Raw genomic sequence first — 104967 nt, forward strand, 5'->3', positions numbered from 1 at the left:
CGCCCCCTCCCACCGGAGGGGGCGCGCCGCTGACGTCGTTCTCAGGGCCCGCGTTCCACGGCTACCGGGAGCCCTGGAAACCGTCGCCCTCCACGATCAGGCCGGCGACCAGGGCGCCCGACATCCCCGCGTGCGCCAGACCGCCGCCGGGGTGCGACCAGCCGCCCGCCAGGTAGAGCCCCGGCAGCCGGGTGCGGTTGGCCGCGTGCAGCCGGGCCCCCGCCGCGCCCGCCAGCGCGGGCGGCGGCACCGAACCCCCGGGCGCTCCCGTCTGCGCCTCCGTCTCGGCGGGGGTGCGCACCTCGGTGTCGAGGACCCGCTCGCGCAGGCCCGGGACGGCCTTTCCGGCGGCTGCGACCACCGTCGCGGTGTACCGCTCGCGCAGGGCGGGGTCGTTCCAGTCCACCGGGCCGTGCGGGGCGACCGTGGCCACCAGCGTCACCGCCTCGTGGTCCTCGTCCGGCCGCGTCGTCGGGTCGTCCGGCCGCAGCACGGTGACCGTGGGCACCTCGGCGAGCCGCCCCGCGAAGAGCGCCGCCTGCTCCGCCGCACCGTCCGGGGCGTGCACCACCGTCCGGTGCGGGACCCCGGCGTCCCGGCCGCCGCGCAGCGAGAGCATCACCGTGAACCGGCCCGGCAGCGGCCCCGCCCCGGGACGCGGCTGCACCGGTACGTCCCCCTCGGCCGGCGCCCCCGGCACCAGGCCGGGGCGGGGCCGTACCCCCAGCACCACGTGGTCGGCCCCGGCCGGGGTACCGTCCGCCAGCTCCACCCCGGCCGCCCGGCCGTCCTTCTCCACGACCCGGACCACCTCCGCGCCGAACACGAACTCCACCCGCCGTGCCAGGCACCGCTCGTACAGCGCGTCGGCCAGCGCCCGCATCCCGCCCGCCACGTACCAGGTGCCGAAGGTCTCCTCCATGTACGGCAGCAGCGCGGCGCCCGCCGGGGCCTCGCGCGGGTCGAGGCCGTACGCCAGGGCGTATCCGTCGAGCAGAGCGGCCAGCCGGGGATCGTCCAGCTCCCACGCGCCGACCTCGGCCAGCGTGGAGGCCTGCCGCGCGCCGCGCAGCAGCCGGCGGGTCCGCACGGCCGGGTACGGGTCACGGCCGAGCACCTGCCAGTCGGGCCGCAGCGGCTCCTCCAGCAACGGCCGCCGCGACCGGTCCCAGGCATCCCGGGCCCGGTCGAGGAACGCTCCCCAACGGGCCCCCGCACCCCCGCCGAGCGCCCCGTCCAGGGCGGCGACCACCCCGGCCCGGGAGGCGTTGGGCAGCGAGACCCGGGTGCCGTCCGCGAAGACGTGGTGGCTCGCCGGATCGACCTGGCTCAGCGTCACCCGCTGCTCCAGGGACTCCTTGCCGGTCTTGACGAAGAGGTCGCGCTGCACGGCCGGCAGATGCAGCAGCGCCGGACCGGTGTCGAAGACGAAGCCGTCCCGCTCGTGCCGCCCGAGGGAGCCGCCGTACGTCTCCGAGCGCTCGTACACCGTCACCCGGTGGCCTGCCACCGCGAGCCGGGCAGCCGCCGCCATGGCGCCCGTCCCGGCGCCGATCACCGCAATTCGTGCCATGCCGGTGACTTTATCGAGCCCACCCGGAAGGGCTTCCACCCCCTGCGGGCCGGACGGGCGTCGCCTCGGGTTGTCGGCCTCGGGCCGTCAGCCGTAGGGCCAGTGCCGGCCGGCCCCGGCCATCGCCCGCTCCTGGCGCCGCTGCGCCCGGCGGCGGAGGAAGCGGCGGATGCGGGAGGCGAGCAGGCAGAGCGCCAGCAGCCCCAGCGCCAGCAGCACCGCCGCGACGGAGGCCGCCGCGACCGGATGGAAGATCGCGAAGGTGACGATCCCCGCCACGCCCAGGTCCTCCGCCGTGCTGACCACGACGTTGGAGAACGGCTCGGGGGAGGAGTTGACCGCCATGCGCGTACCGGCCTTGACCAGGTGACTCACGAGCGCCGTCGAACCGCCGACGGCACCCGCCGCCAGCTCGGGCAGCGAACCGGAGTCACCCGCGAGCAGCGCGGCGACGACCGCCCCGGACGCGGGCCTGACCACCGTGTGCACCGCGTCCCAGGCGGTGTCCAGATACGGGATCTTGTCCGCCACCGCCTCCAGCAGGAAGAGCAGCCCTGCCACCACGAGGACGTCGGTGCGCTGGAGGGACGCGGGGACCTCGTCGGTGAGGCCGGTCGCGCCGAAGACGCCGAGGAGCAGGACCACCGCGTAGGCGTTGATCCCGCTCGCCCAGCCGCTGGTGAAGACCAAGGGAAGTACGGACACGGAGGCGATCGTAGTCAGCCGGCGACGGCGGCGGGTGAGCTCTCGCACACAGGTCTGAGTACGTGTACCTAGTGCCGCGGATGAGTAGGTACACGGATGGGCCGCCACCTGCCCGGACGGAAGAGTGGGGGCACGGAAGGGGCACGGCGCCCGGACCGCCGGCACGGGGCGGCGGACGGTCCGTATCTCCGACGCAACGGGGGCGCACGACGGAGGAGCCGGAGGCCACGGGGGACCGGGGCCACGGGGGACGGCTCGTCCGGCCTCACACGGGACGCCGGTCCGGTGGGTTCGAGGGGGATCGAACTCCACCGGAGCGGCGTCCTTTTCCGTCGCGGCCGTTCCACCGGCACCGGAATCCTTTCCGCCGCGGCGGTTCCACCGGCCCGGCGGCTCCGCCGTACCGGTCGCCGTACCGGTGCCGCGGGCTGCTCGGCGCCGCGGGCCGTCAGCGCCCGCTGACCCGGCCGTGCAGCAGCAGCGACAGCGCCGAGTGGACCTCGTCGAGCGAGCGCTCGGGCTGGAACGCCTGCCAGTCCAGCGCCGCCACCAGCACCATCCCGACCAGCGCGGCGGCGGTCAGCGGGATGTCGATCTCCGAGCTCAGCTCGCCGTTCTCCACCCCCGCCCGCAGCTCGTCCTCCACCACGGCGACCGCCTCCTGGCGCACCACCAGGAGGGTCGACTGCCAGGCCCGGTTGGTGCGCCAGAGCTCGGCCACGTACAGCTGGGTGAAGGCCGGATAACGGTCGATGAAGGCCAGCCCGGCCCGGATCATCGCGTCCAGCGCGGCCACCCGGGTCCCGCCGCTCGCGGCGGTCTCCTCGGCCGCCGACCGCAGCGCCGTCGTCAGCAGCCCGACGCCGTGCCGCAGCAGCTCCTCGAAGAGCTCGGTCTTGCTCTTGAAGTTGTAGTACACCGTGCCCTTGGCCACACCGGCCCGCTCGGCGATCTCGTCCACCGTGGTCGCCGAGAACCCCTTCTCGGCGATGAGGGTCACGGCCGCCTCGTAGAGCTTCTGCCGGGTCGCCTGGCGGCGCGTGGTGCCACTGCTTTCCATGAGGTCGATTCTCACAGGTCCGCCGGTGCTCCGAACCCGTTCGCCCCGGGCCCGCTCACAGACTCAGCTCCGGGTGGAGCCGCTCCAGCGTCCACACCTGCCGCCGCCGGGCGGCGACGGCGGTCAGCGCGAGGGCCCCCGCCGTGAAGGCCGCCAGGACCGCGCAGCCCTGCCGGACGGGCCCGGACCCACCGCCGGTGATCAGCCGGCGCAGTGCCTCGACGACCCAGCTCATCGGCAGCCAGGGGTGGACCGCCTCGAAGAAGCCGGGGCTGGTCCGCACGGGGTAGGTACCGCCGGCCGAGGTCAGCTGGAGCATCAGCAGCGCCAGCACCAGAATCCGTCCCGCCGCCCCGAAGCGGGCGTTCAGCCACTGCACGATCGCCGCGAAGCAGCAGGTCACCAGCGCGAGGAAGCCGACCGTGGCCACCGGGTGCGCCATCTCCAGGCCCAGCCCCCAGTGGAGTACGGACATCAGCGCGGCGACCTGGACCAGACCGGTCGCGGCCACCGGCAGCCAGCCCGCGAACGCGGTCCGGCGGGCGGAGGCACCGGCCGCGAGGGCGCGCCGGTTCAGCGGCTGCATCAGCATGTACGCCACCATCGCGCCGACCCAGAGGGAGAGCGGGATGAAGTACGGGGCGAAGCCGGTGCCGTAGTTCGGAGCCGCGTGCAGCGACGAGGAGGCGAGGCGGACCGGGTCGGCCATCACCCCGGTCCGGGCGTCGCGGTCGTCCGCGTCGTAGTCCGGGATCTCGCCGACGCCGTCGTTCAGCCCGTCCGCCAGGGCGGCGGACCCGTCGCTCAGCCGGTGCAGCCCGCTGTCCAGGCCCAGCGCGCCGGTCTTCAGCGTCCCGACACCGGTGTCCAGCGCGGTGGCCCCGGACTTCGCCGCGGACAGCCCGGCGTGCAGGGTCCCGGCTCCCTCGGCGACCTGCTGCGCGCCCGCGTCGAGGGCGTCGACCTTCGCCACCGCCGACTCCAGGTCGTCGCCGAGCGTCGGCGCGTGCTCCGCGAGATCCTCCGCCCGCCGCTCCAGGACCGTCAGCCGGGTGCGCAGCGCGGCGAGATCGCCGTCCTCGTCCTTCACCAGGGCGCTGACGTCGTCGGCGACCGCGGCGACCCCGGCCGCCGCGGCCACCGCCTTCGCCAGCGGCTCGCAGACGGCCGGGTCGGGCAGCGGCGGGTCCTCGCACCGCTGGGCGTGGACGGTGGTGAGGTCGTCGGCGGCGGTGTGCGCGGCGGTGGCCGCGACGGGTGCCGCCTTCACCAGTTCACCGAGGTTCTCCCGCACGGTCCGCGAGGCGTCGGCGATCAGCCGGGCGGTGTCGCCGATGGACGTGCCGTCGTCCCTGAGGAACGGCCTCAGGCCGTCCGCGATCCGGTCGACCCGGTCGGCGAGGAGCCGGGTGCCGTCCGCCACCTGCCGGGAGCCGGTCCGCAGATCGTCGGAGCCCCGGTCGAGCGCGGTGAGGCCGGCGGAGAGCCGTTCGCTGCCGGACTTGCTCTCCTCGAGTCCCTCGGCGAGGTCCTTCGACCCCTGCTCGGCCGTCGCGATGCCGCCGCGCAGGTCGTCCGCCCCGGCGGCGGCCTTCGCCGTCGCGTCGTGGATGTCCGAGAAACCGATGAAGATCCGGTCGAGGAAGCCGCGCGAGGCCTCGGCCGAAGCCGCCGCGCGGATTTCGGAGAACACCGTCCTGGAGATCTGGCCGACGATGTAGTTGTTGGCGTCGTTGGTGCGCACCCGGAGCACGCCGGTTTCGGGGGAGTCGCCCGCGCTCGAGGCGATCCGCCGGCTGAGGTCTGCGGGCAGGGTGAGCGAGAGGTAGTACGTACCGTTCTCGACGCCCCGCCGGGCCTCGGCGGCGTCCACCCGGTGCCACTCGAAGGTCTTGGAGTCCAGCAGCTTCCCGGTGAGCTCGTCACCCACGGCGAGCCGGTCCCCGGCCGCCTTGCCGTGAGGGTCCGCCGCGCCGCCACCGGCCGGGACCGCCGCCCCCTCGTCCTCGTCGACCAGGGCGACGGGTATCCGGTCCAGATGCCCGTACGGGTCCCAGAAGGACCAGAGGTAGAGGGCCCCGTACAGCAGGGGCAGCAGCAGGAGGGCGGCGAGCGCGGCGCGCGGCAGCTTCCCCCTGCCGAAGCGCTTCAGCTCAAGCCCGGCCAGTCCCGTCGCACGCATCGACGGCCTCCTTCCCGCCGGCGGTGCCTGGACCGGTGCCCGGCCCGGTGCGTACGACCGGTACGCCCTCGGGGGCCTCGGCACACACCGCGAGCACGGTCGTGCCCCGGGCGGCGACGGTACGCAGCAGCTCCCAGGCCGCGGCCCGGTCCGCCCCGCCGAGCCCGAGGTCGGCGTCGTCGACCGCGAGCAGCCGGGGCTCGTCCAGCAGGGCCAGGGCCACGGAGAGCCGCAGGGCGTCCAGCCGCCCCAGGTCCCGGGCCTGGGTCCGCCCGGCCTTCGGCAGGGCGGGGAGGTCGAGCCCGGCGGCCTCCACCGCCCCGGCGATCCGCTCGCCCACCGCCGCGCGCTCCCGGCGGGGCCGGAGAAGCGCCCGGACGGGGCCGGTGTACCGGCTTCGGAGCAGGGCGCGCTCCCGCAGGTGCTCGGCGACGGTCAGGGCCCCTTCGAGCTCGCTGACGCCGGAGACCGGCCCGAGCGCGGTGACGCGGCGGACCGCCGCGAGCCTGCCCGGGAGCGGGTAGCCGCCGGTGCTCGCCCGGCCCTCCGTCGTCCGCATCCGGCCGGTGAGCGCCAGCAGCAGCGAGGTGCGGCCCGAGCCCGAAGGACCGGCCAGGGCGGTGAGCGTGCCGGGTGCGGCGTCGAACTCCACCCCCCGGAACGCCCACCCGCGCGGACCGCGCAACCCGAGGCCCCGCACCTCCACGGCCGCGCCGTGCGGCGGGCCCGCCGGTTCTTCGTCCACCATCGCTCCCCCTCTTCGCGCTCTCCGCGCTCTTCGCACCGCCCGGCGTTCCGCACCGCCCGGCACGCCTGCGTCCCCATTTTTGAACTGACTGGTCAGTGCAAAAACGTAGCCGGAACGCGCGCTGGAAGCAAAAGGCCAGGTCAACGGGGGCTTGAACCGGATTGTCAGTGGTACCCGCCACCATGGACACATACGGCCACCGAGCCGTCACAGACGACAGGAGGATCGTCATGGCCAGCTCGTCCGCAGCTGCCGCCCCGGGGCGCCGCGCAGGCAGCCCTGCCCCCTCACCCACCGGTCCGCCCGACGACGTCCACCCCGTTCAGCGCCGCGCCGGGGCCCCGCCTGCCGCCCTCGATCTCCTCGCCAAGGCCCACGCCGGCCTGACCGAGGCCGCCGTCCTCGACGTCCCCAACGAGCGGTACGCCACCGCGCATCTCGCCGCCCTGCGCGCCGCCGCCGCCGTACTCGCCGCCCGGGGCCGTCCCGAGACTTCCAAGCGCCACCGCGAGCGCATCCGCAGCGCGTGGGAGGTGCTGCCGGAGATAGCGCCGGAGCTCACCGAGTGGAGCGCCCTCTTCGCCTCCGGGGCCGGGCGCCGGGCTCGCGCCGAGGCCGGTCTCCCCGGCGCGGCGAGCCGCCGGGACGCCGACGACCTGCTGCGCGACGTGGCGATGTTCCTGCGCCTGGTGGAGCGGCTGCTCAGGCTCCACCCCGCCCTCCCCCAGCCGAGGAGGGGCCGCCCCGGCGCGGGGTGACGGCACTCCCGGCGGGAGGCCGCGGGGGCGGCGGAGCGGGAGGGGGAGGTGGGAAGCGGGAGGCAATAGGGTAGGAGCGCACCCGCACCACCTGCACCGTTCACGCTCCGCCGCCCGCAGCGGCATTGTGCCGAGGAGTCATCTGCCGTGTCGGACCAGCCGCGCCCCCGCGCCTCCCTCCGTACCGCCGTGGTCTGGGAGGTCCTCAAAGGTGCCCTCGACCGTCAGGTGAAGGCGACCGGCAGCGACCGCCTGGAAGTTCTGGACACCGGAGGCGGCACCGGCAACTTCGCCGTGCCCGCCGCCCGGCTGGGCCACCACGTCACCGTCGTCGACCCCAGCCCCGACGCCCTCTTCGCGCTGGAGCGCCGGGCCGACGAGGCGGGCGTCGCCGACCGGGTCCGGGGGGTCCAGGGCGACATCCTCGGGCTGTTCGACGTGGTGGAGCGCGGCACTTTCGACGCGGTGCTCTGCCACGGCGTCCTGGAGTACGTGGACGACCCGGCCGAAGGCGTGCGGAACGCGGTCGGGGCGCTCCGCCCGTCCGGCGCGCTCAGCCTGCTCACCGCGGGCTCGGGCGGCGCCGTGCTGGCCCGCGCCCTCGCCGGTCACTTCGTGGAGGCCCGCCGGGCGCTCACCGACCCCTCGGGCCGCTGGGGGGACGCCGACCCGGTGCCCCACAGGTTCACCGCCGACCAGCTCTCCGGCCTGATCCGCGGCGCGGGGCTCGACGTCGCCTCGGTGCACGGTGTGCGGGTCTTCGCCGACCTCGTCCCCGGCGTGCTGGTGGACACCGAACCGGGCGCGATGGAGGCCCTGCTGAAGCTGGAGGCGGCTGCCGCCGAGCTGCCGGCCTTCCACTCGGTCGCCACCCAGCTGCACGTCCTGGGCGAGCGCCGGGCCTGACGGCGACCCGCCGGGAACACCGGGGTGACGGGGGAGCGGCCGAAAGGCGCCGGGACGGCGCGCGCACTCGGTGCATCCCCTCCCGCTCCGGGCCCCCGATCCGGGCCCGGGCCCCGTATGATCGGGTGACAGGATCCGGCATGACGGATCGGCCGCCGGGGAATCAACGCCTCAAGGGCCGAACCGACATGGCGGTACGGACTGGCTGCTGGCTGGTGGGCGCGGGTTTCCCGGGGGCGAATCCCTGCCTATCCTGGAAGGGCCGCTTACCGGTCGCCCCCGCGGCCGACGACGAGGAGGACTCCGTGCCGCTCTCGGAGCACGAGCAGCGCATGCTCGAGCAGATGGAGCGAGCGCTGTACGCCGAAGATCCCAAGTTCGCGACAGCGCTTGAGGGAAGCGGGCTGCGTACGTACACCCGGCGACGGGTCTACCAGGCGGTCGCTGGATTTCTGGTGGGTATCGCGCTCCTCATGGCCGGAATGGTCGCCCAGCAGATCTGGATCAGTGTGGTCGGGTTCCTCGTCATGCTCGGCTGTGCCGTTCTCGCGGTCACCGGCTGGCGCAGGGCACCCAAGCCCGGAGAACAGCCGCAGCGCGGCGCCCCGGCCGCCGGGCGTGGGCCCAGGCAGCGCCGGTCCGTGATGAACCGCATCGAGCAACGGTGGCAGCGCCGCCGCGACGAACAGGGCCAGTGAGTCTTCCCCCGCCCGGTGGGCCGGGCGGGGTCGGTACGACGTAGGGCCAGTACGACACAAGGACGTACGGCGTACGAACGTAGGCCGAAGAACGTACGACGGAGGGGCGGGACGCGCACGACGCGTCCCGCCCCTCCGTCCTGTGTATCCGGCGTACCCCGAGACCCGGCCCGGCCACCCCCGGGACCGCGGCCCATGGCCGGGCCCGGGCCCGAAGGACCCGGGCCATGACGCCCAGGTCCCAGGGGCTTGGGCCTCAGCCCCGGGACCGGGACGGGCGGAGGGAGCGGCCGGCCGCCGCCATCCGCTCCGCGAACCGTCCCGCCAGCGCCGTCCGGCGTTCCGAGAGCGCCCACACCACCCGGACGGCCGAGCGGGGAGCGAGCGCGGCCCTGAGCCGGACGTACCGGCCCGCCCGCCCGGCCAGCCCCGCCCGTACCAGCGCCGCGTCCTCGGCCGGCCGGGCAGGCTGCTGCGCCCGGGGCGCGTACAGCACCTGCTCCACCGCGCCCGCCACCCGGTGCAGGGCCGCCGCGGGCTCACCCTCCAGCCCGCCCAGTCGCACGATGCGGTCGGCGGCCCGGCGCGGGGTCAGCGCCTCGTCCGGGACGATCCCGTGGTCCCAGGCCGTGTCCGTGACCTCCTGCCAGACCGCCAGCGTTCTCGCCGCCGCGTCGGCGGGCGTCCGCCCGCCCGACCCGTACAGCCGCCGACGCCGCTGCCGGGTCCGCCACAGCAGCGGCGAGAGCGGGAGCAGCACGACCAGCACCACACCGAGCGCCACCAGGACCACCGTGCCGAGCGGGAACCCCGGTCCGGCCGTGTTCGTGGCGACCGGGGCCGCAGAGGGGCCGCAGGCACCCTCCTTGCGCATCAGCGCCGAGCAGCTCTCCGAGGCGGACGGGGCGGCCGAGGGCTGCGCCGAGGCCGAGGCGGTCGGCGCGGCCGACGCGTCGGTGGACCCGGTGGGCGCCTGGGGCACCGTGTACGAGGGCACCGAGCCCCGCGTGGGGGTCGGCTCGAAGCGCGTCCACCCCACGCCCTGGAAGTACAGCTCCGGCCAGGCGTGGGCGTCCCGCAGCCCCACCGAGACCGACCCGTCCGCCTGCGTGGTCCCCGGCGTGAAGCCCACCGCGACCCGCGCCGGGATGCCCAGCGTCCGGGCCATCGCCGCCATGGCGAAGGAGAAGTGCACGCAGAAGCCGCGCCGGTTCTGGAGGAACCGCCCGATCGCCGCCGTTCCCGTGCCCGAGTTCACCGAGGTGTCGTAGGTGAAGCCGCCGTTCTGCGCGAACCAGTCCTGCAGCGCCACGGCCTGCTCGTAGTGGTTGGCCGAGCCCTGCGTGACCTGCGCGGCGGTCTCTGCCACCACGTCCGGCAGGGACGCCGGCACCTCGGTGTACTCCAGGGTCAGGTCCGCCGGGGGCAGCCCGGCCGACGCGAGCTGCGCCGCCGTCGGCTCCACCACCAGGCTGCTGACCCGGTACCGCGCTCCGCGCGTCGTCTGGCCGCCGTCGCCGATGAGGGTGCGTCCCTCGGGCTCGTACCGCCAGCGGCCGTCCACACGGACCTCGGTCGCCGGATACGGCATCGGCAGATAGTCCTGGCGGTAGTCGTCGGACGCGGTGATCTGTGAGGTGACCTCGGTGGCGACGACGTCCTGCCCGAGACCCGTCGGCTGCGGCAGCCGGTCCGGTACGTCCCGCAGCGCTCGCTTGGACGGCAGCCACTCGGCCCCGGTGAACCGGTCGAGGGAGAGGATGCGCAGATAGGAGCCCTGTGCGGCACCGTCCTCGGAGCGGTACCTCAGCACCTCCCGGTTCTCCGCCTGGTTGAGGTCGTCCTGGAGGGAGACCAGCGGGTTGACCGCCGAGATCGTGCCCCCGCCGCCTCCCCGCCCGTTGCCCGTGCCCAGGCCGTCCAGCAGACCGCCGCCGAGCGCCGGCAGTGCGAGCGGGACCACCAGCGCGACGCCCAGCGCCAGCGCCCCGATCCGGCGCCCGGTCCGCACCGGGGACTTCACCCGGGCCCCGGACGCCGGCCCACCGCGCGCCGGACCGGCGAAGAGCCGCCCCCACTGGGCGGTACGGTCGCGGCCCTCGGCCAGCAGGAGCAGCAGATAGCCCGAGGCCGCCAGCACGAACCACAGCCGGCTCGCCCCACCGTCGGAGAGCCCCGCCGCCACCGAGTACAGCGCCAGCAGCGGGAGACCGGCCGGTGCGGCGGCACGCAGGGTCACCGCCAGCACGTCGACCAGCAGCCCGATCAGCAGGACCCCGCCGACCAGCAGCAGCTTGATGCCGTCCGTCATCGGCGCGGGGGGCGCGTACCGGCCGACGTCGTCCGCCCCCGCCGTCACCAGGTCGGCCAGCCACTGGACGGCCGCCGGACCGGGCAGCACCCCGAGCAGCGCCCGGCCGCCGGCGAACGCGGCCGTCAGCAGCACCAGCGTGACCAGCGCCTGCACGCCGACGGCGACCGCGCGCGCCGGAACGAACCGCCGTGCCAGCGCCCCCGCCGCGCTCTGCACGGCGAGCAGCAGCGCGGCCTCGAAGATCCACGTCCAGGGGTCGACCAGGGGCAGCAGCGCCCCCGCCGCCAGCAGCGTCGCCGCGTAGGCGCAAAGGGCGAGCCGGACGGGACCGCTCATGACCATCCTCCGGAGAAGCCTGTCGCAGCGCCGCCACCGGCGGGCTGGGTGTCACCGGGCTGCCCGGCCCGCTGCCACACCTGGGCGAGGTCCGCCCCGGGCGGCACCGGAACCGCGGTCCAGCCCGCTTCGCGCAGCAGCCGCAGCCGCTCCGCGAACGGGGTCGCCGGCGCCGGACCCGCGCCCGGCGCCCACTCCTCGCCGTCGAGTACGAACGCGACGGCCGCACCGCTGCGCCGCCGCATGGCCGCCGCGACCGCCACCTGCTCCTCGTCGAGGTCGCCCAGGAAAGCGAGCAGCAGGCCTTCGTGGCCGCCGCGCAGCACCTCGTGCGCGCCGTCCAGGCCGCCCGCGTCGGAGTGCTCGACGACCGCGAGGGTGTCCAGCATCAGCCCGGCGGCCTCGGCGGACGCGTGCTCGGAGCCGGAGGAGCCGGAGGAGCTGAAGGATCCGGCGGGACCGGACGATCCGAAGGCGCCGGAGGATCCGAAGGAACCGGAGGACCCCGCCGAACCGGAGAATCCGCTGCCGCCGCCGGGCATCGCACCGCCCTCGTCCGTCAGCAGCCGCACCGCGAAGCCCCGCTCCACCAGGTGCGCCAGCGCGGAGGCCGCCGCGGCCACCGCCCACTCGAACGCCGACTCCGGCCCGGAGCCCCGGAAGGCCTTCCGCCGGGTGTCCAGCACCACCGAGGCCCGCGCCCGCTGGGGCTGCTCCTCCCGGCGCACCATCAGTTCGCCGTAGCGGGCGGTGGAGCGCCAGTGGACCCGGCGCAGGTCGTCGCCGTGCCGGTAACCGCGCGGCAGCACGTCGTCCTCGCCCGCCTGGGCGAGCGAGCGCTGACGCCCGTCGCCGTAGCCGGAGGCCGCCCCGGTGAGCCGGAGCGGGGGGAGGGCCTGGGTGCGGGGGACCACCACCAGGGTGTCGTGGGCGCTGAAGGAGCGGGTCAGCTCGCACATCCCGAACGGGTCGGCGAGCCGCAGCTGCAACGGCCCCAGCGGGTACCGGCCCCGCAGGTCGGAGCGGACCCGGTAGGAGACCTCCCGCCGCCCGCCCGCCTCGACCCGGTCCAGCACGAAGCGGGGCCTCGGGCCGAGCACGTACGGAACACGGTCCTGCAGCATCAGCAGCCCGGAGGGAAGCCGGGAGGCGTTGTCCACCCGCAGGTGCACCCGCGCCTCCGAGCCCGCCGGCACCCGCGAGGGCGACAGCCACCGGGTGCCGACGACCCGGTAGCGGGTGCGGTGGAGCGCGGCGACACAGACGAGCGGCAGCACGGCGAGCAGCAGACCGACCCGGAGCAGGTCGGCCTGGCCCAGGACGTAGGCGCAGATCGCGGCGGCGATCCCCGCGGCCAGGAAGGAGCGCCCCCGGGTGGTCAGCCCGCCCAGGGCCGCCCGCAGGGTGCCTCTGCCGCCGTCCGCGTCGTCGGTGGCCACCCCGCCACGGGGGCCCGGCCCCCGGTGCGCGTCCGCCATCACGGCCGCCGGGCGCCGGGCGCGTACGCCGGACCGCTCTGCGGGTACGGGGGTACGCGCCGGCCGGCGGACCGGTCGTCCGGCGAGGTGGGTACGGGCGTGCGCTGCAGGATCTCCGCCACCACCTGCTCCGCCGTGCGACGGTTCAGCTGGGCCTGGGCGGTGGGCAGCAGCCGGTGGGCGAGCACCGGCACCGCGAGCGCCTGGACGTCGTCGGGCAGCGCGTAGTCCCGGCCGCCCAGGGCCGCCGAGGCCTTCGCCGCGCGCAGCAGGTGCAGGCTGGCCCGGGGGGAGGCGCCGAGCCGCAGGTCGGGGTGGCTGCGGGTCGCCTGGACCAGCTCGACGGTGTACCGCCGTACGGACTCGGCCACGTGCACCGAGCGGACCGCGTCGATCAGCTTCACGATGTCGTGGGCGTGGGCCACCGGCCGGAGGTCGTCCAGCGGAGGGACCCCGCCGTGCACGTCGAGCATCCGCAACTCGGCGTCCAGGCTGGGGTAGCCCATGGACACCCGGGCCATGAACCGGTCGCGCTGGGCCTCCGGCAGCGGGTAGGTGCCCTCCATCTCGACCGGGTTCTGGGTCGCGACGACCATGAAGGGGTCGGGCAGCGCGTAGGTCTGGCCGTCGGTCGTGACCTGCCGCTCCTCCATCGATTCGAGGAGGGCGGACTGCGTCTTGGGCGACGCGCGGTTGATCTCGTCGCCGATGACGATCTGGGCGAAGATGGCGCCCGGCTTGAACTCGAAGTCCTTGCGCTGCTGGTCGAAGACGGACACCCCGGTGATGTCCGAGGGCAGCAGGTCCGGGGTGAACTGGATGCGGCGCACCGAGCAGTCGATGGACCGGGCCAGCGCCTTGGCCAGCATGGTCTTGCCGACTCCGGGCACGTCCTCGATCAGCAGATGACCCTCGGCGAGCAGCACGGTCAGCGCGATCCGCACGACCTCGGGCTTGCCCTCGATCACGCGCTCCACCGACCCGCGCACCCGCTCCGTCGTGGCGGTCAGATCAGTGAGGTTCGTTCGCTCGTCATAGGTGGTCACCCGGTCCTCCTCGGCCCTTCACGCACGGGCCCGCGCCGCCGAACGGCCTGGCCCACCCCGATTGCGGACGCCCCTCCGGAAGCCCCGGAGTGCGTCACCCACCGCATTCTTGTTGCCGTTACCGCTTCGTGTCACTCGCCTCCGGACAACCCGGGCCGATATGTCGGGTGTTGTCGATATTCGGATGCGGGTACGAGCCGGAAAGGGGCGCGGAGGGTCCGGTGAAGGGGGCTGGTGGAAGGGGTTCCGGGGCGGCGGCCCCACGAGAAACGCGGCGACCCCGCGGCGCGGTGCGCGGGGTCGCCGGGGTGCGGGGTCGCCGGGGGCGAAGGCGTGTCAGGCGGCCGGGGAGATCTCGCGCAGCAGACCGGTCTTGACGTCGAAGACGAAGCCCCGGACGTCGTCCGTGTGCAGCAGGAACGGCGAGGTGCGGACCCGCTGGATCGACTGGCGCACGTCCTGGTCGACGTCGGAGAAGGACTCCACCGCCCACACCGGCCGCTGGCCGACCTCCAGCTCCAGCTCGTGGCGGAAGCCCTCGGTCAGCGATTCGAGACCGCAGGTGGTGTGGTGGATCAGTATGACGCTGCGGGTGCCGAGCGCCCGCTGGCTGATGGTGAGCGACCGGATCACGTCGTCGGTGACCACGCCGCCCGCGTTGCGGATGGTGTGGCAGTCGCCGAGCTCCAGGCCCAGCGCGGCGTGCAGGTCGATGCGGGCGTCCATGCAGGCGACCACGGCCACCTTCTGGACGGGTCGGGCGTCCATGCCCGGGTCCGTGAACGCGCTCGCGTACGTGGCGTTCGCCGCCACCAGGCGGTCCGTGACGGAGTCGCCCGGGGTGGTGGGGGCGGTGGAGGGGGACTGCGCAGAAGTCGACATGGCTACGACGTTAGCCGCCCCACCTGCTCGGAGCGGCTCGGGGAAAAGGACAAAGAACGTCAACGAGGCTTGTTGTGAGCTAACCCACAGGACTCGCCCGGGCTCAGCCGTCCGGGTGAGGACCGGGGGCCACCGGAGCGGGGCGACGCGCTGAGAGGTTCGTTGATCCGGAATCGATCGAATGGCAGGGTGGACTAAAGTGACGCGAAGTTACCGACCCGGCCGCAAGGCCGGTCACGTTCCGCGGTCCCGCGCGTTTGTGCCGCACGTTCCGGTCCCTTCCGCAACGCCTGCGGCTCCGGTGGCTCCCGTGGTCCCCGGTGGTCCCAGCGGTTTCGGCGGTCTCGGTATTTCCGGCAATGCCCCGCGGAAGTCCGTACAACTCCATACATTTCTCCACCTCCGTCATTCTCCGCATTTCCGATGTCCCCGTGATGCGCGACGAACGTGCGGCCCGGCCCTCTCCCGCTCATGGCAGGCCGGCGCCTCTTCCCCGGCGCCGGCAGGCCTCCCCTTCTGAGCGGGCGGGGACCAGGCCGCACGTGCCGCCTCACGGACCTGAGCCTGAGAGGGCGCATTGAGCCAGACCCGACACGTCCCGGTGATGCTCCAGCGATGCCTGGACCTGTTGGCCCCGGCTCTGGAACGGGCGGGCGCCACCCCACCGGTGGTCGTCGACTGCACCCTCGGCCTCGGCGGACACAGCGAGGCCCTGCTCACCGCCTTCCCCGAGGTGCGGCTCGTCGCCCTCGACCGGGACAAGGAAGCCCTCCGGCTCTCCGGCGAGCGCCTCGCCCCGTACGGCGACCGCGCCACCCTGGTGCACGCGGTCTACGACGAACTGCCCGAGGTACTGGACCGGCTCGGCATCCCCAAGGTCCAGGGCGTCCTCTTCGACCTCGGCGTCTCCTCCATGCAGCTGGACGAGGCCGACCGGGGATTCGCGTACGCCCAGGACGCGCCGCTCGACATGCGCATGGACCAGACGACCGGGATCGGCGCGGCCGAGGTCCTCAACACCTACCCGCCGGGCGAACTGGTCCGCATCCTGCGCGCGTACGGCGAGGAGAAGCAGGCCAAGCGGATCGTCTCGGCCATCGTGCGCGAGCGCGAGAAGGAACCGTTCACCAACAGCGCCCGGCTGGTCGAGCTGATCCGCGACTCCCTTCCGCAGGCCGCCAAGCGCACCGGCGGCAACCCGGCCAAGCGCACCTTCCAGGCGCTGCGCATCGAGGTGAACGGCGAGCTCACCGTCCTGGAGAACGCCATCCCCGCCGCGGTCGCCTCCCTCGCGGTCGGCGGCCGGATCGCCGTGCTCTCCTACCACTCGCTGGAGGACCGGCTGGTCAAGCAGGTGTTCGCGGCGGGTGCGGCGAACACCGCCCCGCCGGGACTGCCCGTCGTCCCCGAGCGCTACCAGCCCCGTCTGGGGCTCCTCACCCGGGGCGCGGAGCTGCCCACCGAGGAAGAGGTCGCCGAGAACCGGCGGGCCGCCCCGGCCCGGCTGCGCGGCGCCGAACGCATCCGCGAGGACGAGCGGTGACCGCGCCCCGGGGGCGTACGCCCGGCGACCGCACCGGGGTGCGGGAGACGACGCGGTGAACCGGCCGGCCGCGCCGCTGAAGGGACGCGCCGCCCGCCTCGCCGGGCTGATGCCGTCGGGGCCGAGCAGCGCGGCCCGTACCCCCTTCATGCTGCTGGTCGTGGTCCTCCTCGGCGGCGGGCTGATCAGTCTGCTGCTGCTGAACTCCGCACTCAACGAGGGCTCGTTCCGCCTCAGCGAGCTGCGCAAGCAGACGACCGACCTCACCGACGAGGAGCAGGCGCTCCAGCGGGACGTGGACGGTTACTCGCAGCCCGACGCGCTGGAGCGGCGGGCCAGGGAGCTGGGCATGGTCCCCGGCGGCAGCCCTGCCTTCCTGAACCCCGACGGCACGGTGCGGGGCGTCCCCGCCGAGGTCACCGCGGACCCCGACCCGAAACCCGCGCCCACCCCGGCCGCGACGGACGCCTCCGCGCCCGACGAGGAACCCCGGGCGGCCGGGCCCGAGGAGCCCGCGAGCCCCGCGGAGAGCACCCCGCCCGCCTCCGTGACCACCCCCGCACCGTCCGCCGCGTCCTCCTCACCGGCCGCCTCCGCGAACCCGGCGGAGCTCACCGCGGCGACCACGACCCCGACGAGCCCCGGCAGGTGACGCAGTGCCGTCCAAGGAACCGCCGCGCCGCCGTGTGCCCGGCCCCGCCCGCTCACGGGGGGCCGCAGGCGGTACGGGACGCCCCCGGCCCGCAGCCCGGCCCGAGGCCCGGCGCCCCTCGTCCGGACGGCCGGGCCGCCCCGCGCCGCGCTCCCTGCGCCTGGGCAACCCGCGCCCCCGGCTGCGCCTGGTCAGCCTCGGGCTGACCCTCGTCATGCTGGTGTTCACGGCCCGGCTCCTCCAGGTCCAGGCCGTCGACGCGCACGCGTACTCGGCGAAGGCCAAGGAGAACCGGTACCTCGAGTACACCGTCGCCGCCGAACGCGGCGAGATCACCGACCGCAACGGGATCGCGCTGGCCACCAGCGTCGACGCGTACGACATCACGGCCGACCCCAAGATGTTCACTCCGGCCGAGAGCAAGATCCCGGACGCCCCCGAGCAGGCGGCGGCCCTCCTCGCCCCCATCCTCGGCAAGGACGCGGACACCCTCACCGCGCAGCTCTCGAAGCCCGGGAGCCGCTACACCGTGCTCGCCCGGCGGCAGACCCCGCAGGTCTGGAAGCAGATCAAGGACCTGAAGTCGGTCCTCGCGGACAAGGCGGCCGAGGACGGCGGGGAGGCGACCGGCGCGCTGGCGGGCGTCTTCCAGGAGCCGACGACCAAGCGCGTCTATCCGAACGGCGACCTCGCCGCCGGGATACTGGGCTTCGTCAACGCCGACGGCAAGGGCGGCGGCGGCCTGGAGTCCCAGCTGAACGAGGAGCTCTCCGGCCAGGACGGGAAGATCCGGTACGCCCAGTCGGGTGGCCGGCGGGTGCCGACCGCCGGTGCCAAGGAGATCCCGGCGGTCGAGGGCACGGACGTCGAGCTCACCATCGACCGGGACATCCAGTGGGCCGCCCAGCGGGCCATCAGCGAACAGGTCGAGAAGTCCAAGGCGGACGGCGGGTACGTCGTCGTGCAGAACACCAGGACCGGCGAGCTGCTGGCCCTGGCCAACGCCCCGGGCTTCGACCCGAACGACCTCTCCACCGTCGGATCGGGCTCGCTGGGCAACGCGGCGCTCCAGGACGTGTACGAGCCCGGCTCCACCGCGAAGGTCATGTCGATGGCCGCCGTGCTGGAGGAGGGCGCCGCGACCCCCCTCACGCACGTCACCGTCCCGAACCGGCTGCACCGCGGGGACCGGCTCTTCAAGGACGACATCGACCACAAGACCTGGTCGCTCACGCTCAACGGCGTCCTCGCGAAGTCCAGCAACATCGGCACCATCCTGGCGACCGGTCAGCTCGGGAAGACCCAGCCCGAGGCGAACAGGGTCCTCTACTCCTACCTCCGCAAGTTCGGCATCGGCAGCCCCACCGGCCTCGGCTATCCCGGTGAGTCGCCGGGCATCCTCGCCAAGCCCCAGGACTGGTCGACCTCCCAGCAGTACACGATCCCCTTCGGGCAGGGCCTCTCGCTCAACGCCGTCCAGGCGGCCTCGGTCTACTCGACGATCGCCAACGGCGGGGTACGGATCGCCCCCACGCTCGTCCGCGGCACCAAGGGTCCCGACGGCCGCTACACGGACGCCGAGAAGCCCGAGGAGACCCGGGTGGTCAGCGGGAAGACAGCCAAGGAGGTCGCCACCATGCTGGAGTCCGTCGTCGGCGACGAGGAGGGCACCGGTACCAAGGCGCGCATCCCCGGATACCGGGTGGCGGGCAAGACCGGTACCGCCAACCGGGTGGACCCGGTCAGTGGTGTGTACGACGGTTACACCGCCTCCTTCGCCGGCTTCGCACCGGCCGACGATCCGCAGATCACCGTCTACTGCGCGATCCAGAACCCCACCAAGGGCGACTACTTCGGCGGCCAGATCTGCGGACCGATCTACAAGAAGGTCATGGAGTTCGCGCTGAAGACCCTCCAGACCCCCCCGAGCGGCAGCAAGTCCCCCGGACTGCCGGTCTTCTTCGGACCGGACGCCTGACCGGAGGGGGAGCGGCACGACCGGGGTGCGCGCCGGGCGGACGGAGACGTTCCGGTCGCGTGCGCCGCGGGGCGGGCCGCAGCGCGCGCCGGACCCGGCCGTGACCTCGTACGTTCCCAGGGGAGCACCAGTGACAACCATCACCCCCGATCCGGGGAACCGGAACGAGAAGTTCCGCAACCCCGGCCCCTCACTTCGCGAGAGGCCGGGTCAGCCCGGTACGCTCACCGCCGTGCCCCACGCTGATCAGTACCGAATCACCCCGAAGGACGCGCCCGTGAACTACCCGGGAGCGCCCCGACCGGAACGGCTCAGGCCGACCTCCCTCGGCGAGCCGGCCGCCCGCCTCGGCCTCGAACTGCCCGCGGCGGTGGAGGTCACCGGCATCACCCACGACTCCCGTGCGGTCCGTCCCGGAGACGTGTACGCGGCTCTGCCGGGCGCCAGGCTGCACGGCGCCGACTTCGCGGCCCAGGCCGCCGGACTGGGCGCCGTCGCGGTCCTCACCGACCCGGCGGGCGCCGACCGGGCCGCCACCACCGGCCTCCCGGTCCTGGTCGCCGGGGACCCGCGCGCCGTCATGGGCGACCTCGCCGCCGAGATCTACGGCCGCCCCGGCACCGGCCTGCTCCAGATCGGCATCACCGGGACCTCCGGCAAGACCACCACCGCCTACCTCGTCGAAGGCGGGCTGCGCGGCGCCGGTCACGCCACCGGGCTCATCGGCACGGTCGAGACCCGCATCGGCGACGAGCGCATCAAGTCCGAGCGCACCACCCCCGAGGCCACCGACCTCCAGGCTCTCTTCGCGGTCATGCGCGAACGCGGCGTCCAGTCGGTCGCCATGGAGGTGTCCAGCCACGCGCTGGTGCTGGGCCGGGTCGACGGCTGCGTCTTCGACGTCGCCGTCTTCAACAACCTCAGCCCGGAGCACATGGAGTTCCACTCCGGCATGGAGGACTACTTCCAGGCCAAGGCGCAGCTCTTCACCCCGGAGCGCAGCAGGCGAGGGGTCGTCAACTACGACGACAGCTACGGCCGCAGGCTCGTCACCGAGGCCGGCGTCCCCGTCACCACCTTCTCCGCCGAGGGCCACCCCGACGCCGACTGGCGTGCCGAGGATGTCGAAGTCGGGCCGCGGGACAGCACCTTCACCGTCGTCGGCCCCGACGGCGCGCGCGTCGCCGCCCGGGCCCCGCTGCCCGGCCCCTTCAACGTGGCCAACAGCCTCGCCGCGATCGTCACGCTGGCCGTCGCCGGGATCGACCCGCAGACCGCCGCCGACGGCGTCGCGGCCGTCCCCGGCGTCCCCGGCCGGCTGGAGCGCGTCGACGCGGGCCAGCCGTACCTCGCCGTCGTCGACTACGCGCACAAGACGGACGCCGTCGAATCGGTGCTCCGCTCCCTGCGCAAGGTCACCCAGGGCCGGGTGCACGTCGTGCTCGGCTGCGGCGGCGACCGCGACACCACCAAGCGCGGCCCGATGGGCGCCGCCGCGGCCCGCCTCGCCGACACCGCCGTACTGACCTCCGACAACCCCCGCTCCGAGGACCCGCTGCGGATCCTCTCGGCGATGCTCGCGGGCGCCGCCGAGGTGCCCGTCCACGAACGCGGCGACGTCCTGGTCGACGCGGACCGGGCCGCGGCCGTCGCGGCGGCCGTCGCCCGCGCACGGCCCGGCGACACCGTCCTCGTCGCCGGCAAGGGCCACGAGCAGGGCCAGGACGTCCACGGGGTGGTACGCCCCTTCGACGACCGCCAGGTCCTCCGCGCGGCCATCGCACGGTCCCTGGGGCGTCCCGACGCCGCACCCACCCAGCAGCACGAAGCCCACCACGAGAACAACAGTCAGGGATGACCAAGTGATCGCCCTTTCCCTCGCCGAGATCGCCGAAATCGTCGGCGGGCAGCCGCACGACATACCGGACACCTCGGTCGTCGTCGACGGCCCGGTCGTCATCGACTCCCGGAAGGTGGAGCGGGGCAGCCTGTTCGCCGCCTTCGTCGGTGAACAGGTCGACGGCCACGACTACGCCACCGGCGCCGTGGCGGCCGGAGCCGTCGCGGTCCTGGCCACCCGCCCCGTCGGGGTGCCCGCGATCGTCGTCGACGACGTGGTGGCGGCGCTCGGCGCCCTCGCCCGCCACGTCGTCGTCGACCGCCTCGGGCTGCCCGTCGTCGCCCTCACCGGCTCCGCGGGCAAGACCTCCACCAAGGACCTCATCGCCCAGCTCATGGAGCGCATGGGGCCGACGATCTATCCGGTGGGCAACCTCAACAACGAGATCGGCCTGCCCGTCACCGCCCTGCGCGCCACCGAGGAGACCCAGCACCTCGTGCTGGAGATGGGTGCCCGCTACATCGGCGACATCCGCTACCTCACCGGACTCGTCCCGCCCCGGATCGGACTCGTCCTCAACGTCGGCACCGCCCACATCGGCGAGTTCGGCGGCCGGGAACAGATCGCCCAGGCCAAGGGCGAGATGGTCGAGTCGCTCCCCGAGGACGGCGTGGCCGTCCTCAACGCCGACGATCCGCTCGTGCGCGCCATGTCCTCCCGTACGAAAGCCCGGGTCCTTCTCTTCGGAGAGGCGCCCGAAGCGGACGTACGGGGAGAGAACGTCCGTCTCACAGCAAACGGACGCCCCGCTTTCAGCCTCCACACACCCACCGGGTGCAGCGAGGTGACCATGCGCCTGTACGGTGAGCACCACGTGTCGAACGCGCTCGCCGCAGCCGCCGTCGCCCATGAGTTGGGCATGCCCGTACACGAGATCGCCGAGGCGCTCTCCGAGGCGGGCACCCTCTCCCGCTGGCGCATGGAGGTCACCGAGCGTCCGGACGGTGTGACGGTCGTCAACGACGCCTACAACGCGAACCCCGAATCCATGAGAGCCGCACTCCGTGCGCTGGCCGCCATGGGCAGGGGCCGGCGGACCTGGGCGGTGCTCGGTCAGATGGCCGAGCTCGGTGACGAGTCGCTCTCCGAGCACGACGCGGTCGGACGGCTTGCCGTCCGGCTCAACGTCAGCAAGCTCGTCGCGGTCGGAGGGCAAGAGGCCTCCTGGCTGCAACTGGGCGCTTACAACGAGGGTTCGTGGGGTGAGGAGTCGGTGCACGTGTCCGACGCACAGGCGGCCGTCGACCTGTTGCGCAGTGAACTGCGCCCGGGAGACGTCGTGCTGGTGAAGGCGTCCCGGTCGGTCGGCCTGGAGCTGGTTGCCCAGGCACTGCTGGAGAACTCGACCGAGGGCGAGGTCACCGGCCGATGAGGCAGATCCTCTTCGCGGGGGCCATAGGGCTCTTCCTGACCCTGGTCGGTACCCCGCTGCTCATCAAACTGCTGGCCCGCAAGGGATACGGCCAGTTCATCCGGGACGACGGCCCGCGCACGCACGGCAGCAAGAAGGGCACGCCCACCATGGGCGGCATCGCCTTCATCCTGGCGACGATCATCGCGTACGTCCTGGCGAAGGTCATCACGGGCGAGGACATGCGGTTCTCCGGTGTCCTCGTGCTCTTCCTGATGGCGGGGATGGGGCTCGTCGGCTTCCTGGACGACTACATCAAGATCGTCAAGCAGCGTTCGCTCGGCCTGCGGGCCAAGGCGAAGATGGCCGGCCAGCTGATCGTCGGCATCGCGTTCGCGGTGCTCTCGCTCCAGTTCGCCGACATCCACGGCAACACCCCGGCCTCCACCCGGCTCTCGTTCGTCGAGGACTTCGGGTGGTCGATCGGACCGGTGCTGTTCGTCGTCTGGGCGCTGTTCATGATTCTCGCCATGTCCAACGGCGTGAACCTGACGGACGGTCTGGACGGCCTGGCCACCGGCGCGTCGGTGATGGTCTTCGGCGCGTACACCTTCATCGGCCTGTGGCAGTTCCAGGAGTCGTGCGCCAACGCGATGGAACTCACCAACCCCAGCGCCTGTTTCGAGGTGCGCGACCCACTCGACCTGGCGGTCGTCGCCTCGGCACTGATGGGTTCCTGCTTCGGCTTCCTCTGGTGGAACACCTCGCCGGCCAAGATCTTCATGGGTGACACCGGTTCGCTCGCGCTCGGCGGCGCCCTCGCGGGTCTCGCCATCTGCTCGCGCACCGAGCTGCTGATCGCCGTCCTCGGCGGCCTCTTCGTGATGATCACCATGTCCGTGGTCATCCAGGTCGGCTCCTTCAAGATGACCGGCAAGCGGGTGTTCCGGATGGCGCCGCTCCAGCACCACTTCGAACTCAAGGGGTGGTCGGAGGTCCTCGTGGTGGTCCGGTTCTGGATCATCCAGGGCATGTGCGTCATCGTCGGTCTCGGACTCTTCTACGCGGGATGGGCAGCCAAGAAGTGAGCACCACCAACCCGGCGGACCGGGCGGACTGGCGGGGGAAGCACGTCACGGTCGCCGGACTCGGGGTCAGCGGGATTCCCGCCGCCCGGGCCCTGCACGGACTCGGAGCACGGGTGACCGTCGTCAACGACGGCGACGACGAGCGCTCCCGCGCCCAGGCCGCCGGCCTGGAGGCGGAGGGGATCACCGTCCGCCTCGGCGACGGCGACACCCTGCCCGAGTCCACCGAACTGATCGTCACCGCCCCGGGCTGGAAGCCCGACAAGCCGCTCTTCCGCCAGGCGGCGGCGGCCGGCGTCCCCGTCTGGGGCGACGTCGAACTCGCCTGGCGGCTGCGGGGGATCAAGGGCGGCGAGCCCGCCCCCTGGCTCGCGGTGACCGGCACCAACGGCAAGACCACGACCGTACGGATGCTCGCCTCCATCCTGGAGGCCGCCGGGCTGCGCACCGCGGCCGTCGGCAACATCGGCGTCTCCCTGCTGGACGCCGTGCTGGGCGAGGAGACGTACGACGTGCTCGCCGTCGAGCTCTCCAGCTACCAGCTGCACTGGGCGCCCTCGGTGCGCGCGCACTCCGCGTCGGTGCTCAACCTGGCCCCGGACCACCTCGACTGGCACGGCTCCATGGAGGCGTACGCCGCCGACAAGGGCCGGATCTACGAGGGCAACACCGTGGCCTGCGTCTACAACGCGGCCGACCCCGCCACCGAGGAACTGGTCCGCGAGGCCGACGTGGAGGAGGGCTGCCGGGCGATCGGCTTCACCCTCGGCACCCCCGGCCCCTCCCAGCTCGGCGTCGTCGACGGCATCCTCGTGGACCGGGCCTTCGTCACCAACCGGCAGAAGCAGGCCCAGGAGCTGGCCGAGGTCGCGGACGTCGACCCGCCCGCCCCGCACAACATCGCCAACGCCCTCGCCGCCGCCGCGCTGGCCCGCGCCTTCGGCGTGAAGCCCGCCGCGGTCCGCGACGGACTGCGCGCCTTCCGCCCGGACCCGCACCGCATCGAGCACGTGGCGGACGTCGACGGCGTCCGTTACGTGGACGACTCCAAGGCGACCAACACCCACGCCACCGAAGCCTCCCTCGCCGCCTACGAGCCGATCGTCTGGATCGCCGGCGGCCTCGCCAAGGGAGCGACCTTCGACGAACTGGTGAGCGGCGCCGCGAAGCGCCTGCGGGGCGTGGTCCTCATCGGCCGCGACCGGGCCCTCATCCGCGAAGCCCTGACGCGACACGCCCCCGAGGTACCCGTGGTCGACCTGGACCGGACCGACACTGGGGCCATGTCCGAGGCGGTCGCCGAGGCCGCACGTCTCGCCCGCCCGGGCGACACCGTGCTGCTGGCCCCGGCCTGCGCCTCGATGGACATGTTCGCCAACTACAACGAGCGGGGCGAGGCGTTCGCGGACGCGGTCCGCGCACGCGCCGACGACAGCGCCTGACAGGCCCGGCCCCCGGGCCGTACCGTCCCCGGAGAGAATGTGACCCGGGGGGACGGGTACGGCCCGGTCCGGGCCGCCGGGCCGTCGCCGCCCCGGGCACGATCAGCGGAGGGGACAGCGACTATGCCGGCCGATGAGGGTCCCGACGCCCGAGGACGGGTCCGCGCGCGGGCGCACGCGACGAGGACCGGCGCCTTCCGTACCCGGCCGTTCGCCCCGGCCGCCCTGCCGGCCCGGTCCGGTCCACCGGACGGGGTACCGACCCACCCCGGACTGGCCCTGCGCGGACGGCTCGCCGCGGGCACCGGACGCGGCCCCGCGCCCTCCCGCCCGCCGGCCCGCTCCGCCCCCGCCCCCGGGGGCCCGCGCGGCGGCGGGGTGCGCCGCGCCTACGAGCAGGCACGGCGGGCCTGGGACCGCCCCCTGACGGCGTACTACGTCATCCTCGGCTCCAGCCTGCTGATCATCGTGCTGGGCCTCGTGATGGTCTACAGCGCCTCCATGATCAAGGCGCTGGAACTCGCCAAGCCGAGCACCTACTTCTTCCGCAAGCAGTTCCTGGCCGCCGTCATCGGAGCCGGCCTGATGCTGCTGGCCGCCCGCATGCCGGTCAAACTCCACCGCGGGCTCGCCTACCCGATGCTGCTCGGCACGGTCTTCCTGATGGCCCTGGTCCAGGTCCCCGGCATAGGGATGTCGGTCAACGGCAACCGGAACTGGCTCTACATCGGCGGACCGTTCCAGCTCCAGCCCAGCGAGTTCGGCAAGCTGGCCCTCGTGCTGTGGGGAGCCGACCTGCTCGCCCGCAAACAGGACAAGCGGCTGCTCACCCAGTGGAAGCACATGCTGGTCCCGATGGTGCCCGTCGCCTTCATGCTGCTCGGCCTGATCATGCTCGGCGGCGACATGGGCACCGCGATCATCCTCACCGCGATCCTCTTCGGCCTGCTCTGGCTCGCCGGTGCGCCCACCCGGCTCTTCGTCGGCGTGCTCGGCTTCGCCGGGGCCATCGCCGTCCTGCTGATCAAGACCAACCCGAACCGCATGTCCCGGCTCGCCTGCGTCGGGGTCAGCGAGCCGGACGCCGCGGGCGGCTGCTGGCAGGCCGCGCACGGAATCTACGCCCTCGCGTCCGGTGGCTGGTTCGGATCGGGACTCGGTGCGAGCGTGGAAAAATGGGGACAACTGCCCGAACCCCACACCGACTTCATCTTCGCCATCACCGGCGAGGAACTGGGTCTGGCGGGGACTCTGTCGGTGCTCGCCCTCTTCGCGGCTCTAGGCTATGCGGGTATCCGCGTGGCCGGACGCACGGAGGACCCCTTCGTGAGGTACGCCGCGGGAGGTGTGACGACCTGGATCACCGCGCAGGCTGTGATCAACATCGGTGCGGTGCTCGGCCTGCTGCCGATCGCCGGAGTCCCGCTCCCGCTGTTCTCCTACGGGGGGTCGGCCCTGCTGCCGACCATGTTCGCGGTCGGGCTGATGATCGCCTTCGCGCGGGAGCAGCCCGGTGCGCAAGCGGCCCTGGCCATGCGGAGGCCCGGGGTGAGATGGAAGACGATGAGACGGCGCGTCAAGAAGCGTCCGTCCGGAGAGCGGTGAATTTCGGTGCATGTCGTACTCGCCGGCGGGGGGACCGCCGGCCACATCGAGCCCGCGCTTGCCCTCGCAGACGCCCTGCGCAGGCAGGACCCGACCGTGGGCATCACCGCCCTCGGCACGGAACGCGGCCTGGAGACCAGGCTCGTACCCGAGCGGGGGTACGACCTGGCGCTCATCCCGGCCGTACCGCTGCCCCGTAAACCCACACCGGAGCTGATCACCGTCCCGGGCCGGCTGCGCGGCACCATCAAGGCCGCCGAGCAGGTCCTGGAACGCACCAAGGCCGACTGCGTGGTCGGCTTCGGCGGTTACGTCGCGCTGCCCGGCTACCTCGCCGCCAAGCGCGCCGGAGTGCCGATCGTCGTCCACGAGGCCAACGCCCGCCCCGGCCTCGCCAACAAGATCGGGTCCCGGTACGCCCACGGCGTCGCCGTCTCCACCCCCGACAGCAAGCTGCGCGGCGCCCGCTACATCGGCATCCCGCTGCGCCGCACCATCGCCACCCTGGACCGGGCCCGGGTCCGCCCGGAGGCGCGCGCCGCCTTCCAGCTCGACCCCAACCTGCCCACCCTGCTGGTCTCCGGCGGTTCGCAGGGCGCCCGCCACCTCAACGAGGTGGTCCAGCGGGTCGCGCCGCTGCTCCAGCGCTCGGGCATCCAGATCCTGCACGTGGTCGGCCCGAAGAACGAATTGCCGCGTATCGACAACATGCCCGGTATGCCGCCCTACATCCCGGTACCGTACGTGGACCGGATGGACCTCGCGTACGCGGCGGCCGACATGATGCTCTGCCGCGCGGGCGCGATGACCGTGGCCGAACTCTCCGCCGTCGGGCTCCCCGCCGCGTACGTCCCGCTGCCGATCGGCAACGGCGAACAGCGGCTCAACGCCCAGCCGGTGGTCAACGCCGGCGGCGGCCTGCTGATCGACGACGCGGCCCTCACTCCCGAGTGGGTGCAGGCCAACGTCCTTCCGGTGCTGTCCGATCCGCACCGACTGTACGAAATGTCGCGTGCCGCCGCCGAGTTCGGCCGCCGCGACGCCGACGACCTGCTCGTCGGCATGGTGTACGAGGCGATTGCCGCACGCCGTCAGGCGTGAGGCGGGGCGGGCCCGGGGCGTGCACCCCGGGCCCGGCGAAGGAGCGAGCGTGGCCGGACCGACGACCGCCCAGCGCGGTTCAGGGCAGCAGGCGGACACTCCGGCGCGCGCGCCGCACGCCGGACCCGGACGGGGCGGGTCCGCCCGCCGCAGGAACCTCGTCCTCGGCGCGGCCGGGGCCGCCCTGCTCGCCGGGGGCCTGGCGTGGGCGCTCTGGGGCTCCTCCTGGCTCCGGCTGGAGGAGGTCGGGGTCGGCGGGACGGACGTCCTCTCCCCGGCCGAGGTGGAAGCGGCGGCGGCGGCTCCGGTCGGCTCGCCGCTGATCGGTGTGGACACCGATTCCCTGGAGCGGCGGTTGCGCCGGAAGCTCCCCCGTATCGACACCGTGGACGTCACGCGTTCCTGGCCGCACGGAATCGATATCGAGGTGACCGAGCGAAAGCCGGTCCTCCTGGTGAAAAAGGGCGCAAAGTTCACCGAAGTGGACTCCGAGGGTGTGCGGTTCGCAAGCGTGGACAAAGCGCCCAAGGGTGTTCCGCTGCTGGAATTGAAACCCGATCGTTCCGCGAGTCTGCGCCGTTTCGGCGGTGACCGTCTGTTGCTGGAGGCGGTCGGGGTCGTCGGCGACCTCCCCGCCGCCGTCGCCCGGGACACCGAGGTCGTGCGGGTGACCTCGTACGATGCGATCTCACTGGAGCTGACGGGGGGCCGCGAAGTGGTCTGGGGCAGTGGTGAACAGGGCGCGGTGAAGGCGAAAGTCCTCACCGCCCTGATGAAAGCGGCACCCAAAGCGGGACACTTCGACGTGAGTGCGCCCACCGCTCCTGCGTCTTCCGACAGTTGACGGGTATTTGGCCTGACCAGCACCCTGGTTGGTCATCGCTACGGGTGATCACATAGGGTGAAAAGAAAAACGGGAGGTTCGGCGTGTTCGTTGAACGTGCGCCACTTGTCGACTTAGTGTCCTGTTCGGAAGAGTCCAAGAAGCAGACACACTGGTAACCCTAAACTTCAGCGTTAGGGTTTGGGTCGGCGTTCGGACCGTCCCCATCGACATCCGTCGTCGCGGCGGGCCACCGCAGAGCGACGACACGTAAATCGAGGCGAGAGGCCTTCGACGTGGCAGCACCGCAGAACTACCTCGCAGTCATCAAGGTCATCGGTGTCGGCGGCGGTGGTGTCAATGCCATCAACCGAATGATCGAGGTCGGTCTCAAGGGCGTCGAGTTCATCGCGATCAACACGGACGCGCAAGCGCTGTTGATGAGCGACGCCGACGTCAAGCTCGACGTCGGCCGCGAACTCACCCGGGGACTCGGCGCCGGGGCCAACCCGGCAGTCGGTCGCAAGGCGGCAGAGGACCACCGTGAAGAGATCGAGGAGGTCCTCAAGGGGGCCGACATGGTCTTCGTCACCGCAGGAGAGGGCGGCGGCACCGGCACCGGCGGCGCACCCGTCGTCGCCAACATCGCCCGCTCGCTGGGTGCCCTGACGATCGGTGTGGTCACCCGCCCGTTCACCTTCGAGGGCCGTCGGCGCGCGAACCAGGCGGAGGACGGCATCGCCGAACTCCGCGAAGAGGTCGACACCCTCATCGTCATCCCCAACGACCGGCTGCTGTCCATCTCGGACCGCCAGGTGAGCGTGCTCGACGCGTTCAAGTCGGCCGACCAGGTACTGCTCTCGGGTGTCCAGGGCATCACCGACCTCATCACCACGCCCGGCCTCATCAACCTCGACTTCGCCGACGTCAAGTCGGTCATGTCCGAGGCCGGTTCGGCGCTCATGGGCATCGGTTCGGCCCGCGGCGACGACCGCGCGGTGGCGGCGGCCGAGATGGCGATCTCCTCGCCCCTCCTGGAGGCGTCCATCGACGGCGCCCGCGGCGTGCTGCTCTCCATCTCCGGCGGCAGCGACCTCGGTCTCTTCGAGATCAACGAGGCCGCCCAGCTGGTGAGCGAGGCGGCGCACCCGGAGGCGAACATCATCTTCGGCGCGGTCATCGACGACGCGCTGGGCGACGAGGTGCGGGTCACCGTGATCGCCGCGGGCTTCGACGGCGGCCAGCCGCCGGCCCGCCGAGAGAACGTGATCGGCGCCGCTTCGGCCAAGCGCGAGGAGCCCGCCCCGCCGGCCCGGCCCGAGCCGGTCCGCCACTCGGCCGGACTCGGTTCCGTACCGCCGCGCGAGGAGGCCCCGGCCCCGGTCGAGGCCACGCCGGTCGCGAACGACATCTCGCTGCCGCCGGTCTCCCCGCCGCACGTTCCGACGGCCCGTCCCTACCAGGACACCCAGGCCGAAGAGCTGGACGTACCGGACTTCCTGAAGTGATAGACCGGCACGACGTGGTCCCCGCGCACCTCGCGGGGACCGCGGAGACAGCAGAACCCGCAGCGGACACGTCCGGCATCGCCGGCGCCCACTTCGCCTTCACCGACCGGTGGGGCGGAGTGAGCGCCGCCCCGTACGAGTCCCTGAACCTCGGCGGCGCGGTCGGAGACGACCCCGCCGCCGTGGTCGCGAACAGGGCCCGTGCGGCCGGCTCCCTGGGGCTCGACCCGGAGCGGGTCGTCTGGATGAACCAGGTGCACGGCCGCGAGGTCGCCGTGGTCGACGGGCCGTGGGGCCCGGGCCGCGAGATCCCCGCGGTGGACGCGCTGGTGACCACCCGTCGGGGGCTGCCGCTGGCGGTGCTCACCGCCGACTGCGTCCCGGTCCTGATGGCCGACCCGGTCGCCGGGGTCGTCGCGGCGGCACACGCCGGCCGCCCCGGGCTCGTCGCCGGAGTCGTCCCCGCAGCCGTGCGGGCGATGCTCGCCCTCGGCGCCGAAGCCTCCCGGATCGTCGCCCGCACCGGACCGGCGGTCTGCGGCGGATGCTACGAAGTCCCGGCCGCCCTGCGGGACGAGGTCGCCGGGACCGTCCCCGCCGCCCGGGCCGAGACCCGGTGGGGAACCCCGGCGGTCGACGTCGTCGCCGGAGTCCACTCCCAGCTCCACGCCCTCGGCGTGCGCGACGCGCGGCGTTCGCCCTTCTGCACGCGGGAGTCGGACGACCACTTCTCGTACCGGCGCGACCGCACCACCGGAAGGCTCGCCGGATACGTCTGGCTGGACGATCACCTCGACCAGGACGACGAGGACAAGGCATGACGGACCGCAGCACGGAACTCGCCGACAACCTGGCGCGGGTGGAGGAACGTATCGCCTCCGCCTGTGCCGCGGCCGGCCGGCCGCGGGACGAGGTCACCCTCATCGTGGTCACCAAGACCTACCCCGCGAGCGACGTGCGGATCCTGCACGGACTCGGTGTGCGTCAGGTGGCCGAGAACCGCGACCAGGACGCCGCCCCGAAGGCCGCGGACTGCTCGGACCTGTCGCTCACTTGGCACTTTGTCGGTCAACTTCAGACCAACAAGGTTCGTTCGGTGACGCGTTATGCCGATGTCGTGCAGTCGATCGACCGGATCAAGCTCGTTTCCGCACTCTCCACGGCTGCGGCCGGAGAGCGGGAGACTGAACTCGGCTGCCTGATCCAGGTCGCCCTCGATGCCGGGAACGGCGAGCGCGGCGACCGGGGCGGCGTCGCGCCCGAGGGTGTGGAAGCGCTGGCCGACGCGGTGGCGGCGGCACCCGGACTCCGGCTCGACGGACTGATGACGGTCGCTCCGCTCGCCGGTCCGTACGCGGGACGGCAACGGGCCGCCTTCGAGCGGCTGATGGAAATCTCATCCCGGCTGCGCGCGGACCATCCGGCTGCGAACATGGTTTCCGCGGGGATGAGTTCGGATCTTGAGGACGCCGTGGCGGCCGGAGCGACACATGTGCGCGTCGGTACTGCGGTACTCGGAGTCCGACCCCGGCTCGGGTAACGTCGCGAAGCAGGTCGGACCACAGCAGAAAATATGGTCATTCCCGCTCATTACGGGGCAGACCACCGTGGATCGCTGGCACTTGGTGACGATTGCCGATCCACCACAGAGCGGAGGACTCGGAGCATGGCCGGCGCGATGCGCAAGATGGCGGTCTACCTCGGCCTCGTGGAGGACGATGGGTACGACGGTCCGGGGTTCGACCCCGACGATGAATTCGAACCCGAGCCGGAGCCCGAGCGGGACCGGCGCAGGCATCAGCCCGCGCATCAGGTGGAGCGGGAGCGCGAACGGGACGAACCGGTACGAGTGGTGCAACCCCCCGCGCCGCGCGAGCCGGTTCAGCTCCCCGCGGACAGCGTGCGACCCGCCCGGATCGCACCCGTGGCATCCATCACACCTGAGCGCCCCAACCTGGAGAAGAACGCACCCGTGATCATGCCCAAGGTCGTCTCCGAGCGGGAGCCGTACCGCATCACCACGCTGCACCCCCGGACCTACAACGAGGCCCGTACCATCGGGGAACACTTCCGCGAGGGCACTCCGGTGATCATGAACCTCACGGAGATGGACGACACGGATGCAAAGCGACTTGTCGACTTTGCCGCGGGACTCGTCTTCGGACTTCATGGCAGCATTGAGCGCGTGACGCAGAAGGTGTTCCTGTTGTCGCCTGCTAACGTCGATGTCACGGCGGAGGACAAGGCCCGCATCGCAGAGGGCGGGTTCTTCAACCAGAGCTGAGAACGCGACACGGGAACAACCCGGCCGAGAGGCCGGAGCTTACGAGAGCCAGGGGAGAGGGAAGCGCGGTCATGGGCGTCGCACTCGATGTGGTCTACATCGCGCTGATGTGTTTCCTCATCGTGCTGATCTTCCGGCTGGTCATGGACTACGTCTTCCAGTTCGCGCGTTCATGGCAGCCGGGCAAGCCGATGGTGGTCGTTCTTGAGGCCACCTACACTGTCACCGATCCACCGCTCAAGCTCCTGCGGCGGTTGATTCCGCCGCTGCGTCTCGGGGGCGTGGCACTCGACCTGTCCTTCTTCGTTCTGATGATCATCGTCTACATCCTGCTCACCCTCTTGGGCAACATTGCGAGCAGCGTGTGAACGATACGGTCTTGCCGACTGCCGACGACTACGTAGAGGTGAAGAAGAGATGCCGCTGACCCCCGAGGACGTGCGGAACAAGCAGTTCACGACCGTCCGCCTCCGAGAAGGCTATGACGAGGACGAGGTCGATGCCTTCCTCGACGAGGTCGAATCCGAGCTGACCCGACTGCTCCGCGAGAACGAGGACCTGCGCGCCAAGCTGGCCGCCGCGACGCGTGCCGCCGCGCAGAACCAGCAGCAGCAGGCCATGCGCAAGCCTCCGGAGCAGCAGCAGGAGAGGCCCGGGGCTCCCGTGCCCGCCGCCATATCGGGTCCGCCGGTCCAGCAGCAGCCCCCGCAGATGGGTCCGCCGCAGCTGCCCGCCGGTCCCAGCGGTCACGGCCCCCAGCAGGGTCAGCAGGGCCCCGGTCCGCAGGGTCAGCACGGCCCCGGCCCGATGCAGGGCGGTCCGATGGGCGGTCCCATGGGTGGCCCCATGGGTCACGCCCCGCAGCAGATGCACCAGCAGATGCAGCCCATGCAGCAGATGCAGCAGCCGATGCAGCAGATGCAGCAGCCCGGTCAGGGACCCGGCGGCGACAGTGCCGCCCGTGTCCTGTCGCTGGCTCAGCAGACCGCCGACCAGGCGATCGCGGAGGCCCGTTCCGAGGCCAACAAGATCGTCGGCGAGGCGCGCAGCCGCGCCGAGGGTCTGGAGCGCGACGCGCGGGCGAAGGCCGACGCGCTGGAGCGGGACGCGCAGGAGAAGCACCGCGTGGCGATGGGCTCGCTGGAGTCGGCCCGCGCGACGCTGGAGCGCAAGGTCGAGGACCTGCGCGGCTTCGAGCGCGAGTACCGCACCCGCCTGAAGTCGTACCTGGAGAGCCAGCTGCGTCAGCTGGAGACCCAGGCCGACGACTCGCTGGCCCCGCCGCGCACTCCCGCCGCCGCGTCGCTGCCGCCGTCGCCCTCGCTGGCTCCGGCCGGTGCCGGTGCGATGGGCCACGGCATGGGCTCCGGCAACCACGGCGGACCGTCGATGGGCGGCAACCCGTCCATGGGCCCCGGGCCGTCGTTCGGTGGGCAGCAGCAGATGTCGCCCGCGATGACGCAGCCGATGGCACCGGTACGGCCGCAGGCGCCGCAGCCGATGCAGCAGGCTCCGTCGCCGATGCGCGGCTTCCTCATCGACGAGGACGACAACTGACCGGCTCGCGCTCGCTGAGCGCGTAGCCGTCGGCAGGCTGAGGGCCGGGCCCCGGGGATCTCCCCGGGGCCCGGCCCTTTTCGCGTACCGGCGGCGGGGCGGCGGCTTCCGGTCGGCATCGCGAAACGGACGGAAGCGCCCCGGAGTTGGGTGAAATCAACTCGGATACGTGCGAATCACCCTGTAGTGGGACAGGAGTTGCCGGAGCTCCCGACCGGCCGTCCGGGAACGCCGAAGGCCCGGCGGAAGATCCGCCGGGCCTTCGGAAGGTACGTGCCGGTCAGTGCTTGCGGAGGCGGAAGCTCAGGCCCAGGCCCTCGTCCTCGAACGGGGTGCCGTACGAGTCGTCCGCGTCGCCCCGGCCGTAGTCCAGGGCGAGCACCTCGTCCGCGATCAGCGAGGCGTGCTCGGTGAGCGCCTCCACCGTGGCGGCCTCGTCGGAGGTCCAGCGCACCGCGATCCGGTCCGCCACGTCCAGGCCGCTGTTCTTGCGGGCCTCCTGGATCAGCCGGATCGCGTCACGGGCGAGGCCCGCGCGGCGCAGCTCCGGGGTGATCTCCAGGTCCAGGGCGACCGTGGCACCGGAGTCGGACGCCACCGACCAGCCCTCGCGCGGGGTCTCCGTGATGATGACCTCGTCCGGCGTCAGCGAGACCGTCTCGCCGTCCACCTCGACCGACGCGGTGCCCTCGCGCAGGGCCTGCGACAGCGCGGCGGCGTCGGTGTTCGCGACCGCCTTGGCCACCGCCTGCACGCCCTTGCCGAAACGCTTGCCCAGCGCACGGAAGTTGGCCTTCGCCGTGGTGTCGACCAGCGAGCCGCCCACCTCGGAGAGGGAGGCCAGCGAGGAGACGTTCAGCTCCTCGGTGATCTGCGCGTGCAGTTCGGCGGAGAGCGTCTCGAAGCCGGCCGCCGCGACCAGCGCGCGGGAGAGCGGCTGACGGGTCTTCACGCCCGACTCGGCGCGGGTGGCCCGGCCGAGCTCCACCAGCCGGCGCACCAGCGCCATCTGGGTGGAGAGCTCGGGGTCGACCGCCGAGGCGTCGGCAACCGGCCAGGAGGAGAGGTGCACCGACTCGGGGGCGTCCGGCGTCACCGGGACCACCAGGTCCTGCCACACCCGCTCGGTGATGAACGGGGTCAGCGGGGCCATCAGGCGGGTCACGGTCTCGACGACCTCGTGCAGCGTGCGCAGCGCGGCCTTGTCGCCCTGCCAGAAGCGGCGGCGCGAGCGGCGGACGTACCAGTTGGACAGGTCGTCGACGAACGAGGAGAGCAGCTTGCCCGCCCGCTGGGTGTCGAAGCCGTCCAGCGCGGTGGTCACCTGGCCCACCAGGGCGTTGAGCTCACTCAGCAGCCAGCGGTCAAGGACCGTGCGGTCCGCCGGTGCCGGGTCGGCCGCCGAGGGCGCCCACCCGGACGTACGGGCGTACAGCGCCTGGAAGGCGACCGTGTTCCAGTACGTCAGGAGCGTCTTGCGCACGACCTCCTGGATGGTGCCGTGGCCGACGCGCCGGGCCGCCCACGGGGAACCGCCCGCGGCCATGAACCAGCGCACCGCGTCGGCGCCGTGCTGGTCCATCAGCGGGATCGGGTCGAGGGTGTTGCCCAGGTGCTTGGACATCTTCCGGCCGTCCTCGGCGAGGATGTGGCCGAGGCAGACCACGTTCTCGTAGGAGGACTGGTCGAAGACGAGGGTGCCGACCGCCATCAGCGTGTAGAACCAGCCACGCGTCTGGTCGATGGCCTCCGAGATGAACTGCGCCGGGTAGCGGCTCTCGAAGACCTCCTTGTTCTGGTACGGGTAGCCCCACTGCGCGAACGGCATCGAACCCGAGTCGTACCAGGCGTCGATGACCTCGGGGACGCGGTACGCCTCCAACTGGCAGTTCGCCTCGGTGCAGGTGAACGTGACCGCGTCGACGAACGGCCGGTGCGGGTCGAGGGCCGACTGGTCGCTGCCGGTGAGCTCGGACAGCTCGGCGCGGGAGCCGACGCAGGTCAGGTGGCCGTCCTCGCAGCGCCAGATGGGCAGCGGGGTGCCCCAGTAGCGGTTGCGGGAGAGCGCCCAGTCGACGTTGTTGTGCAGCCAGTCGCCGAAGCGTCCGTTCTTCACCGAGTCCGGGAACCAGTTGGTCTTCTCGTTCTCGGCGAGGAGCCGGTCCTTGACGGCGGTGGTGCGGATGTACCAGGACGGCTGCGCGTAGTAGAGCAGCGCGGTGTGGCAGCGCCAGCAGTGCGGGTAGCTGTGCTCGTACGGGACGTGGCGGAAGAGCTTGCCGCGGGCGGCCAGGTCCTCGGTCAGGGTCTCGTCGGCCTTCTTGAAGAAGACCCCGCCGACCAGCGGCAGGTTCTCCTCGAACGTGCCGTCCGGGCGCACCGGGTTGACCACCGGCAGACCGTACGCCTTGCAGACCAGGAGGTCGTCGGCGCCGAACGCGGGGGACTGGTGGACCAGACCCGTACCGTCCTCGGTGGTGACGTACTCGGCGTTGACGACGAAGTGCGCCTCGGCGGGGAACTCGACCAGGTCGAAGGGGCGCTCGTAGGTCCAGCGCTCCATCTCCCGGCCGGTGAAGGACTGGCCGGTGAGCTCCCAGCCCTCGCCGAGCGCCTTCCCGACCAGCGGGCGCGCCACGACGAGACGCTCCTCGCCGTCCGTCGCCACGACGTACTCGACCTCGGGGTGGGCGGCGACGGCGGTGTTGGAGACCAGCGTCCACGGGGTCGTCGTCCAGACCAGCAGCGCCGCCTGGCCGGCCAGCGGGCCGGAGGTCAGCGGGAAGCGGACGAAGACCGACGGGTCGACGACCGTCTCGTACCCCTGCGCCAGCTCGTGGTCGGAGAGGCCGGTGCCGCAGCGCGGGCACCACGGGGCGACGCGGTGCGACTGGACCAGCAGGTCCTTGTCGAAGATCTTCTTCAGCGACCACCAGACGGAGTCGACGTACTCCGGGTCCATGGTCCGGTACGCGTCGTCCATGTCGACCCAGTACCCCATGCGGGTCGTCAGGTCGGAGAAGGCGTCGGTGTGGCGGGTCACGGACTCGCGGCACTTGGCGTTGAACTCGGCGATGCCGTACGCCTCGATGTCCTTCTTGCCGCTGAAGCCCAGCTCCTTCTCGACCGCGAGCTCGACCGGCAGGCCGTGGCAGTCCCAGCCTGCCTTCCGGCCGACGTGGTAGCCCTGCATCGTGCGGAAACGCGGAAAGACGTCCTTGAAGACGCGGGCTTCGATGTGGTGGGCGCCGGGCATGCCGTTGGCGGTCGGCGGGCCCTCGTAGAAGACCCACTCGGGGTGGCCCTCGGACTGTTCGAGGCTCTTGGCGAAGACCTTGCCCTCGCGCCAGAAGTCGAGCACGGCGTGCTCCAGCGCGGGCAGGTCGACCTGAGCGGGGACCGGGCGGTACTGCGGCGATGTCATGTTCGGGTTTCCTCCGGCGGACGTCTTCCCACTTCCGTCGGAGGGACGAGAGCGCTGGGCTCCCGCGGTACCACCCTCCTTGGCCCGGGCGCGGGCCCGTGCCCCCTCATTGGGGTGCGATGCCGGGTCTACTTGCCTGCCTGCGGCGTTCTTCCGACGGCTCCGGGGTGATCTTCACGACGCGCTCGCCCCCGGGCTTCCACCGACCCCGGGTCGCTCTGGGCTGCGTACGACGCTACTCGTCCCATCCATGCCTCTCGCTGCGCCCAGTGTACGGGGCCGGGGACGAGGAGTCCGACCGGTTTTGCGCCGGGCGCCCCCGGCCCCGGCGCTGACCCGAATGGCGTGCCGGGCGCCCGCGGAACGCGCGGCTTGGCCGCGCGGCGGAATACCCGGCGGGGAGCTGGGCACAACGGATGCAGGCGGGCCGTGTCCGGGTGCGGGGAGGGGTGGCAGGGCGGCGTGCCCCGTTGCCGCGGGTCATGGGTCGATTTATCGTCCCAGCACGATCCGCGAGCAGGATCACCCTAGGTGAAGGGGCCGCGCCCATGGTGGCGAAGAAGACCGTCGACCGGACGACCGCGTCAGCGGATCCCGAGGACGCGGCGGACGACCGGACGGGCGAGGGGAGCGGCACGGAGCCCGGGGGCGGCCACGGCGCGACGGAGGCGAAGGCGGTCGCGAAGAAGGCCGCCGCGGCGAAGACGGCGACCGGAAAGGCCGCGGCCGGGAAGAAGCCGGCGAAGAAGGCCGCCGCGAAGAAGACCGTCACCGGGAAGACCCCCGCGAAGAAGAGCGCGGCACGCACGAGCACGGCGAAGAAGGCCGTACCAGCGGCCACGGAGGCGGCCGACGCCGCCCGGCAGACAGGAGAGCAGACGGTGGCAGCCAAGAAGACCGCGGCCCGGGCGGCGTCCGGCGGACCGAGCGCGACCGCGGTGCCCCCGGCACGCGTGGCGACCGCACCCGGGGAGCTGGCCGTCCGGCCGGGGGAGGACCCCTGGACGCCGGAGGAGGTCGCCGAGGCGCGCGCCGAACTCACCGGCGAGGCCACCCGGCTCCGCACCGAGCTGGAGGCGTCCGGCGCGGCACTCGCCGGGCTGATGCGCGACTCCGGCGACGGGGCCGGAGACGACGAGGCCGACACCGGTACGAAGAACATCACCCGCGAGCACGAGCTCTCGCTCGCCGCCCACGCCCAGGAGACCCTGGAGCAGACCGAACGCGCCCTGGCCCGCATGGACGCCGGGACCTACGGCCTCTGCGAGGTCTGCGGCAAACCCATCGGCAAGGCCCGCATGCAGGCGTTCCCCCGCGCCACCCTCTGCGTGGAGGACAAGCAGAAGCAGGAGAGACGCGGCTGACCCCCCGGGGCGCTCCGTGTCGTACCCTCGTCCTCAATCGGCACCAAGGCCGTGCTTGGCCGCCCCCGCCGGGCGGCCGGGCGTCCGGTACCGGACACGACCAGGTTGAGGATTCACGTGGCAGAGGCGGAGCGCACCATCGAAACGCCGGACACCCCCGACGCCGGAGGGGCCGGCGAGGCCGGGCCCCTCACGCCCGCCGACGGCACCGCCCCGGGCGCGGCCGACGGCACCACCGCGGCGCCCGAGGAGACCGGGGCGCCGGAGGGCGGCGCCACCGCCGTCGCGGGCAAGGGCAGGCGGCGGCTCGTCGCGCTCTTCACCGTGGCCGTCGTGGCGTACCTCCTCGACCTGATCAGCAAGACGCTCGTGGTCGCGAAGCTGGAGCACCACGACTCCGTCGAGATCATCGGCGACTGGCTGAAGCTGGAGGCGGTCCGCAACCCCGGCGCCGCCTTCTCCATGGGCGAGGCGTTCACGGTGGTCTTCACCGTCATCGCCGCGGCTGTGATCGTCGTCATCATCCGGCTCGCCCGCAAGCTCCGCAGCCTCCCCTGGGCGATCGCCCTCGGCCTGCTCCTCGGAGGGGCGCTCGGCAACCTCACCGACCGCCTCTTCCGCGCGCCGGGCGTCTTCAAGGGCGCGGTGGTGGACTTCATCTCACCGGCGCACTTCGCGGTCTTCAACCTGGCCGACTCCGCGATCGTCTGCGGAGGCATCCTCATCGTGCTCCTCTCCTTCCGGGGACTGGACCCGGACGGCACCGTCCACAAGGACTGAGCACCTCCGCGCGCCTCCCCGGCCGGCGTCCACCGGGGGCGGGATACGGCCGGGGAAGATCGCCGGTCACAGCACCGGTGGCCGCAAGGCATACTCGACCAGGTGAGTACGCACCCCGAGATCCGAACCCTGCCCGTGCCCGACGGCCTGGAGGGCGAGCGCGTCGACGCCGCCATCTCCCGGATGTTCGGGTTCTCCCGCACCAAGGCCGCCGAGCTGGCCGCCGCCGGAAAGGTGCAGGTGGACGGATCGGTCGCCGGGAAGTCCGACCGGGTCCAGGGCGGTGCCTGGATGGAGGTCGAGATGCCGCAGGCGGCCCCCCCGGTCCAGATCGTCGCCGAGCCCGTCGAGGGCATGGAGATCGTCCACGACGACGACGACATCGTCGTCATCGTGAAGCCGGTCGGCGTCGCCGCCCACCCCAGCCCCGGCTGGACCGGCACCACCGTCATCGGTGGCCTCGCCGCGGCCGGGTACCGCATCTCCACCTCGGGGGCCGCCGAGCGCCAGGGCATCGTGCACCGGCTCGACGTGGGCACCTCCGGGCTGATGGTGGTGGCCAAGTCCGAGCGCGCGTACACCCTGCTCAAGGCGCAGTTCCGCGACCGCGTCGTGGAGAAGAAGTACCACGCGCTGGTGCAGGGCCACCCGGACCCGATGAGCGGCACCATCGACGCCCCCATCGGCCGCCACCCGAACCACGACTACAAGTGGGCCGTGATCCAGGAGGGCAAGCCCTCCGTGACGCACTACGACCTCATCGAGGCGTACCGCGCCGCGAGCCTGCTCGACATCAAGCTGGAGACGGGCCGCACGCACCAGATCCGCGTGCACATGTCCGCCCACCGCCACCCCTGCGTCGGCGACCTCACCTACGGCGCGGACCCCACCATGGCCAAGCGCCTCGGCCTGACCCGGCAGTGGCTGCACGCCGTCCGGCTCGGCTTCGAACACCCCTCGGACGGCAGCTGGGTCGAGTTCGCCAGCTCCTACCCGGCCGACCTGCAGAAGGCCCTCGACACGATCGCCGCGGAGAGCGAATGAGCACCGGCACCACCCCGTACACCGCCCGGCGCACGCGCGACGAGACGGACCGCGCGGCCTGCTTCCAGGTCCGCAAGGAGGTCTTCGTCGGCGAGCAGGGAGTGCCCGAGGACCTGGAGTACGACGCGTACGACCGGCCCGAGGCCACCACGGTGCACGTCATCGCGGTCACCGAGGACGGCACGGCGCTCGGTACCGGCCGGCTGCTGCACGGCGAGGCGGCGGCCGGGAAGACCGGCGGCGACCTCACCGTCGGCTCGCTGGGCCGGCTCGCCGTCGCCGCCTCGGCCCGCGGCCTCGGGGTCGGCGCCGCACTGGTCCGCGCGGTGGAGGACGAGGCACGGGCGCTCGGCCTGGCCGCCGTCGACCTGCACGCCCAGACCCACGCCCTCGGCTTCTACGAGCGCCTCGGCTACCAGGTGTACGGCCCCGAGTTCCAGGACGCGGGGATAGCGCACCGCGCCATGCGCCGCACCCTCGCGGAGAAGTAGCCCCGGCCCGCGCCGCGCAGGGGGTGTCACGACTCCTCGCGTACCCGGCGTGACAGGGTGGAGCTCCCGCCCGGCCGCGCCGGGCGGGAGCTCTGCACGCACGCTGCGGAAGGCGCTCCACGTGGACCAGATGGCCCTGCTCCTGCTGCTCCTGCTGGGAGCCGTGATCACGGTGCCGGTGGGGGAGCGGCTGGGGCTGCCGGCCCCGGTGCTGATGACGCTCATCGGGGTGGGGATGGCCTTCCTGCCCTTCGTGCCCAATGTCGACATTCCGCCGGAGATCATCCTCCCCGCGCTGCTGCCGCCGCTGCTCTACGCCTCCGTCCAGCGCACCTCCTGGCGGCAGTTCGCGGCCAACAAACGGCCGATCTTCCTGCTCGCGGTCGCCCTGGTCTTCGTGACGACGGCGGCGGTCGCGGCCGTCGCCGACGCCGTCGTGCCCGGACTGCCCCTCGCCGCCGCGGTGGCGCTCGGCGCGCTCGTCGCGCCGCCCGACCCGGTGGCCGCCACGGCCGTCGCCGGCTCGCTCGGGCTGCCCCGGCGGCTGGTCTCCATCCTGGAGGGCGAGGGCCTCTTCAACGACGTGACCGCCATCGTGCTCTACCACGTGGCCGTCGCGGCGGCGGTGTCCGGCACCTTCTCTCTCCCGGAGGCCTTCGGACTGCTGCTCCTGTCGGCGGCGGTCGCCGTGGCGGTCGGGTTCGCGCTCGGCTGGCTCACCATCAAGCTGATGGGGCTCCTCGGGGACGCCACGCTCCAGGTCGGCCTCACCCTCCTCGTGCCCTTCGTCGCCTACGTCCTGTCCGAGGAGCTGATGGGCTCCGGGGTCCTCGCGGTGCTCACCACCGCGCTCTTCCTCGCCGAGCACACCGCCGACGCGGACGACGTGCTGGGCCGGCTCACCGGGCGCACCTTCTGGGACATCGTCGACACCCTGGTCACCGGGATCGCCTTCGGGCTCATCGGGCTGGAGCTCCACAACGTCTTCGGCACCGCCGACGGGCGGGAGTGGCGGATGGTGGGCTGGGGGCTCGCGATCGTCGCCGTGGTCGTCGGCGTACGGCTGCTCTGGCTGCTGCCCGCGACCTGGCTCGCCAAAAAGCTGCACACCCGGCGCGACGTGAGCGAGGAGATCCCGACCAGCTGGCGGGAGACGGTCGTCATGTGGTGGGCCGGGATGCGCGGGGTGGCCTCCGTCGCGCTGGCCCTCGCCGTGCCGCTGAACACCGACGACGGCGAGCCGTTCCCGGGCCGCGACGAGATCGTCTTCATCGCCTTCGCGGTCATCATGGCGACCCTCGTCTTCCAGGGGCTCACCCTGCCCTGGCTGGTGCGCCGGCTCGGCGTCCGGGCCGACACCGACGCCGAACGGGAGCTGGAGAAGCGCCTCGCGATCCGTGCCGCGAAGGCGGCCCGGGCGCGGCTGAAGGAGATCCAGCAGGTGGAGGAGTTCCCGGAGGAGGTGCTGGAGCGGCTCCAGCGCGCCGCCTACGACATCGGGGCGCGCATCAGCCCCGACATGGTGGACGACGAACGCCGCGACGCGTACGCCCAGCGGGCGAAGCGGTTCAAGGAGGTCAGCCGCATCCAGCGGGAGCTGCTGTCGGCCGCCCGCCACGAGGTGCTCGCCGCCCGCAGCGAGACGGGTTCCGACCCGGAGGTGGTCGACCGGGTGCTGCGCTTCCTGGACGTGCGCAGCCTGCGCTGAGCCGCCGGTGGCCCGGTGCGCCCGGACCGGTCAGCCGCGACCGGTCAGCCCTGGCCGGTCAGCCGCGGCCGGTGTGCGGGGCCGGGTGAGGGGACGGCTGCTTGCCGTCGCGGCGGACGGACGCGGCCGTACGGGAGGTCAGCTCCGGCCACTGGTCGGCCGCCACGAGCGTGGCGGGGGCCGTGGCGACGCGGGGCAGGGCGTACGGATGGTGGTCCCGGAGCCAGGCGATCAGCTGCTCGCGCACCGCGCACCGGACCGTCCAGATGTCGTCGGCGTCCTTCGCCGTGACCACCGCGCGCACCTGGATGGTGGTCGGGGTGGTGTCCGTCACCGCGAGCGACCAGGTCCGGCCGTCCCAGGCCCCGCACTCGCCGAGGATGTCGCGCATCTTGTCCCGCATCGCGGCCATCGGCGCCGCGTGGTCCAGGTGGAAGTAGACCGTGCCGGTCATCTGGACCCCGCCGCGCGACCAGTTCTCGAACGGGCGGCTGGTGAAGTACGACACCGGCATGGTGATCCGGCGCTCGTCCCAGGTGCGGACGGCGAGGAAGGTCAGCGTGATCTCCTCCACCGTGCCCCACTCCCCGTCCACCACCACGGTGTCGCCGAGGCGCACCATGTCGCCGAAGGCGATCTGGAACCCGGCGAAGACGTTGCCGAGGGTGGACTGGGCGGCGACACCGGCGACGATGCCGAGCACACCGGCCGAGGCCAGCATCGAGGTGCCGACGGTCTGCATCGCCGGGAAGGTGAGGAGCATCGCGGCGACCGCGACCGTGGTCACCACGGCGATGACCACCCGCTGGATCAGCGTCACCTGGGTACGCACACGGCGGACCCGGGCGGGATCGCGGGTGGAGGTCGCGTACCGCGCGTAACTGGACTCCACGACGGTCGCCGCCACCCGGACCACCAGCCAGGCCGAGGCGCCGATCAGGACCAGGCTCAGCACCTGGCCGATCGCGTCCCGGTGGTCGCGCACCAGCTCCAGGCGCAGATGGGCGAAGGTCCCGCGCAGCAGGGCCGCGCAGATCACCACCTGGAGGGGTGGCCGGCAGCGGCGCAGCAGCCCCCACAGCGGCGTGTCCGGGTGCCGGACGTCGGCCCGCCGCAGAGCGAAGTCCACCAGCCAGCCGGCCAGCAGGGTGATCGCCACCGAACCGCCGACGATCAGCAGCGGGCGCAGCACGTTCTCCATCCTCGTGTCCTCCGGGGTCGGGGTGGCAGCTGGCACCATGGGCGGCATGAACATCATGCTTTTCCACTCGACCTACGGGCTCCGGCCCGCGGTGCACGCCGCTGCCGACCGGCTCCGAGCAGCCGGCCATGAGGTGCGCGTGCCCGATCTGTTCGAGGGGCACACCTTTGAAACGCAGGCGGAGGCGCAGGCGTACCGGGAGGAGCTGGGCAAGGACGAGCTGCTCAAGCGGGCGGTCCTGGCCGCCGCGCCCTACTCGGAGCAGGGCCTGGTCTACGCGGGCTTCTCGCTGGGCGCGGCCGTCGCGCAGACCCTCGCCCTCGGCGACGAGAAGGCGCGCGGGCTGCTCCTCTTCCACGGCACCTCGGACCTCGCGGAGAACGCGAGCACGGACGAGCTCCCTGTCCAGCTGCACGTCGCCGACCCGGACGCCTCGGAGACGCACGACTGGCTGAACAGCTGGTACCTGGAGATGCGGCGGGCCGGGGCGGACGTGGAGATCTACCGCTACCCCGGCGCCGGACACCTCTTCACCGACGAGGGGCTGCCCGACTACGACGAGAAGGCGGCCGAGCTGGCGTGGAAGGTCGCGCTGGGCTTCCTGGCGACCCTCTGACGTACCGCGCCCCCCGGGCCGCGGAAACGGCCCGGGGGGCGGGGGCGGCCGGCGGGGCGGCTCAGCCGCGGTAGGCGGTCCAGCTGTCGCTCATGCGCTGCACCTGGCCGGGGGTGAACTGGTACATGCAGGAGTCGTACGTGTAGTCCATGAAGTTGTGGATCGGGTCGACCCCGGTCTTGTTGGTGCAGGTGTCCCGTCCGGTCGGGCACTCGTAGGCCTCGGTCTTCTCGGCCGGGGTGTCGGCGACGTAGTCCCCGTTTCCGTTGCAGCCGCCCTGGAAGGTGTGGTAGAGCCCCATCCAGTGGCCGACCTCGTGGGTGGCGGTGTCGCCCTCGTCGTAGTGGGTGGCGGCGCCGCCCGGCAGCGAGGTGTCGAGGATCACCACGCCGTCCATGCTCGGGCTGGAGCTGTAGGAGCTCGGGAAGGTCGCCCAGCCGAGGAGGCCGCCGCCGAGGTTGGCGGTGTAGATGTTGAGGGCGTTGGCCCCGCCCTTGCGCAGGGCGCTCTTCATCGCCCTCTCGGCGCTGGAACCGGAGCCCACGTTGTACCAGGTGGCGTTGTCGGTGTAGTCCGTGCCCGCCAGGGTGAAGCTGAAGCCGGTGGCGGTGTTGCCCGTACCGGCTCCGGAGTACGCGCTGTTGAGCACGCTCATCTGGGCGCTGATGGCGCTCGCCGACAGTTTCCCGGTGGTGCCCGAGTGGATGACGTGGAAGTACACCGGTATCGAGGCGCCGGCCGCCAGCGCGGTGACCCCGGCCGAGCGGCGCTGGGCGAGTCTGGTGCGCAGGTCCGCGTCCATCGTCTGCGCCGCGGCCGTGCTGACGGCGTTGGGCTCGTGTGCCGTGGCGCCCGCTCCCGGGCGGGCCTGGCGGGCGAGGGCGGACGTCGTGTCGTCGGCGCAGGAGGCGGCCCCCGCGGCGGCGGCGCCGGAGGCGTTGACCGGGGAGGCGGACACCGGGGTCAGGGCCAGGGTTCCGGCCAGGGCGGCGGTGGCGAGCAGGCGGCGACGCACGTGGGGGGAGGTCGGGAAGAGAGCGCGCACAGGGACTCCTCAAGGACGCGCGGGCGAGGGATTTCCCCGCCCGCTCCGCCGGGAGATTACGTGTGCATGTCATGCCTGGGGGAGTGTTCTTCCGGCCTGTTCGCCGTGGGGCGGGTGGGTTTTCCGGGCGGGCGGGGGCCTCACCGCGTACGCCCTCGAAGCCTCTTCGTAACCCGGCCGTCGACGCCGCGGGCGGTGTGTCCGCAAAGGGGCCCCCGGCCGTGACCTCCGGGACACATGACCGGGGCGCCGGTCGTGGCCAGAACCCGACGGGCCGTGCCGGGCCCGGGGGCCGGGAGGCGTCCTGGCGGTGGGAAGCGGGACGGGCGGGCGGTCACCGGGAGGTGTCCGCCCGCCCGTCCGGGGGAGCCGCGAGCCGGTGCGTCAGCCCTTGAGCGCCGCGTCGATCGCCGTGGTGAAGTCGGCGACCGTCATGGGCGCGCTGTCGCTGCCCTCGCCGGTGACGTTCTTGCCGTCCATCTTCAGGGTCGGCGTGCCGGTGACCCCGCTGGAGTCGAAGGTCTTGGACATCTTCACGGCCCAGGCGTCGTAGGTGCCGTCGTTGACGTCCTTCTGGAACGCCTTGTTGCCCTTGAGCGCGTCCACCGAGTCCGCGACCTCGATGAGGTAGCTGTCCTTGGCGAACTTGTCCTCGGTCTCGTCGGGGTGGTACTTCGCCGAGTACAGCGCCGTCTTGTACTGGAGGAACGCCTCGGGGCTGACGTTGAGGGCCGCGCCGAGGGCGCTGAGGGCGTTCTTGGAGCCCTCGCCGTTGTCGCTGTTGTCGATGAAGGTGGCACCGACGTACTTGATCTTGTACTTGCCGTCCGCGACGTCCTTGGTGACCGTCGAGCCGACGGTCTGCTCGAACTGGGCGCAGATCGGGCAGCGGGAGTCCTCGTACATCTCCAGCGTCTTCTTCGCGGAGGACTCACCGATCACGACGGTCGTGCCGTTGGTGCCGGTGGTGTTCTTCGGGGCGGTCACCTTGGCGTCGCCCGCCGCCTCCCAGGCGTCCGGCTTGTTCAGCTCGTTGACGCCGTAGGCGACACCGCCGGCTATCGCCAGCACCGCGACGATCGAGACGCCGACGATGATCTGCTTGCGGGCCTTGTCCTTCTTGGCCTGCCGCTCGCGCTCCGCGCGCAGCCGCTCGCGGGCCGCTGCCTTGTTCGCCTGACTGTTGCGGTTGCTCATGATCGTTCTCCGTGGAATGGGATGGGGGGGGGAATGCCGTACCGGGATCAGACCGGCAGCGGCGGCCCTCTCCGGCCCACGGAGTGCGTGAAGAGCGGCCGGGCGGCGACGGGCGGGCGGCGGCCCACCGGCCGCGCGGCCTCGCGCACCGGCCGCCGGGAGGCGCCGGCCACCGCCGCCGCGACCAGCAGCGGGCGGAACGCGAAGGCTGCCGCCGCCCGCAGCAGGGCGGCGAGCGCGGACTCGCCGCGGCGCAGCCAGGCCGCGGCGAGCAGCCCGACCGTCACGTGCGCGGCGAGCAGCAGCCAGGGGACCGTCGGCCCCGGGGACAGCGGCAGCTCCAGGACGGAGGCGGCGGCGGGGCGGCCGACCCGGGCCACCCGCGCCAGCGGCGCGCCCACTCCGTGGCCGCCGCAGAGCACGTCGAACCCGAGGGAGCGCAGCGGACCGGCCACCGGGCCGCCCGCCGCGCCGTAGCAGAGCTGCTGCCCGGTGGTGAAGACGGTGTCGGCGGCGAGCTCCAGCGGGACCAGCAGCCCCGCTATCGCCCCGAAGCCGCGCTCCCGCCCCGCCAGCGCCCAGGCGGCGGCGAACACCAGGCCCGCCGTCAGCGCCAGCGCGGTCACCGGCAGGGCTTCTTGGGAGAGCAGGACGTGGGACGCCGAGGACAGCGTGACGACGAGCGCGGTGAAGAGCGCCGCGCGCGCGGTCCGAAAATACGTCCTCGACATGTCCATCGCCGGAGAGTCTTGCACGCGCCCCTGTAAGCGAGCCCTAAGGGCCCCGGAGAACGGCTCTCCCGGGCCCGGCGACGGGCTGGGTCACGGGCGCGGTCACGAGCCCGCGGAGGGCCGCCCGGGCGGAGGCCGCTCGGCCCGCGGCCCGGTCAGAGGTCCGGTCGGAGGCCCGGTCAGAGGCCCGGTCAGAGGTCCGGTCAGAGGCCCGGGATGCGGCCGTTGCGGAAGAGGTCCACGAAGATCCGGTGGTCCCGGCGGGCCCGCGCGCCGTAACTGTGGGCGAAGTCCACGAGCAGGTCGCCGAAGCCGTCCTCGTCGGCCGCGATGGCGGCGTCGATGGCCCGCTCGGTCGAGAACGGCACCAGCGAGTGGCCGCTCTCGTCGTCGGCCGCCGCGTGCATGGTGGCCGTCGCCCGGCCGAGGTCGGCGACGACCGCCGCGATCTCGTCGGGCTCGTCGATGTCGGACCAGTCCAGATCCACGGCGTACGGCGAGACCTCGGCGACCAGCTGTCCGGCGCCGTCCAGCTCGGTCCAGCCCAGCCACGGGTCGGCGTGGGCCTGGAGCGCCCGCTGCGAGATCACCGTGCGGTGGCCCTCGTGCTGGAAGTAGTCGCGCACCGAGGAGTCCGTGACGTGCCGGGAGACGGCCGGGGTCTGCGCCTGCTTGAGGTAGATCACGACGTCGTTCTCCAGGGCGTCGCTGTTCCCCTCCAGCAGGATGTTGTACGAGGGCAGCCCGGCCGAGCCGATGCCGATGCCCCGGCGGCCCACCACGTCCTTCACCCGGTAGGAGTCCGGGCGGGTCAGGCTCGACTCGGGCAGGGTCTCCAGATAGCCGTCGAACGCCGCGAGGACCTTGTACCGGGTCGCCGCGTCCAGGTCGATGGCGCCGCCGCCCGCGGCGAACCGGCGCTCGAAGTCGCGGATCTCCGTCATCGAGTCCAGCAGCGAGAAGCGGGTGAGCGACCGGGCCGTGCGGAGCGCCCCGAGCAGCGGGCCGTCGGCGGTGTCCAGGGTGAAGGGCGGCACCTCGTCGTTCTTCGCGCCGGTCGCGAGCGCGTGGATCCGCTCGCGGTACGCGGCGGCGTAGACCCGGACCAGCTCGGTGATCTGGTCGTCGCTGAGCGCCTTGGCGTACCCGATCAGGGCGACGGAGGCAGCGAAGCGCTTGAGGTCCCAGGTGAACGGGCCGACGTACGCCTCGTCGAAGTCGTTGACGTTGAAGACCAGGCGGCCGTTGGCGTCCATGTACGTGCCGAAGTTCTCCGCGTGGAGGTCCCCGTGGATCCAGACGCGGCCGGTGCGCTCGTCCAGGAACGGGCCGCCGTGGCGCTCCCGCGCCAGGTCGTCGTAGAACAGGCAGGCGGTGCCCCGGTAGAAGGCGAAGGCCGAGCCCGCCATCTTCCGGAACTTGACCTGGAAGGCGGCCGGGTCGGCCGCCAGCAGCTCACCGAAGGCCGTCTCGAAGACGGCGAGAATGCGCTCCCCGCGGTCTTCCGCGCCGCTCAGCTGTTCCGACATCGCTGGGTGCCTCCTGGTACAGGGCGTCGACCTGGGCCGAGCGCCGTCGAACTTGGCGTTCATGACAAATGGGACAGGCGTCTCCGCCCCTCCAACGCGCGACCGTACTCCCAAGTGCCCGACGTTCGTCAGCGCGGAGACGTAGACTTCCACGCTGTCCCCTCGACACCCCCCAGCCGTCGGTTGTCCGTCGCCCGCCCGTCATCCCGGGCCGAGTGCGGCGTGCCACATCTGTCATCCCCCGGAGGCACAGCGCCGTGACCAAGCCGCCCTTCACGCACCTGCACGTGCACACCCAGTACTCCCTGCTCGACGGTGCCGCGCGGCTCAAGGACATGTTCGAGGCGGCCAACACCATGGGGATGTCGCACATCGCCATGACGGACCACGGCAACCTGCACGGGGCGTACGACTTCTTCCACACGGCGAAGAAGGCCGGTGTGACGCCGATCATCGGCATCGAGGCGTACGTCGCCCCGGAGTCGCGCAAGCACAAGCGGAAGATCCAGTGGGGACAGCCGCACCAGAAGCGCGACGACGTCTCCGGTTCCGGTGGGTACACCCACAAGACGATCTGGGCGGCGAACAGCACCGGGCTGCACAACCTCTTCAAGCTCTCCTCGGACGCGTACGCCGAAGGCTGGCTGCAGAAGTGGCCCCGCATGGACAAGGAGACCATCGCCCAGTGGTCCGAGGGCCTGATCGCCTCCACCGGGTGCCCCTCCGGCGAGGTGCAGACCCGGCTGAGGCTCGGCCAGTTCGACGAGGCCGTCCAGGCCGCCTCCGACTACAAGGACATCTTCGGCGAGGGCAAGTACTTCCTGGAGCTGATGGACCACGGCATCGAGATCGAGCGCCGGGTCCGCGACGGGCTCCTCGAAATCGGCAAGAAGCTGAACATCCCGCCGCTGGTCACCAACGACTCGCACTACACCTACGCGCACGAGGCGACCGCCCACGACGCCCTGCTCTGCATCCAGACCGGCAAGAACCTCTCCGACCCCGACCGCTTCCGCTTCGACGGCACCGGCTACTACCTCAAGACCACCGACGAGATGTACGCCGTCGACTCCTCCGACGCCTGGCAGGAGGGGTGCGCCAACACCCTGCTGGTCGCGCAGCAGATCGACACCACCGGCATGTTCGAGAAGCGCGACCTGATGCCGAAGTTCGACATCCCGGACGGCTACACGGAGGTCACCTGGTTCCGGGAGGAGGTCCGGGTCGGCATGAACCGTCGCTTCCCGAACGGCATCCCGGACGACCGGCAGAAGCAGGTCGAGTACGAGATGGACATCATCATCCAGATGGGGTTCCCGGGGTACTTCCTCGTCGTCGCCGACTTCATCATGTGGGCCAAGAACAACGGCATCGCGGTCGGCCCCGGCCGAGGCTCCGCGGCCGGCTCGATCGTCTCGTACGCCATGGGCATCACCGACCTCGACCCGATCGAGCACGGCCTGATCTTCGAGCGGTTCCTCAACCCCGAGCGCGTCTCCATGCCCGACGTCGACATCGACTTCGACGAACGCCGGCGCGTCGAGGTGATCCGGTACGTCACCGAGAAGTACGGCGCCGACAAGGTCGCCATGATCGGCACGTACGGCAAGATCAAGGCGAAGAACGCCATCAAGGACTCCGCCCGCGTCCTCGGCTACCCGTACGCCATGGGCGACCGCCTCACCAAGGCCATGCCCGCCGACGTCCTCGGCAAGGGCATCGACCTCAACGGCATCACCGACCCCAAGCACCCGCGCTACAGCGAGGCCGGCGAGATCCGGGGGATGTACGAGAACGAGCCGGACGTCAAGAAGGTCATCGACACCGCCAAGGGCGTCGAAGGACTGGTCCGGCAAATGGGCGTGCACGCCGCCGGCGTGATCATGTCCAGCGAGCCGATCGTGGACCACGCCCCGGTCTGGGTCCGGCACACCGACGGCGTCACCATCACCCAGTGGGACTACCCCCAGTGCGAGTCGCTGGGCCTGCTCAAGATGGACTTCCTCGGCCTGAGAAACCTCACCATCATGGACGACGCCGTCAAGATGGTGAAGGCGAACAAGGGCATCGAGCTGGAGATGCTCTCCCTGCCGCTGAACGACCCCAAGACCTACGAACTCCTCTGCCGGGGCGACACGCTCGGCGTCTTCCAGTTCGACGGCGGACCGATGCGCTCGCTGCTGCGCCAGATGCAGCCCGACAACTTCGAGGACATCTCCGCCGTCTCGGCCCTCTACCGGCCGGGCCCGATGGGCATGAACTCGCACACGAACTACGCCGAGCGCAAGAACGCCCGCCAGGAGATCACCCCGATCCACCCGGAGCTGGAGGAGCCGCTCAAGGAGGTCCTCGGCCTCACCTACGGCCTGATCGTCTACCAGGAGCAGGTGCAGAAGGCGGCCCAGATCGTCGCCGGTTACTCCCTCGGCGAGGCCGACATCCTGCGCCGCGTGATGGGCAAGAAGAAGGCCGACGAGCTGGCGAAGAACTTCGTCCTCTTCGAGGCCGGTGCCAAGAAGAACGGCTTCTCCGACGCGGCGATCAAGGCGCTCTGGGACGTCCTGGTGCCGTTCGCCGGATACGCCTTCAACAAGGCGCACTCCTCCGCGTACGGGCTCGTCACCTACTGGACCGCCTACCTCAAGGCGAACTACCCCGCCGAGTACATGGCCGCCCTGCTGACCTCGGTCAAGGACGACAAGGACAAGTCGGCGATCTACCTCAACGAGTGCCGGCGCATGGGCATCAAGGTGCTCCCGCCGAACGTCAACGAGTCCGAGGCCAACTTCGCCGCCCAGGGCGACGACGTGATCCTCTTCGGCCTCACCGCCGTGCGCAACGTCGGTGCGAACGTCGTGGACTCGATCATCCGGTGCCGCAAGGCGAAGGGGAAGTACAGCACCTTCCCCGACTTCCTCGACAAGGTCGAGGCGGTCGTCTGCAACAAGCGCACGGTGGAATCGCTCATCAAGGCCGGCGCCTTCGACGAGATGGGCCACACCCGCAAGGGGCTCGTCGCCCACCACGAACCGATGATCGACAACGTGGTCCAGGTCAAGCGCAAGGAGGCCGAGGGGCAGTTCGACCTCTTCGGCGGCATGGGCGAGGAGGAGAGCGACGAGCCGGGCTTCGGTCTGGACGTCGAGTTCTCCGACATCGAGTGGGAGAAGTCCTACCTGCTCGCCCAGGAACGCGAGATGCTCGGCCTGTACGTCTCCGACCACCCGCTCTTCGGTCTGGAACACGTGCTCTCCGACAAGGCGGACGCGGCGATCTCCCAACTGACCGGCGGGGAGCACGGCGACGGCGCCGTCGTCACCGTCGGCGGCATCATCTCCGGCCTCCAGCGGAAGATGACCAAGCAGGGCAACGCCTGGGCCATCGCCACCGTCGAGGACCTCGCGGGCGCCATCGAGTGCATGTTCTTCCCGGCCACCTACCAACTGGTCTCCACCCAGCTGGTGGAGGACACCGTCGTCTTCGTCAAGGGACGGCTCGACAAGCGCGAGGACGTGCCCCGGCTCGTCGCCATGGAGATGCAGGTCCCCGACATCTCCAACGCGGGCACCAACGCGCCCGTCGTCCTCACCATCCCCACCGTGAAGATCACGCCCCCGATGGTCAGCCGCCTCGGTGAGGTGCTTTCCAGCCACCGGGGCGACACCGAGGTCCGCATCAGGCTCCAGGGCCCGCGCAAGACCACCGTCCTGCGGCTCGACCGGCACCGGGTGAAGCCCGACCCGGCGCTCTTCGGCGACCTCAAGGTGCTGCTCGGCCCGTCCTGCCTGGCGGGCTGACGGAACCGGCGCCACGTGCCCGTCCCCGTGCGCGGGGCGGAGCGGTCGCGCACGGGCCACGCGAAGGGGCGCTCCCGCCGACGACGGCGGGAGCGCCCCTTACTGCGGTGTCACGGCCGTCAGTTGTGGCCGAAACGCCGCTGGTGCTTGCGGGCCACGTCCGAGGGGCTGCCCTGGGCCTGCGACTGCGACGTGCTCCGGTCCTCGAAGGACGTCGACTTCGCCTGCTCGGCGCCGCGCTCCGCCGCGGACGCGCGGTCCTGGGGGCTGCCCTGCTTACGGTTCTTGTTCTTGGCCATGGTGAATGCCTCCTGTGGGGAATCCTGAGTGCCAGGACCGATGTCAGACTCACATAGCCCCACAGGGCACGCATGTTGGATCATTACCTTCCGTAGTGGACATCGCGGCGGGCCCCCTCCGGGCAACTCCCACCGCATCCGCCACGCCGAAGATCGAGTTCCGGCCGTCTACTTCCGCGCGGTCGGGCAGACTCGACGGAAACCCTGAACGGCCGTTCGCCGAATTCCGGAAGAGGGTGGAACGCGTGGACCGTTGCGTCGTCCTGGTGGACGCCGGCTATCTGCTGGGCGCAGCCGCGAGTCTGCTGGCGGGCGAACCAGCCCGCTCGCGCATCACCGTCGACCACGCCGCCCTGATCCAGGGCCTGCGCGAACGCGCCGAGGCCGACACCGAGCAACCCCTGCTGCGCATCTACTGGTTCGACGGTGCCCCCGACCGCGTACCGCAGCCCGAGCACCGCCGGCTGCGGGTCATGCCGCGGGTCACCGTACGGCTCGGTGCGCTCACCCGGAGCGACGGGCGCTGGGCGCAGAAGGGCGTCGACGCGGCCATGCACGCCGAACTGACCGAACTGGCCCGCAACCGCGCCTGTTCCGACGTGGTCCTGGTGACCGGCGACGGCGACCTCTTGCCCGGTCTCATGTCCGCCAAGGAACACGGCGTCGCCGTCCACCTCTGGGCCGTCCAGGCCGCCGACGGCGACTACAACCAGTCCGAGGACCTGGTGGCCGAGGCCGACGAACGCCGCGTGCTCGACCGGGCCTGGATCACCAAGGCCGTCCGCGCCAAGGAGACCGGCGCGATCTGCGCCCCGCAGCCCGCCCCGCGCCCCGAGATCGCCGCGATCCTCTCCGCGCCCCTGCCCGAGGCCGCCCTCGCCGCCTCCGCCGAGCGCGCCTCCGAGGCCCAGGCGGCGGCCCGCGCCGGTGCCCCTCCGGCACCCCGCCCGGAGACCGGTACGCCCGAGCCCGCGCCCGCCCACGGCCACAAGGGCGTCCCCACACCGAAGGACCTCGCCGCCCTCCGCGCGTCCGCAGCGGGCCCCGCAGCCCCGGCGCAGAACCACTCCGCCCCGGTGCCGAGTGCCACGCTGCGCTGGTCCTCCGACCGGGGATGGGCCGACCGGGGCTCCCTCGGCGAACCCCCCGAGACCGCCTCGCTGCCCACCCTCGCCCAGGTCACCACCGCCGAACAGCGCTGGGCCGACCGCGAGGAGGACATCACCACCGTGGGCGGCGACCCCTTCGAGGTCGGCCAGGTCTTCGCCCGCCGCTGGATGGACCGGCTCCCCGAGACCGTCCACCTCCAGAAGCTCTCCACCATGTACCCGCGCATCCCGCACCGGATCGACGGCGAGCTCCTGCGGTACGCGGCCCGCTTCGGGCTCCTCGCGCACAAGGACGACCAGATCGACGAGCACGACCGCTACGCCATCCGGGCCGGATTCTGGCGCGAGATCGACATCACCGCCGCCGTGGACCACGTCCCCGCACCGGAGTGACCCGGCGGGCGCCCACGGGCGGCGTCCGGCGGACCACCGCCGGGGCGCGGCGCCCCCGTCCGGCCGCGGTCCCCGGGACGTCACGGGGCTCCCCGGGCGCCCGCCGCGCTCCGCGCGTCGGCCCGGGACCGGGCCCCCGGCGCAATCCGGACCATCCGACCCCGTACTCTCGTACCTCGTGAGTACGGGCACAGCACAGGCGCAGAGGGCCACCGGGACCGTGTGCGCGGTGCGTGATCTGGTGAAGACCTACCCGGCCGTCCGGGGCCGCCGCGGCGCGCCCGCCGCGCCCGAGGTACGGGCCACCGACGGCATCACCCTGGAGGTGCGCGGCGGCGAGATCTTCGGGCTGCTCGGCCCCAACGGCGCCGGCAAGTCCACCCTGGTGCGCCAGCTCACCGGGCTGATGCGGCCCGACTCCGGCAGCGTCGAGGTGCTCGGCCACGACCTCGTGCGCCACCCCGAACGCGCGTCCCGGCTCATCGGCTACCTCGGCCAGGAGTCCACCGCCCTCGACGAGCTCACCGTCTCCCTCGCCGCCGAGACCACCGGCCGGCTGCGCGGACTCCCGGTCCGCGAGGCCCGCGCCGAGCGCGACGCCGTACTGGAGGAGCTCGGCCTCACCGAACTCGCCGCGCGGCCCCTGAAGAAGCTCTCCGGCGGCCAGCGCAGACTCGCCTGTTTCGCCGCCGCACTCGTCGGACAGCGCCCCGTGCTGATCCTGGACGAGCCGACCACCGGCATGGACCCCGTCGCCCGCCGCGCCGTCTGGGCCGCCGTGGACCGGCGCCGGGCCGAGCACGGCGCGACCGTGCTGCTGGTCACCCACAACGTCATCGAGGCCGAGACGGTCCTCGACCGGGTCGCCGTCGTCGCACGCGGCAAGGTCATCGCCTGTGACACCCCGCAGGGCCTCAAGGAGCAGGTGGCCGGTGAGGTCAGGGTCGAGCTGATGTGGCGCGAGCGCGCCCCGCTGGACGTCCCCGAGGTCGCCGCCCTGCGCGCCTCGGCCCAGGAGTCCGGGCGCCGCTGGGTGCTGCGGCTGAAGCCGGACGAGGCACGGGCCGCCGTCGCCGCGGTGACCGGCGGCGCGGCGTTCGCGGCCCTGGACGACTTCACCCTGGCGACCCCCAGCCTGGAGGACGTCTACCTCGCGCTCGGCGGGGACGCGGCGGACGCGCGCAAGGGACTGGTGAAGGCATGAGGCCGACGGCAGTGGCCCCGGCAGGCCCGGGCCCCGGGGACGGACGGGACGTGTGCGGAGGAACAGCGGCAGTGAACGGGAGCAGCGCCAGGTGACGAGCATCGTTCCCGCCGAGGCGGTGTCCCCGCCCGGCCGGCCGGGCGGGAGCCCGGCCCCGTCCACGGGGTCCGCCGGGTCCACCGGGGCGGCCGGCGGCTCCTGGGCCGGAGAGCCGGCCCCGCTGGCGCCCCGCGCCCGGCTGCTGCCCGCGCTGGCCGCCGTGTACCGCGCCCAGCTCTCCCGGGCCCGGGTGGCCCGTATCCCGCTGCTCTTCGTGGCGACCTTCCAGTCCGTCGGCATCATGATCATGATGCGCGGGGTCGTGGACGGCGGCACCGAGGCGCGGGCCGTCGTCGCGGGCTCCAGCGTGCTGGTGGTCGCCTTCGTCGCGCTGAACCTGCTCGCCCAGTACTTCGGCCAGCTGAGGGCCAACGGCGGCCTCGACCACTACGCCACCCTGCCGGTGCCGCCCGCGGCCGTGGTGCTGGGCGCGGCGGGCGCCTACGCCTCCTTCACCGTGCCGGGCGCCGTCTTCACCGCGGTCGCGGGGAGCGCGCTCTTCCAGCTGCCGATGGCGCACCTGTGGGTGCTGGTCGCCGTGGTCCCGCTGGCCGGGGCCGCGCTCTCCGGGCTGGGCGCCGCGCTCGGCCTTCTGGCCCCGCGTCAGGAGCTGGCCACCCTGCTGGGGCAGCTCGGCATGTCCGCCGCGCTGCTGCTGGGGGTGCTGCCCGCCGAGCGGCTGCCGGAGGTGGTGCGCTGGGCGCGCGACCTGCTGCCGTCCACGTACGGGGTGGAGGCGCTGGCCCGTTCCTTCGACGCCGACCCCGACTGGGCCGCCGTCGCGCTGGACCTCGGGGTCTGCGCGGCGGTGGGGGTGCTCTCGCTGGCCGTGGCGACCTGGGCGTACCGCCGGGCGGCCGTGCGCTGAGGGCCGGGGCGGCCGTGGGCCGCGGGCCCGGGCGACCGGGGGCCGGGTGCCGGGTGGTGCCGGGCGTTCTCCGCGAGGGGCCCGGTGGCGGCGCGGGCGGTGCCCGGTGATCAGGTCCGGTGCGGCGCCGCCCGGGGGCGCCTGGCACGATGGCACGGTGACCGCACCCTTGACGCCGCCCGACCCGCCGACGCCCTACGATCCCTGGCCGACCCCTCCGGCGGGTTCGCACCTCGCCCCCGGTCAGTCGCCGCCCGTCCGCGCCGAGGCGCGGGCCGCGGTCGGCCGGGCCGCGGTCGTCGCCGTACTGGTGGCCGTCGCGGGCGTCGCGCTCGGCCTGCTCTGGCTCTGGCTCTCCCCGCGCATCCCGCTGATCTCGGACGACACCGCCGTCTACCTCAAGGACAGCGAGGGCGAGGAGGCCGTCGGAGCGGACGGCACGTTCGCGCTGCTCGCCGCCGGATTCGGTGTCGTCTCGGCCGTCGTGGTCTACCTGCTCCGGCGTACCGGCGGCATCCCGACCGTGGTCGGCCTGGCGCTCGGCGGCCTGCTCGGAGCGCTGCTCGCCTGGTGGCTGGGTACCTCCCTCGGCCCGACCTCGGACGTGGTCGCCCACGCAAAGGAGGCCGGGAAGGGGGTGACCTTCGACGCGCCGCTGGAGCTGAACGCGAAGGGCGCGCTGCTCGCCTGGCCGGTGGCCGCGATGGTCGTGCACCTGATCCTCACGGCGGCCTTCACGCCCCGGGACCCCGACCCCGACCTGCAGTGGCAGCACCCCGGGTGGGCGACGGGCGGCGCCGCGGCGCCCTACGGCACGGCCGGGCAGCCGGTCCAGGGCCAGCCGGTCCAGGGCGCACCGGGCACGGCGGCCGTACCCGGCACGCCCGGCGCCCCGGAGCCGGACGGGGCGGGCCCGGACGCCGGTACGCGGGCACGGGCGCAGAGCGACCCGAAGGGCCCCGCCGGACCGCAGCCGCCGGCCTGAGGCTCCGCGGCCCGGTGTGGCTCCGGCTTCCGGCGTCGCGACCTACGCGCGCCCGGCTTCCGGCGTCGCGACCTACGCGCGCCCGATCGGCGCGAACACCGCGCCGGTGAGCCGCGCCAGGTCCGCCGCGGCCAGTTCGACCTCCAGGCCCCGGCGCCCGGCCGAGACGCAGATGGTCGGGTGCGAACCGGCCGAGGCGTCGACGACCGTACGCAGCCGCTTGCGCTGGCCCAGTGGCGAGATGCCGCCGCGTACGTACCCCGTGGTGCGCTCGGCCGCCGCCGGATCGGCCATGGCGGCCCGCTTGCCGCCGACCGCCGAGGCGAGCGCCTTCAGGTCGAGCGAGCCCGCGACCGGGACCACCGCCACCGTCAGCTCGCCGTCCACGTCGGCGACCAGGGTCTTGAAGACCCGGTCGGGGGAGACGCCCAGAGCCTCGGCCGCCTCCTCGCCGTAACTGGGCGCCGCCGGGTCGTGCTCGTAGGCGTGGACCGTGAAGGCGGCCCCTGCCGCGGTCAGCGCGACCGTCGCCGGGGTGCCGCCCTGCTGCTTCTTCGTCTTCTTCGCCACGGGCGCGAGGTCCTCCGGGGGAGATCGGGTCAGTTCAGGTGCGTGGGGGCGCGGGTGAGTTCCACGGCCGGGAGCGACGGCAGATGGCGGATGACCGCCGTCTCCTTGCGGAGCAGGGTCAGTTCCTCGCGCAGCCGGGTCGCGGTGTCCGGGGCCTGGAGCAGCCGCTGCTTCGTGGCCACGTCCAGCACGGTGGCGGCGGCCACCAGGTAGGAGACGACGGACGGTTCGTCCGGCAGGTCGCCGCCGGTGGTCAGCGACCGCTCGTTCGCTCCGGCCAGCCGCTTCTGGTACGTGCGGAAGGCGCGCATCACGCCCTCGGCGAGGGTCCGGGCCTCGCCGGCCTCCTCGTCCTCGGCGAGGTACTCCACCTCGGCCGTCAGGTACGGGCCGCTCGCGTCCACCGAGAGCAGCCGGACCCGGGTGGTGCCGGTGGCCAGCACCTCGAAGCTGCCGTCGGCGCGCTCGCGGATCTTGGCGGCGTCGGCCACGCAGCCGACGCGGTGGAAGGACTGGACCGGGTCGGCGCCGAAGCCGTCGGCGGGGGCGCGTTCGGTCTGGGCCGCCGTGCCCTCCGGCATCCCGGTACCGGTCACGGCGGTCTCGCGGCCGTCCCGTACCGCCACCACCACGAAGCGGCGGGGTTCGTCGTCGTCGGTCTTCAGCAGCTCGCGCATGATGGCGCGATACCGCTCCTCGAAGACGTTCAACGGCAGCACGAGGCCGGGGAACAGAACCGCGTTGAGCGGGAAGAGGGGCAGGTGCGCTGTGGTCACAACGCTCAAGCGTAATGGCCGAGGGCCCTGCCGTGGGCGGCCCGGTTCCACAGCGGGGTCACCGAGGCCACCTGGAGCCGCGCCGCGTCCCTGGCGTCCAGGAAGCGGGCCAGCGCGTCCTCGGCCGCCGACGGCCGCGGACGCGGCCGGGACCGGGAGGAGGGCGGGGACCACGGGAGCGGCCGGGACCACGGGAAGGAGTGGGCGTACGGCCCGATCAGCCGGAACTGCTCCAGCGCCTCGCGCCAGCGGCCCCGCACCACCAGGACGTACGCCAGGAGGTTGCGGACCTCGGCGGGCCACGGGTCCCCGGGGGCGTACGCGGCGGAGAGGCCGATCGCCAGATCGGCGGCGGCGTCGATCCGGCGCTCCGGCACCGGGGCGGTCCGCCCGGCGGTGTCCGGGTCGAGCAGCAGCGCGGCGGCGGCGCGCACCGGCAGCCCCTGCACCAGGGAGGTCGGGGCGGCGTCCTCGGCGGCCCGCTCCGCGAAGTCGAAGCAGGCGCGGTGCGACCCGTGCCGGGCGGCGGAGAGGTAGCGCAGCGCGGCCAGGTGGCAGCCGTAGTGGTGCGGGGAGCGGCGGACGGCCTCCGTCCACACCGACTCGAACGCGGTGTGCGTGGCGCGGGTGCCCCGTGCACGGTCCAGGGCGAGGTGCCAGGGGACCGGGTCGCGGGGGTCGGCCTCGGCCGCCGCGGTGATCAGCGGGGCGGTCTCGGCCAGCCGCTCCGCCGCAGCGGGCGACTCCCACGCCCGGCGGACGGCGAGCCCGGCGCGGACGAGCAGCGCGTCGGGGTCGCCGGGGGCGGCGTCCAGCCAGTCGTCCAGCCATCCGTCCCGGCTGCGGGCGAAGGTGACCAGGCGGCCGAGGTAGCGGTCGCGCAGCTCCCACTCGGCGGTGTCGCGGGTGGTGGCGAGGAGCTTCGCGGCAGGCCCGTACGCGCCGTCGGCGGCGGCCACCAGCGCGGGGGAGAGACGGCTGTCGGGGGCGTCGAGCATGACCGCGTCGGCCGGGGGAAGTCCGGTCGACAGCCGGGAGCTGTGCCGGACCCTGCGCGCGGTACGGAGCGGAGCGCGAAGCGAGGGCATGGTGCGGACCATTGAAAAACGCTGGTGGGGGCGGCGCCAGGGGTCTGCTGTGAAGCTTTGGTGCCGAGTCGGGCGGATCCGTGGGGGTTGCCCCCGGAAAGGTCAAGAGCGGGCAAAGGAGGTGAACCTGAATGGCTGAAATTCGACCTCCCGTGCGGGATCTGTTCGAACTCGACCGGCCTGCCCCGACCGCCCGGGCGCGACCGTCGGGCCGCCCCGTCCACCCGTCCGAGGCGGGACCGCACCCGGCCGGGAGGCGGCACGGGACCCCTCCCGGGGCGGGACCGCACCGGGGGCGCGGCCCCTGCCGCCCTCACCCCCGGGTCAGCAGCCGGGAGGCTCCGGCGGCCACCGTGGTGGCCAGAACCCACCCCACCAGCACCAGCCCGGCGGACACCCACTGCCAGCCGCCCGTCATCCGCCAGTAGCCGTCCTGGCCGAGACCGATCACCGGGATCAGCAGATCGAGCGCGTACAGCGCCGGATTCCACTCCGGGTGCTCGTCCCCCTTGATCGACGACGGCTCGTGCCGGGAGAAGACCAGGGTGCTCGCCGCCCAGAGCACCGCCATCCACACCGCCGCCCGGCCCGGCCGGTAGCCGTACGCCACCGTCCAGTCCTGGAGGAACCCCCACAGCTTCCCGGCGAGCGGCAGCGTCTCCCGGCGGCGGCGCTGCTTGGCGAGCAGCACCTCCCGGGCGTCCGCGTCCTCGCCGCAGTTGCGCAGCACGGTCGCCAGCCGCTCGTACGGCTCGGGGACGTACTCCGGGGTGGCGGCGAGGACCCACTCCAGCCGCCGGGAGAGCGGGAAGTGGCCGTACGGGACGAGGTTCTCGTAGACGAACCCGCCCATCGCCAGCCCGCCGGGACCCGGCCAGCTGGTCGACAGGTCGATGAGGGTGACCACCCGGGCGCCGTTCAGCACGACCCGGCCCTCCTCGGGGCGCTCCAGGCTGAACCGCAGCTCGGGCACGACGATCCGGCGCATCGACAGCTCCTCCTGCGGCTCCAGCACGAACCGCGCCAGGTGCAGGTCGAGCACGTCCCCGAACCGCCCGTCGTCGAGGCGGACGCCGCCCCGGCACTCGAAGATCCGCGCACGCGACCCCCGGGCGGGCGTCAGGTCCGACGTCGGCCCGTGCACGATGCCGTACGGGGGAGTGGTGCCCTGGTTCCCCGTCTCGGTGCTCACCCACGCCTCGGTCAGGTAGAGCGTCCGCTCCACTCTCAACTGCGGCGCGTTCAGGGCCTTGCGGCCCTCCGCCGCCCGCAGCCGGCTGCCGCGCAGGCTCAGCGAACCGCCCACCGTCGCCCCGCGCAGGCTGACCTCGCCGTACGTCTCGATCATCTCCGCCTGGAGGTCCTGCGCCACGGTCAGCCCGTCCGCGGCGATCGCCCGGCCCCGCCGGTCGCAGCCCACGCTGATCTGGTTGACCAGCAGGTCCGTGCCGACCTGGGCGTCCGTCAGCCGCACGCCCCGGTCGACCCGGCAGCGCGGCAGATGGAGGTCGCCCTCGGTGCGCAGCCGGGCCGCCTCCAGCCGGGGCATCGCGCAGCCGACCATCCGCAGCGTCGTGAAGTGGCACTCGGGGAACATCACCTCCTGCTCGAACCGGCAGCCGGTCAGCTCGACGTACGGCGAGACCCGGCCGCCCGCCAGGTCGAGCTTGCCGGTGATGCGTACGCCCCTGAGCTTCAGCGCTGCCACCCGTCCCGGCCGGGCCGGCGGACCGCTCAGCAGCAGCCGCGCCACGACCCGGGCGCCGACGCTCCGCCCCGGCCCCCACATGTGCGGGCCGAACGGATCGTCGCGTTCGGGGTCGTGGGTGCGCAGATCGAAGGTGCTCCCGTTCCGGAAGGACTGCCACATGCCCAGCTCCGCGGCGCTGAGTCCTTCCGGGATGTCGCTCTCGTGCGGCTCCGTCACTCCCGACCTCCCTGTGCACGGCTACAGCCGTTCTTCCCCCTGTGTGACCGTATGAACGGAAAAAGCCACACAGGGTGACGGAGATATGTATCAGCCACTGATACGGCCGACCGGACGGCTCGGGCGGTCTGAGAGAATTGGGGGTGTGATCTCTCGAATCGATCTGCGCGGCGACGTCCTCCCCGAGGGCGCCCCCTTGCGCGACCTGCTGCCCCGTGCCGAGTTCGACGTGGAAGCCGCCCTGGAGACGGTGCGGCCCATCTGCGAGGACGTACGCCATCGTGGCTCGGCAGCGGTGATCGAATGGGGCGAGAAATTCGACGGCGTCCGGCCGCAGTCGCTCCGGGTGCCCGCGTCCGCCCTCGCGGACGCGCTGGCGGAGCTCGACCCCGCCGTCCGCGCCGCCCTCGAGGAGTCGATCCGCCGCGCCCGCCTCGTCCACCGCGAGCAGCGCCGCACCACCCACACCACCCAGGTCGTGCCCGGCGGCACGGTCACCGAGAAGTGGGTGCCCGTCGAGCGCGTCGGGCTCTACGTTCCCGGCGGACGCTCGGTCTACCCGTCCTCCGTCGTCATGAACGTCGTCCCGGCCCAGGAGGCCGGCGTCGAGGGCATCGCCGTGTCCTCCCCGCCGCAGAAGGAGTTCGGCGGCCTGCCGCACCCCACCATCCTGGCCGCCTGCGCCCTGCTCGGCGTGGACGAGGTGTACGCCGCCGGCGGCGCCCAGGCCATCGCCCTCTTCGCCTACGGCACCGAGGGCGAGGACGGCTGCCGCCCCGTGAACCTCGTCACGGGCCCCGGCAACATCTACGTCGCCGCCTCCAAGCGCCTCCTCAAGGGCCGCATCGGCATCGACGCCGAGGCCGGACCCACCGAGATCGCGATCCTCGCCGACTCGACCGCCGACCCGGTGCACCTCGCCGCCGACCTGATCAGCCAGGCCGAGCACGACCCGATGGCCGCCGCCGTCCTCGTCACCGACTCCGAGGAACTCGCCGCCGCCACCGAGGCCGAACTCGCCCCCCAGGTCGCCGCCTCCAAGCACGTCGCCGACCGCATCGCGCCCGCGCTCGCCGGCCGGCAGTCCGCGATCGTCCTCGTCCGCGACCTCGCGGACGGGCTGAAGGTGGTCGACGCGTACGGCGCCGAGCACCTGGAGATCCAGACCGCCGACGCCGCCGCCGTCGCCGACCGCGTCCGCAACGCCGGCGCGATCTTCGTCGGCCCCTGGTCCCCGGTCTCCCTCGGCGACTACTGCGCCGGCTCCAACCACGTCCTGCCCACCGGCGGTTGCGCCTGCCACTCCTCGGGCCTCTCCGTGCAGTCCTTCCTGCGCGGCATCCACATCGTCGACTACACCCGCGACGCGCTGGCCGAGGTCACCCACCACGTGGTCACCCTCGCCGAAGCCGAGGACCTGCCCGCCCACGGCGCCGCACTCAAGGCACGGTTCGACTGGAAGGTTCCGCAGGCGTGACGAACGACAACGGCCCCCGCACGGACGGCGGCCCCGTCCGCATCGACGACCTCCCCATCCGGGAGGAGCTGCGCGGCCAGTCCCCGTACGGTGCCCCCCAGCTCGACGTAGCCGTCCGGCTGAACACCAACGAGAACCCCTACCCGCTGCCCGACGCGCTCGTCGACCGGATCGCCGAACGCGTCCGCGAGGCCGCCCGCGAGCTCAACCGCTACCCCGACCGGGACGCCGTCGAGCTCCGTACCGGACTCGCCGGCTACCTCAGCCGCACCGCCGGACACGAGGTCACCACCGCCCAGGTCTGGGCGGCCAACGGCTCCAACGAGGTCATCCAGCAGCTGATGCAGGCGTTCGGCGGCCCCGGCCGCACCGCCATCGGCTTCGAGCCCTCGTACTCGATGCACGCCCTCATCGCGCGCGGCACCGGCACCGGCTGGATCTCCGGCCCGCGCAACGAGGACTTCACCATCGACGTGGACGCGGCGAAGAAGGCCATCGCCGAACACCGCCCCAACGTCGTCTTCATCACCTCCCCGAACAACCCCACCGGCACCGCCGTCGACGCCGCGACCGTCCTCGCGCTGTACGACGCGGCGCAGGCGGCCCGGCCCTCCCTCGTCGTCGTCGACGAGGCGTACGGCGAGTTCAGCCACCGCCCCTCGCTGCTCCCGCTGATCGAGGGCCGGCCGAACCTGGTGCTCTCCCGCACCATGTCGAAGGCGTTCGGCGCCGCCGGGCTGCGCCTCGGCTACCTCGCCGCCGACGCCGCCGTGGTCGACGCCGTCCAGCTGGTACGCCTGCCGTACCACCTGTCCTCCGTTACCCAGGCCACCGCGCTGGCCGCCCTGGAGCACACCGATACGCTCCTCGGGTACGTCGAGCGGCTCAAGAGCGAGCGGGACCGGATCGTCGCCGAACTCCGCGCCATGGAGTACGAGGTCACCGAATCGGACGCCAACTTCGTCCAGTTCGGCCGCTTCGAGGACAGCCACGCCGTGTGGCGGGCGATCCTCGACCGGGGCGTGCTGGTCCGGGACAACGGCGTACCGGGATGGCTGCGGGTCACCGCGGGGACCCCGGCAGAGAACGACGCGTTCCTCGATGCGGTTCGCGAAATCAAGAAGGAGCACGACGCATGACGGGCGAGAGCCGCGTGGGCCGCGTGGAGCGCACCACCAAGGAAACCTCCGTACTCGTCGAGATCAACCTCGACGGCAGCGGGAAGGTCGACGTCTCCACCGGCGTCGGCTTCTACGACCACATGCTCGACCAGCTCGGCCGCCACGGCCTCTTCGACCTCACGGTCAAGACCGAGGGCGACCTGCACATCGACTCGCACCACACCATCGAGGACACCGCCCTCGCGCTCGGCGCCGCCTTCAAGCAGGCGCTCGGCGACAAGGTCGGCATCTACCGTTTCGGCAACTGCACCGTCCCGCTGGACGAGTCGCTCGCCCAGGTCACCGTCGACCTCTCCGGCCGCCCGTACCTGGTGCACACCGAGCCGGAGAAGATGGCGCCGATGATCGGCGAGTACGACACCACGATGACCCGGCACATCCTGGAGTCCTTCGTCGCGCAGGCCCAGATCGCCCTGCACGTCCACGTCCCGTACGGCCGCAACGCCCACCACATCGTGGAGTGCCAGTTCAAGGCCCTCGCCCGGGCCCTGCGCTACGCCAGCGAGCGCGACCCGCGCGCGGCCGGAATCCTGCCTTCCACGAAGGGCGCCCTGTGACCGGCCTCAACACCATCCTGATCGTCGTCGGCCTCTTCCTGGCCGGCGGCGTCTACTCCTTCGCCAAGCAGGGCATGCCCAAGGGCGTCATCGTGCTGCTCTGCATCGCCTCCGCACTGTGCCTGGTGGCGGGCGTGCTGCGGATCCAGGGACTGTGGGACTGAGGGGCCGGGGACACACGATGAGCGACAAGAAGAAGGTCGTCGTCTTCGACTACGGCTTCGGCAACGTCCGCTCCGCCGAGCGGGCGCTCGCCCGGGTCGGCGCGGACGTCGAGATAACGCGTGACTACGACAAGGCGATGAACGCCGAGGGACTCCTCGTCCCCGGCGTCGGCGCCTTCTCCGCCTGCATGGGCGGCCTCAGGGCCGCGCGCGGCGACTGGATCATCGGCCGCCGCCTCTCCGGCGGCCGGCCGGTGATGGGCATCTGCGTCGGGATGCAGGTCCTCTTCGAGCGGGGCATCGAGCACGGCGTGGAGACCGAGGGCCTGGACGAGTGGCCCGGCACCGTCGGCCCGCTCAAGGCGGACGTCGTCCCGCACATGGGCTGGAACACCGTCGAAGCCCCCGAGGACAGCAAGCTCTTCGCCGGACTCGACCCCGAGGCCCGGTACTACTTCGTGCACTCGTACGCGGCGCACGACTGGACCCTCGAAGTCACCAACGCCAACATCCGTGCCCCCCGCGTCACCTGGGCCACGCACGGAGAGCGGTTCGTGGCCGCCGTGGAGAACGGCGCGCTGTGGGCCACCCAGTTCCACCCCGAGAAGTCCGGCGACGCCGGTGCCGAGCTGCTGACCAACTGGATCGAGACGCTGTAATGCCGAAGCTTGAACTCCTTCCCGCCGTCGACGTCCGCGACGGACAGGCCGTCCGCCTCGTGCACGGCGAGTCCGGTTCCGAGACCTCCTACGGCTCCCCGCTGGAGGCGGCCCTCGCCTGGCAGTCCGCCGGCGCCGAGTGGCTCCACCTCGTCGACCTCGACGCCGCCTTCGGCACCGGCGACAACCGCGCCCTGATCGCCGAGGTCGCCGGAGCCATGGACATCAAGGTCGAGCTCTCCGGAGGCATCCGCGACGACGCCTCGCTGGAGGCGGCCCTCGCCACCGGCTGCCGCCGCGTCAACCTCGGCACCGCCGCCCTGGAGACCCCCGAGTGGGTCGCCAAGGTCATCGCCCAGTACGGCGACAAGATCGCGGTCGGCCTCGACGTCCGCGGCACCACCCTGCGCGGACGCGGCTGGACCCGCGACGGCGGCGACCTCTACGAGACGCTCGCCCGCCTCGACTCCGAGGGCTGCGCCCGCTACGTCGTCACCGACATCGCCAAGGACGGCACCCTCCAGGGCCCCAACCTCGGCCTGCTGCGCGACGTCTGCGCCGCCACCGACCGCCCGGTCGTCGCCTCCGGCGGCGTCTCCTCGCTGGACGACCTGCGCGCGATCTCCCTGCTGGTGCCGGAAGGCGTCGAGGGCGCGATCGTCGGCAAGGCGCTCTACGCCAAGGCGTTCACCCTGGAAGAAGCGCTCAAGGCGGTCGCCGCATGACGGACTTGGCACCCACGGCTTCCGGGGCCGCCTCCGGCGTGCGCCGGATCCAGTCCGGGGCCCCCTGGGAGGAGAAGTTCGGCTACGCCCGTGCCGTCGGACTCCCCGGCGGCCTCGTCCTGGTGGCCGGCTGCACCTCCGTCGTCAAGGGCGAGATCTCGGCCGGTTCTCCCTACGAGCAGGCCGTCGCCTCCTTCGAGGTCGCCTTCGCGGCCCTGGAGAAGGCCGGCCTCGGCCGCGAGGACGTCGTCCGCACCCGCATGTACCTCACGCACGCCCGGGACGCCGACGACGTCGGCCGCGCCCACAAGGAGCTCTTCGACGACGTGCGGCCGGTCGCCACGATGGTCGTCGTCTCCGGTCTCGTCGACCCCAGCCTCGTCGTCGAGGTCGAGGTCGAGGCCTACCGCGGAGGCGACCGATGAGCCTCGCCGTACGCGTGATCCCCTGCCTGGACGTCGACAAGGGCCGGGTCGTCAAGGGCGTCAACTTCCAGAACCTGCGCGACGCGGGCGACCCCGTCGAGATGGCCAAGCTGTACGACGCCGAGGGCGCCGACGAGCTGACCTTCCTCGACATCACCGCCTCCAGCGGTGACCGCGAGACCACCTACGACGTGGTCCGCCGCACCGCCGAGCAGGTCTTCATCCCGCTCACCGTCGGCGGCGGAGTCCGCACCCCCGAGGACGTCGACAAGCTGCTGCGGGCCGGAGCGGACAAGGTCGGCGTCAACACCGCCGCCATCGCCCGCCCGGAGCTGATCCGCGAGATCGCCGAACGCTTCGGCAGCCAGGTCCTCGTGCTCTCCGTCGACGCCCGCCGCACCCCGGAGGGCACCTTCGAGGTCACCACGCACGGCGGTCGCCGGGGCACCGGCATCGACGCCGTCGAGTGGGCGCACCGGGCCGCCGAACTGGGCGCGGGCGAGATCCTGCTCAACTCGATGGACGCCGACGGCACCAAGGACGGCTACGACACCGAGATGATCAGGGCGGTACGCGCCCACGTCTCCGTCCCCGTCATCGCCTCCGGCGGCGCGGGCCGGCTCGCCGACTTCGCCCCCGCCGTCGGGGCCGGCGCCGACGCGGTCCTCGCCGCGTCCGTCTTCCACTTCGGCGACCTGCGGATCTCAGAGGTCAAGGGCGCCCTGCGGGAGGCCGGACACCCGGTCCGCTGAGACACGCCCGAGGGGGCGGGTGGGGGACGGACGTCCGTCCCCCACCCGCCCCCTCGGCGTCCACGAGCACGGGCGGCATCGCGCGGAGACCGGCGATATCGCCGATGCGTGACGCCGGGGAGCGGCGCCAGGGTGGGCAACGCCAGCGAACGACGCAGCGGTACCACGCGGAGCACCCCGGAGCCTTGGACCACGGCCACCGGGAGACGCCCGGCGGGGTACGCCCCCACCGAGAGGATCCCCCCGTGCAGCAGCTCCTCACCTCCGGCGACACCCCTCCGTACCACCGGACCCGCACGAGCCGACTCCGGGCCGTCAAGGGCTTGTTCGCCGCGGCGGCCGTCACCGCCGGCCTGCTCACCGCGTTCAGCCCCGCCGGCGCGCAGGCCGCCACCAACCCCTACGAGCGCGGTCCCGCCCCGACCACCGCGAGCATCGAGGCACTGCGCGGCTCCTACGCCACCTCGCAGACCTCCGTCTCCTCGCTCGGCGTCACCGGCTTCGGCGGCGGCACGATCTACTACCCGACGTCCACGGCGGACGGCACCTTCGGCGCGGTCGTCATCTCGCCCGGGTTCACCGCCTACCAGTCGAGCATCGCGTGGCTCGGCCCGCGCCTCGCCTCCCAGGGCTTCGTGGTCTTCACCATCGACACCAACACCACCCTGGACCAGCCCGACAGCCGGGGGCGCCAACTCCTGGCCGCACTCGACTACCTCACGGAGCGCAGCTCGGTCCGCACCCGGATCGACGCCTCACGTCTCGGCGTGATGGGCCACTCCATGGGCGGCGGCGGCACCCTGGAGGCCGCGAAGAGCCGTACCTCGCTCAAGGCGGCGATCCCGCTCACCGGCTGGAACCTCGACACCACCTGGCCCGAGGTCCGCACGCCCACCCTGGTGATCGGCGCGGACGGCGACACCATCGCCCCGGTGCTCACCCACTCCAAGCCGTTCTACAACTCGCTGCCCAGCACACTGGACAAGGCGTACCTGGAGCTGCGGGCGGCCACCCACTTCACCCCGAACACCTCGAACACGACGATCGCGAAGTACAGCGTCTCGTGGCTGAAGCGCTTCATCGACAACGACACCCGCTACGAGCAGTTCCTCTGCCCGATCCCCTCGGCGAGCCTGAGCATCGCCGAGTACAGGGGTACCTGCCCGCACACCTCGTAGGGCCGTACGACCGGTAGCCGGACCGCCGTACGCGGCGGTCCGGCTCCTCGTGTGCGCCCGGGGGCCGGGCAGGCGGCGGTCCCGGCCCCCGGACGCGGGCCGGGCGTCCAGGTCAGCCCGCCACCGGCACGGCCGCGGCTATCGCGTTCCGGTCCTTCCGGCCGACCAGCGGGAAGACGATCCGCATCCCCTGCTCGCTGTCGGGCGAGGAGACGACGAAGGACGAGTTGAGCACGCGCTCCTTGACCTCGGTGCGGACGAGGCCGGCCCGCGCGAACGTCATCAGGTGCTCCCCGGTCCGGGCGATGTTCGGGTTGGCCCGGAAGACGAAGAAGTGACGGTCGGTCATGACCAGGTACATGGGCACCGGTACGGGGATCACGGTCATCGCTCCCGCGCTGAGAACGGCCGAGGCCACCGCGAAGGCCGCGGTCCTGCGGACCGAGACCGTCCTCAGGTTCACGATGGTCGCCACCTCGACCCGCTCCCCGGGAGCGAGCAGCGGGGTGACGGCGGCGAGCAGCAGGCGGTGGCGCTTGGCGTTCATGACGTACTCCTGGAAAGGGTGGTGCGGAAGGTGGGGCAGAGGGCCGGGGGGTGTCCACGGCCCGAGCGGCCGGGAGTTGTCCACGGCCCCCGCGCCGCCGCCGGTCCTCCGCATCCCCCGCCCGTCCGTCCGGGCGTTCGCGGGCGTGGTTCCCCCTGCGACAGCCGGGCCACTCTGCCATACGCTCCCTCCGGGTTCCCGGGGAGCCCTCGGATACGGTCCGGGGAATCCGGGGCCCGTACCGTGCGCCGTCCCCTATCCTGCGGCCATGACGGAGCGGGAAGACGTGCGGCGGGCCATCGAATCGCTTTCCGCCGCGCCGCGGTCGCTGCCCGGGTCAGCGGAGGACGCGCCGAACTCCGCAGGCCTGTACGCCTGGTGGGCGCCGCCGGGCGTGCTGCCTTCGTTCCCGGGACCCGCGAACTCCGAGGACCCCGGGCGGCGGCTGCTCTACCTCGGCAAGGCCACCCGCCTGCGGAGCCGTATCAGCTCCAACCATTTGCGGCGCTCCGGGAGTTCGACCCTGCGGCGGACCCTGGCGGGGCTGCTGATGGACACCGAGGGCTACCGCACCACCTGGACCGACCGGGTGGTCCTGGTGCCGGAGGACGAGCGGCGGCTCACGGAGTGGATGCACGGACACCTCTCGCTCACCTGGGCGGTGCACCCCGGTCCGGGTGAGGTGGAGGACGAGTTGATCGTCCGGTGGAGACCGCCGCTCAACGTCCGGGGCGCCGCGCGCGGGAGCGTCCGGGAAGCGGTCGAGGGAGCGCGGGTGCGGTACCGGGGGAGCGCGGGCCCCCGGTACGCGGGAGAAGAGGAAACCGGATGACCACGGCCGACGAGCTGTTCGGCGGCCCGCTCCCGGACCGGGAGCCGTACGTACTGGGGCAGGCCGTTCCGTTCAACCCCGACCGGTGGATCGCCGGGCTGCCGGGCGGCGAACGGTGGCCCGACCGCCTGGCCGGCCTGCCCCGGACGGGCCGATGGCCGACCGTAGACCGCCGGACGGTGTTCGCGGCAGCCGCGCACGCCACCACGCCGGAGGGCGGGCGGGACCTGTTGCTCTCCGCCCTGGTGTGGGGGACCGGCATCAACGCCTGGGGCGTCTCCCGCCGCACGAGGATCTTCCGTGAGAACGATCCGCCCCGGCTGGACGAGCGGATCGCCCTCGCCCGGGCCGAGGTCGTACGCGGGGACCCCGTCGCCGCGTACCGGGTGCTGAACGATCCGCGCGGCCGGGTGAAGCACCTGGGTCCGGCGTTCTTCAGCAAGTTCCTGTACTTCGCCACCGCGGACCGTCCTGCGGGCGGGCGTTGGCCTCTGATCATCGACCGCAACGTCGTGCGGGCCCTCGGCGACCTTCGGCCGGACGAGACGTGGGTGGTCGGCGACCGATGGAACTCGGCCACCTACGCGAGGTATCTCGACCTGGCGCACGGATGGGCCGAGCGGTGGGGGACCGCGCCGGACGTGGTGGAGCGCAAGCTGTTCGACCACGGCCGACGCCTCGCGTCCGGCAAGGCCTGAGGGCTGTTCCGTGATCCCCGGTGGATACTGATCCGCCACGGATCACGGGACAGCCCTGAAGCGTGTTGCGGAAGGCGGACCGCGTTCGGCGGGCGGACGTGCGGGGCCGGCGATTCGTGCGGGGCCGGCCATCCGTGCGGGCGTGCACCGACGTGACGTCGCTTTCCCGCCAGCAACCGGCCACGCGCCGGTCCAGCATGGGCACATGTCCGCCTACACCGTGCTCCCCGTCGACGCAGCCGTCCTGAAGGAACTGCGGCTTGTCGACGACGCGGGCCGTCCCTGCGCCCCGTACGTCTCGACCGGTGACGACGTGGGATCTCCGCTGCGCTGCTGCCTGCGCCCCATCACGCCCGGCGAGCGGATCGCCCTCGTCTCGTACGCCCCGTTGCGTCGCTGGGCCGCCACGGAGGGTGCGGATCCGGGCGCGTACGACGAACAGGGGCCCGTTTTCATCCACGCCGACGACTGCGGCGGGTTCACCCCCGGCGAGGACTACCCCTTCGCCCGGCCAGGCGCCCTGCGTACCGTGCGCCGCTATGACGCCCGGGGGTTTATCGCAGGTGGCCGCCTTCTGGAGATTCCGGCCGATGCCACGGCCGGTTTCGATGCGGCCTTCGACGAAGCGTTCGACGATCCGGACGTGGTGCTCGTACACGTCAGGGCACTGGAATACGGGTGCTTCCACTTCGAGGTGCGACGACCCTCGGCGGAGGAGAGCAGCCGCACCACCTGAATGACCGACTGTCGGGGATGGGCCGCGCGCACCCGGCGAGGGAGTCCGACGCCGGTGTATGAGGGCGGGGTTGGGCTCCCCGCCTCCGTGCTCCACGCAGGCCGGCGGCCCGCTGAGGGCGTCACCGCATCCGGCCGTCGGGACCCGCCGCCAGGAACTCCGTGATCGCGGCGGCGAACCTCGGTTCGCGCACCACCGAGAGGTGGTCGCCCGGGAGGACGGTGACCCGGGCGCCCGGATCGCGCCCGCCAGCACCTCGGGGCGTACGGCCAGTGGGTCCGCCTCCCCGGCGAGTACGAGGGTGGGCACGGCGATCCGGGCCAGCGGCACCGGCCCCCGGAACGCCGCGCGTATCTGGGCGGCCAGCGCGTACCGGTCGGAGCCGGTGGCATCGGCCAGCGCGCGGAAGCCACGCGCCTGTTCGGGGACGGTCGTCAGGTCGTCGGCGGTCAGCGCGGCCGACACCAGCTCGGGAGGCATCGCCCGGGTGTCCAGGCCGCCGACCTCCACCACGCCCGCGCCGACGCCTCCGGCCACCAGCCGGGTGACCCGGGGGTCGGTGGCCGCCGTCAGCAGCGCGACGACCGCGCCCATGGAGTACCCGGCGAGGTGGTACGCGTCCACGGACAGCCGGTCGGCCAGGCGTTGGACGTCGGCCGCCATCAACTCCTCGCCGTAGAAGGACTCGTCGTGCGGCCGGTCGGAGACGCCGTGGCCCCGGGCGTCCAGGGCGAACACCCGGCGGCCGGCCGCCAGAAGGGCCTCCACCACCCCCGGGCCCTCCCAGTTCAGCCGGGCGTGCGCGGCGAACCCGTGCAGCAGCACCACGGGAGGCAGGGCCGGGTCGGGGTCGCGGGACCAGGACCAGTACCGCAGGGTCAGTCCGTCCTCGGTGCGCAGCTCGGCGGGGTGCCCGGTGTCCGGTGGTGTCGTCATGGCACGAACGTATGCCGGTGGCCGGCAGGCGCACCGGAAGGTGTGCGCGCGCACAGCCGGGAGGCCGTTCTCCTGGGACGGCGCACCGTACCCGGCCGCGCGGGCGGAAGGAGCGGACGCGCGTCTTCCGCCCCTGTTTACGCGGAAGTAACGTGCCGGTGTGACGCACTCGACGACCGTGCACAGTCCGCTCCGGCTGTACGGCCGCAGCGGTGAACTCGCCATCGTGGAAACCCTCTTGGACCGCCTCGCGCAGGGCGACGGCGGCGCGCTCGTGGTGACCGCGCCGCCCGGCCTCGGCCGCAGCGCCCTGCTGGACGCTGCGGCCGAGGCACACCGCGCCCGGGGTCGCGGGCCCGTGCTGCGGGCGACGGCCGTCCCCGCGGAGCGCCGCCTCCCGCACAGCGGGCTGCACGCCCTGCTCTGCGCGGCCCCCGGCCCGCTGTCCGTACCGCCCGACCGGGTGCTGCGCTCCGGCATCACGCCCGACACGCTGCTCGCCCTGCTGCGCGAGAGCGGCGCGGAGCGGCCGGCGCTGGTCTGCGTGGACGACGCGCACGCCTGGGACCCCCGGTCCCGGGAAGCCCTCGGCTTCGCGGCCCGTCGGCTCGGGGCGGGCAGCCGGGCCGCCGTACTGATCGCCTCGGCCGACGAGACCAGCTTCGCCGGGCTGCCCGCGCTGCGCCTCGGCCCGCTCGACGACGAGGCGGCGGCCTGCCTGCTGGAGCGGTTCACCGGCCGGACGCCCGACATCGACCCGGTGGTCCGCGGCGAGCTGCTGCGGGAGGCGGCGGGCAACCCGCGGCTGCTCGCCGGGCTCGTCGGGCACCTCACCGCGGACCAGCTGGCCGGCCGCACGGTGCTGCCCTTTCCGCTGCCCGGCGGCGAAAGCGTGCTCGACGCCCACGCGGCCCAGCTCGACGGGCTCCCGGCCGAGACCCGGACGCTCCTGCTGCTGGCCGCCGCGGCCCAGGAACACGAGCAGGAGGGCACCGGGGCGGACGCCGGACTCCTGCTGCGGGCCGGCAACCGGGCCGGGCTCGGCGCCGCCCTGCTCGACCGCGCGCTCTTCGGGCCCGGCGGCATCCCCGGGGTCCTCGAACGCACCGGCAGCCGCGTCCACTTCAGCCACCCCCTGCTGGGCCGCGCGGTGCTGCGGCACGCCCCGCCCGCGCACCGACGGGCCGCCCACGAACTCCTCGCCGCGCTCCTCGGGCAGGTCTCCGCGCACCCGCTGCCCTCCCTGGTGCAGCGCGCCTGCGCGGCCCCGGCACCCGACGCCGCCCTCGCGAGCGCGCTGGAACGCGCGGCCACCGCGCCCCGGCCGCACGCCGAACGCGCGGCTGCCCTCACCCGTGCCGCCCTGCTCTCCACGGACGAGGCGCACCGCGCCCACCGGTTCGCCGAGGCCGCCGAACACGCCCGCCTCGCCGGGGACACCGGCCGCGCCCGCGCCCTCCTCGCCCGGGTCGCCCAGGATCCCGACGGCGGCCCCCGGCACCTGCCGGGCGGGCCCGCGCCCTACACGTACGGGATGCTCGCCCTGGGCGACGGCCCGGCCGCCGACGCCCGCGAGGCGCTGCTCGCCGCCGCGGCACGCCTCGCGCCCCACGACCCGGCGCGCGCCCTCGCCGCCCTGCTCGCCGCCGCCGAGGCCGCCTGGGCGAGCGGCGACGCCATCGCCTACCTCGACGCCCTGAACCGGATCCCCGGCCGCCCGCACGACCCGGCCGTCACGCCCTATCTCGCGGGCGTGCGGGCGGTGTTCGCGGGACGGATGGCCGAGGGGCACGAGCTGCTGGCCCAGTGCCTGCGCGCCGCGGAGGCCGACGGGGAACCCCGCGCGCTGCTCCGGGCGGGCGCCTGCGCGCTGGTCGTCGGCGAGGCGGAGAGCGCCTGCCGGGCCGGGGCCCGCGCGCTCGCCGCCGTACGGAGCAGGGGCCCCGAGGTCCTTCTCGCGCACGCCCTCGAACAGCTCGCCTACGCCGAACTCCGGGCCGGGCGCCACGCCAGGGCGCGGGCGCATGCGCTGGAGGGCCTGCACGCGGCCCGCCGCACCGGGCAGTCCAACGCCACTACCCACCTGCACGCGGTGCTCGCGCTCACCGCGTCGGTGGAGGGGCCCGCCGAGGCGTGCGCGGCCCACGCGGACGCCGCGCTGGCCGGGGCAGGACCGCACGGACTCGTCCAGGCCGCCACCCTCGCCACCTGGGCGGTCGCCCGCGCGGACCTGGCGGCCGGACGCACCGGCGAGGCAGCTGCCCGGCTCGCCCCGCTGGTGCGCCCCGGGCCGCGCCACGGCCACTTCGGGATCCGGATGCTCGCCCTGCCGTGTTACGTCGAAGCCGCCGTGCTGGCCGGCCGCGGTACCGAGTGGGCGGACGAACTCGCCGACGCGGTGCGCGAGTTCGCCATCTGGACCGGCCGCACCGTCGACCCGCACGCCCTCGCCCAACTCGCCCGCTGCCGCGCGCTGCTGGCCTCCGCCGACGAGGCCGAGGCGCGGTACGCCGAAGCGCTCGCCCATCACGACCGGGCCGGCGGCGACTTCGAGCGCGCCCGTACCCAACTCCTGTACGGCCAGTGGCTGCGCAGGCGGCGCCGCACCCGGGAGGCGCGCGGCCCGCTGCGCGACGCGCTCGTCGGCTTCGAACGCTGCTCCGCCCGCGCCTGGGTGGACCGGGCCACCGGTGAACTGCGCGCCGCCGGGGAGGCGGTGGACGCCCCGGCCGCCGACACCGGGCCGCTGGACGCCCTCACCCCCCAGCAGCAGCGCGTCGCCCGCTGTGTCGCGGAGGGGGCCACCAACCGGGAGATCGCCCGGCGGCTCTCGGTGAGCCCGCGCACGGTCGACCACCATCTGCGCAACGTCTTCGCCGCCCTGGGCGTCCGCTCCCGTACCGAACTGGCGCGGTTGATGGGGAGTTGAAGACTGTTCCGGTGGCCGAATGTGTCCGGCGGGTTGCCGGACCGTGATGACGAGAACCGTGCACACCCCTAGGTACCGACTGGCCGGTATGTCATTCTGCGGGCGTCAGGATCGTTCGGTCGCGCTCGCGCCCCTGCCGGGCCCGGGCGCCCGGCCCGGCGCCCCCGGGCCCGGCCGATTCCCGGTGGAGGCCCCCATGCCACAGGTCGTACGTCCTCGGATCAGGGCGCTGCACACGCCGCCGCCCGTGGCGCCGCTGCCCAGGCGCTTCCGCTCCCTCGCCGACCGGGAGTCGGTCGAGGTGCTGCACCGCTCGGCCCGGGTGCTCCTCGAAGAGCTGCCCGAACTGACGGAACGGCTGGTCGAGGCGTTGTACGAGCAGGAGCCCGGCTACCGTACGGCGATCGAGTCCTCGCGCGCCGACATCTGGCAGGAGGTCCACCACTCGCTGCGCCACAACGTCGGCTCGCTGATCCAGCCCCGTGAGTTCCGCGAGGCCGCCCACCGCACCACCCGCTGGATCGGCGGGGTCAGGGCCGAACAGGGCGTCCCGCTCGACGCCGTCCTGCACGCGTTCCGCCTCGGCGGCGCGATGGTGTGGCAGGGCCTCGTGGACGAGACGGCCCGCCGCGACCCCGAGGACGTCCGCCTCCTCGTCCATGTCGCCGCCGACGTGTGGAACTTCGTGGACGAACACTGCGGAGTCCTCACCGAGGCCTACCGGCAGGCGGAACGGCGCATCGACTGGCAGCGGGAGAACCGGCAGCGGCTCATGACCGCCGCGCTGCTGGACGGCACCGCCCGCATCGCCGACCTGCCCGACGCCGCGGCCATGCTCGGGCTGCCGCAGGACGGCCGGTACGCGGTCCTCGCCGTACGCACGGCCCACCGCGCCCCGCACGCCGCGACCTCCCCGCCCGTGGTCCTCCCGGCCGGGGCCGTGGCGCTCTGGCACACCGGACCCGACGCCGAACTGGCCGTCGTCGCACTCGAATCCACGGGTGCGCCGCACCCGGGCGCCGCCGGACCCGGCGCGGGAGACACGCCGGAGGAGAGCGCCGGATCCGGCACGGAGGACGCGCTGGCACGCCTGGCGGCGGAGACGGCCGTCCCGGCCGGGACGGCCGTCGGGGTCAGCTCCGCGGTCGAGGGCCTCGCCGCGCTCGGCGAGGCCCGCCGGCTCGCCGAGACGGCCCTGCGCGCCTGCCCCGCCTCCGGCGGGCTCGTCCTGCTCGACGAGCACCTGCCCACCGCACTGGTCGTCTCCTCGCCCGCGCTCGGGACCGCGCTCGCCGACCGGGTGCTCGGCCCCCTCGACGGAATCGACCCCGCCGACCGGGACATTCTCATCGAGACCCTCACCGCCTGGCTCGAAGCCGACGGCTCGGCCCAGCGCGCCGCGGCGCGGCTCTACTGCCACCGCAACACCGTGCTGAACCGGCTGCGGCGGTTCGAGCAGCTCTCCGGACGCTGCCTGACCCGCCCGGCGGACGCCGTGGAGGTCTGCCTGGCGCTCGCCGCCCGGCGGTTGCTCACCGGCTGACACCGCGGCCGGTCGCGGCCCTGTTCACGGGCCGGCCGGTTGTGGCCGCGCACAAGGTGCGGACCCGCCCCCTGTAGCGGCGCATCGCCGAACGCCCGTGTCCTGTACGGATTCCGGGCGCACTGGTGGCGTACCGCCCATGTCCTCCCTTGCCGACGCGCGTTCCCTCGCAGTGGTGATCTTCCTCGGGTTCGTCGCGCTCTCCCTGCTGCTCTGCGGCCTCGCCGCCGCCGACCAGGACGACCCGGAACACTTCTACGCCGGGGGCGGCGCCGCACTCGGGCCCGTCGGCGGGGGGCTCGCCGTCGCCGGGGACTACATCTCGGCCGCCACCCTGCTCTCCACCACCGGCTCCGTGGCGCTCGCCGGATTCGACGGGATGACCTTCGCCCTGGCGACCGTCGCCTCGCTGGCGCTCGTCCTACGCGTACTCTCCGAACGGCTGCGCGCCGCAGGGGTGTTCACCCTCGGCGACTTCCTCGCCGAGCGGCTGGGGGACCCCTCGGTCCGCAGGGCGCTGGGCGTCGCCGCCCTGGCCGTGCTCGCCCCGCTCCTGCTCGTACAACTCACCACCGCGGGCAAGGTGATGGCGGCCATGTTCGGACTCCCCGAAGGCGCGGTGACCGGATGCACCGTCGCCAGCGGGGCCCTGATGGTCGGTTACTCCGCCTTCGGCGGGATGCGCGGCACCGGGTACGTCCAGATCCTCAAGGTCGGCGTGGTGGTGGCCGCCGTCACGCTCTTGGCCGGACTCGTCCTCGCCCGGTACGGCTGGTCACCCTCCGAGCTCTTCGACGCCGCCCGCGACGGCAGCGGCGCCGGCTCCCACTACGCCGCGCCCGGAGCCCAGTTCGGCCGCACCGGCACCGGGGCGCTGGACCTGATCGGGTTCCAGATCACCCTGCTCCTCGGGGCCGCCTGCATGCCGCACCTCACGATGCGGCTGCACCCGCTGCCCGACGCGCGCACGGCCCGCCGGGTACGGGTCTGGGCCGTCGCCCCGGTCGCCGTGCTCTGCGCCGGGATCGTCGTCGTGGGACTCGGCGCCTCGGCCCTGCTCGGCGCGGACACGCTGCGCGCCGGAGACCCGGGCGGCAACACCGCCCTGCTGATGGTGACCGGCGCGCTCGACCCCGGCGCGGCCGGCCCCCGCCAGAGCCTGCTCTTCGCCGTCGTCGCCTGCGCCGCCTTCGCGACCACCCTCGCCGCGGTGGCCGGCATCACCCTCGCCGCCGCCTCCAGCGTCGCCCGGGACTTCGCCGCGCACACGGGCGCCCACGGGGAGGGCCGGGCGTCCGCCCGGGAGATCCGCCGGGCCCGCTGGGCCGTCGTGGCGATCGGCGCGCTCGCCGTCCTCGTCTCCGCGTACACCCACGAGCGCAACCCGCAGGTCCTGCTCTCGCTCTCCTTCGCCGCCGCCGCGTCCGTGCTGCCGCCGGTCCTGCTGAACGCCCTCTTCCGGACCGGCTTCACCGCACGCGGCGTGCGCTGGACCGTCTACGGAACCCTGCCGCTGATCGTGCTGCTGATGGCGTTCTCACCGGCGGTCTCCGGCACCCCGATCGCGCTCTTCCCGGACCGCGACTTCCACTGGTTCCCGCTGCAGACCCCGGGGCTCGTCACCATCCCGGCCGGCTTTCTGCTCGCCCGCCTCGGCTCCCGCCGCCCCGGCCTGCCGCGCGGGAGCGTCCGCCGGAACGGCACCACCGGACCCCGCGGGCACGCGGCCGGCGCACCGCCCCTCCACGACGCGCCGCGGGCCTGACGACTCCCGGGAGGCGCGGGGGCGGGGCCGGGCAGGGGCTGGGGCCGGGGCTCACATACCCAGCTGCGACAGCTGGAGGCGTTCCACCGCCTCCTCCTCGCCCTCCAGGCCCACCGTCGTCGCCGACTGCCGCCCGAACGCGAACAGCAGCAGCTCGCCCGGCTCCCCGGTCACCGTCACCACCGGAGTGCCCTTCCGCGCCACCGCCGTCCGCCCGTCCGGGCGTCGCAGCACCAGCCCCACCGGCGAGCGGTGCCCCAGCATCCGGGCGGTCCGCTCCATCCGCGCCCACAGCACGTCGGCGAAGACCGGGTCCAGCTCCCGACGCGACCAGTCGGGCTGCGCGCGGCGGACGTCCTCGGCGTGCACGTAGAACTCCACGGTGTTGGCCGCCTCGTCCACCTGCTTCAGGCCGAACGGGGAGAAGCGCGGCGGACCCGTGCGGATGAGCTGGATCAGCTCCTCGTACGGCTTCTCCGCGTACTCCTGCCGCACCCGTTCCATCCGGCCCTTCAGCGGCCCCACCACGATGCCGGCGGCGGCGTCCGCCCGGCGCTCGCGCACCACCACGTGCGCGGCGAGGTCCCGGGTCAGCCAGCCGTCGCACAGGGTCGGCGCCCCGGGGCCGGCCGCCTCCAACAGGTCCGCGAGCAAAAGACGTTCACGCTTCGCATGGGTCGACATGCCAGCCAGCCTACGACCGCGGCACGGGGTCCGCCCAGTGGACCGGGCGCCGTCCGCCACCCGTGCGCGCGGCACAATGGGGCGCATGAGCAGCACGCCCCCGTCCGGTACGCCCGGTACCCCGCCCGCAGGAAACCTCGATCCCGCCGTGGCCGCGCGCCTCAAGCGCGGCGCGGACGGACTCGTCCCCGCCATCGCCCAGCAGTACGACACCGGTGAGGTGCTCATGCTCGGCTGGATGGACGACGAGGCCCTGCACCGCACCCTGACCACCGGCCGCTGCACCTACTGGTCCCGCAGCCGCCAGGAGTACTGGGTCAAGGGCGACACCTCCGGCCACACCCAGCGCGTCGTCTCCGTCGCCCTCGACTGCGACGCCGACACCGTCCTCGTCAAGGTCGACCAGACGGGCGCCGCCTGCCACACCGGTGCGCGCACCTGCTTCGACCGCGACGTCCTGCTCGACACCGACACCCCGTGAGGCCGGCCGACATGGATCTCGACACCTTCCGCAAGCTGGCCGTGGACCGCCGCGTCATCCCCGTCGTCCGACGGCTCCTCGCGGACGGCGACACCCCGGTCGGCCTCTACCGGAAGCTCGCCGCCGAACGCCCCGGCACCTTCCTGCTGGAATCCGCGGAGAACGGCCGCACCTGGTCGCGGTACTCCTTCATCGGCGTCCGCAGCCACGCCACGCTCACCGCCCGCGACGGCCAGGCCCACTGGATCGGCACGCCGCCCGTCGGCGTCCCCCTGGACGGAGACCCGCTCCAGGCGCTCCGCGCCACCACCGAGGCGCTGCACACCCCCCGCGACCTCGCGGGCACCGAGGGCCTGCCGCCCTTCACCGGCGGCATGGTCGGCTACCTCGGCTACGACATCGTGCGCCGCCTGGAACGCATCGGCGACCACGGAGGCGACGACCTGGGCCTCCCCGAGCTCACCATGATGCTCACCTCCGACCTCGCCGTCCTCGACCACTGGGACGGCACCGTCCTGCTGATCGCCAACGCGATCAACCACAACGACCTGGAGAGCGGCGTCGAGGAGGCGTACGAGGACGCCGTCGCCCGGCTCGACGCCATGGAGCGCGACCTGCGCCGCCCCGTCGAGAACGCCCCCGCCCTGCTGCCCCCCTCCGAGCTGCCGCCGTACACCGCCCTCTGGGGCGGCCCCGCCTACCAGGAGGCCGTCGAGGACATCAAGGAGCGCATCCGGGCCGGCGAGGCCTTCCAGGTCGTGCCCTCCCAGCGCTTCGAGACGCCCTGCACCGCGAGCGCGCTCGACGTCTACCGGGTGCTGCGGGCCACCAACCCGTCGCCGTACATGTACCTCTTCCGGTTCGACGGCTTCGACGTCGTCGGCTCCAGCCCCGAGGCCCTCGTCAAGGTCGAGGACGGCCGCGCCATGGTCCACCCCATCGCCGGCACCCGGCACCGGGGCGCCACCCCGCAGGAGGACCAGGCCCTCGCCGAGGAACTCCTCGCCGACCCCAAGGAGCGCGCCGAGCACCTCATGCTCGTCGACCTCGGCCGCAACGACCTCGGACGCGTCTGCGAACCCGGCAGCGTGGAAGTGGTCGACTTCATGTCCGTCGAGAAGTACTCCCACGTGATGCACATCGTCTCGACCGTCACCGGCCGCGTCGCCGAGGACCGCACCGCCTTCGACGTCCTCACCGCCTGCTTCCCCGCCGGCACCCTCTCCGGAGCGCCCAAGCCGCGCGCCATGCAGATCATCGAGGAGCTCGAACCCAACCGCAGGGGGCTGTACGGCGGCTGCGTCGGCTACCTCGACTTCGCCGGCGACTCCGACACCGCCATCGCCATCCGCACCGCGCTGCTCCGCGACAAAACCGCCTACGTCCAGGCCGGAGCCGGTGTGGTCGCCGACTCCGACCCGGTGGCCGAGGACAACGAGTGCCGCAACAAGGCCGCCGCCGTGCTCCGCGCCGTCCACACGGCCAACCGGCTCCGCGACCACGGAGCTCCCCTCGGGTGACCCCCGGCGGAGCGGCGGCCGATCAGGGGGCACCCGACGGGCTCCGGGGCGGTAGGGGATAGTGGAAGGCGTGAGCGCCGTCCCCGTACCCCAGCCCCGTGCCCGTTCCACCGCGTCCGACGCCCCCGGCAGCCGCCGGAGCCTGGCCCTCGGGCTGCTCCTCGGCGCGGTCGGGTCCGCCGTCGTCCTGCTCGCCTCCGGGCAGACCTGGGCCCGGGGCGAGGCGGCCGTCGCCGGCGGCGGCCTTCCGCTGACCGCCGACGGCCAGGACGTCACCGGCGCCCCCGCCGCGCTGGCGATCGTCGGCCTCGCCGCGCTCGTCGCGGTCTTCGCCGTCCGGGGCACCGGGCGCTACGTCGTCGCCGGGCTGCTGGCCGTCAGCGGCCTCGGCGCCGGGCTCAGCGCCTGGACCGGCGCCTCGGACAGCGCCGCCCTGGACGAGAAGGCAGCCGCCACCACCGGCGACGCCGCCGCCACCGTCGACGCCCTCAGCCACACCGCGTGGCCCTTCGTCACCGCCCTGGGCGGCCTGTTCATCCTGGTCGCGGGGGTGCTTGCGCTGCGCTTCGGGAGCCGCTGGCCCACCATGTCCGGCCGGTACGAGCGCGACGGCACCCCCCCCCCCCGCAAGACCCCCGCGACCCCCCGGGACCCCGACCGGCCCGAGGAGCTGTGGAAGGCCCTGGACCGGGGCGAGGACCCGACCGGCTAGGAAGCACCCGGACACGACGCGAAGCACCGGCACCCCCAGCTCACGTCCCGCCTCCGCGTACGGGACAATGGGGGCGGGCCTCACCACCGCAAGCCCCGGTACACACCGCGCAACACCAACGAGGAGCAACTCATGGCGGGCAGCAGCCACGGACACACCCCGGCCGCCTGGACCGGTGTCATCATCTCGTTCATCGGCTTCTGCGTCGCAGGCGTCTTCATGGTCGCGGCCAACCCGGCCGGCTTCTGGGCCGGCATCGGCGTGACCCTCCTGGGCGCCGTCGTGGGCCTGGCGATGAAGATGGCCGGACTCGGCATGCCGAAGGAGTCCCCGGAGTACGCCGCCGCCCGCGCCCGCGCCGGCGAGGCCCAGCCCAGCCACTGACACCGCCCCGGAGCGGCGGCTCCGCCCGTACGGGCGGCGGCCCCGCCCCGCAGGCGCGACCACGCGACACGAGAGGCGCGGCCCGCCCCGGGCTGCGCCTCTGCGCGCGTGGGGGGCACAATCGTGCGGGTGGACGCCTCGCCCCTCCCCGCCGCGACCCCGCCGCCCCCGCCCCGGCCCCCTTCCACGTCCCCGGACGCCGGAAGCCCCACCGGGCACGCCCCGGCCGGGCCGGGTCCGTACGCGCCCCCGCACACACCCCCGTACGCCCGGCGCCGCCCGGCGCACGGCCCGCTGCGGTTCGCGGCGCCGGCCGCCACCCTGGCCGCCGTCGTCTGCGCCTTCGGGTACGTCGCCACCGTCGACCCCAACGAACCCGGCCACTACCCGGTCTGCCCGCTCTTCCGGCTGACCGGCCTGCTCTGCCCCGGCTGCGGCGGACTGCGCAGCGCCCACGCCTTCGCCACCGGCGACTTCACGACCGCCCTCGGCGACAACGCCCTCGCCACCGCCGGCTACGTCCTCTTCGCCGCCTTCTGGGCGCTCTGGCTGGTGCGCACCGCCCGCCGGCAGCCCCTGCGGATGAGCGTCCCGCCCCGCTGGTGGTGGGGGATCGGCGCGGTGGCGCTGGTCTTCAGCGTCGTACGGAACCTCCCGTTCGGCACCGCCCTGGCCCCCTGATCGACCACCTGCTGGGACGCCGACCGGCCGGATGCGAGCCCGCCGCCCTCCTGCGGATACCATCGAGAGGGTTGATCCTGCTCCACCATTCGTTCGTTCCGGAAGGGGGCCGCTCGCGTGAGTGTGCTCGACGAGATCATTGACGGCGTCCGTGCGGACCTTGCGGAGCGGCAGGCGCGCGTCAGCCTCGACGAGCTCAAGGACCGCGCGGCACGCGCCCCCCGGGCCAAGGACGGAGTCGCCGCACTGCGCGGCGAGGGCGTCAACGTCATCTGCGAGGTCAAGCGCTCCAGCCCCTCCAAGGGAGCCCTGGCGGCCATCGCCGACCCGGCCGCGCTCGCCGCGGACTACGAGGCCGGCGGCGCTTCCGTCATCTCCGTCCTCACCGAGCAGCGCCGCTTCGGCGGCTCGCTCGCGGACCTGGAAGCCGTCCGCGCCAAGGTCGACATCCCTGTCCTGCGCAAGGACTTCATCGTCACCTCCTACCAGCTGTGGGAGGCCCGCGCCTACGGCGCCGACCTCGCCCTGCTGATCGTCGCCGCCCTCGACCAGGAGGCGCTCGTCTCCCTGATCGAGCGCGCCGAGTCCATCGGCCTCACCCCGCTCGTCGAGGCCCACGACGAGGAGGAGGCCGAGCGCGCGGTCGCCGCCGGCGCCCGCCTGATCGGCGTCAACGCCCGCAACCTCAAGGACCTCAAGGTCGACCGCTCCACCTTCGAGCGGGTCGCCCCCGAGATCCCCGACCACATCGTCAAGGTCGCCGAATCCGGCGTCCGGGGCCCGCACGACCTGATCGCGTACGCCAACGCGGGCGCGGACGCCGTGCTCGTCGGCGAGTCGCTGGTCACCGGCCGCGACCCGCGCGCCGCCGTCGCCGACCTGGTCGCCGCCGGCACCCACCCCGCGCTCCGGCACGGACGGGGCTGACCCCGGCCGTGACCGCCTCCGCGCCGCCGGGGCCCCCGCGCTCCGCACCGCCCACCCCGCAGGGCACCCGCCCCGCCGGGGCGCCGGTGCGTGAGCCGCGCGTGGCCCCGGCGCACGGGGGCGGCCGGCCCCCGCTCCTCCCGCTCGACCACCCGCAGCCCCGCCGCTGCGCCCCGCCGTTCTGGCACCGGGGCTGCCGCGCGCCCGCCCGCCGGGTGCACGGCCGCCGGGTCCGCTACGTCATCGGCGACGAGCCGGGTCAGGTCAACGGCATGCGATGGCGCACCGGCTGAGCGCCGCCGCGAGCCCGGCCGCCCGCGTCCCGCGCACCCACCCGCAAGGGTCCGTGCCGCGTCGACGCGCCGTGCCGTAACCCGCCCCGACCGACCCCGGTCGCGGCGGCCCTCCGCTCCGCCCCGGCGCATCCGGTGAACCCACCCGTTGCCATCTCCAGGAGCACTGTCGGATGTCCTCTGACTTCTTCGTTCCGGACCCCGAGGGTCTGATCCCCAGCGCCGAAGGCTATTTCGGCGCCTACGGCGGCAAGTTCATCCCGGAGGCGCTCGTCGCCGCCGTGGACGAGGTCGCCGTCGAGTACGACAAGGCCAAGGCCGACCCCGCCTTCGCCGCCGAGCTCAACGAGCTCATGGTCAACTACACGGGCCGCCCCAGCGCCCTGACCGAGGTCTCCCGCTTCGCCGAGCACGCGGGCGGCGCCCGTGTCTTCCTCAAGCGCGAGGACCTCAACCACACCGGCTCGCACAAGATCAACAACGTGCTGGGCCAGGCGCTCCTCACCAAGCGCATGGGCAAGACCCGGGTCATCGCCGAGACCGGGGCCGGCCAGCACGGCGTCGCCACCGCGACCGCCTGCGCGCTGTTCGGCCTGGAGTGCACCATCTACATGGGCGAGATCGACACCGAGCGCCAGGCGCTCAACGTCGCCCGCATGCGGATGCTCGGTGCCGAGGTCGTCGCCGTGAAGTCCGGCTCCCGCACCCTCAAGGACGCCATCAACGAGGCGTTCCGCGACTGGGTCGCGAACGTGGACCACACCCACTACCTCTTCGGCACGGTCGCCGGTCCGCACCCCTTCCCGGCCATGGTCCGCGACTTCCACCGGGTCATCGGGGTGGAGGCCCGCCGCCAGATCCTGGAGCGGGCGGGCCGGCTGCCGGACGCCGCCGTCGCCTGCGTCGGCGGCGGCTCCAACGCCATCGGCCTCTTCCACGCCTTCCTCCAGGACGAGTCCGTCCGCCTCATCGGCTGCGAGCCCGCCGGGCACGGCGTCGAGACCGGCGAGCACGCGGCGACCCTCACCGCGGGCGAACCCGGCATCCTGCACGGCTCGCGCAGCTACGTCCTCCAGGACGACGAGGGCCAGATCACCGAGCCGTACTCCATCTCGGCCGGTCTGGACTACCCGGGCATCGGCCCGGAGCACTCGTACCTCAAGGACGTCGGCCGGGGCGAGTACGTCGCGGTGACCGACGCCGCCGCGATGTCGGCCCTGCGGCTGCTCTCGCGCACCGAGGGCATCATCCCGGCCATCGAGAGCGCCCACGCGCTCGCCGGTGCCCTGGAGATCGGCAAGCAGCTGGGCGAGGAGGGGCTGATCGTCATCAACCTCTCCGGGCGCGGCGACAAGGACATGGACACGGCGGCCCGCTACTTCGGGCTGTACGACACGGACGCGGCCGTCGAGGCGGACGCGGCAGGCACCGGCGCGGAGATCGAGGAGGACGTCAAGTGAGCGGCACCGACGGCAACACCGGACACACCGGAAACCTCGAACTGCTGGGCACCACCCTCGCCGCCGCGAAGGCCGAGGACCGCGCGGCCCTCATCGCCTACCTCCCGGCCGGTTTCCCGACCGTCGAGGGTGGCATCGAGGCGGTCAAGGCCGCCGTCGCCGGTGGCGCGGACGTCGTCGAGGTGGGCCTGCCGCACAGCGACCCGGTCCTCGACGGCCCCGTCATCCAGACCGCCGACGACATCGCGCTGCGCGGCGGCGTGCGGATCGCCGACGTGATGCGCACGGTCCGCGAGGCGTACGAGGCGACCGGCGCGCCGATCCTCGTGATGACCTACTGGAACCCCATCGACCGCTACGGCATCGAGCGGTTCACCGCCGAGCTGGCCGCCGCGGGCGGCGCCGGCTGCATCCTGCCCGACCTGCCGGTCCAGGAGTCCGCGGTGTGGCGCGAGAACGCGGAGAAGCACGGCCTCGCGACCGTCTTCGTCGTCGCCCCCAGCAGCCGCGACGAGCGCCTCGCCACCATCACGGCGGCGGGATCCGGCTTCGTCTACGCCGCCTCCCTCATGGGCGTCACCGGCACCCGCGCGTCCGTCGGCGACCAGGCCCAGAACCTGGTGGCCCGCACCCGCGCCACCACCTCCCTCCCGGTCTGCGTCGGTCTCGGCGTCTCCAACGCGGCCCAGGCCGCCGAGGTCGCCGGGTTCGCGGACGGCGTCATCGTCGGATCGGCCTTCGTCAAGGCCATCCTGGACGCCCCCGACGCCGCCGCCGGTACGGCCGCGGTGAAGGCCCTCGCGGGCGAACTCGCCGAGGGTGTTCGAAAGCGCTGACGTATGGCATCACCCGTACGGGTGGACTGGGACCGGGGAGGCACGCGAGTGCCTCCCCGGTTCGTTGCTGCGGGTGTGAGCGAGAACCATGAAGGAAGAAGGGCCGCGCGTGACCGGCTCGTCCAGCAGCGTGAGCGGGAGAAGGCGCGCGAGCGCCGCCGCCGCACCCTGATCGTCGCCGGTGCGGTGGTCGGCGTGCTGGCGCTGGCCGCCGTGATCGGCCTGATCGCGGCCAACGCCGGGGACGACGACGACAGCGCCGCCGCCCCCGTCGTCGCCCCGTCCGGAGCCACCGGCAAGGACGACCTCGCCATCCCGGTGGGAGCGAGCGACGCCCCGTCCACGCTCACCATCTGGGAGGACTTCCGCTGCCCCGTCTGCGCCCAGTTCGAGAGCGCGTTCCGCGCCACGATCGGGGAGCTCACGGACAGCGGACAGCTCCGGGTGGAGTACCACCTGGCCACGATCATCGACGGCAACATGGGCGGCACGGGCTCGGTGCGCGCCGCGAACGCCGCCGCCTGCGCCCAGGACGCGGGCAAGTTCAAGGCGTACCACGACGTCCTCTACAGCAACCAGCCCGCCGAGACCGACGACGCCTTCGGCAAGGACAGCACCCTGATCGACCTGTCCAAGAAGGTCCCCGGCCTCGACACCCCGACCTTCCGCGCCTGCGTGGAGGACGGCAAGCACAACGCCTGGGTCGCGAAGTCGAACACCGCGTTCAGCGAGGGCGGCTTCCAGGGCACCCCGACCGCCCTGCTGAACGGCGAGTCCATCTTCCCGAAGAAGGGCGACGAGCAGATCTCGGTCGCCAACCTCAAGAAGTGGGTGGAAGAGGCGAACAAGGGCAAGCCGGCCGGCACCCTCACTCCGACGCCCCCGGGCTCCTGATCAGGTCGGGGCGGAGGACAGTGGATTCCAGCCCTGTTACCCAGACGTTGCCGGGTGACGTGCCGCCCGCGCGGCCCGGCAGGGTAGCGTCGGTTCCGTCATGAACCTTGCCTTCATTCCCAGCCCGTCGACCGGCGTGATCGATCTCGGCCCGATCCCGCTCCGCGGCTACGCGTTCTGCATCATCATCGGTGTCTTCGTCGCCGTCTGGTTCGGCAACAAGCGCTGGATCGCCCGGGGCGGCAGAGCCGGCACCGTGGCCGACATCGCCGTCTGGGCGGTGCCCTTCGGCCTCGTGGGCGGCCGTCTCTACCACGTCATCACCGACTACGAGCTCTACTTCGGTGACGGCCAGAACTGGGTGGACGCCTTCAAGGTGTGGGAGGGCGGCCTCGGCATCTGGGGCGCCATCGCCCTCGGCGCGGTCGGTGCCTGGATCGGCTGCCGCCGCCGGGGCATCCCGCTGCCGGCCTGGGCCGACGCCCTCGCACCCGGTATCGCCTTCGCCCAGGCCATCGGGCGCTGGGGCAACTGGTTCAACCAGGAGCTCTACGGGCGCAAGACCGACCTGCCGTGGGGCCTGAAGATCAGCGAGGCCCCGAACCGGGTCGCCGGCACGTACCACCCGACGTTCCTCTACGAATCGCTCTGGTGCGTCGGCGTCGCCCTGCTGGTCATCTGGGCCGACCGCCGCTTCCGCCTCGGACACGGCCGGGCCTTCGCCCTGTACGTCGCCGCGTACTGCACCGGCCGGACCTGGATCGAGTACATGCGGGTCGACGAGGCCCACCACGTGCTCGGCCTGCGGCTGAACGTGTGGACCGCGTTCATCGTCTTCGCCCTGGCCGTCACGTACATCGTGATCTCGGCCAGGGTGCGACCGGGCCGCGAGGAGATCGTGGAACCCCGGGACCCGGACGAGGACGGCGACGCGGGCACCGCAACCGGTGCCACCACCGACGCGGAGGCGGACGCGACGGACGAGGGCACGACCGACGCCACCAAGGCCGACCTGGCGAAGTCCGACGCGGCGAAGGCAGACGCGCCGAAGTCCGACAGGGCCGACAGCGCGGACGCCGTGACCGGCGCGGCGGACGAGCCGGAGACCGACGGCGCCGCCCGTACCGCCGGTACGAGCTGAGCCCCAGGACAGCACGAGGCCGCCGCACCCCACCGGGTGCGGCGGCCTTCCTCGTGTCCGGGCCCGCTGCCGGGGCTCGTGTCCGGGCGCGGGCCCGTCAGCCGGCGGAGGCCCCGGCCCCCGCCGACGCGGCCGTCCGCCGCCCGAGGGCCAGGGTGCGGTGTGCGGCGGCGGCGACCGCCGCGTCCACGAACCGGCCGTCCGGCAGCGCCAGCGCGCCCGCGTCCGTACGGGCCGCCGCCACGATCTCCTCGGCGGCCTCCAGCTCCTGGTCGGTCGGCCGGAAGGCCCGCTCGATCACCGGAAGCTGGCGCGGGTGGATCGCCGCCCGCCCCAGCATCCCCAGCGCCCGCCCCCGGCCGCAGGAGGCCCAGAGCCCGTCCAGGTCGCGCACGTCGGGGAAGACCGACTGCGTCGGCGGCTCCAGCCCGGCGGCCCGCGCCGCCACCACGACCCGGCTGCGCGACCAGTCGAGCCCGACGTCGTCCCGTACGCCCAGATCGGCGCGGAGGTCCGACTCCCCGATCGCGATGCCCCGCACGTCGTGGTGGGCCGTCGCGATCGAGTAGGCGTGCTCGATCGCGAGCGCCGATTCCAGCAGCGGATAGAGCGCGACCCCCGGGGCGAGCGCCGCCACATGGTGCACGGACGCGGCGTGCGTGACCTTGGGGAGCCGTATGCCGGAGAGCCCCGGCAGCCCCGCGAGCGCCCGCACGTCGTCCTCCCCGTGCACCCGGACATGGACCGGAACGGCGTCCTCGGCGCAGGTCACCGGATCGGTGAGCAGTTCGGCGGTCGCGGACCGGGCGTACTCCTTGCGGCCCGGGGCGACCGCGTCCTCCAGGTCGACGATCACCACGTCCGCCCCGGCGCCCAGCGCCTTGAGCACCACCTCCGGCCGGTCCCCGGGGACGTACAGCCAGGTCAGCGGCACCGGAGTCGTGTCGTAGGTGTCGTACGAGGAGATGTCACCCGGCGCGACGGACACCGTGGGGCGCGGGCGTGCCTCGGCCGACGTCACAGCGCCCCCTCGGAACGGAGCGCCGCGATCCGCTCGCCGGAGAGGCCGAGCTCGGTCAGGATCTCCTCGGTGTCGGCCCCGTGCGGGCGGCCCGCCCACCGGATGCCGCCCGGGGTCTCGGAGAGCCGGAAGAGGACGTTCTGCATCCGCAGCGGCCCCAGCTCCGGGTCGTCCACCTCGGTCACGCTGTCCAGCGCCCGGTACTGCGGGTCCTCCATCACGTCCCGCACGTCGTAGATGGGGGCGATGGCCGCCTCCGCCTTCTCGAACTCGGCGAGCGCGTCGTCCCGGGTGTGCCGGGCGATCCACGACCCGACCGCCCCGTCGAGCTCGTCCGCGTGCTCCGCCCGGGTCGCGCCCGAGGCGAACCACGGCTCGTCGATCAGCTCGGGCCGCCCGACCAGCCGCATCACCCGCTCGGCGATCGACTGCGCCGAGGTGGAGACCGCGACCCACTGGCCGTCCGACGTGCGGTAGGTGTTGCGCGGGGCGTTGTTCCGCGAGCGGTTGCCGGTGCGCTGCTGGACGTGGCCGAGCTGGTCGAACCAGAGCGGCTGCGGGCCCAGCACCGTCAGGATCGGCTCGATGATCGCCATGTCGACCACCTGCCCCCGCCCGGTGCGGTCGCGCCCGGCGAGCGCCGCCATCACGGCGTACGCGGTGGCGAGCGCCGCGATCGAGTCGGCGAGGCCGAACGGCGGCAGCGTCGGCGGCCCCTCCGGCTCACCGGTGATCGACGCGAAACCGCTCATCGCCTCGGCGAGCGTCCCGAAGCCCGGCCGGTGCGAGTACGGGCCGAACTGCCCGAAGGCCGTCACCCGGGTCAGCACCAGCCGCGGGTTGACCGCCTCCAGCTCCTCCCAGCCGAGACCCCAGCGCTCCAGGGTCCCGGGCCGGAAGTTCTCGATGATCACATCGGTCTCCGCGGCCAGCCGCAGCAGCACCTCGCGCCCGCCGGGGCTGGACAGGTCCAGGGTGAGGTTGCGCTTGTTGCGGCCCAGCAGCTTCCACCAGAGGCCGACCCCGTCCTTCGCGGGGCCGTGGCCGCGCGAAGGATCGGGTTTGCGTGGATGTTCCACCTTGATCACCTCGGCGCCGAAGTCACCGAGCATGGTCGCCGCGAGCGGACCGGCGAACAGGGTGGCGAGGTCCAGGACCCGCAGGCCCGACAGAGGAGTGTGCGTGGGGGTGGTCCCGGATTCGGTCATGAGGCATCGATCTCGCTTCGATAGGGCATGGACGTGGACGCGCCGGGCTTCTGGACGCAGAGGGCGGCGGCCGAGGACGCCCAGGCGACCGCCTCGGCGACCGGCCGCCCCTCACCGAGGGCCACGGCCAGCGTCCCGACGAAGGTGTCGCCCGCGCCGGTCGTGTCGACCGTGGTCACCTCAAGGGCGGGGAAGCGCACCGGCTCGGCGCCCCGGGCCGCGTACAGACAGCCCTTCGAGCCGAGGGTGACGACGACCTCCGGCACCCTGCGGAGCAGCACCCGCGCGGCGGCCTCCGGGTCCTCGTGGCCGGAGAGCTGCGCCGCCTCGTGCTCGTTGGGGACCAGCAGGTCGACGTGGTCCAGGAGTTCGTCCGGCAGCGGCTGGACGGGGGCCGGGGTGAGGATGGTGCGCACGCCCCGGGCCCGCGCGGCCCGCGCCCCCTCGGCCACCGCGGAGAGCGGCAGCTCCAGCTGGAGCAGCAGCAGATCGGCCGAGGCGACCGCCTCCCGCTCGGCGGGGCCGAGCGCGGTGACCGTACCGTTCGCGCCGGGCACCACCACGATCGCGTTGGCGCCGGAGTCGTCGACGACGATGTGCGCCGTGCCGCTCGCGCCCCGGGCCGTCCGCACGAGACGGGTGTCGATCCCCGCGCTCCCCAGGCCGCCCCGCAACTGCGAGCCGTACGCGTCGGCGCCGACCGCGCCGACCATCGTGACCTCCCCGCCCGCCCGCGCGGCGGCGACCGCCTGGTTGGCTCCCTTGCCGCCGGGCACCGTGCGGAACTCCTTCCCGGCGACGGTCTCGCCGAGCGCGGGCGCCCGTGCGACATAGGCGACGAGATCCATGTTGATGCTGCCGAGCACCGCGATACGGGTCATGGGCGCAGAGCCTCCTGGTAGGTCTGTTCGGCGAGGGTGTCGAACCCGATGCCGTCGAATCCCGGCACCGAGGTGGCGAGCCGGTTCTTCAGCGGGGCGGTCCAGCGGTCCGGCAGGGCGCCCGGAACGCCTGCCAGCAGCCCGGCGAGCGACCCGGCGGTCGCGCCGTTCGAGTCGGTGTCCCAGCCGCCCATCACGGCGTTGCCGACCGAGCGGGTGAAGTCGCCGTCGGCGTGGGTGAGGGCGGCGGCCAGCAGCGCCGCGTTGGGCAGCACGTGCACCCAGTGGTGCGTGGCGGCGTAGACCTCGTGCAGCCGGTCGACGACGGCGTCGAAGCCGCCCGCCGTCCCCGCGGCGCCTGCCGTCCCGGCGGCCTTCGCCGCCTCGGCCGTCCCGATGCCGAGCCGCACCGCGCGCGCGTACCGGGACCCGGGCGGCACCACCCGCAGCCCGGCGGCCAGGCAGCCGTGCACGTCGTTCGCCCCACCGGCCGCCTCCGCCAGCGCCGCCGCCGTGAACATCGCCCCGTACACGCCGTTCGCGGTGTGGGTGAGGACCGCGTCCCGGTGCGCCTGCTCCGCCGCCGCGCCCGGATCGCCGGGACAGGTCCAGCCGTGCACGTCGGCACGGATCTGCGCTCCGATCCACTCCCGGAACGGGTTGCGGTACCTGGCCGTGCCGGGCGGCTCCACCCCGTCCAGCAGATTGCGGTACGCGATCCGCTCGGCGGTGAACACCCGGCCCGCCGGCAACTCGTCCAGCCAGAGCCGGGCGAGGTCGTCCGTGGTGAAGCCGCGCCCGTGGCGCCGGAGCAACAGCACCGTCAGCAGAGGGAAGTTGAGGTCGTCGTCCTCCGGCATCCCGTCGATGTTCTCCGCCAGCGAGGTCGGCCCCGAGCGGCGGTTCCAGGGATACGCGGCGAGCAGCCCGGCGGGCACGCCCCGGGCGGTGAACCAGTCGGACAGCGGCCAGTTGCCGGTGGCCCGGGCGAGCGCGCGGATGCCCTCCAGCGGAAGCTTCTCCACCGGCTTGCCGAGCAGGCAGCCGGCAGCCCGGCCCAGCCATGCGGCGTGCAGCCGGCCCCGGTCCGGGGCGGGCCGGGCCGCCGGCGAGGTGGGCCACCGGGGGCAGAGCGCCCGGATCTCCGCCAGGTCCGTCGGCTCCTGGTCCGCCAACGGACTGTCCAAGACGCCGAGTTCGTCGAGCAGTCGTTCGGCGAGCGCACGCAGCCGGGGCGGTGCGGGCGGCTCGGAGGCCCCGGCCCGCTCCGGTGCGGGCGGCCCCCCGGCCGCGTACCACCGCGCCGCGATCTCCGAGGCGTCGCGGCCGTCCTGCCCGGCCTGGCGCAGTTCGTGCCCGATCAGGTCCTCGGGCTGGACCCAGGTCAGCCGGACGTTCACCGCTCACCCGCCAGTGCCACGAAGGCCGCCTCGTGGGCGCGGCGGCGGGCGGTGTCGGCGGCGAACACCTCGCGGGCCACCGCCGTCAGGGTGCGCGCCGGGGCCTGCAGGTCGAGCCGGCTCGCCGCGGCGACCGTCTTCGCCCACTCCTCGGGCACCGCCGCCTCCCCGTACAGCGCGCCGACGATCGCCCCGCTCATGGTGGCGATCGAATCGCAGTCCCGCCCGTAGTTCACCGAACCCAGCACCGTGCGGCGGTAGTCGCCGCCGCCGGCCAGCAGCATGCCCAGGGCGACGGGCAGTTCCTCGATCGCGTGCAGCCGGGACGGCCGCCGCGCGCCCAGCGAAGGGGAGCGGTAGTCCGGGCCGACCGTGTCGAAGGGGGCCACCGCCTCCCGCAGCGGCACCAGCGCCGACTCGGGGTCGCCGTGCCGGGCCGCCTCCTCGCACACCGCCTCGATCGCCGCGCGGGTACCGTCCTTGGCGAGCGCCAGGCACGCCTCCACCACGGAGACCGGCGTGGCCCCCGGCGTGCACGCCGCGGCGACCGCCGCCGCGAACACCCCGGCCGCCTCCCGGCCGTAACTGGACTGGTGCGGCGCCGCGACCTCCAGCGCCTCCGCGTAAGCCGCCTCCGGATGCGCCGCGTTGACCAGCCCGACCGGCGCCATGTACATCGCCGCACCGCAGTTGACGATGTTTCCGCTGCCCGCCTCGCGCGGGTCGACGTGCCCGTAGTGCACCCGCGCCACGAGCCACTTCTCCGCGAGGAAGATCCGCTGGAGCGGCAGCGCCTCCGCCTCCAGCTCCGGAATCCAGCGCGGGGTGGAGATCAGGTCCGGGACCAGGTGCGTGGCGACGGAGTACGCGTCCAGGTGGTCGCGGACCTTGTCGTAGACCCGCACCAGCGCGTGGGTCATCAAGGTGTCGTCGGTGACGTGCCCATCGCCCTTGTGGTACGGGGCGATCGGGCGGGCGGTGCGCCAGTCGTCGCCGTACCAGGGGCCGACGATGCCGTGCACCCGTCCGCCGTGCCGCTCCGCGATCTGCTCGGAGGTCCAGCCTTCGACCGGACCCCCGAGCGCGTCGCCGACGGCGGCGCCGACGAGGGCACCGCTCACTCGTTCATCGAGGGAAAGCGTGTCCGATACGGGGTGTTGAGTACTCACTGCGTGCATCATGGCTGAATTGTCCACCCGGGGCGGCCTGTTCCGTGGCTGCGAGCAGCCCGGCGAGTTCGATCAGATCCATGCCCGCGAGCCGGGGCAGCGCGCATCCGGCGAGGGTGCGGCACGCCTCCCGCCACCCGGACGGTACGGTCCGGATGCCGCCGAGCGTCCCGGTCAGCGCCCCGGCGAGCGCGGGCGCCGAATCCGCGACCCGGGAGAGGCACGCGGCGGCCGGGACCGCCTGGGCGATCTGGCCCCGCGCCGCGGTGGTCAGCGCCAGCGCCACCGGCACCGTCTCGGCCGCCGCGATCCCGTAGCTGTAGACGTGGTCGACGATTTGGTGCTCCAGCACCGGGACGAGCGAGAACGCCCCGGCGGGCTCGTCCGCGAACTCCCGTGCCAGGCGCACCGCGTGCACCGCGTTGCGTGCGATCTCGGTGCCCTCGGGCAACTGCGCGAGCGCCGCGTCCACCACCGCTCTCACGTCAGCCCCGGCGAGCGCCTCGGCGATCGCGGCGGCTACGGCCCGCGCCCCGTGCACCCCGTCGCCGTCCTGCGTGTAGCGGGCGTCGAACTCGGCGAGCGCCGCCGCGGCGGCCGGATCGCCCGGGTGCACCACCGCGAGCACCGCGGCCCGCACGCAGGCGGCGTCGTCGAAGTAGTGCGGGTTGTCGTGCCCGGTGGCCGGCGGTCGCAGCCCCGCGGCGAGGTTGCCGAGCCCGGCGCGCACCGAGATCCGGGCGCGCAGCGGCAGCACCGCGGCCTCCACCTCCGGCGCCCGCTCACTGGCCGCCGCGACCTTGGCGGCCAGCGCGTTCCAGGCGCGGTCCACCGCGTCGCGCATCCGGCGGGATGGGGCGAGCCCGTACGCCTCGTCGGCCGCCGCGGCGAGCACCGTACCGGCGGCGAACGCGGCCCACTCGGCGTCGTCCGACGGGCCCAGCCGCAGCGGCTCGGGCGGCTGGTTCAGCGCGATCGGCACCGGCAGCGTGGTCGTCGCGTTCTGCTCGGCGAAGGTGTCCAGCTCCCGGGTGAGCCGCCGGGTCCACTCCGGCATCCGGGCCGCGCGGTGCCGGGCGGCGGGCCAGCCGGCCGCGTCCCCGGCGGCGAGCCCCAGCAGCAGGCCCTCGATCCGCGCCCGCCGGGTCGGCTCCCGGCGCTCCGCCCCCGGGCGCGCGGCCTCCGTACCGGCGGCGGTCATCGCAGCGCCCCTTCCGCGTGCAGCAGGGCGACCGGCACGGGTTCGCCGTCCCGGTCCCGGCCGGGCGCCTCCGGGTCCGGGGCCTCCCGGTCCGCCCACTCCCGCTCCGCCCGCTCCGGGCCGTCGGCCCCACGGTCCGTGCCCGGCGGGGGAGCGGCCACCTGCCCCGCCTCCTCCGGCGCGCCCGCGGGATCGCCCGCCGTCAGCAGATCCGCCACGTCCAGCACGTGGTAGCCCCGCATCGAGGGCAGACAACTGCCGCGCACCGGACCGATCGCGGAGGCCCACTCCGCGGGGATCGCCGCCGTCCCCTGCCAGGCCCCGGCCAGCGCGCCTGCCACCGCCGCCGTGGTGTCCGCGTCCCGCCCCATGTTGACCGCCATCAGCACCGCCGCCCGGAAATCGCCCCGCGCGGCCGTGAAGGCGCCGAACGCCAGCCCCACCGCCTCCGGCGCCAGGTCCGTCCACGGGTAGCCGCCGATCACCACCGCCGACCGCACCGCGCGCTCGGCCGTCAGCCGGTCCGGGTAACCGCGCTGCGCCGCGGTCACCGCCCGGCGCAGGGACCGCGCGGTCCACGAGTCCATCGGCACCACCGACAGGGCCGCCGCGATCACCGAGGCGGGGCCCGCCCCGACCATCGCCGCCGCCACCCCGGCCGCGACCGCCTGACCGCCGTAGATCCCCTCGCCGTCGTGGCTGACCTGCCCGTCGACCGCCACCAGCCGGGCCGCCTCGGCGGGCCGCCCGGCCGCGAACACCCCGAAGGGCGCCGCGCGCATCGCCAGCCCGTCGCTCCACGCGTGCCGGTGCTGCGCGGAGATCGGCGCGGCCAGTCCCCGGCGCAGGTTCTCCAGCGTGCCGCGCTCGCTGAACCCGGCGCCCCGGAAGGGCCCTTCGTCCAGATCGGCGATCCAGTGGTGCCAGGCCCGGTCCACGTCGGCGACGGTGAGGGCCGAACCGTGGCGGGCCAGCAGCAGCCCGGAGAAGATCGCGTACTCGGTGTCGTCCGTGCCGGCCGGGTCCTCGCTGACGAAACCCTCGATCCGGCCCCAGCGGGCGCGGATCTCCGACGGTCGCAGATTCTCCGCCGGGGCACCCAGCGCGTCCCCGACGGCCAGCCCGAGCAATGCGCCCCGGGCCCGGTCCTTGCCCGTGATCGGTTCCATCGGTCGACCCTTCGTCCGTACACGATTTCCCTCTGTCCGATCTGTGCCACGCCCGACGGGCGGGAAGGCTGACAACCGGAATAAAAGGGCCATGCGGATGAAGCTAGACGAAACGAAGCGCGGTGCTGGACGGAGGAACGGGAAAACCAGGCGGGGACGGGGATCCGCCTTCCGAAGCTCTACCCGAAAGGATGACGGTCGCCGCCGATGGGACAGCCGGACGGGTGAACGGGGACGGACCCGCCCGAAAGGGTGCCGGCCGGACCCCGCGCAGGCTCTCCAAGGAAGGTGAGCCATGCCTGTCCTGCCTGGTCAGAGCGGTGGTAAGTACGGCCTGCCTTGCTGGCGGGCGCCGATTCTCGTGCGTACTTTCGACGGTGTCGGGCGGCGGCGGAGGGGCTGCGGAGCCGTCGGCGGATTGGGGAGCACTGTGTCCATCATCGAGACCGACGCCGTACTGCACGAGGCGCACCGCGACAACCACACCCACCGGGACGTCAACGGCGGCTGGCTGCGCCCCGCCGTGTTCGGCGCCATGGACGGCCTGGTCTCGAACCTCGCGCTGATGACCGGGGTCGCGGGCGGCGACGTCTCGCACCGCACCATCGTCATCACCGGGCTGGCCGGTCTCGCCGCGGGGGCCTTCTCCATGGCGGCCGGCGAGTACACCTCGGTCGCCTCGCAGCGGGAGCTGGTGGAGGCCGAACTCGACGTCGAACGACGTGAGTTGCGCAAGCACCCGTACGACGAGATGCGTGAGCTGGCGGACCTCTACGTCTCCCGGGGCGTCGAACCGCAGCTGGCCGCGGAGGTCGCCCGCCAGCTCTCCGCGGACCCCGAGCAGGCCCTGGAGATACACGCCCGCGAAGAGCTCGGCATCGACCCCGGCGACCTGCCCTCGCCGCTCCTCGCCGCCGGTTCCTCGTTCCTGGCGTTCGCGCTCGGCGCCCTGCTGCCGCTGCTGCCGTTCCTGCTCGGCGCCTCCGCGCTCTGGCCCGCCGTCCTGCTCGCGCTGCTCGGCCTCTTCGGGTGCGGCGCGGTGGTGGCCCGGGTGACGGCGCGCAGCTGGTGGTTCAGTGGGCTGCGGCAGCTGGCCCTCGGCGGCGCCGCCGCCGCGCTCACCTACGGCCTCGGCGGGCTCTTCGGGGTGGCGGTCGGCGGCTGACCCGCCGGTCCGCCGGTCCGCCGGTCCGCCGGGCGGCCGTCCCGCGGGTGGCCGTCCCGCGTGCGGCCGTCCCACGTGCGGCCGTCCCGCGGGTGGCCGTCCCGCGTGCGGCCGGGATTCGCCCGCGGGGCGCAGTCGGGTGGCGGGGTGCCCCCGGCCGACGGGGCGCGGCCCGACGGCGCGGCCCGACGGTGTGGCCACGAGGTGCCGCCGGCCGGCGTACGGAGGGCGGGTGCGAGGGCGTGTGCGGAGGGCGTCGGATCGTTCACCCGTGCCGCCCATCCATACAACTCCCTGGAAAGCAACCCGCAACACCCCGGAAATGCGTGTGACGTACGTCCCGGTTTCCGCCCCTGGGCGGATGTGGCCCACGCAACGTAAAATGAGAGCCTATGCGCGACTCCACATAAGTAATCGTTACTTCCTGGTTTCGAACGCATGGCTGCCGGGCATGAGCCTCAGACACCGCAGGCAACGGCGCCTGCTCTCTGCGGCTCCCCGGGCGTTGATCTCTCCGACTGCGACCCCATCCTCCGCGATGCAACGTCCGCATGTTGGAACGGGCCTTCCGCTTACCGAGAAGCGCCCCATCATGTAACCTGCACGAAATTTCGCAGAGGGCCAACGTCGTCCCTCGGCCATGCATATGCCACGACGACGACGGGAGAGCCGATGCGCATCCACGCCTGGTCGCCCATGGACGGTCGCCCCGCCCAGCAGGGGATGTACGACCCCCGTAACGAACACGACGCCTGCGGTGTCGGGTTCGTCGCCACCCTGACCGGTGTGGCCAGCCACGCGCTGGTCGAGCAGGCGCTGACCGTACTGCGCAACCTCGAACACCGCGGCGCCACCGGCTCCGAGCCCGACTCGGGCGACGGCGCCGGAATCCTCCTCCAGGTCCCGGACGCCTTCCTCCGCGAAGAGACCGGCTTCGACCTCCCGGAAGCCGGCGCGTACGCCGTCGGCATCGCCTTCCTCCCCGCCGACGGCTCCGCCGACGCCGTCGCGGAGATCGAGAAGATCGCCGGCGAAGAGGGCCTCACCGTCCTCGGCTGGCGCGAGGTCCCCGTCGCCCCGGCCCTCCTCGGCAACGGCGCCCGCGCCACCATGCCCGAGTTCCGCCAGATCTTCGTCGCCGACGGCACCAGCACCGGCATCGCCCTCGACCGCAAGGCCTTCGTCCTGCGCAAGCGTGCCGAGCGGGAGGCCGGTGTCTACTTCCCGTCGCTCTCCGCCCGCACCCTCGTCTACAAGGGCATGCTCACCACCGGGCAGCTGGAGCCGTTCTTCCCCGACCTGTCCGACCGCCGGTTCGCCACCGCCGTCGCGCTCGTCCACTCCCGCTTCTCCACCAACACCTTCCCCAGCTGGCCGCTGGCCCACCCGTACCGCTTCGTCGCGCACAACGGCGAGATCAACACGGTCAAGGGCAACCGCAACTGGATGAAGGCCCGCGAGTCGCAGCTCGCCTCCGGACTCTTCGGTGAGGCCGCGCTCGACCGCATCTTCCCCGTCTGCACCCCGGACGCCTCCGACTCGGCCTCCTTCGACGAGGTCTTGGAGCTCCTCCACCTCGGCGGACGCTCGCTGCCGCACTCGGTGCTGATGATGGTCCCCGAGGCGTGGGAGAACCACGACTCCATGGACCCGGCCCGCCGCGCGTTCTACCAGTACCACTCCACGATGATGGAGCCCTGGGACGGACCCGCCTGCGTCACCTTCACCGACGGCACCCAGGTCGGCGCGGTCCTCGACCGCAACGGCCTGCGCCCCGGCCGCTACTGGGTCACCGACGAGGGCCTCGTCGTCCTCTCCTCCGAGGTCGGCGTCCTCGACATCGACCCCGCCAAGGTCGTCCGCAAGGGCCGCCTCCAGCCCGGCAAGATGTTCCTCGTCGACACCGCCGAGCACCGCATCATCGAGGACGACGAGATCAAGGCCGGCCTCGCGGGCGAGCAGCCCTACGAGGAGTGGCTGGAGACCGGCGAGATCGAACTCGGCGACCTCCCCGAGCGCGAGCACATCGTGCACACCCACGCCTCGGTCACCCGCCGCCAGCAGACCTTCGGCTACACCGAGGAAGAACTCCGCGTCATCCTCGCCCCGATGGCCCGCACCGCCGGCGAGCCGCTCGGCTCCATGGGCACCGACTCGCCGATCGCCGCGCTCTCCGCCCGGCCCCGGCTGCTCTTCGACTACTTCACCCAGCTCTTCGCCCAGGTCACCAACCCGCCGCTGGACGCCATCCGCGAGGAGCTCGTCACCTCGCTGCGCTCCTCGCTCGGCCCCCAGGGCAACATCCTGGAGCCGACCGCCGCGACGTGCCGCAGCGTCACGCTGCCCTTCCCGGTGATCGACAACGACGAGCTCGCCAAGCTGATACACATCAACGCCGACGGCGACATGCCGGGCATGAAGGCCGCCACCCTGGCCGGCCTCTACCGCGTCAGCGGCGGCGGCGACGCCCTCGCCGCCCGCATCGAGGCCATCTGTACCGAGGTCGACACCGCCATCGAGGACGGCGCCCGCCTCATCGTCCTCTCCGACCGGCACTCCGACGCCGAGCACGCGCCGATCCCGTCGCTGCTGCTCACCTCCGCCGTCCACCACCACCTCATCCGCACCAAGCAGCGCACCCAGGTGGGCCTGCTGGTCGAGGCCGGTGACGTCCGCGAGGTCCACCACGTCGCCCTGCTGATCGGCTACGGCGCCGCCGCCGTCAACCCGTACCTCGCCATGGAGTCCGTCGAGGACCTCGTCCGCGCCGGTACGTTCATCGAGGGCATCGAGCCCGAGCAGGCCATCCGCAACCTGATCTACGCCCTCGGCAAGGGCGTCCTCAAGGTCATGTCGAAGATGGGCATCTCCACCGTCGCCTCCTACCGCGGCGCCCAGGTCTTCGAGGCCGTCGGCCTCGACGAGTCCTTCGTCGCGACGTACTTCAACGGCACCGCCACCAAGATCGGCGGCGCCGGCCTCGACGTCGTCGCCAAGGAGGTCGCCGCCCGGCACACCAAGGCGTACCCCGCCTCCGGCATCGCGGCCTCGCACCGCGCGCTGGAGATCGGCGGCGAGTACCAGTGGCGCCGCGAAGGCGAACCGCACCTGTTCGACCCGGAGACGGTCTTCCGCCTCCAGCACGCCACCCGCAACCGCCGGTACGACATCTTCAAGAAGTACACGGACCGGGTGAACGAGCAGTCCGAGCGGCTGATGACGCTCCGCGGCCTGTTCGGCTTCAAGTCCGACCGCGCCCCGATCTCCGTCGACGAGGTCGAGTCCGCCGCCGAGATCGTCAAGCGGTTCTCCACCGGCGCCATGTCCTACGGCTCGATCTCCCGCGAGGCGCACGAGACGCTCGCCATCGCGATGAACCAGCTCGGCGCCAAGTCCAACACCGGCGAGGGCGGTGAGGACGCCGACCGCCTGTACGACCCGGCGCGCCGCTCGTCCATCAAGCAGGTCGCCTCCGGCCGCTTCGGTGTCACCAGCGAGTACCTCGTCAACGCCGACGACATCCAGATCAAGATGGCGCAGGGCGCCAAGCCCGGCGAGGGCGGCCAGCTGCCCGGCCACAAGGTCTACCCCTGGGTCGCCAAGACCCGGCACTCCACCCCGGGCGTCGGCCTCATCTCGCCGCCGCCGCACCACGACATCTACTCCATCGAGGACCTGGCTCAGCTGATCCACGACCTCAAGAACGCCAACCCGGCGGCCCGCATCCACGTGAAGCTGGTCTCCGAGGTCGGCGTCGGCACGGTCGCGGCCGGTGTGTCCAAGGCCCACGCGGACGTCGTCCTGATCTCCGGCCACGACGGCGGAACGGGCGCCTCCCCGCTCACCTCCCTCAAGCACGCGGGCGGCCCCTGGGAGCTCGGCCTCGCCGAGACCCAGCAGACCCTGCTCCTCAACGGCCTGCGCGACCGCATCGTCGTGCAGACCGACGGCCAGCTCAAGACCGGCCGCGACGTCGTCATCGCCGCACTGCTGGGCGCCGAGGAGTTCGGTTTCGCGACCGCCCCGCTCGTCGTCTCCGGCTGCGTCATGATGCGCGTCTGCCACCTCGACACCTGCCCGGTCGGCATCGCCACGCAGAACCCCGTCCTGCGCGAGCGTTTCTCCGGCAAGGCCGAGTACGTCGTGAACTTCTTCCAGTTCATCGCCGAGGAGGTCCGCGAGATCCTCGCCGAGCTGGGCTTCCGCACGATCGAAGAGGCGGTCGGCCACGCCGAACTCCTCGACACCGACCGGGCGGTCACGCACTGGAAGGCCCAGGGCCTCGACCTGGCGCCGCTGTTCCACGTGCCCGAGCTCCCCGAGGGCGCGGTCCGCCACCGGATCGTCGAGCAGGACCACGGTCTCGCCAAGGCGCTCGACAACGAGCTGATCAAGCTCGCCGCCGACGCGCTCGGCGCCGACAGCGCGGAAGCCGCCCAGCCGGTCCGCGCCCAGGTCGCCATCCGCAACGTCAACCGCACCGTCGGTACGATGCTCGGCCACGAGGTCACGAAGAAGTTCGGCGGTGCGGGCCTGCCCGAGAACACCGTCGACATCACCTTCACCGGCTCGGCCGGCCAGTCCTTCGGCGCCTTCCTCCCGGCCGGAGTCACCCTCCGCCTGGAGGGCGACGCCAACGACTACGTCGGCAAGGGCCTCTCCGGTGGCCGTATCGTCATCCGCCCGGACCGCGGCGCCGACCACCTCGCCGAGTACTCCACCATCGCGGGCAACACCATCGGCTACGGCGCCACCGGCGGCGAGCTGTTCCTGCGGGGCCGTACCGGCGAACGCTTCTGCGTCCGCAACTCCGGTGCCACCGTCGTCTCCGAAGGCGTGGGCGACCACGGCTGCGAGTACATGACCGGCGGCCACGCCGTCGTCCTCGGCGAGACCGGCCGCAACTTCGCCGCCGGCATGTCCGGCGGGATCGCGTACGTCATCGACCTGGACCGCGACAACGTCAACTCGGGTAACCTCGGCGCGGTCGAGGAACTCACCGAGGCCGACGCCCAGTGGCTGCACGACGTCGTGCGCCGCCACCAGGAGGAGACCGGCTCGACCGTCGCCGAGAAGCTCCTCGCCGAGTGGGCCACCGCCGTGACCCGCTTCAGCAAGATCATCCCGTCCACCTACAAGGCAGTGCTCGCCGCCAAGGACGCCGCTGAGCTCGCCGGTCTCTCCGAGCAGGAGACCACCGAGAAGATGATGGAGGCGGCGACCAATGGCTGACCCCAAGGGCTTCCTGACCACCGGGCGCGAGGTCGCGCAGACCCGCCCCGTGGGTGAGCGCGTCAAGGACTGGAACGAGGTCTACGTTCCGGGCTCCCTGCTCCCCATCATCAGCAAGCAGGCCGGCCGCTGCATGGACTGCGGCATCCCGTTCTGCCACAACGGCTGCCCGCTCGGAAACCTCATCCCCGAGTGGAACGACTACGCCTACCGCGAGGACTGGACCGCCGCGTCCGAGCGCCTGCACGCCACGAACAACTTCCCGGAGTTCACCGGGCGGCTGTGCCCGGCTCCCTGCGAGTCGGCGTGCGTGCTCGGCATCAACCAGCCGGCCGTCACCATCAAGAACGTCGAAGTCTCCATCATCGACAAGGCCTGGGACAGCGGCGACGTCACCCCGCAGCCGCCCGAGCGCCTCTCCGGCAAGACCGTCGCCGTCATCGGCTCCGGCCCCGCCGGACTGGCCGCCGCCCAGCAGCTGACCCGGGCCGGCCACACCGTGGTCGTGTACGAGCGCGCCGACCGCATCGGCGGCCTGCTGCGCTACGGCATCCCCGAGTTCAAGATGGAGAAGTCGCACATCAACCGCCGCATCGAGCAGATGCGCGCGGAGGGCACCAAGTTCCGCACCGAGGTGGAGATCGGCGCCGACATGCCGGCCGACGCGCTCCGCCGCCGCTACGACGCGGTCGTCGTCGCGGCCGGTGCCACGGTCTCCCGCGACCTCCCGGTCCCGGGCCGTGAGCTGAACGGCGTCCACTTCGCCATGGAGTACCTCCCGCTCGCCAACAAGGTGCAGGAGGGCGACCTGACGGTCTCCCCGATCAGCGCCGAGGGCAAGCACGTGGTGGTCATCGGCGGTGGCGACACCGGAGCCGACTGCGTGGGCACCGCCCACCGTCAGGGCGCGCTCTCCGTCACCCAGCTGGAGATCATGCCGCGGCCCGGCGAGGACCGGAACGCCAACCAGCCCTGGCCGACCTTCCCCATGCTCTACAAGGTCACCTCCGCGCACGAGGAGGGCGGCGAGCGGCTCTACTCCGTCTCCACCACCCACTTCGAGGGCGACGAGGACGGCAACGTCCAGTCCCTGCACCTCATCGAGGTGGAGTTCAAGGACGGCAAGCTGGAGCAGAAGGCCGGCACCGAGCGCGTCATCCCGGCCCAGCTCGTCACCCTCGCCATGGGCTTCACCGGCACCGACCAGGCCAACGGCCTCGTCGAGCAGTTCGGCCTCGGCCTCGACGAGCGCGGCAACATCGCCCGCGACGCCGACTACGCCACCAACGTCGAAGGCGTCTTCGTCGCCGGTGACGCCGGCCGCGGCCAGTCGCTCATCGTGTGGGCCATCGCCGAGGGCCGCTCCGCGGCACGCGGTGTGGACCGCTTCCTGACCGGGACCAGCGCCCTGCCGGCCCCGATCCGCCCGACGGACCGCTCCCTGATGGTCTGACCCCCGATCGCCGGAGCCGGCCGTGACTCGACGGCCGGTCCCGGAGCAGACGTCCCGTACAACGGCGTACGGAACTGAACGCGGCGCCTGCCTCGTCCCCGACCGGACTTGGGTGGGCGCCGTGGCGCGTCCGGGGGCGGGCCACCGGAACACGTCGATGCCCGGCACGGACGCGTCCGTGCCGGGCC

At 73.2% G+C, this 104967-nt stretch carries 88 protein-coding genes and 1 pseudogene; 59 read left to right on the top strand and 30 right to left on the bottom strand.

Features of this window, described 5'->3' with window-relative positions; translation table 11 throughout:
- Positions 1-61: 61 nt before the first annotated feature.
- The 5 genes from ACFWEE_RS19480 to ACFWEE_RS19500 all read right to left on the bottom strand — a co-directional run bounded on the left by ACFWEE_RS19480 (position 62) and on the right by ACFWEE_RS19500 (position 6268).
- Complete coding sequence (locus tag ACFWEE_RS19480; RefSeq protein ID WP_386890607.1) at positions 62-1573, bottom strand: phytoene desaturase family protein; 1512 nt, start codon at positions 1571-1573, stop codon at positions 62-64.
- Between the two features lie 87 nt (positions 1574-1660).
- On the bottom strand, positions 1661-2278 hold the full coding sequence (locus ACFWEE_RS19485; protein ID WP_386890609.1) for a DUF4126 domain-containing protein: 618 nt from the start codon (positions 2276-2278) through the stop codon (positions 1661-1663).
- A 448-nt stretch (positions 2279-2726) separates the two neighbouring features.
- Positions 2727-3338 carry a TetR/AcrR family transcriptional regulator gene (locus tag ACFWEE_RS19490; RefSeq protein WP_386890611.1) on the bottom strand — a complete coding sequence of 204 codons (612 nt, stop codon included), beginning with the start codon at positions 3336-3338 and terminating at the stop codon, positions 2727-2729.
- A 55-nt stretch (positions 3339-3393) separates the two neighbouring features.
- Positions 3394-5520: a YhgE/Pip family protein gene (locus ACFWEE_RS19495; protein ID WP_386890613.1), complete on the bottom strand. Its 2127-nt coding sequence runs from the start codon at positions 5518-5520 to the stop codon at positions 3394-3396.
- Complete coding sequence (locus ACFWEE_RS19500; RefSeq protein ID WP_386890614.1) at positions 5492-6268, bottom strand: ATP-binding cassette domain-containing protein; 777 nt, start codon at positions 6266-6268, stop codon at positions 5492-5494. Before ACFWEE_RS19500 ends, ACFWEE_RS19495 begins: the two co-directional genes overlap by 29 nt.
- 230 nt (positions 6269-6498) lie before the next feature.
- Here ACFWEE_RS19500 and ACFWEE_RS19505 point away from each other — a divergent pair, with 230 nt between their 5' ends.
- From ACFWEE_RS19505 to ACFWEE_RS19515, 3 genes are all read left to right on the top strand, one after another.
- Positions 6499-7026 carry an SAV_6107 family HEPN domain-containing protein gene (locus ACFWEE_RS19505; protein WP_386890616.1) on the top strand — a complete coding sequence of 176 codons (528 nt, stop codon included), beginning with the start codon at positions 6499-6501 and terminating at the stop codon, positions 7024-7026.
- A gap of 147 nt (positions 7027-7173) precedes the next feature.
- Positions 7174-7932 carry a class I SAM-dependent methyltransferase gene (locus tag ACFWEE_RS19510; protein WP_386890617.1) on the top strand — a complete coding sequence of 253 codons (759 nt, stop codon included), beginning with the start codon at positions 7174-7176 and terminating at the stop codon, positions 7930-7932.
- A 305-nt stretch (positions 7933-8237) separates the two neighbouring features.
- The gene (locus tag ACFWEE_RS19515; RefSeq protein WP_386890618.1) at positions 8238-8630 is read left to right on the top strand and encodes a DUF3040 domain-containing protein; all 393 of its coding nucleotides are present in this window, start codon (positions 8238-8240) and stop codon (positions 8628-8630) included.
- Between the two features lie 256 nt (positions 8631-8886).
- On the opposite strand, the gene ACFWEE_RS19520 is transcribed toward ACFWEE_RS19515, so the two are convergent.
- The 4 genes from ACFWEE_RS19520 to ACFWEE_RS19535 form a co-directional block, all read right to left on the bottom strand.
- Positions 8887-11280 carry a DUF3488 and DUF4129 domain-containing transglutaminase family protein gene (locus ACFWEE_RS19520; RefSeq protein WP_386890620.1) on the bottom strand — a complete coding sequence of 798 codons (2394 nt, stop codon included), beginning with the start codon at positions 11278-11280 and terminating at the stop codon, positions 8887-8889.
- A complete protein-coding gene (locus ACFWEE_RS19525) occupies positions 11277-12758 on the bottom strand; it encodes a DUF58 domain-containing protein (RefSeq protein WP_386890622.1) in 1482 nt (493 codons plus the stop codon). The genes ACFWEE_RS19520 and ACFWEE_RS19525 overlap by 4 nt, the downstream gene beginning before the upstream one ends.
- The gene (locus ACFWEE_RS19530) at positions 12758-13804 is read right to left on the bottom strand and encodes an AAA family ATPase (protein ID WP_386890623.1); all 1047 of its coding nucleotides are present in this window, start codon (positions 13802-13804) and stop codon (positions 12758-12760) included. Before ACFWEE_RS19530 ends, ACFWEE_RS19525 begins: the two co-directional genes overlap by 1 nt.
- 336 nt (positions 13805-14140) lie before the next feature.
- A complete protein-coding gene (locus ACFWEE_RS19535) occupies positions 14141-14686 on the bottom strand; it encodes a beta-class carbonic anhydrase (protein WP_386890625.1) in 546 nt (181 codons plus the stop codon).
- Between the two features lie 577 nt (positions 14687-15263).
- On the opposite strand from ACFWEE_RS19535, the gene rsmH reads away from it, so the two are divergent.
- From rsmH to ACFWEE_RS19615, 16 genes are all read left to right on the top strand, one after another.
- Complete coding sequence (gene rsmH / locus ACFWEE_RS19540; protein WP_386890627.1) at positions 15264-16229, top strand: 16S rRNA (cytosine(1402)-N(4))-methyltransferase RsmH; 966 nt, start codon at positions 15264-15266, stop codon at positions 16227-16229.
- Positions 16230-16284: 55 nt separating this feature from the next.
- A complete protein-coding gene (locus ACFWEE_RS19545) occupies positions 16285-16881 on the top strand; it encodes a septum formation initiator family protein (RefSeq protein ID WP_386890629.1) in 597 nt (198 codons plus the stop codon).
- A 4-nt stretch (positions 16882-16885) separates the two neighbouring features.
- Positions 16886-18859: a penicillin-binding transpeptidase domain-containing protein gene (locus ACFWEE_RS19550; protein WP_386890631.1), complete on the top strand. Its 1974-nt coding sequence runs from the start codon at positions 16886-16888 to the stop codon at positions 18857-18859.
- Positions 18860-18989: 130 nt separating this feature from the next.
- A complete protein-coding gene (locus ACFWEE_RS19555; protein ID WP_386890633.1) occupies positions 18990-20717 on the top strand; it encodes a UDP-N-acetylmuramoyl-L-alanyl-D-glutamate--2,6-diaminopimelate ligase in 1728 nt (575 codons plus the stop codon).
- Positions 20718-20721: 4 nt separating this feature from the next.
- Complete coding sequence (murF, locus tag ACFWEE_RS19560; RefSeq protein ID WP_386890635.1) at positions 20722-22131, top strand: UDP-N-acetylmuramoyl-tripeptide--D-alanyl-D-alanine ligase; 1410 nt, start codon at positions 20722-20724, stop codon at positions 22129-22131.
- On the top strand, positions 22128-23198 hold the full coding sequence (gene mraY, locus ACFWEE_RS19565) for a phospho-N-acetylmuramoyl-pentapeptide-transferase (protein WP_386890636.1): 1071 nt from the start codon (positions 22128-22130) through the stop codon (positions 23196-23198). Before murF ends, mraY begins: the two co-directional genes overlap by 4 nt.
- The gene (murD, locus tag ACFWEE_RS19570; RefSeq protein ID WP_386890638.1) at positions 23180-24640 is read left to right on the top strand and encodes a UDP-N-acetylmuramoyl-L-alanine--D-glutamate ligase; all 1461 of its coding nucleotides are present in this window, start codon (positions 23180-23182) and stop codon (positions 24638-24640) included. Before mraY ends, murD begins: the two co-directional genes overlap by 19 nt.
- Positions 24641-24763: 123 nt before the next feature.
- Entirely contained in the window at positions 24764-26245 is a 1482-nt protein-coding gene (gene ftsW, locus ACFWEE_RS19575; RefSeq protein WP_386890640.1) for a putative lipid II flippase FtsW, read from the top strand.
- A 6-nt stretch (positions 26246-26251) separates the two neighbouring features.
- Positions 26252-27346 carry an undecaprenyldiphospho-muramoylpentapeptide beta-N-acetylglucosaminyltransferase gene (gene murG, locus ACFWEE_RS19580; RefSeq protein WP_386890642.1) on the top strand — a complete coding sequence of 365 codons (1095 nt, stop codon included), beginning with the start codon at positions 26252-26254 and terminating at the stop codon, positions 27344-27346.
- A gap of 49 nt (positions 27347-27395) precedes the next feature.
- Positions 27396-28190: a cell division protein FtsQ/DivIB gene (locus ACFWEE_RS19585; RefSeq protein ID WP_386890643.1), complete on the top strand. Its 795-nt coding sequence runs from the start codon at positions 27396-27398 to the stop codon at positions 28188-28190.
- A 275-nt stretch (positions 28191-28465) separates the two neighbouring features.
- Positions 28466-29677: a cell division protein FtsZ gene (gene ftsZ, locus ACFWEE_RS19590; protein WP_386890644.1), complete on the top strand. Its 1212-nt coding sequence runs from the start codon at positions 28466-28468 to the stop codon at positions 29675-29677.
- A 77-nt stretch (positions 29678-29754) separates the two neighbouring features.
- The gene (gene pgeF, locus ACFWEE_RS19595; RefSeq protein WP_386890741.1) at positions 29755-30498 is read left to right on the top strand and encodes a peptidoglycan editing factor PgeF; all 744 of its coding nucleotides are present in this window, start codon (positions 29755-29757) and stop codon (positions 30496-30498) included.
- Positions 30495-31217 carry a YggS family pyridoxal phosphate-dependent enzyme gene (locus tag ACFWEE_RS19600; RefSeq protein WP_386890645.1) on the top strand — a complete coding sequence of 241 codons (723 nt, stop codon included), beginning with the start codon at positions 30495-30497 and terminating at the stop codon, positions 31215-31217. The genes pgeF and ACFWEE_RS19600 overlap by 4 nt, the downstream gene beginning before the upstream one ends.
- Before the next feature lie 126 nt (positions 31218-31343).
- Positions 31344-31961, top strand: coding sequence for a cell division protein SepF (locus ACFWEE_RS19605; RefSeq protein WP_327175244.1), 618 nt, complete (start codon positions 31344-31346; stop codon positions 31959-31961).
- Between the two features lie 71 nt (positions 31962-32032).
- Positions 32033-32329 carry a YggT family protein gene (locus ACFWEE_RS19610; protein WP_327175243.1) on the top strand — a complete coding sequence of 99 codons (297 nt, stop codon included), beginning with the start codon at positions 32033-32035 and terminating at the stop codon, positions 32327-32329.
- 49 nt (positions 32330-32378) lie between these two features.
- The gene (locus tag ACFWEE_RS19615) at positions 32379-33518 is read left to right on the top strand and encodes a DivIVA domain-containing protein (protein WP_386890646.1); all 1140 of its coding nucleotides are present in this window, start codon (positions 32379-32381) and stop codon (positions 33516-33518) included.
- A gap of 280 nt (positions 33519-33798) precedes the next feature.
- Here ACFWEE_RS19615 and ileS read toward each other — a convergent pair whose 3' ends face one another.
- The gene (ileS, locus tag ACFWEE_RS19620; RefSeq protein WP_386890647.1) at positions 33799-36942 is read right to left on the bottom strand and encodes an isoleucine--tRNA ligase; all 3144 of its coding nucleotides are present in this window, start codon (positions 36940-36942) and stop codon (positions 33799-33801) included.
- Positions 36943-37490: 548 nt separating this feature from the next.
- On the opposite strand from ileS, the gene ACFWEE_RS19625 reads away from it, so the two are divergent.
- The 5 genes from ACFWEE_RS19625 (at position 37491) to ACFWEE_RS19645 (ending at position 42329) form a co-directional block, all read left to right on the top strand.
- A complete protein-coding gene (locus tag ACFWEE_RS19625) occupies positions 37491-38306 on the top strand; it encodes a TraR/DksA family transcriptional regulator (RefSeq protein ID WP_386890649.1) in 816 nt (271 codons plus the stop codon).
- Positions 38307-38423: 117 nt separating this feature from the next.
- Positions 38424-39086, top strand: coding sequence for a signal peptidase II (gene lspA, locus ACFWEE_RS19630; protein ID WP_386890651.1), 663 nt, complete (start codon positions 38424-38426; stop codon positions 39084-39086).
- 102 nt (positions 39087-39188) lie between these two features.
- A complete protein-coding gene (locus ACFWEE_RS19635; RefSeq protein WP_266703356.1) occupies positions 39189-40130 on the top strand; it encodes an RluA family pseudouridine synthase in 942 nt (313 codons plus the stop codon).
- Positions 40127-40621, top strand: coding sequence for a GNAT family N-acetyltransferase (locus ACFWEE_RS19640; RefSeq protein WP_386890652.1), 495 nt, complete (start codon positions 40127-40129; stop codon positions 40619-40621). Before ACFWEE_RS19635 ends, ACFWEE_RS19640 begins: the two co-directional genes overlap by 4 nt.
- Positions 40622-40742: 121 nt before the next feature.
- On the top strand, positions 40743-42329 hold the full coding sequence (locus ACFWEE_RS19645) for a Na+/H+ antiporter (protein ID WP_386890654.1): 1587 nt from the start codon (positions 40743-40745) through the stop codon (positions 42327-42329).
- A 58-nt stretch (positions 42330-42387) separates the two neighbouring features.
- On the opposite strand, the gene ACFWEE_RS19650 is transcribed toward ACFWEE_RS19645, so the two are convergent.
- Positions 42388-43530 (bottom strand): mechanosensitive ion channel family protein, encoded by a 1143-nt coding sequence (locus ACFWEE_RS19650; protein WP_386890655.1) that lies wholly within the window; start codon positions 43528-43530, stop codon positions 42388-42390.
- A 37-nt stretch (positions 43531-43567) separates the two neighbouring features.
- Between ACFWEE_RS19650 and ACFWEE_RS19655 the strand changes: the two genes are divergently transcribed.
- A complete protein-coding gene (locus ACFWEE_RS19655) occupies positions 43568-44146 on the top strand; it encodes a dienelactone hydrolase family protein (protein ID WP_386890743.1) in 579 nt (192 codons plus the stop codon).
- Positions 44147-44207: 61 nt separating this feature from the next.
- Here ACFWEE_RS19655 and ACFWEE_RS19660 read toward each other — a convergent pair whose 3' ends face one another.
- From ACFWEE_RS19660 to ACFWEE_RS19675, 4 genes are all read right to left on the bottom strand, one after another.
- On the bottom strand, positions 44208-45191 hold the full coding sequence (locus ACFWEE_RS19660; RefSeq protein WP_386890657.1) for a zinc metalloprotease: 984 nt from the start codon (positions 45189-45191) through the stop codon (positions 44208-44210).
- 384 nt (positions 45192-45575) lie between these two features.
- On the bottom strand, positions 45576-46388 hold the full coding sequence (locus ACFWEE_RS19665) for a thioredoxin domain-containing protein (RefSeq protein ID WP_386890659.1): 813 nt from the start codon (positions 46386-46388) through the stop codon (positions 45576-45578).
- Between the two features lie 47 nt (positions 46389-46435).
- Complete coding sequence (locus ACFWEE_RS19670; RefSeq protein WP_386890661.1) at positions 46436-47125, bottom strand: hypothetical protein; 690 nt, start codon at positions 47123-47125, stop codon at positions 46436-46438.
- Between the two features lie 197 nt (positions 47126-47322).
- A complete protein-coding gene (locus ACFWEE_RS19675; RefSeq protein WP_386890662.1) occupies positions 47323-48648 on the bottom strand; it encodes a DUF2252 domain-containing protein in 1326 nt (441 codons plus the stop codon).
- A 257-nt stretch (positions 48649-48905) separates the two neighbouring features.
- Between ACFWEE_RS19675 and dnaE the strand changes: the two genes are divergently transcribed.
- Positions 48906-52445: a DNA polymerase III subunit alpha gene (gene dnaE / locus ACFWEE_RS19680; RefSeq protein WP_386890664.1), complete on the top strand. Its 3540-nt coding sequence runs from the start codon at positions 48906-48908 to the stop codon at positions 52443-52445.
- A 119-nt stretch (positions 52446-52564) separates the two neighbouring features.
- On the opposite strand, the gene ACFWEE_RS19685 is transcribed toward dnaE, so the two are convergent.
- Entirely contained in the window at positions 52565-52744 is a 180-nt protein-coding gene (locus tag ACFWEE_RS19685; RefSeq protein WP_327175229.1) for a hypothetical protein, read from the bottom strand.
- A gap of 236 nt (positions 52745-52980) precedes the next feature.
- On the opposite strand from ACFWEE_RS19685, the gene ACFWEE_RS19690 reads away from it, so the two are divergent.
- The 4 genes from ACFWEE_RS19690 to ACFWEE_RS19705 all read left to right on the top strand — a co-directional run bounded on the left by ACFWEE_RS19690 (position 52981) and on the right by ACFWEE_RS19705 (position 57402).
- Positions 52981-54246: an NYN domain-containing protein gene (locus ACFWEE_RS19690; protein WP_386890666.1), complete on the top strand. Its 1266-nt coding sequence runs from the start codon at positions 52981-52983 to the stop codon at positions 54244-54246.
- A gap of 220 nt (positions 54247-54466) precedes the next feature.
- Positions 54467-55450: an ABC transporter ATP-binding protein gene (locus tag ACFWEE_RS19695; RefSeq protein WP_386890745.1), complete on the top strand. Its 984-nt coding sequence runs from the start codon at positions 54467-54469 to the stop codon at positions 55448-55450.
- Between the two features lie 91 nt (positions 55451-55541).
- On the top strand, positions 55542-56417 hold the full coding sequence (locus tag ACFWEE_RS19700) for an ABC transporter permease (protein WP_386890668.1): 876 nt from the start codon (positions 55542-55544) through the stop codon (positions 56415-56417).
- A 157-nt stretch (positions 56418-56574) separates the two neighbouring features.
- Positions 56575-57402, top strand: a complete 828-nt coding sequence (locus tag ACFWEE_RS19705) for an ABC transporter permease (RefSeq protein ID WP_386890670.1) — start codon at positions 56575-56577, stop codon at positions 57400-57402.
- Between the two features lie 72 nt (positions 57403-57474).
- Here ACFWEE_RS19705 and ybaK read toward each other — a convergent pair whose 3' ends face one another.
- The 4 genes from ybaK to ACFWEE_RS19725 form a co-directional block, all read right to left on the bottom strand.
- A complete protein-coding gene (ybaK, locus tag ACFWEE_RS19710) occupies positions 57475-57972 on the bottom strand; it encodes a Cys-tRNA(Pro) deacylase (RefSeq protein ID WP_386890672.1) in 498 nt (165 codons plus the stop codon).
- A gap of 29 nt (positions 57973-58001) precedes the next feature.
- Positions 58002-58748, bottom strand: coding sequence for an LON peptidase substrate-binding domain-containing protein (locus tag ACFWEE_RS19715; RefSeq protein WP_386890674.1), 747 nt, complete (start codon positions 58746-58748; stop codon positions 58002-58004).
- A 5-nt stretch (positions 58749-58753) separates the two neighbouring features.
- Positions 58754-59848: a hypothetical protein gene (locus ACFWEE_RS19720; protein ID WP_386890676.1), complete on the bottom strand. Its 1095-nt coding sequence runs from the start codon at positions 59846-59848 to the stop codon at positions 58754-58756.
- 301 nt (positions 59849-60149) lie between these two features.
- Positions 60150-61763 carry an oxidoreductase gene (locus ACFWEE_RS19725; protein ID WP_386890678.1) on the bottom strand — a complete coding sequence of 538 codons (1614 nt, stop codon included), beginning with the start codon at positions 61761-61763 and terminating at the stop codon, positions 60150-60152.
- Positions 61764-61908: 145 nt separating this feature from the next.
- Here ACFWEE_RS19725 and hisD point away from each other — a divergent pair, with 145 nt between their 5' ends.
- From hisD to ACFWEE_RS19770, 9 genes are all read left to right on the top strand, one after another.
- Positions 61909-63240: a histidinol dehydrogenase gene (gene hisD, locus ACFWEE_RS19730; RefSeq protein ID WP_386890680.1), complete on the top strand. Its 1332-nt coding sequence runs from the start codon at positions 61909-61911 to the stop codon at positions 63238-63240.
- Entirely contained in the window at positions 63237-64379 is a 1143-nt protein-coding gene (locus ACFWEE_RS19735; protein ID WP_386890681.1) for a histidinol-phosphate transaminase, read from the top strand. Before hisD ends, ACFWEE_RS19735 begins: the two co-directional genes overlap by 4 nt.
- Positions 64376-64978: an imidazoleglycerol-phosphate dehydratase HisB gene (gene hisB, locus ACFWEE_RS19740; RefSeq protein ID WP_386890683.1), complete on the top strand. Its 603-nt coding sequence runs from the start codon at positions 64376-64378 to the stop codon at positions 64976-64978. The genes ACFWEE_RS19735 and hisB overlap by 4 nt, the downstream gene beginning before the upstream one ends.
- Positions 64975-65142, top strand: a complete 168-nt coding sequence (locus ACFWEE_RS19745) for a hypothetical protein (RefSeq protein WP_327175220.1) — start codon at positions 64975-64977, stop codon at positions 65140-65142. Before hisB ends, ACFWEE_RS19745 begins: the two co-directional genes overlap by 4 nt.
- A 17-nt stretch (positions 65143-65159) precedes the next feature.
- Positions 65160-65801 carry an imidazole glycerol phosphate synthase subunit HisH gene (gene hisH / locus ACFWEE_RS19750; RefSeq protein WP_386890685.1) on the top strand — a complete coding sequence of 214 codons (642 nt, stop codon included), beginning with the start codon at positions 65160-65162 and terminating at the stop codon, positions 65799-65801.
- Positions 65801-66526 (top strand): bifunctional 1-(5-phosphoribosyl)-5-((5-phosphoribosylamino)methylideneamino)imidazole-4-carboxamide isomerase/phosphoribosylanthranilate isomerase PriA, encoded by a 726-nt coding sequence (priA, locus tag ACFWEE_RS19755; RefSeq protein ID WP_386890687.1) that lies wholly within the window; start codon positions 65801-65803, stop codon positions 66524-66526. The genes hisH and priA overlap by 1 nt, the downstream gene beginning before the upstream one ends.
- Positions 66523-66951, top strand: a complete 429-nt coding sequence (locus ACFWEE_RS19760; protein ID WP_386890689.1) for a RidA family protein — start codon at positions 66523-66525, stop codon at positions 66949-66951. The genes priA and ACFWEE_RS19760 overlap by 4 nt, the downstream gene beginning before the upstream one ends.
- The gene (gene hisF, locus ACFWEE_RS19765) at positions 66948-67703 is read left to right on the top strand and encodes an imidazole glycerol phosphate synthase subunit HisF (RefSeq protein ID WP_386890691.1); all 756 of its coding nucleotides are present in this window, start codon (positions 66948-66950) and stop codon (positions 67701-67703) included. The genes ACFWEE_RS19760 and hisF overlap by 4 nt, the downstream gene beginning before the upstream one ends.
- Positions 67704-67948: 245 nt before the next feature.
- On the top strand, positions 67949-68881 hold the full coding sequence (locus tag ACFWEE_RS19770; RefSeq protein WP_386890693.1) for an alpha/beta hydrolase family protein: 933 nt from the start codon (positions 67949-67951) through the stop codon (positions 68879-68881).
- A gap of 112 nt (positions 68882-68993) precedes the next feature.
- On the opposite strand, the gene ACFWEE_RS19775 is transcribed toward ACFWEE_RS19770, so the two are convergent.
- Complete coding sequence (locus ACFWEE_RS19775) at positions 68994-69428, bottom strand: hypothetical protein (protein WP_386890695.1); 435 nt, start codon at positions 69426-69428, stop codon at positions 68994-68996.
- 268 nt (positions 69429-69696) lie between these two features.
- Between ACFWEE_RS19775 and ACFWEE_RS19780 the strand changes: the two genes are divergently transcribed.
- From ACFWEE_RS19780 to ACFWEE_RS19790, 3 genes are all read left to right on the top strand, one after another.
- Complete coding sequence (locus ACFWEE_RS19780) at positions 69697-70260, top strand: GIY-YIG nuclease family protein (protein WP_386890697.1); 564 nt, start codon at positions 69697-69699, stop codon at positions 70258-70260.
- Complete coding sequence (locus ACFWEE_RS19785; protein ID WP_386890698.1) at positions 70257-70958, top strand: hypothetical protein; 702 nt, start codon at positions 70257-70259, stop codon at positions 70956-70958. The genes ACFWEE_RS19780 and ACFWEE_RS19785 overlap by 4 nt, the downstream gene beginning before the upstream one ends.
- 205 nt (positions 70959-71163) lie before the next feature.
- Positions 71164-71694 (top strand): DUF1203 domain-containing protein, encoded by a 531-nt coding sequence (locus tag ACFWEE_RS19790; protein ID WP_386890700.1) that lies wholly within the window; start codon positions 71164-71166, stop codon positions 71692-71694.
- 315 nt (positions 71695-72009) lie between these two features.
- Here the strand turns inward: ACFWEE_RS19790 and ACFWEE_RS19795 are convergent.
- Positions 72010-72855: pseudogene (locus tag ACFWEE_RS19795) on the bottom strand (alpha/beta fold hydrolase); the annotation flags it as partial.
- Here ACFWEE_RS19795 and ACFWEE_RS19800 point away from each other — a divergent pair.
- The 3 genes from ACFWEE_RS19800 to ACFWEE_RS19810 all read left to right on the top strand — a co-directional run bounded on the left by ACFWEE_RS19800 (position 72791) and on the right by ACFWEE_RS19810 (position 78867).
- A complete protein-coding gene (locus ACFWEE_RS19800; protein WP_386890702.1) occupies positions 72791-75559 on the top strand; it encodes a LuxR C-terminal-related transcriptional regulator in 2769 nt (922 codons plus the stop codon). The pseudogene ACFWEE_RS19795 and the gene ACFWEE_RS19800 sit on opposite strands and share 65 nt — an antisense overlap.
- A 196-nt stretch (positions 75560-75755) precedes the next feature.
- The gene (locus tag ACFWEE_RS19805; RefSeq protein ID WP_386890704.1) at positions 75756-77102 is read left to right on the top strand and encodes a PucR family transcriptional regulator; all 1347 of its coding nucleotides are present in this window, start codon (positions 75756-75758) and stop codon (positions 77100-77102) included.
- 139 nt (positions 77103-77241) lie between these two features.
- Positions 77242-78867, top strand: coding sequence for a cation acetate symporter (locus ACFWEE_RS19810; protein WP_386890706.1), 1626 nt, complete (start codon positions 77242-77244; stop codon positions 78865-78867).
- A gap of 51 nt (positions 78868-78918) precedes the next feature.
- On the opposite strand, the gene ACFWEE_RS19815 is transcribed toward ACFWEE_RS19810, so the two are convergent.
- Positions 78919-79551, bottom strand: coding sequence for a TIGR03085 family metal-binding protein (locus ACFWEE_RS19815; protein ID WP_386890707.1), 633 nt, complete (start codon positions 79549-79551; stop codon positions 78919-78921).
- Between the two features lie 85 nt (positions 79552-79636).
- On the opposite strand from ACFWEE_RS19815, the gene hisI reads away from it, so the two are divergent.
- The 11 genes from hisI (at position 79637) to lgt (ending at position 88880) form a co-directional block, all read left to right on the top strand.
- Positions 79637-80032, top strand: coding sequence for a phosphoribosyl-AMP cyclohydrolase (gene hisI, locus ACFWEE_RS19820; RefSeq protein WP_386890709.1), 396 nt, complete (start codon positions 79637-79639; stop codon positions 80030-80032).
- A gap of 11 nt (positions 80033-80043) precedes the next feature.
- A complete protein-coding gene (locus ACFWEE_RS19825) occupies positions 80044-81552 on the top strand; it encodes an anthranilate synthase component I (RefSeq protein WP_386890711.1) in 1509 nt (502 codons plus the stop codon).
- A gap of 61 nt (positions 81553-81613) precedes the next feature.
- Positions 81614-82264 carry a TIGR02234 family membrane protein gene (locus tag ACFWEE_RS19830; RefSeq protein ID WP_386890713.1) on the top strand — a complete coding sequence of 217 codons (651 nt, stop codon included), beginning with the start codon at positions 81614-81616 and terminating at the stop codon, positions 82262-82264.
- A 132-nt stretch (positions 82265-82396) separates the two neighbouring features.
- The gene (locus tag ACFWEE_RS19835; RefSeq protein ID WP_386890715.1) at positions 82397-82648 is read left to right on the top strand and encodes an HGxxPAAW family protein; all 252 of its coding nucleotides are present in this window, start codon (positions 82397-82399) and stop codon (positions 82646-82648) included.
- A gap of 129 nt (positions 82649-82777) precedes the next feature.
- Entirely contained in the window at positions 82778-83329 is a 552-nt protein-coding gene (locus tag ACFWEE_RS19840; protein ID WP_386890716.1) for a DUF2752 domain-containing protein, read from the top strand.
- A gap of 117 nt (positions 83330-83446) precedes the next feature.
- Complete coding sequence (gene trpC, locus ACFWEE_RS19845; protein WP_386890717.1) at positions 83447-84256, top strand: indole-3-glycerol phosphate synthase TrpC; 810 nt, start codon at positions 83447-83449, stop codon at positions 84254-84256.
- A gap of 8 nt (positions 84257-84264) precedes the next feature.
- Complete coding sequence (trpM, locus tag ACFWEE_RS19850; protein WP_386890718.1) at positions 84265-84549, top strand: tryptophan biosynthesis modulator TrpM; 285 nt, start codon at positions 84265-84267, stop codon at positions 84547-84549.
- Positions 84550-84722: 173 nt separating this feature from the next.
- Entirely contained in the window at positions 84723-86009 is a 1287-nt protein-coding gene (gene trpB, locus ACFWEE_RS19855; RefSeq protein ID WP_386890720.1) for a tryptophan synthase subunit beta, read from the top strand.
- Positions 86006-86845 (top strand): tryptophan synthase subunit alpha, encoded by an 840-nt coding sequence (gene trpA, locus ACFWEE_RS19860; protein ID WP_386890722.1) that lies wholly within the window; start codon positions 86006-86008, stop codon positions 86843-86845. Before trpB ends, trpA begins: the two co-directional genes overlap by 4 nt.
- Positions 86846-86920: 75 nt before the next feature.
- Positions 86921-87739 (top strand): DsbA family protein, encoded by an 819-nt coding sequence (locus tag ACFWEE_RS19865; RefSeq protein WP_386890724.1) that lies wholly within the window; start codon positions 86921-86923, stop codon positions 87737-87739.
- A gap of 100 nt (positions 87740-87839) precedes the next feature.
- The gene (lgt, locus tag ACFWEE_RS19870) at positions 87840-88880 is read left to right on the top strand and encodes a prolipoprotein diacylglyceryl transferase (RefSeq protein WP_386890726.1); all 1041 of its coding nucleotides are present in this window, start codon (positions 87840-87842) and stop codon (positions 88878-88880) included.
- A 97-nt stretch (positions 88881-88977) separates the two neighbouring features.
- Here lgt and ACFWEE_RS19875 read toward each other — a convergent pair whose 3' ends face one another.
- The 7 genes from ACFWEE_RS19875 to ACFWEE_RS19905 are packed head-to-tail and all read right to left on the bottom strand — an operon-like array spanning position 88978 to position 96929.
- Complete coding sequence (locus tag ACFWEE_RS19875) at positions 88978-89847, bottom strand: HpcH/HpaI aldolase/citrate lyase family protein (protein WP_386890747.1); 870 nt, start codon at positions 89845-89847, stop codon at positions 88978-88980.
- A 50-nt stretch (positions 89848-89897) separates the two neighbouring features.
- Positions 89898-91109 carry a CaiB/BaiF CoA transferase family protein gene (locus ACFWEE_RS19880; RefSeq protein WP_386890728.1) on the bottom strand — a complete coding sequence of 404 codons (1212 nt, stop codon included), beginning with the start codon at positions 91107-91109 and terminating at the stop codon, positions 89898-89900.
- Positions 91106-91990: a ribokinase gene (gene rbsK, locus ACFWEE_RS19885; RefSeq protein WP_386890729.1), complete on the bottom strand. Its 885-nt coding sequence runs from the start codon at positions 91988-91990 to the stop codon at positions 91106-91108. The genes ACFWEE_RS19880 and rbsK overlap by 4 nt, the downstream gene beginning before the upstream one ends.
- Positions 91987-93390: an ADP-ribosylglycohydrolase family protein gene (locus ACFWEE_RS19890; RefSeq protein ID WP_386890730.1), complete on the bottom strand. Its 1404-nt coding sequence runs from the start codon at positions 93388-93390 to the stop codon at positions 91987-91989. Before ACFWEE_RS19890 ends, rbsK begins: the two co-directional genes overlap by 4 nt.
- Positions 93387-94571 (bottom strand): ADP-ribosylglycohydrolase family protein, encoded by a 1185-nt coding sequence (locus ACFWEE_RS19895; RefSeq protein ID WP_386890731.1) that lies wholly within the window; start codon positions 94569-94571, stop codon positions 93387-93389. The genes ACFWEE_RS19890 and ACFWEE_RS19895 overlap by 4 nt, the downstream gene beginning before the upstream one ends.
- Positions 94516-95760: an ADP-ribosylglycohydrolase family protein gene (locus tag ACFWEE_RS19900; RefSeq protein ID WP_386890732.1), complete on the bottom strand. Its 1245-nt coding sequence runs from the start codon at positions 95758-95760 to the stop codon at positions 94516-94518. The genes ACFWEE_RS19895 and ACFWEE_RS19900 overlap by 56 nt, the downstream gene beginning before the upstream one ends.
- Positions 95757-96929 carry an ADP-ribosylglycohydrolase family protein gene (locus ACFWEE_RS19905; protein WP_386890734.1) on the bottom strand — a complete coding sequence of 391 codons (1173 nt, stop codon included), beginning with the start codon at positions 96927-96929 and terminating at the stop codon, positions 95757-95759. The genes ACFWEE_RS19900 and ACFWEE_RS19905 overlap by 4 nt, the downstream gene beginning before the upstream one ends.
- A 430-nt stretch (positions 96930-97359) precedes the next feature.
- Between ACFWEE_RS19905 and ACFWEE_RS19910 the strand changes: the two genes are divergently transcribed.
- From ACFWEE_RS19910 to ACFWEE_RS19920, 3 genes are all read left to right on the top strand, one after another.
- The gene (locus ACFWEE_RS19910; RefSeq protein WP_386890735.1) at positions 97360-98094 is read left to right on the top strand and encodes a VIT1/CCC1 transporter family protein; all 735 of its coding nucleotides are present in this window, start codon (positions 97360-97362) and stop codon (positions 98092-98094) included.
- Positions 98095-98766: 672 nt separating this feature from the next.
- On the top strand, positions 98767-103326 hold the full coding sequence (gltB, locus tag ACFWEE_RS19915) for a glutamate synthase large subunit (protein ID WP_386890737.1): 4560 nt from the start codon (positions 98767-98769) through the stop codon (positions 103324-103326).
- Entirely contained in the window at positions 103319-104779 is a 1461-nt protein-coding gene (locus tag ACFWEE_RS19920; protein ID WP_386890739.1) for a glutamate synthase subunit beta, read from the top strand. The genes gltB and ACFWEE_RS19920 overlap by 8 nt, the downstream gene beginning before the upstream one ends.
- Positions 104780-104967: the final 188 nt, after the last annotated feature.

The sequence above is a fragment of the Streptomyces sp. NPDC060184 genome (genome assembly GCF_042728795.1).
In the GTDB taxonomy this organism is placed as follows: domain Bacteria; phylum Actinomycetota; class Actinomycetes; order Streptomycetales; family Streptomycetaceae; genus Streptomyces.

What these genes read in the sequence shown, in the direction of transcription:
- ACFWEE_RS19615 (WP_386890646.1), top strand. Translation starts at nt 32,379, where the DNA reads ATGCCGCTGACCCCCGAGGACGTGCGGAACAAGCAGTTCACGACCGTC.
- ACFWEE_RS19900 (WP_386890732.1), bottom strand. Translation starts at nt 95,760, where the DNA reads ATGACCGCCGCCGGTACGGAGGCCGCGCGCCCGGGGGCGGAGCGCCGG.
- ACFWEE_RS19780 (WP_386890697.1), top strand. Translation starts at nt 69,697, where the DNA reads ATGACGGAGCGGGAAGACGTGCGGCGGGCCATCGAATCGCTTTCCGCC.
- ACFWEE_RS19490 (WP_386890611.1), bottom strand. Translation starts at nt 3,338, where the DNA reads ATGGAAAGCAGTGGCACCACGCGCCGCCAGGCGACCCGGCAGAAGCTC.
- gltB (WP_386890737.1), top strand. Translation starts at nt 98,767, where the DNA reads ATGCGCATCCACGCCTGGTCGCCCATGGACGGTCGCCCCGCCCAGCAG.
- ACFWEE_RS19810 (WP_386890706.1), top strand. Translation starts at nt 77,242, where the DNA reads ATGTCCTCCCTTGCCGACGCGCGTTCCCTCGCAGTGGTGATCTTCCTC.
- ACFWEE_RS19760 (WP_386890689.1), top strand. Translation starts at nt 66,523, where the DNA reads ATGACGGACTTGGCACCCACGGCTTCCGGGGCCGCCTCCGGCGTGCGC.
- ACFWEE_RS19785 (WP_386890698.1), top strand. Translation starts at nt 70,257, where the DNA reads ATGACCACGGCCGACGAGCTGTTCGGCGGCCCGCTCCCGGACCGGGAG.
- ACFWEE_RS19685 (WP_327175229.1), bottom strand. Translation starts at nt 52,744, where the DNA reads ATGGCCAAGAACAAGAACCGTAAGCAGGGCAGCCCCCAGGACCGCGCG.
- ACFWEE_RS19905 (WP_386890734.1), bottom strand. Translation starts at nt 96,929, where the DNA reads ATGGAACCGATCACGGGCAAGGACCGGGCCCGGGGCGCATTGCTCGGG.
- ileS (WP_386890647.1), bottom strand. Translation starts at nt 36,942, where the DNA reads ATGACATCGCCGCAGTACCGCCCGGTCCCCGCTCAGGTCGACCTGCCC.
- ACFWEE_RS19500 (WP_386890614.1), bottom strand. Translation starts at nt 6,268, where the DNA reads ATGGTGGACGAAGAACCGGCGGGCCCGCCGCACGGCGCGGCCGTGGAG.
- hisI (WP_386890709.1), top strand. Translation starts at nt 79,637, where the DNA reads ATGAGCAGCACGCCCCCGTCCGGTACGCCCGGTACCCCGCCCGCAGGA.
- ACFWEE_RS19650 (WP_386890655.1), bottom strand. Translation starts at nt 43,530, where the DNA reads ATGGAGAACGTGCTGCGCCCGCTGCTGATCGTCGGCGGTTCGGTGGCG.
- ACFWEE_RS19525 (WP_386890622.1), bottom strand. Translation starts at nt 12,758, where the DNA reads ATGGCGGACGCGCACCGGGGGCCGGGCCCCCGTGGCGGGGTGGCCACC.
- ACFWEE_RS19670 (WP_386890661.1), bottom strand. Translation starts at nt 47,125, where the DNA reads ATGGACATGTCGAGGACGTATTTTCGGACCGCGCGCGCGGCGCTCTTC.
- mraY (WP_386890636.1), top strand. Translation starts at nt 22,128, where the DNA reads ATGAGGCAGATCCTCTTCGCGGGGGCCATAGGGCTCTTCCTGACCCTG.
- rbsK (WP_386890729.1), bottom strand. Translation starts at nt 91,990, where the DNA reads ATGACCCGTATCGCGGTGCTCGGCAGCATCAACATGGATCTCGTCGCC.
- lgt (WP_386890726.1), top strand. Translation starts at nt 87,840, where the DNA reads ATGAACCTTGCCTTCATTCCCAGCCCGTCGACCGGCGTGATCGATCTC.
- ACFWEE_RS19605 (WP_327175244.1), top strand. Translation starts at nt 31,344, where the DNA reads ATGGCCGGCGCGATGCGCAAGATGGCGGTCTACCTCGGCCTCGTGGAG.
- hisB (WP_386890683.1), top strand. Translation starts at nt 64,376, where the DNA reads ATGACGGGCGAGAGCCGCGTGGGCCGCGTGGAGCGCACCACCAAGGAA.
- ACFWEE_RS19600 (WP_386890645.1), top strand. Translation starts at nt 30,495, where the DNA reads ATGACGGACCGCAGCACGGAACTCGCCGACAACCTGGCGCGGGTGGAG.
- ACFWEE_RS19520 (WP_386890620.1), bottom strand. Translation starts at nt 11,280, where the DNA reads ATGAGCGGTCCCGTCCGGCTCGCCCTTTGCGCCTACGCGGCGACGCTG.
- ACFWEE_RS19640 (WP_386890652.1), top strand. Translation starts at nt 40,127, where the DNA reads ATGAGCACCGGCACCACCCCGTACACCGCCCGGCGCACGCGCGACGAG.
- ACFWEE_RS19675 (WP_386890662.1), bottom strand. Translation starts at nt 48,648, where the DNA reads ATGTCGGAACAGCTGAGCGGCGCGGAAGACCGCGGGGAGCGCATTCTC.
- hisH (WP_386890685.1), top strand. Translation starts at nt 65,160, where the DNA reads ATGAGCGACAAGAAGAAGGTCGTCGTCTTCGACTACGGCTTCGGCAAC.
- hisF (WP_386890691.1), top strand. Translation starts at nt 66,948, where the DNA reads ATGAGCCTCGCCGTACGCGTGATCCCCTGCCTGGACGTCGACAAGGGC.
- ACFWEE_RS19815 (WP_386890707.1), bottom strand. Translation starts at nt 79,551, where the DNA reads ATGTCGACCCATGCGAAGCGTGAACGTCTTTTGCTCGCGGACCTGTTG.
- priA (WP_386890687.1), top strand. Translation starts at nt 65,801, where the DNA reads ATGCCGAAGCTTGAACTCCTTCCCGCCGTCGACGTCCGCGACGGACAG.
- ACFWEE_RS19825 (WP_386890711.1), top strand. Translation starts at nt 80,044, where the DNA reads ATGGATCTCGACACCTTCCGCAAGCTGGCCGTGGACCGCCGCGTCATC.
- trpB (WP_386890720.1), top strand. Translation starts at nt 84,723, where the DNA reads ATGTCCTCTGACTTCTTCGTTCCGGACCCCGAGGGTCTGATCCCCAGC.
- ACFWEE_RS19655 (WP_386890743.1), top strand. Translation starts at nt 43,568, where the DNA reads ATGGGCGGCATGAACATCATGCTTTTCCACTCGACCTACGGGCTCCGG.
- ftsW (WP_386890640.1), top strand. Translation starts at nt 24,764, where the DNA reads ATGCCGGCCGATGAGGGTCCCGACGCCCGAGGACGGGTCCGCGCGCGG.
- ACFWEE_RS19835 (WP_386890715.1), top strand. Translation starts at nt 82,397, where the DNA reads ATGGCGGGCAGCAGCCACGGACACACCCCGGCCGCCTGGACCGGTGTC.
- ACFWEE_RS19805 (WP_386890704.1), top strand. Translation starts at nt 75,756, where the DNA reads ATGCCACAGGTCGTACGTCCTCGGATCAGGGCGCTGCACACGCCGCCG.
- ACFWEE_RS19775 (WP_386890695.1), bottom strand. Translation starts at nt 69,428, where the DNA reads ATGAACGCCAAGCGCCACCGCCTGCTGCTCGCCGCCGTCACCCCGCTG.
- ACFWEE_RS19535 (WP_386890625.1), bottom strand. Translation starts at nt 14,686, where the DNA reads ATGTCGACTTCTGCGCAGTCCCCCTCCACCGCCCCCACCACCCCGGGC.
- ACFWEE_RS19720 (WP_386890676.1), bottom strand. Translation starts at nt 59,848, where the DNA reads ATGGTCCGCACCATGCCCTCGCTTCGCGCTCCGCTCCGTACCGCGCGC.
- ACFWEE_RS19880 (WP_386890728.1), bottom strand. Translation starts at nt 91,109, where the DNA reads ATGACCGAATCCGGGACCACCCCCACGCACACTCCTCTGTCGGGCCTG.
- ACFWEE_RS19665 (WP_386890659.1), bottom strand. Translation starts at nt 46,388, where the DNA reads ATGAGCAACCGCAACAGTCAGGCGAACAAGGCAGCGGCCCGCGAGCGG.
- murD (WP_386890638.1), top strand. Translation starts at nt 23,180, where the DNA reads ATGGGCAGCCAAGAAGTGAGCACCACCAACCCGGCGGACCGGGCGGAC.
- ACFWEE_RS19625 (WP_386890649.1), top strand. Translation starts at nt 37,491, where the DNA reads ATGGTGGCGAAGAAGACCGTCGACCGGACGACCGCGTCAGCGGATCCC.
- ACFWEE_RS19790 (WP_386890700.1), top strand. Translation starts at nt 71,164, where the DNA reads ATGTCCGCCTACACCGTGCTCCCCGTCGACGCAGCCGTCCTGAAGGAA.
- ACFWEE_RS19505 (WP_386890616.1), top strand. Translation starts at nt 6,499, where the DNA reads ATGGCCAGCTCGTCCGCAGCTGCCGCCCCGGGGCGCCGCGCAGGCAGC.
- ACFWEE_RS19610 (WP_327175243.1), top strand. Translation starts at nt 32,033, where the DNA reads ATGGGCGTCGCACTCGATGTGGTCTACATCGCGCTGATGTGTTTCCTC.
- ACFWEE_RS19495 (WP_386890613.1), bottom strand. Translation starts at nt 5,520, where the DNA reads ATGCGTGCGACGGGACTGGCCGGGCTTGAGCTGAAGCGCTTCGGCAGG.
- ACFWEE_RS19920 (WP_386890739.1), top strand. Translation starts at nt 103,319, where the DNA reads ATGGCTGACCCCAAGGGCTTCCTGACCACCGGGCGCGAGGTCGCGCAG.
- ACFWEE_RS19480 (WP_386890607.1), bottom strand. Translation starts at nt 1,573, where the DNA reads ATGGCACGAATTGCGGTGATCGGCGCCGGGACGGGCGCCATGGCGGCG.
- ACFWEE_RS19895 (WP_386890731.1), bottom strand. Translation starts at nt 94,571, where the DNA reads ATGATGCACGCAGTGAGTACTCAACACCCCGTATCGGACACGCTTTCC.